105 protein-coding genes, 2 tRNA genes and 2 pseudogenes (1 of these 109 only partly in view) are annotated in these 114,528 nt (G+C 62.0%); 61 read left to right on the top strand and 48 right to left on the bottom strand.

What is annotated here, in order from left to right; translation table 11 throughout:
• On the top strand, window positions 1–471 hold the 3' end of the coding sequence (gene traA, locus NKI38_RS04460) for a Ti-type conjugative transfer relaxase TraA (RefSeq protein ID WP_352655116.1). The gene continues 2,499 nt to the left of window position 1, outside the view; the window shows 471 of its 2,970 coding nt (coding positions 2,500–2,970); its start codon lies off the left edge, out of view; it ends in the stop codon at window positions 469–471.
• A 129-nt stretch (window positions 472–600) separates the two neighbouring features.
• The gene (locus NKI38_RS04455) at window positions 601–813 is read left to right on the top strand and encodes a helix-turn-helix transcriptional regulator (protein ID WP_352655114.1); all 213 of its coding nucleotides are present in this window, start codon (window positions 601–603) and stop codon (window positions 811–813) included.
• A 288-nt stretch (window positions 814–1,101) separates the two neighbouring features.
• On the opposite strand, the gene NKI38_RS04450 is transcribed toward NKI38_RS04455, so the two are convergent.
• On the bottom strand, window positions 1,102–1,782 hold the full coding sequence (locus NKI38_RS04450) for a hypothetical protein (protein WP_352655112.1): 681 nt from the start codon (window positions 1,780–1,782) through the stop codon (window positions 1,102–1,104).
• A gap of 166 nt (window positions 1,783–1,948) precedes the next feature.
• Between NKI38_RS04450 and NKI38_RS04445 the strand changes: the two genes are divergently transcribed.
• A complete protein-coding gene (locus NKI38_RS04445; RefSeq protein ID WP_352655110.1) occupies window positions 1,949–2,188 on the top strand; it encodes a helix-turn-helix domain-containing protein in 240 nt (79 codons plus the stop codon).
• A 118-nt stretch (window positions 2,189–2,306) separates the two neighbouring features.
• On the opposite strand, the gene NKI38_RS04440 is transcribed toward NKI38_RS04445, so the two are convergent.
• From NKI38_RS04440 to NKI38_RS04425, 4 genes are all read right to left on the bottom strand, one after another.
• Window positions 2,307–3,626: a tyrosine-type recombinase/integrase gene (locus tag NKI38_RS04440; RefSeq protein ID WP_352655108.1), complete on the bottom strand. Its 1,320-nt coding sequence runs from the start codon at window positions 3,624–3,626 to the stop codon at window positions 2,307–2,309.
• Window positions 3,627–4,551: 925 nt separating this feature from the next.
• Window positions 4,552–4,698 carry a hypothetical protein gene (locus NKI38_RS04435; protein WP_352655106.1) on the bottom strand — a complete coding sequence of 49 codons (147 nt, stop codon included), beginning with the start codon at window positions 4,696–4,698 and terminating at the stop codon, window positions 4,552–4,554.
• Window positions 4,695–4,916: a hypothetical protein gene (locus tag NKI38_RS04430; RefSeq protein ID WP_352627995.1), complete on the bottom strand. Its 222-nt coding sequence runs from the start codon at window positions 4,914–4,916 to the stop codon at window positions 4,695–4,697. Before NKI38_RS04430 ends, NKI38_RS04435 begins: the two co-directional genes overlap by 4 nt.
• Window positions 4,917–5,280: 364 nt before the next feature.
• On the bottom strand, window positions 5,281–6,174 hold the full coding sequence (locus NKI38_RS04425; protein WP_352655104.1) for a LysR family transcriptional regulator: 894 nt from the start codon (window positions 6,172–6,174) through the stop codon (window positions 5,281–5,283).
• A gap of 155 nt (window positions 6,175–6,329) precedes the next feature.
• On the opposite strand from NKI38_RS04425, the gene NKI38_RS04420 reads away from it, so the two are divergent.
• From NKI38_RS04420 to NKI38_RS04390, 7 genes are all read left to right on the top strand, one after another.
• Window positions 6,330–6,974 (top strand): hydrolase, encoded by a 645-nt coding sequence (locus tag NKI38_RS04420; RefSeq protein ID WP_352655102.1) that lies wholly within the window; start codon window positions 6,330–6,332, stop codon window positions 6,972–6,974.
• Window positions 6,975–7,496: 522 nt separating this feature from the next.
• Complete coding sequence (locus tag NKI38_RS04415; RefSeq protein ID WP_352655100.1) at window positions 7,497–8,399, top strand: cytochrome c oxidase subunit II; 903 nt, start codon at window positions 7,497–7,499, stop codon at window positions 8,397–8,399.
• 21 nt (window positions 8,400–8,420) lie between these two features.
• Window positions 8,421–10,190, top strand: a complete 1,770-nt coding sequence (gene ctaD / locus NKI38_RS04410) for a cytochrome c oxidase subunit I (protein ID WP_352655098.1) — start codon at window positions 8,421–8,423, stop codon at window positions 10,188–10,190.
• Entirely contained in the window at window positions 10,187–10,891 is a 705-nt protein-coding gene (locus NKI38_RS04405; protein WP_352655096.1) for a cytochrome c oxidase subunit 3, read from the top strand. The genes ctaD and NKI38_RS04405 overlap by 4 nt, the downstream gene beginning before the upstream one ends.
• A gap of 13 nt (window positions 10,892–10,904) precedes the next feature.
• Window positions 10,905–11,624: a heme-copper oxidase subunit III family protein gene (locus tag NKI38_RS04400; protein ID WP_352655094.1), complete on the top strand. Its 720-nt coding sequence runs from the start codon at window positions 10,905–10,907 to the stop codon at window positions 11,622–11,624.
• 26 nt (window positions 11,625–11,650) lie between these two features.
• Window positions 11,651–12,046, top strand: a complete 396-nt coding sequence (locus NKI38_RS04395) for a cytochrome C oxidase subunit IV family protein (RefSeq protein ID WP_352655092.1) — start codon at window positions 11,651–11,653, stop codon at window positions 12,044–12,046.
• A gap of 183 nt (window positions 12,047–12,229) precedes the next feature.
• A complete protein-coding gene (locus tag NKI38_RS04390) occupies window positions 12,230–12,703 on the top strand; it encodes an aminoacyl-tRNA deacylase (protein ID WP_352627988.1) in 474 nt (157 codons plus the stop codon).
• Window positions 12,704–12,759: 56 nt separating this feature from the next.
• Here NKI38_RS04390 and NKI38_RS04385 read toward each other — a convergent pair whose 3' ends face one another.
• From NKI38_RS04385 to NKI38_RS04370, 4 genes and pseudogenes are all read right to left on the bottom strand, one after another.
• On the bottom strand, window positions 12,760–13,572 hold the full coding sequence (locus tag NKI38_RS04385; RefSeq protein ID WP_352655284.1) for a DUF2189 domain-containing protein: 813 nt from the start codon (window positions 13,570–13,572) through the stop codon (window positions 12,760–12,762).
• A gap of 425 nt (window positions 13,573–13,997) precedes the next feature.
• A pseudogene (locus NKI38_RS04380) lies at window positions 13,998–14,831 on the bottom strand (heme o synthase); the annotation flags it as partial.
• A gap of 62 nt (window positions 14,832–14,893) precedes the next feature.
• Entirely contained in the window at window positions 14,894–15,274 is a 381-nt protein-coding gene (locus NKI38_RS04375) for a c-type cytochrome (protein WP_023757655.1), read from the bottom strand.
• Window positions 15,275–16,377: 1,103 nt separating this feature from the next.
• Window positions 16,378–16,629, bottom strand: a complete 252-nt coding sequence (locus tag NKI38_RS04370) for a hypothetical protein (protein WP_352655090.1) — start codon at window positions 16,627–16,629, stop codon at window positions 16,378–16,380.
• Between the two features lie 203 nt (window positions 16,630–16,832).
• Between NKI38_RS04370 and NKI38_RS04365 the strand changes: the two genes are divergently transcribed.
• Window positions 16,833–17,264 carry a cupin domain-containing protein gene (locus tag NKI38_RS04365; RefSeq protein ID WP_352627983.1) on the top strand — a complete coding sequence of 144 codons (432 nt, stop codon included), beginning with the start codon at window positions 16,833–16,835 and terminating at the stop codon, window positions 17,262–17,264.
• A 98-nt stretch (window positions 17,265–17,362) separates the two neighbouring features.
• On the opposite strand, the gene NKI38_RS04360 is transcribed toward NKI38_RS04365, so the two are convergent.
• Entirely contained in the window at window positions 17,363–17,818 is a 456-nt protein-coding gene (locus NKI38_RS04360; protein WP_352655088.1) for a carboxymuconolactone decarboxylase family protein, read from the bottom strand.
• A 272-nt stretch (window positions 17,819–18,090) separates the two neighbouring features.
• Between NKI38_RS04360 and NKI38_RS04355 the strand changes: the two genes are divergently transcribed.
• Together NKI38_RS04355 and NKI38_RS04350 are read left to right on the top strand one after the other, a co-directional pair.
• Entirely contained in the window at window positions 18,091–18,849 is a 759-nt protein-coding gene (locus NKI38_RS04355) for a copper homeostasis protein CutC (RefSeq protein ID WP_352655086.1), read from the top strand.
• A complete protein-coding gene (locus tag NKI38_RS04350) occupies window positions 18,846–19,343 on the top strand; it encodes a GNAT family N-acetyltransferase (protein WP_352655083.1) in 498 nt (165 codons plus the stop codon). The genes NKI38_RS04355 and NKI38_RS04350 overlap by 4 nt, the downstream gene beginning before the upstream one ends.
• A gap of 43 nt (window positions 19,344–19,386) precedes the next feature.
• On the opposite strand, the gene NKI38_RS04345 is transcribed toward NKI38_RS04350, so the two are convergent.
• The 4 genes from NKI38_RS04345 to NKI38_RS04330 form a co-directional block, all read right to left on the bottom strand.
• On the bottom strand, window positions 19,387–20,409 hold the full coding sequence (locus NKI38_RS04345) for an acyltransferase family protein (RefSeq protein ID WP_352655081.1): 1,023 nt from the start codon (window positions 20,407–20,409) through the stop codon (window positions 19,387–19,389).
• A gap of 268 nt (window positions 20,410–20,677) precedes the next feature.
• Window positions 20,678–21,475 carry an FAD binding domain-containing protein gene (locus NKI38_RS04340; RefSeq protein WP_352655080.1) on the bottom strand — a complete coding sequence of 266 codons (798 nt, stop codon included), beginning with the start codon at window positions 21,473–21,475 and terminating at the stop codon, window positions 20,678–20,680.
• A gap of 113 nt (window positions 21,476–21,588) precedes the next feature.
• Window positions 21,589–23,937, bottom strand: a complete 2,349-nt coding sequence (locus tag NKI38_RS04335; RefSeq protein ID WP_352655078.1) for a xanthine dehydrogenase family protein molybdopterin-binding subunit — start codon at window positions 23,935–23,937, stop codon at window positions 21,589–21,591.
• Window positions 23,938–24,042: 105 nt separating this feature from the next.
• Complete coding sequence (locus NKI38_RS04330; RefSeq protein ID WP_352655076.1) at window positions 24,043–24,543, bottom strand: (2Fe-2S)-binding protein; 501 nt, start codon at window positions 24,541–24,543, stop codon at window positions 24,043–24,045.
• A gap of 263 nt (window positions 24,544–24,806) precedes the next feature.
• On the opposite strand from NKI38_RS04330, the gene NKI38_RS04325 reads away from it, so the two are divergent.
• The 6 genes from NKI38_RS04325 to NKI38_RS04300 all read left to right on the top strand — a co-directional run bounded on the left by NKI38_RS04325 (window position 24,807) and on the right by NKI38_RS04300 (window position 34,961).
• Window positions 24,807–25,991, top strand: a complete 1,185-nt coding sequence (locus NKI38_RS04325) for an FIST N-terminal domain-containing protein (protein WP_352655075.1) — start codon at window positions 24,807–24,809, stop codon at window positions 25,989–25,991.
• A 14-nt stretch (window positions 25,992–26,005) separates the two neighbouring features.
• Window positions 26,006–27,346, top strand: coding sequence for a hybrid sensor histidine kinase/response regulator (locus NKI38_RS04320; RefSeq protein ID WP_352655073.1), 1,341 nt, complete (start codon window positions 26,006–26,008; stop codon window positions 27,344–27,346).
• Window positions 27,347–27,489: 143 nt separating this feature from the next.
• Window positions 27,490–32,508 (top strand): toxin TcdB middle/N-terminal domain-containing protein, encoded by a 5,019-nt coding sequence (locus tag NKI38_RS04315; RefSeq protein WP_352655072.1) that lies wholly within the window; start codon window positions 27,490–27,492, stop codon window positions 32,506–32,508.
• Window positions 32,481–33,536: an RHS repeat-associated core domain-containing protein gene (locus NKI38_RS04310; protein WP_352655071.1), complete on the top strand. Its 1,056-nt coding sequence runs from the start codon at window positions 32,481–32,483 to the stop codon at window positions 33,534–33,536. Before NKI38_RS04315 ends, NKI38_RS04310 begins: the two co-directional genes overlap by 28 nt.
• Window positions 33,537–33,539: 3 nt before the next feature.
• Complete coding sequence (locus tag NKI38_RS04305) at window positions 33,540–33,938, top strand: DUF7684 family protein (RefSeq protein WP_352655069.1); 399 nt, start codon at window positions 33,540–33,542, stop codon at window positions 33,936–33,938.
• Between the two features lie 342 nt (window positions 33,939–34,280).
• Entirely contained in the window at window positions 34,281–34,961 is a 681-nt protein-coding gene (locus NKI38_RS04300) for a transposase (protein ID WP_352655067.1), read from the top strand.
• Between the two features lie 164 nt (window positions 34,962–35,125).
• On the opposite strand, the gene NKI38_RS04295 is transcribed toward NKI38_RS04300, so the two are convergent.
• Window positions 35,126–35,809, bottom strand: a complete 684-nt coding sequence (locus NKI38_RS04295) for a response regulator (RefSeq protein ID WP_352655065.1) — start codon at window positions 35,807–35,809, stop codon at window positions 35,126–35,128.
• A 174-nt stretch (window positions 35,810–35,983) separates the two neighbouring features.
• Between NKI38_RS04295 and NKI38_RS04290 the strand changes: the two genes are divergently transcribed.
• Window positions 35,984–36,679, top strand: coding sequence for a fumarylacetoacetate hydrolase family protein (locus NKI38_RS04290; protein WP_352655063.1), 696 nt, complete (start codon window positions 35,984–35,986; stop codon window positions 36,677–36,679).
• A gap of 4 nt (window positions 36,680–36,683) precedes the next feature.
• Complete coding sequence (maiA, locus tag NKI38_RS04285) at window positions 36,684–37,334, top strand: maleylacetoacetate isomerase (protein ID WP_352655061.1); 651 nt, start codon at window positions 36,684–36,686, stop codon at window positions 37,332–37,334.
• 3 nt (window positions 37,335–37,337) lie between these two features.
• On the opposite strand, the gene NKI38_RS04280 is transcribed toward maiA, so the two are convergent.
• The gene (locus NKI38_RS04280; protein ID WP_352655058.1) at window positions 37,338–38,582 is read right to left on the bottom strand and encodes an MFS transporter; all 1,245 of its coding nucleotides are present in this window, start codon (window positions 38,580–38,582) and stop codon (window positions 37,338–37,340) included.
• 99 nt (window positions 38,583–38,681) lie between these two features.
• Here NKI38_RS04280 and NKI38_RS04275 point away from each other — a divergent pair, with 99 nt between their 5' ends.
• From NKI38_RS04275 to NKI38_RS04265, 3 genes are all read left to right on the top strand, one after another.
• Entirely contained in the window at window positions 38,682–39,143 is a 462-nt protein-coding gene (locus tag NKI38_RS04275) for a winged helix-turn-helix transcriptional regulator (RefSeq protein ID WP_352655056.1), read from the top strand.
• Between the two features lie 108 nt (window positions 39,144–39,251).
• Window positions 39,252–40,292 (top strand): zinc-dependent alcohol dehydrogenase family protein, encoded by a 1,041-nt coding sequence (locus tag NKI38_RS04270; protein WP_352655054.1) that lies wholly within the window; start codon window positions 39,252–39,254, stop codon window positions 40,290–40,292.
• A 52-nt stretch (window positions 40,293–40,344) separates the two neighbouring features.
• On the top strand, window positions 40,345–41,334 hold the full coding sequence (locus NKI38_RS04265; protein WP_352655052.1) for a M48 family metalloprotease: 990 nt from the start codon (window positions 40,345–40,347) through the stop codon (window positions 41,332–41,334).
• 40 nt (window positions 41,335–41,374) lie between these two features.
• On the opposite strand, the gene NKI38_RS04260 is transcribed toward NKI38_RS04265, so the two are convergent.
• The gene (locus tag NKI38_RS04260; protein ID WP_352655283.1) at window positions 41,375–42,238 is read right to left on the bottom strand and encodes a DMT family transporter; all 864 of its coding nucleotides are present in this window, start codon (window positions 42,236–42,238) and stop codon (window positions 41,375–41,377) included.
• A 104-nt stretch (window positions 42,239–42,342) separates the two neighbouring features.
• Here NKI38_RS04260 and NKI38_RS04255 point away from each other — a divergent pair, with 104 nt between their 5' ends.
• Window positions 42,343–43,746, top strand: a complete 1,404-nt coding sequence (locus NKI38_RS04255; protein WP_352655050.1) for an aminotransferase-like domain-containing protein — start codon at window positions 42,343–42,345, stop codon at window positions 43,744–43,746.
• A 16-nt stretch (window positions 43,747–43,762) separates the two neighbouring features.
• Here NKI38_RS04255 and NKI38_RS04250 read toward each other — a convergent pair whose 3' ends face one another.
• Window positions 43,763–44,656: a LysR family transcriptional regulator gene (locus NKI38_RS04250; protein WP_352655049.1), complete on the bottom strand. Its 894-nt coding sequence runs from the start codon at window positions 44,654–44,656 to the stop codon at window positions 43,763–43,765.
• Window positions 44,657–44,787: 131 nt separating this feature from the next.
• Here NKI38_RS04250 and NKI38_RS04245 point away from each other — a divergent pair, with 131 nt between their 5' ends.
• A complete protein-coding gene (locus NKI38_RS04245; RefSeq protein ID WP_352655047.1) occupies window positions 44,788–46,242 on the top strand; it encodes an MFS transporter in 1,455 nt (484 codons plus the stop codon).
• Between the two features lie 192 nt (window positions 46,243–46,434).
• Here the strand turns inward: NKI38_RS04245 and NKI38_RS04240 are convergent, their stop codons facing one another.
• From NKI38_RS04240 to NKI38_RS04230, 3 genes are all read right to left on the bottom strand, one after another.
• The gene (locus tag NKI38_RS04240) at window positions 46,435–46,932 is read right to left on the bottom strand and encodes a MaoC family dehydratase (protein WP_352655045.1); all 498 of its coding nucleotides are present in this window, start codon (window positions 46,930–46,932) and stop codon (window positions 46,435–46,437) included.
• 192 nt (window positions 46,933–47,124) lie between these two features.
• Window positions 47,125–47,553, bottom strand: coding sequence for a phasin family protein (locus NKI38_RS04235; protein ID WP_352655043.1), 429 nt, complete (start codon window positions 47,551–47,553; stop codon window positions 47,125–47,127).
• 109 nt (window positions 47,554–47,662) lie between these two features.
• The gene (locus NKI38_RS04230) at window positions 47,663–48,958 is read right to left on the bottom strand and encodes a DUF445 domain-containing protein (RefSeq protein ID WP_352655041.1); all 1,296 of its coding nucleotides are present in this window, start codon (window positions 48,956–48,958) and stop codon (window positions 47,663–47,665) included.
• Window positions 48,959–49,220: 262 nt separating this feature from the next.
• Here NKI38_RS04230 and rirA point away from each other — a divergent pair, with 262 nt between their 5' ends.
• Complete coding sequence (gene rirA / locus NKI38_RS04225) at window positions 49,221–49,685, top strand: iron-responsive transcriptional regulator RirA (protein ID WP_352627958.1); 465 nt, start codon at window positions 49,221–49,223, stop codon at window positions 49,683–49,685.
• A gap of 118 nt (window positions 49,686–49,803) precedes the next feature.
• Here the strand turns inward: rirA and NKI38_RS04220 are convergent, their stop codons facing one another.
• Genes NKI38_RS04220 through hemP form a run of 5 tightly spaced genes read right to left on the bottom strand, consistent with a single transcriptional unit; the run spans window position 49,804 to window position 53,926 of the window.
• Window positions 49,804–50,595 carry a heme ABC transporter ATP-binding protein gene (locus NKI38_RS04220; RefSeq protein ID WP_352655038.1) on the bottom strand — a complete coding sequence of 264 codons (792 nt, stop codon included), beginning with the start codon at window positions 50,593–50,595 and terminating at the stop codon, window positions 49,804–49,806.
• A gap of 23 nt (window positions 50,596–50,618) precedes the next feature.
• Entirely contained in the window at window positions 50,619–51,722 is a 1,104-nt protein-coding gene (locus NKI38_RS04215; protein ID WP_352655036.1) for a FecCD family ABC transporter permease, read from the bottom strand.
• A gap of 11 nt (window positions 51,723–51,733) precedes the next feature.
• Window positions 51,734–52,624 (bottom strand): heme/hemin ABC transporter substrate-binding protein, encoded by an 891-nt coding sequence (locus tag NKI38_RS04210; protein ID WP_352655034.1) that lies wholly within the window; start codon window positions 52,622–52,624, stop codon window positions 51,734–51,736.
• Between the two features lie 11 nt (window positions 52,625–52,635).
• On the bottom strand, window positions 52,636–53,697 hold the full coding sequence (locus tag NKI38_RS04205; RefSeq protein ID WP_352655033.1) for a hemin-degrading factor: 1,062 nt from the start codon (window positions 53,695–53,697) through the stop codon (window positions 52,636–52,638).
• Between the two features lie 22 nt (window positions 53,698–53,719).
• Window positions 53,720–53,926, bottom strand: a complete 207-nt coding sequence (gene hemP, locus NKI38_RS04200; protein ID WP_023757683.1) for a hemin uptake protein HemP — start codon at window positions 53,924–53,926, stop codon at window positions 53,720–53,722.
• A 198-nt stretch (window positions 53,927–54,124) separates the two neighbouring features.
• Here hemP and NKI38_RS04195 point away from each other — a divergent pair, with 198 nt between their 5' ends.
• From NKI38_RS04195 to hmuQ, 4 genes are all read left to right on the top strand, one after another.
• The gene (locus NKI38_RS04195) at window positions 54,125–56,302 is read left to right on the top strand and encodes a TonB-dependent hemoglobin/transferrin/lactoferrin family receptor (protein ID WP_352655281.1); all 2,178 of its coding nucleotides are present in this window, start codon (window positions 54,125–54,127) and stop codon (window positions 56,300–56,302) included.
• A gap of 5 nt (window positions 56,303–56,307) precedes the next feature.
• A complete protein-coding gene (locus NKI38_RS04190) occupies window positions 56,308–56,751 on the top strand; it encodes a hypothetical protein (protein ID WP_352655030.1) in 444 nt (147 codons plus the stop codon).
• A gap of 91 nt (window positions 56,752–56,842) precedes the next feature.
• Window positions 56,843–57,853 carry a TonB family protein gene (locus NKI38_RS04185; RefSeq protein ID WP_352655029.1) on the top strand — a complete coding sequence of 337 codons (1,011 nt, stop codon included), beginning with the start codon at window positions 56,843–56,845 and terminating at the stop codon, window positions 57,851–57,853.
• 71 nt (window positions 57,854–57,924) lie between these two features.
• Window positions 57,925–58,239, top strand: coding sequence for a heme-degrading protein HmuQ (gene hmuQ / locus NKI38_RS04180; RefSeq protein ID WP_027039045.1), 315 nt, complete (start codon window positions 57,925–57,927; stop codon window positions 58,237–58,239).
• 69 nt (window positions 58,240–58,308) lie between these two features.
• On the opposite strand, the gene putA is transcribed toward hmuQ, so the two are convergent.
• Entirely contained in the window at window positions 58,309–61,917 is a 3,609-nt protein-coding gene (gene putA / locus NKI38_RS04175; protein ID WP_352655027.1) for a bifunctional proline dehydrogenase/L-glutamate gamma-semialdehyde dehydrogenase PutA, read from the bottom strand.
• A gap of 164 nt (window positions 61,918–62,081) precedes the next feature.
• Between putA and NKI38_RS04170 the strand changes: the two genes are divergently transcribed.
• The gene (locus NKI38_RS04170) at window positions 62,082–62,534 is read left to right on the top strand and encodes an Lrp/AsnC family transcriptional regulator (protein WP_352655025.1); all 453 of its coding nucleotides are present in this window, start codon (window positions 62,082–62,084) and stop codon (window positions 62,532–62,534) included.
• Between the two features lie 263 nt (window positions 62,535–62,797).
• Here the strand turns inward: NKI38_RS04170 and NKI38_RS04165 are convergent, their stop codons facing one another.
• The 3 genes from NKI38_RS04165 to NKI38_RS04155 form a co-directional block, all read right to left on the bottom strand.
• Entirely contained in the window at window positions 62,798–62,962 is a 165-nt protein-coding gene (locus NKI38_RS04165) for a hypothetical protein (protein ID WP_352655023.1), read from the bottom strand.
• A 69-nt stretch (window positions 62,963–63,031) separates the two neighbouring features.
• Complete coding sequence (locus NKI38_RS04160; RefSeq protein ID WP_352655021.1) at window positions 63,032–64,231, bottom strand: cytochrome-c peroxidase; 1,200 nt, start codon at window positions 64,229–64,231, stop codon at window positions 63,032–63,034.
• 7 nt (window positions 64,232–64,238) lie between these two features.
• A complete protein-coding gene (locus NKI38_RS04155; RefSeq protein WP_352655020.1) occupies window positions 64,239–64,688 on the bottom strand; it encodes a FixH family protein in 450 nt (149 codons plus the stop codon).
• 150 nt (window positions 64,689–64,838) lie between these two features.
• Between NKI38_RS04155 and NKI38_RS04150 the strand changes: the two genes are divergently transcribed.
• Entirely contained in the window at window positions 64,839–65,759 is a 921-nt protein-coding gene (locus tag NKI38_RS04150; protein ID WP_352628138.1) for a sugar kinase, read from the top strand.
• 141 nt (window positions 65,760–65,900) lie between these two features.
• Here NKI38_RS04150 and NKI38_RS04145 read toward each other — a convergent pair whose 3' ends face one another.
• From NKI38_RS04145 to NKI38_RS04135, 3 genes are all read right to left on the bottom strand, one after another.
• Complete coding sequence (locus NKI38_RS04145; RefSeq protein ID WP_352655018.1) at window positions 65,901–66,923, bottom strand: aldose epimerase family protein; 1,023 nt, start codon at window positions 66,921–66,923, stop codon at window positions 65,901–65,903.
• A 91-nt stretch (window positions 66,924–67,014) separates the two neighbouring features.
• A complete protein-coding gene (locus NKI38_RS04140) occupies window positions 67,015–68,472 on the bottom strand; it encodes an NAD-dependent succinate-semialdehyde dehydrogenase (protein ID WP_352627945.1) in 1,458 nt (485 codons plus the stop codon).
• A gap of 203 nt (window positions 68,473–68,675) precedes the next feature.
• The gene (locus NKI38_RS04135; protein ID WP_352655016.1) at window positions 68,676–69,626 is read right to left on the bottom strand and encodes an AEC family transporter; all 951 of its coding nucleotides are present in this window, start codon (window positions 69,624–69,626) and stop codon (window positions 68,676–68,678) included.
• 172 nt (window positions 69,627–69,798) lie between these two features.
• On the opposite strand from NKI38_RS04135, the gene NKI38_RS04130 reads away from it, so the two are divergent.
• From NKI38_RS04130 to NKI38_RS04085, 10 genes are all read left to right on the top strand, one after another.
• On the top strand, window positions 69,799–72,819 hold the full coding sequence (locus NKI38_RS04130) for a caspase family protein (protein WP_352655014.1): 3,021 nt from the start codon (window positions 69,799–69,801) through the stop codon (window positions 72,817–72,819).
• 103 nt (window positions 72,820–72,922) lie between these two features.
• On the top strand, window positions 72,923–73,471 hold the full coding sequence (locus NKI38_RS04125) for a histidine phosphatase family protein (RefSeq protein ID WP_352655012.1): 549 nt from the start codon (window positions 72,923–72,925) through the stop codon (window positions 73,469–73,471).
• Window positions 73,472–73,697: 226 nt separating this feature from the next.
• Window positions 73,698–73,771, top strand: a tRNA-OTHER gene (locus tag NKI38_RS04120).
• Window positions 73,772–73,773: 2 nt separating this feature from the next.
• Window positions 73,774–73,842: transfer RNA gene (locus NKI38_RS04115), tRNA-Leu, on the top strand.
• A gap of 365 nt (window positions 73,843–74,207) precedes the next feature.
• Window positions 74,208–75,350, top strand: a complete 1,143-nt coding sequence (locus tag NKI38_RS04110) for a slipin family protein (protein WP_352655010.1) — start codon at window positions 74,208–74,210, stop codon at window positions 75,348–75,350.
• A gap of 232 nt (window positions 75,351–75,582) precedes the next feature.
• Window positions 75,583–75,864, top strand: coding sequence for an acyl carrier protein (locus tag NKI38_RS04105; protein WP_010909964.1), 282 nt, complete (start codon window positions 75,583–75,585; stop codon window positions 75,862–75,864).
• Between the two features lie 56 nt (window positions 75,865–75,920).
• On the top strand, window positions 75,921–77,111 hold the full coding sequence (locus tag NKI38_RS04100; protein ID WP_352655008.1) for a beta-ketoacyl-ACP synthase: 1,191 nt from the start codon (window positions 75,921–75,923) through the stop codon (window positions 77,109–77,111).
• A 51-nt stretch (window positions 77,112–77,162) separates the two neighbouring features.
• Complete coding sequence (locus tag NKI38_RS04095) at window positions 77,163–78,440, top strand: beta-ketoacyl-ACP synthase (RefSeq protein WP_352655007.1); 1,278 nt, start codon at window positions 77,163–77,165, stop codon at window positions 78,438–78,440.
• Window positions 78,441–78,475: 35 nt separating this feature from the next.
• Window positions 78,476–79,504 (top strand): zinc-binding dehydrogenase, encoded by a 1,029-nt coding sequence (locus NKI38_RS04090; RefSeq protein WP_352655005.1) that lies wholly within the window; start codon window positions 78,476–78,478, stop codon window positions 79,502–79,504.
• A gap of 13 nt (window positions 79,505–79,517) precedes the next feature.
• Entirely contained in the window at window positions 79,518–80,501 is a 984-nt protein-coding gene (locus NKI38_RS04085; RefSeq protein ID WP_352655279.1) for a lipid A biosynthesis lauroyl acyltransferase, read from the top strand.
• Between the two features lie 70 nt (window positions 80,502–80,571).
• Here NKI38_RS04085 and NKI38_RS04080 read toward each other — a convergent pair whose 3' ends face one another.
• The gene (locus NKI38_RS04080) at window positions 80,572–81,000 is read right to left on the bottom strand and encodes a L,D-transpeptidase (protein ID WP_352655003.1); all 429 of its coding nucleotides are present in this window, start codon (window positions 80,998–81,000) and stop codon (window positions 80,572–80,574) included.
• Between the two features lie 29 nt (window positions 81,001–81,029).
• Window positions 81,030–81,218: a hypothetical protein gene (locus NKI38_RS04075; protein ID WP_352655001.1), complete on the bottom strand. Its 189-nt coding sequence runs from the start codon at window positions 81,216–81,218 to the stop codon at window positions 81,030–81,032.
• 8 nt (window positions 81,219–81,226) lie between these two features.
• Between NKI38_RS04075 and NKI38_RS04070 the strand changes: the two genes are divergently transcribed.
• The 5 genes from NKI38_RS04070 (at window position 81,227) to NKI38_RS04050 (ending at window position 87,838) form a co-directional block, all read left to right on the top strand.
• A complete protein-coding gene (locus tag NKI38_RS04070; protein ID WP_352654999.1) occupies window positions 81,227–82,507 on the top strand; it encodes an acetylornithine deacetylase/succinyl-diaminopimelate desuccinylase family protein in 1,281 nt (426 codons plus the stop codon).
• A 163-nt stretch (window positions 82,508–82,670) separates the two neighbouring features.
• Window positions 82,671–84,149: an ABC transporter substrate-binding protein gene (locus tag NKI38_RS04065; protein ID WP_352654998.1), complete on the top strand. Its 1,479-nt coding sequence runs from the start codon at window positions 82,671–82,673 to the stop codon at window positions 84,147–84,149.
• A 256-nt stretch (window positions 84,150–84,405) separates the two neighbouring features.
• On the top strand, window positions 84,406–85,353 hold the full coding sequence (locus NKI38_RS04060) for an ABC transporter permease (protein WP_352654996.1): 948 nt from the start codon (window positions 84,406–84,408) through the stop codon (window positions 85,351–85,353).
• Complete coding sequence (locus tag NKI38_RS04055) at window positions 85,350–86,219, top strand: ABC transporter permease (protein ID WP_352654994.1); 870 nt, start codon at window positions 85,350–85,352, stop codon at window positions 86,217–86,219. The genes NKI38_RS04060 and NKI38_RS04055 overlap by 4 nt, the downstream gene beginning before the upstream one ends.
• A complete protein-coding gene (locus NKI38_RS04050; RefSeq protein WP_352654992.1) occupies window positions 86,216–87,838 on the top strand; it encodes an ABC transporter ATP-binding protein in 1,623 nt (540 codons plus the stop codon). Before NKI38_RS04055 ends, NKI38_RS04050 begins: the two co-directional genes overlap by 4 nt.
• A gap of 152 nt (window positions 87,839–87,990) precedes the next feature.
• Here NKI38_RS04050 and NKI38_RS04045 read toward each other — a convergent pair whose 3' ends face one another.
• Together NKI38_RS04045 and NKI38_RS04040 are read right to left on the bottom strand one after the other, a co-directional pair.
• On the bottom strand, window positions 87,991–88,476 hold the full coding sequence (locus NKI38_RS04045; protein WP_352654991.1) for an NUDIX domain-containing protein: 486 nt from the start codon (window positions 88,474–88,476) through the stop codon (window positions 87,991–87,993).
• 46 nt (window positions 88,477–88,522) lie between these two features.
• The gene (locus NKI38_RS04040) at window positions 88,523–88,954 is read right to left on the bottom strand and encodes a TerB family tellurite resistance protein (RefSeq protein WP_352655277.1); all 432 of its coding nucleotides are present in this window, start codon (window positions 88,952–88,954) and stop codon (window positions 88,523–88,525) included.
• 116 nt (window positions 88,955–89,070) lie between these two features.
• Here NKI38_RS04040 and NKI38_RS04035 point away from each other — a divergent pair, with 116 nt between their 5' ends.
• From NKI38_RS04035 to NKI38_RS04020, 4 genes are all read left to right on the top strand, one after another.
• Window positions 89,071–89,856: a TSUP family transporter gene (locus NKI38_RS04035; protein ID WP_352654990.1), complete on the top strand. Its 786-nt coding sequence runs from the start codon at window positions 89,071–89,073 to the stop codon at window positions 89,854–89,856.
• 52 nt (window positions 89,857–89,908) lie between these two features.
• Window positions 89,909–90,079, top strand: a complete 171-nt coding sequence (locus NKI38_RS04030) for a hypothetical protein (RefSeq protein WP_023757712.1) — start codon at window positions 89,909–89,911, stop codon at window positions 90,077–90,079.
• Between the two features lie 102 nt (window positions 90,080–90,181).
• The gene (locus tag NKI38_RS04025; protein WP_352654988.1) at window positions 90,182–91,012 is read left to right on the top strand and encodes a helix-turn-helix domain-containing protein; all 831 of its coding nucleotides are present in this window, start codon (window positions 90,182–90,184) and stop codon (window positions 91,010–91,012) included.
• 71 nt (window positions 91,013–91,083) lie between these two features.
• Window positions 91,084–91,503, top strand: a complete 420-nt coding sequence (locus NKI38_RS04020) for a VOC family protein (protein WP_352654986.1) — start codon at window positions 91,084–91,086, stop codon at window positions 91,501–91,503.
• 23 nt (window positions 91,504–91,526) lie between these two features.
• Here the strand turns inward: NKI38_RS04020 and NKI38_RS04015 are convergent, their stop codons facing one another.
• Together NKI38_RS04015 and NKI38_RS04010 are read right to left on the bottom strand one after the other, a co-directional pair.
• Window positions 91,527–92,999 carry a cobyric acid synthase gene (locus NKI38_RS04015; protein WP_352654984.1) on the bottom strand — a complete coding sequence of 491 codons (1,473 nt, stop codon included), beginning with the start codon at window positions 92,997–92,999 and terminating at the stop codon, window positions 91,527–91,529.
• Window positions 92,999–93,613, bottom strand: coding sequence for a dimethylsulfonioproprionate lyase family protein (locus NKI38_RS04010; RefSeq protein ID WP_352654982.1), 615 nt, complete (start codon window positions 93,611–93,613; stop codon window positions 92,999–93,001). Before NKI38_RS04010 ends, NKI38_RS04015 begins: the two co-directional genes overlap by 1 nt.
• A gap of 151 nt (window positions 93,614–93,764) precedes the next feature.
• On the opposite strand from NKI38_RS04010, the gene NKI38_RS04005 reads away from it, so the two are divergent.
• The 3 genes and pseudogenes from NKI38_RS04005 to mmsB all read left to right on the top strand — a co-directional run bounded on the left by NKI38_RS04005 (window position 93,765) and on the right by mmsB (window position 96,303).
• Complete coding sequence (locus tag NKI38_RS04005) at window positions 93,765–94,934, top strand: isobutyryl-CoA dehydrogenase (RefSeq protein WP_352654980.1); 1,170 nt, start codon at window positions 93,765–93,767, stop codon at window positions 94,932–94,934.
• Window positions 94,935–94,963: 29 nt separating this feature from the next.
• Window positions 94,964–95,333, top strand: a pseudogene (locus NKI38_RS04000) (four helix bundle protein).
• Between the two features lie 85 nt (window positions 95,334–95,418).
• On the top strand, window positions 95,419–96,303 hold the full coding sequence (gene mmsB, locus NKI38_RS03995; protein ID WP_352654978.1) for a 3-hydroxyisobutyrate dehydrogenase: 885 nt from the start codon (window positions 95,419–95,421) through the stop codon (window positions 96,301–96,303).
• 304 nt (window positions 96,304–96,607) lie between these two features.
• On the opposite strand, the gene NKI38_RS03990 is transcribed toward mmsB, so the two are convergent.
• The 6 genes from NKI38_RS03990 to NKI38_RS03965 form a co-directional block, all read right to left on the bottom strand.
• Window positions 96,608–97,252 carry a cytochrome c oxidase assembly factor Coa1 family protein gene (locus NKI38_RS03990; protein ID WP_352654976.1) on the bottom strand — a complete coding sequence of 215 codons (645 nt, stop codon included), beginning with the start codon at window positions 97,250–97,252 and terminating at the stop codon, window positions 96,608–96,610.
• A gap of 82 nt (window positions 97,253–97,334) precedes the next feature.
• Window positions 97,335–97,700, bottom strand: coding sequence for a hypothetical protein (locus tag NKI38_RS03985; protein ID WP_352654974.1), 366 nt, complete (start codon window positions 97,698–97,700; stop codon window positions 97,335–97,337).
• A gap of 142 nt (window positions 97,701–97,842) precedes the next feature.
• Window positions 97,843–99,222: an aspartate aminotransferase family protein gene (locus NKI38_RS03980; protein ID WP_352654973.1), complete on the bottom strand. Its 1,380-nt coding sequence runs from the start codon at window positions 99,220–99,222 to the stop codon at window positions 97,843–97,845.
• A 248-nt stretch (window positions 99,223–99,470) separates the two neighbouring features.
• Window positions 99,471–101,540, bottom strand: a complete 2,070-nt coding sequence (locus NKI38_RS03975) for a prolyl oligopeptidase family serine peptidase (RefSeq protein ID WP_352654971.1) — start codon at window positions 101,538–101,540, stop codon at window positions 99,471–99,473.
• 70 nt (window positions 101,541–101,610) lie between these two features.
• Window positions 101,611–102,780, bottom strand: coding sequence for an MFS transporter (locus tag NKI38_RS03970; RefSeq protein WP_352654969.1), 1,170 nt, complete (start codon window positions 102,778–102,780; stop codon window positions 101,611–101,613).
• Between the two features lie 96 nt (window positions 102,781–102,876).
• Complete coding sequence (locus NKI38_RS03965) at window positions 102,877–103,137, bottom strand: hypothetical protein (RefSeq protein ID WP_502899245.1); 261 nt, start codon at window positions 103,135–103,137, stop codon at window positions 102,877–102,879.
• A 244-nt stretch (window positions 103,138–103,381) separates the two neighbouring features.
• Between NKI38_RS03965 and NKI38_RS03960 the strand changes: the two genes are divergently transcribed.
• The 4 genes from NKI38_RS03960 (at window position 103,382) to NKI38_RS03945 (ending at window position 109,761) form a co-directional block, all read left to right on the top strand.
• Window positions 103,382–104,959 (top strand): trimethylamine methyltransferase family protein, encoded by a 1,578-nt coding sequence (locus NKI38_RS03960; protein ID WP_352654967.1) that lies wholly within the window; start codon window positions 103,382–103,384, stop codon window positions 104,957–104,959.
• Window positions 104,960–105,340: 381 nt separating this feature from the next.
• Window positions 105,341–105,826, top strand: coding sequence for an endonuclease domain-containing protein (locus NKI38_RS03955; RefSeq protein WP_352654965.1), 486 nt, complete (start codon window positions 105,341–105,343; stop codon window positions 105,824–105,826).
• Entirely contained in the window at window positions 105,823–108,393 is a 2,571-nt protein-coding gene (locus NKI38_RS03950; protein WP_352654963.1) for a GcvT family protein, read from the top strand. Before NKI38_RS03955 ends, NKI38_RS03950 begins: the two co-directional genes overlap by 4 nt.
• Before the next feature lie 9 nt (window positions 108,394–108,402).
• Window positions 108,403–109,761, top strand: a complete 1,359-nt coding sequence (locus NKI38_RS03945) for a M24 family metallopeptidase (protein WP_352654962.1) — start codon at window positions 108,403–108,405, stop codon at window positions 109,759–109,761.
• A gap of 7 nt (window positions 109,762–109,768) precedes the next feature.
• Here the strand turns inward: NKI38_RS03945 and NKI38_RS03940 are convergent, their stop codons facing one another.
• The gene (locus tag NKI38_RS03940; protein ID WP_352654960.1) at window positions 109,769–110,578 is read right to left on the bottom strand and encodes a phosphate/phosphite/phosphonate ABC transporter substrate-binding protein; all 810 of its coding nucleotides are present in this window, start codon (window positions 110,576–110,578) and stop codon (window positions 109,769–109,771) included.
• 91 nt (window positions 110,579–110,669) lie between these two features.
• Entirely contained in the window at window positions 110,670–111,680 is a 1,011-nt protein-coding gene (locus NKI38_RS03935; RefSeq protein WP_352654959.1) for a fatty acid desaturase, read from the bottom strand.
• A 229-nt stretch (window positions 111,681–111,909) separates the two neighbouring features.
• On the opposite strand from NKI38_RS03935, the gene NKI38_RS03930 reads away from it, so the two are divergent.
• Both NKI38_RS03930 and bmt read left to right on the top strand, forming a co-directional pair.
• Window positions 111,910–112,767, top strand: a complete 858-nt coding sequence (locus tag NKI38_RS03930) for a helix-turn-helix domain-containing protein (RefSeq protein ID WP_352633090.1) — start codon at window positions 111,910–111,912, stop codon at window positions 112,765–112,767.
• A 168-nt stretch (window positions 112,768–112,935) separates the two neighbouring features.
• Window positions 112,936–113,958: a betaine--homocysteine S-methyltransferase gene (gene bmt / locus NKI38_RS03925; protein ID WP_352655275.1), complete on the top strand. Its 1,023-nt coding sequence runs from the start codon at window positions 112,936–112,938 to the stop codon at window positions 113,956–113,958.
• 16 nt (window positions 113,959–113,974) lie between these two features.
• Here bmt and NKI38_RS03920 read toward each other — a convergent pair whose 3' ends face one another.
• On the bottom strand, window positions 113,975–114,244 hold the full coding sequence (locus tag NKI38_RS03920) for a hypothetical protein (protein ID WP_352654957.1): 270 nt from the start codon (window positions 114,242–114,244) through the stop codon (window positions 113,975–113,977).
• Window positions 114,245–114,528: the final 284 nt, after the last annotated feature.

Genomic DNA, 114,528 nt, shown 5'->3' with positions numbered 1-114,528 from the left:
AACAAGGCCAGCCCTGCGCTCTTCCGCGAACTGGCCGACGCCCGAAAAGCCTTCGACGAGGTGCGGCCCCATGGCTGGCGCGATGCTGAGGCGGCTTATGTCAAAAGCCCGGAGCTTGTCGGTGAGGCCGCTGATGGACGGATCAACCGCGCCATTCGCGCCCTCCAGCTTGAAACCGAAATCCGCACGGATCCGAGCCGCCGTGCCGACCGCTTCGTGGAACGCTGGCACAAACTCGAGCGGACCAGCCAGCACCAGTATCAGGCGGGCGACATGTCAGGCTACAAGGCCACGCGATCGGCGATGGGCGACATGGCCAAAAGCCTCGAACGCGATCCGCAGCTTGAATCCATCCTCGCCAACCGCAAGGGGGACCTCGGCATCGCCTTCGAATCAGGCCGTCGTCTCGGCCTGGAACTCGCCTTCAATCACGGCATCGACCTCGGGCCGGCCCGTGGCATTGGACTCTAAACCTATCCCATTTGCCGCCGTCTCTAGGCCGGGGTACGACGACGGCGGAAAACCTCTTGCGCGCGCGTAAGTGTCTGTCCTCTCTGGATCAGGAGTAATCAAGAACAGCCAGCAGGAGGCAGCGCGATCATGCACGAACCAGACCGGATCATCCGCCTGAAAACCGTCCTGTCCCGGACCGGTCTGTCCCGGTCTACGATCTATCGCAAGATCGCCGAGGGCACCTTCCCGCGCCAGATCCAAATCAGTGTCCACGGTGCAGGCTGGCATGAATCCGACATCAGTCGCTGGATCACCAATCCCGTTTCGTGGCGTCCGCAAGACGAGGGCGACAAGTTATGAGGGTGATGCACACTGTAAGGGAAGCTGGCCCTGCATCGAGACGCAGGGGTCGCCGCCGGGTGAGCAAACACGGCAAACCAGAAACGATAGTCGGCTCCGCGCCCATCCGAAATGGGTTGCTCAGCAAGCAACTTTGGAGCGAACCGCACACCGCTGGCCGCTTGTCTGTTTCCCAAAACCCGCGCTGTGACCATCCCCGATGGCTGACGCAGCAGACTTACGCGAAGCGGCTGCGGCCGGGCGGCACCGATCCAGCATCCTTCGAAGCAGACTGCGTCCCTACGCCCATCAGCCGTCATCTGACGGTTGCTCAATCGATCCGGCGATCAGCCTAGCATCGATACTTTGGTGGCGAGCGAGGTCATTCAGTACCGAGCGGATATGCGGCCAAGGGAAATCATCGGGGCGCTCCCAATGCTCACCGTCATGCAGGATAACGAGGAGCTTAGCTAAGATGCCCTCGATGGAAGTAGCCGCTGTCTGAGGTAGTTTATCCATAAGAAGACGTTCGGCTGTTTCGGACTGCCTTATCAATTCGTCTGCTCTCGAGTAGCTGATCTCAGCGTCGGCAGCATCCCAACGCGCCTGGTGTGCCGCGAATTCGGCAACCGCCCTGCCCCACTCGACTTCAATTTCGGGAGAGCAGGCATCGTTCAGGCCTTCCATGGAATGGAGCGTTAAGTCCGTACCATTGGAAAGCCGTACCTTGGCGCAGGGAAACCCAACCGTCCTAGCGAGGTGTGTCTCCAACCTCTGTTGTTCGCGGCACAGCGCCAGTGTCTCGTCATGGAAATCCTGCCAGTTCCCACACAAAACAAGCGCCGGATCGGGGGCGCCGCTACCGCCCCTCACTTCGGCGGCCCGCGACTTACCATGGAACGGCCATGCCAAGGCGGCCGTGGCGGTACCCGCCAGCAAGCGCCGTCGGGTGACGAAAGACAAACTCATGCTATTCTCGGAATCATCCATGATCCGAGCTCCATGACACCTGGGGTTGTGGTCAGACCGCATCGAGTGTTCGCTCACTCGGTGCGACCGCTTTCTAAAAACGAAAGGATTATCTGTTTTTAGAAAGCCACTGTCAACGTTTTCCGAAAAGGCTTGCGATTTTCGGGAGTTATTAGCAGTTTGCGACATGGATTCTTCTCAATGCCGCGCCGCACGAGCGCTGTTGAAATGGACGCAAGAGGATCTTGCCGCCCGTTCCGGCGCGAGTGCTGTTACCATTCGCAATTTCGAAAACGACCGTTCTGTTCCTCAAACTGGAACGCGATACCTCCTACAAAAAACGCTTGAGCATGCCGGCATCGAGTTCATTCCTGAAAATGGCGGGGGTGTCGGCGTGCGCTTATCACGGCGTTCCGAAGGCTCGTAGGCACGGGCAAGTCATCCATCACGGCTGTTTTTTGCTGAGCGAGCGCCAGATGGCGCGGATCGCCGCGTATTTCCCCGCTATCGCACGCCCGGGGTGTGTTTGAGCGAAACCTCGCTAGTCAGGATGCGGCCATCGAGCGGAGCGGAACAATATCAGCGCCATGGCTCACAATTCCTGCCAATCGATCGGCCCAAAGGTCGAGTGCTTCTCGCTTTTCTTTCATGTAGTCGTAGCGGGCATAAACGCGGCTGGTAATGCTGGCCTTCGTCGCGCTTACGTGATTCAAAACGTGGCTAATGATGAACGGCGAGAAGCCGAGTTCTTCCATGTGCGTTGCCGCCGACCTGCGAAGGTCGTGTGAGGTCCAAGGCTCAACGCCCAAGATCGTCGCTTTTCCGCGCTTCATGATCTCTTCGCGCTTGATCGCCTTGGCGATCGCGGCACCGGTCACAGGCGCATGGGCTCCAGGTCCAGGGAAGACAAATGTCGGCATCGCCCTGCCCTTACGCTCGGCAAGCGCCTTCACATCGGCAAGTTGGTCGCGAATGATCTTGACGGCCAACGGCGATAGAGGGACCGCATGCTCGCGCTTGTTTTTTGAACGTATCGGCGGAATAGTCCACAGGGCGGCGTCGAGGTCGAGCTCGTCGCCTGTTATTCCGCAGACCTCGCCGACGCGCTGCGCGGTGATAAGACACAGGCGGATGACGCGCCGCGTCAACTCCCGCATATCCGCGTTTGCCAACGCTCCCCACATCGTACTGATCTCGTCGGGAGATAGCACGCGATTGCGCTCAACTGTCTCGGTGGGCTTGCGCATGCCCTCGACGAGATTCTGATCAAGATCACCCCGGCCTCGAGCCCATCGGATCATCGCGCGAACGTCTTCGAAGAGCCTGTTCGCCTCGACGTGGGCTCCGCGATCCTTCACGGCGTCGATCGTCTTCGTGATGTCGCGGCGATGCAATTCGGAAAGCTTGACGTCGCCAATGCAACCGGCCGAACTGTCTTCCAACTTCTTGCCGTCGGCGTCCCTGCCGGAAACATTCTTGCGAAGGCGGCGAGCGATCTCACCGCCCGAGCGCCTCGTCAAGGCGTGACGCTTGACGTAGTTGTCGACCAGGTCGGCGACGGTCTGGGACGCTGCCAGCGACTTCTTGTCCGCGACCGGATCGCCTCCATTACCCACCTTCGCGCGCGCATCCCTCGCGCGCTGACGGCCTCCTCGGTCACCACCAAGCGGTATTTCCGGATAGGAGCCAAGTTTCAGCCATTGGCGCTTAGCCGGCGGGCCATAGACTAGATACCAGGACTTCGTCCCGCCTGCCGAAGCACGCAAGACGAGCCCTCTTACTAGCGTGTCAAAATAGTCCACCTTTCGGCCAGACGTCGCCTTCGCAGACTGGCAGAATTTGTCCGTAAGCTCGATCTGCGGCATCCGCCCCTCGACCAACCGGTTCGCGTGATCTACACAATGATCTACAGAAATCCCCGCGCTTTGTCGAGATGCGATGCGACGACGCGAGACGCAAAGGGGAGAAAAACTCTTTTCATTACATAAGCTTCCGATGTCTCAGGCTGTCGCAAGACGATGCAGAGAAAGTCAACAGAAAACCTCTGTTAACCGGTTGGTCGCTGGTTCGAATCCGGCCCGGGGAGCCAATCATTTCAAGCACTTAACCAAATTTCTTAGGTCGGCAAATTTGCCGATGTTCTGTGCTGGGCTACGTTTCGGGCTACATCTGCAAGGGGGGAGCAAATGAAAACGTCAACACTCGTGTTTTTGTCGGCAGTCGTTTGTGCTGGGATTTCGATGTGGACGGATCCGCCAATCGTGGGGTCTTCATTGTTGGACACGTCCTCTACTGGCGGACTCACATCCTAGAAGTGAAAATCAACCGTCTGCTCAATGAGCGAGGGCTTTTCGTAGCGGACTACGAGCTGAATAAATAGGCCCGCCGCCTTTGCGGGCAGCGGGCCTAGTTCGGGAGGAGTGTCGGGCATCCCCTTTGCCCGCGAAACAACGGTACGCCTCACTTAGCTGGACAATAAGCTCGCGCCGGTTGAAGCTCAGCATATTCCAGCTGCGTGACTTTTCTGCCACAAGATAAAGAAAGCCCGCCACCATCGGCAGCGGGCCAATCCTGCAAGTTTGCAGGTTTGATCAGTTCGCCTTCTGGCGGATCATCTCGAAAAAATAGGACCGGAACTCCGCGCCCAGCTCTGGCGACATGCGAAACGAGCGTCCGCCGCTGGAGTCTTCGGCCCGAAGCACAACGATCATATCGACCGTTCGCGGGATCGACCGTCGGGACGATGGACTCGAGGCGCTTGGCTCTCCATGTAGATGACGATGTTTCCCTTCACAGCCGCACCAGCACGGTCTGATCAGTCAGATCATCGCGCCACATGATCTGTTCGGCGTCGTTGTCCGGCTCGGCGTCGCCGCCTTCCTCGTCGTCGCAGTCGTCTTGCTCGCGGTCGTCGCACTGCCCAAGGGCACCCGTCACAGACCGCCAGCTCCGCCACCAGCCCAAGTGATTATCTGGGAAAGATCGGCGATGTCGCCATAGATCTTCGAACCTTTGACGAGAAAACACTTGTCCCCCAGGACCTCGGCGAGTGAGCTTGACGCGGTGCAAACCGGCAGGTTCACCTTATGGCCCTTGGCATCGGCATAGCTGATGCTGATAGCGAGGATAGCGAGTACGAGAGTCGTCTTGCTCATATTTAGCCCCTAGAGCCAGCAGGCCCATTGGGCGGCAAAACCGGGGTTGCCGCCCTTTGCCTTGCCCATTAGGTGGAGCGGGGGTTTAAGTCGCGCCATCCCTCGATTTGATGACGCGGGCTCATCTATATTAGCTATCGCTTAACAAAGCCGCCTCTCGCGCCAGAAATCCCTGGAGGCTTATCGGGCCCTAAGGAGGCATCCCGAAAGTCGGCTTCCAGTCGCGGTTTCGCTCCCGCTGTTGGCCTTCCTAGTCAGGCATAACGGTGAAGAAGACCGGCCGGCGACGCGGCCCGCAGCCTTGCAATCCGAGCAGCCGAAGAGCCCGACGAGATCCTGATGCATGGAACCCATCAGGCACCTACTAGCTGTCGAGACCCCAAAGTTCCGGGTTCCGTTTGAAATACTCAGTTAGCATTTCGGTGAGCACCCGCACTTTCCGCGCAGGATGCTGACCCGGCGGGCGTACGACATACGCGGCCCCCGGAGGTACCGGATAGCGTGTCATGATCGGGACTAGCGCGCCGGAGGCCACATATTCATGTGTGACGCAATCGGGGAGCCAGGCGATGCCGAGACCTGCCGCCGCCGCGGCGGCAAGCGCCGTGGCGCTGTCGGCCTTGAACTGGCCCTGCGGCTGGACCGTAACAATCTTTCCGCCATCCAGGAACTGCCAGGTTTCTGTTCCCTGCATGAGGGCTTGATGGCTGACGAGTTCGTCCAGGGTCTCTGGTGACCCGTGCGCCTCGATATAATCCGGGCTTGCGACAAGCTTTCCATGGATCGGCCCAACACGCTTCGCGATCAAGTTGGAGTCCTGAAGGTAGGCGCCCCGGATCGCGCAATCGAAACCTTCGGCGATCAGATCGACAAAGCGATCGCTGTAGGAGGTATGGATTTGAAGCTTCGGGTGCAGACGCGCCATTTCCGCGAGCACGGGGGCGAAGTGGGTTGGGCCGAAAGTAAGCGGCATGGCAACTCTCAGGCGGCCGCGCAGGTCGCCAGTCGGGAGGATCGTTTCCCGGGCGGTATCGATCTCTGCGCTGGCCCGGGCCGCATGGTCTCTGAACGTGATTCCCGCTTCCGTGAGCGCGGCGCCGCGGGTCGTTCGCGCAAGAAGCTGGACGCCAAGTTCCGCTTCAACCCGAAAGAGCCGCCGGCTGACGATTGACTTGGAGACGCCGAGCCGGCGCGCGGCGGCCGATACGCCCCCTGCATCGGCCACTGCGACGAATGTCTGTAGATCTTCGATGTCCAATTCAGCGTTCCTCATTTCGCGACACAGCTTGACTGATTATGGCACTACTGCATCACCAAAAGGAACGGCAAATTGCGTCCAGGCAACGTCGCCCGCTGGGCGCATGTCTCCCGTGAACCCATTGCCGTCCATGGCGGCAGAGAAAGGAAGTCTTGATGACCCTTCGTAACGGCCTCGATTCGCTTCTTCGTCCCGAAGATTCGGTACTCGTTCTGATCGACCACCAGCCTTACCAGCTCGCAAGCCTGAACAGCCATGATCCGCAAGCTGTGGTCAACAACACGACCGCGCTGGCGAAGCTGGCAAAAGCCTTCAATGTTCCGACCATTCTCACCAGCGTGATCGCGGCGCGCGGTGGACTTCTCTTCAAGCAGATCACCGACGTATTTCCGGACCAGGAAGTCATCGATCGCACCTGGGTGAACACCTGGCAGGACGAGAATGTGGTGAACGTCGTCAAGGCGACCGGCCGCAAGCAGCTGATCATCGCCGGCCTGTGGACCGAGGTCTGCGTCGCAATGCCTGCCATCCAGGCCGCCGGCGAAGGCTGGGACGTGACCGTGATCACCGACGCGTCGGGCGGGATTTCGAAGGAGTCTCACGAAGTTGCCATCCAGCGAATGATCGCGGCCGGCGCGAACGTGATGACCGTGATGGCGCTCGCTGGCGAATGGCAACGCGATTGGGCGCGCACCGAGCATGTCGAGGAGCTGACCGAGATTCTTATCCAACACTTCGGCGGCAGCGGCATCGCGTATCTTTGGGAGCAGCAGCTTCTCAACACGCCAGTAGCCGGCTGATCACGGCCGGCATGGCGAGCGAACCAGGCGGTTAGCACACGGCCCCACGCGACAGGTCAAGCGGCCTCCGGAAGGACAGCACGATAGCGGATAGCATCGGGGATCCCGGTGGCCGTGAGTTCAGCTGTGCGCACCTCGCCCCGCTCGCGCCAGAGCGACGGCCCACTCCCGGAGCATCGGTGTCGGCCCGCGGCGAGGCGTAGGGCTTCGGCGCGGTCCCGGTCACGTTTGCGCATTTTCGGTGAATGTGGCGCATTCCGGCGCAGGGTGATGGCGAATTCGTATTTTTCTGCTTCATTGACTCCGGGGAGCCATTTCAATCAAAACTGCGAGCGCCGCCTGCGCGCAGTTGCACTCCAGATACTCCTTCCTCCACAGCGAGCATCTCCAGAAGTTCGATTTTCGACGGCATTTTTCCCGTCAAGATAGTCGGCTCTGGAATTTCGACCGAAAAAAGAGCTATGATGATCTTGGCATTCGCCGGGACAGCTTCGCGCGCCCGAATGCCGGGAGGAACGATGCATGGCCGTAGCGCTTGTACTCGTTTTGGTCGTCGTGGGCTCGGTGTTGTTTCACCTCCTGAGCCCATGGTGGTGGACGCCGATTGCCTCGAACTGGGACTATATCGACAACACCATCATCATCACCTTCTGGATTACCGGCGTCGTCTTCGCCGCCGTGGTTCTATTCATGGCCTATTGCGTCTTCCGCTTCCGTCATCGGGAAGGGAACCAGGCTGCCTACGAGCCGGAGAACAAGCGGCTCGAATCGTGGCTGACGATCGTCACCGCGGTCGGGGTCACGGCGTTGCTGGTTCCCGGCCTGTTCGTCTGGAGCCGATTCGTCAACGTCCCGAGCGACGCAACTGACGTCGAAGTCGTCGGCCAGCAGTGGCAGTGGAGTTTCCGTCTGCCCGGCAAGGACGGCAAGCTTGGCACATCCGACACCCGCGACGTCACCGCCGAAAATCCGTTGGGCGTGATCGCCAGCGATCCCAATGGTCAGGACGATGTCGTGGTCGAAGCGGCTGATCTGCATCTGCCGGTCGGCAAACCGGTCAAGATGCTGCTCCGCTCGATCGATGTGCTGCATGATTTCTATGTGCCGGAATTCCGCGCCAAGATGGACATGATCCCGGGCTCGGTCACCTATTTCTGGTTCACCCCGACCAAGACCGGAACCTTTCAGGTCCTGTGCGCCGAACTTTGCGGCCAAGGGCATCCTTTGATGCATGGTGTGGTCATGGTCGACACGCAGCAAGACTATGTGGCCTGGCTCGGCCAGCAGCAGACTTTCGCGCAGTTGTCGGTACCCCAGCAAACGGGCGCGGCAGATAACGCGTCGGGGAAGACGATGGCGCCGGGCAAGACGATAGCGTCAGGTTTGAAAATTGCAGCAAAGCTCGAAACGGTCGGGTCTCGCTGAAAAGGACACGGAGGTGTTCCTATGGTCGACATCACGCCTGCAGATGGCATCCCCCCAGCCGAAGTCGCGGAAATGGAACTCTACCATCCGCACAGCTGGTGGACGAAATATCTCTTCTCGCAGGACGCCAAGGTCATCGCCATCCAGTATTCGGCGACGGCAACGGGAATCGGCCTGGTCGCCCTGGTGCTATCCTGGCTGATGCGGCTGCAACTCGGCTTCCCCGGCACGTTCGACTTCATCACCCCGGAAGCCTACTACCAGTTCATCACCATGCACGGCATGATCATGGTGATCTACCTGCTCACCGCCCTCTTCCTCGGCGGCTTCGGCAACTACCTGATCCCGCTGATGGTCGGCGCGCGCGACATGGTCTTTCCCTATGTCAACATGCTGAGCTACTGGATCTACCTGCTCGCCGTGCTGGTCCTGGTGTCGAGCTTCTTTGCACCGGGCGGACCGACAGGTGCGGGCTGGACGCTCTACCCACCGCAAGCCATCATGAGCGGCACGCCAGGCGGCCAGGACTGGGGCATCATCCTGATGCTCTCCTCGCTGATCCTGTTCATCATCGGTTTCACGATGGGCGGCCTGAACTATGTGGTGACGGTGCTGCAGGGCCGCACACGCGGCATGACAATGATGCGTCTGCCGCTGACCGTCTGGGGCATCTTCACCGCGACCGTCATGGCGCTGCTCGCCTTTCCGGCGCTGTTCGTCGCCTGCGTGATGATGCTGCTTGATCGCGCCCTCGGCACCTCCTTCTTCATGCCGGCGATCTCCGAGATGGGCGAGCAACTGCAGCACAATGGCGGCAGCCCGATCCTGTTCCAGCACCTGTTCTGGTTCTTTGGCCATCCCGAGGTCTACATAGTGGCATTGCCGGCTTTCGGTATCGTCTCCGACCTGATTAGCACCCATGCACGCAAGAACATCTTCGGATATCGGATGATGGTTTGGGCCATCGTCGGCATTGGCGCGCTGAGCTTCGTGGTCTGGGCGCACCACATGTATGTCAGCGGCATGCACCCCTATTTCGGCTTCTTCTTCGCCACCACGACGCTGATCATCGCCATTCCGACCGCCATCAAGGTCTACAATTGGGTGCTGACCTTATGGCGCGGCGACATCCATCTCACCATACCGATGCTCTTTGCCCTGGCCTTCATCGTCACCTTCGTCAACGGTGGGCTGACCGGGTTGTTTCTCGGCAATGTCGTCGTCGATGTTCCGCTGTCCGACACGATGTTCGTCGTCGCCCACTTCCACATGGTCATGGGTGTCGCCCCGATCCTCGTGGTTTTTGGCGCGATCTATCATTGGTACCCGAAGGTCACCGGCCGGATGCTCAACGAGACGCTGGGCCGGTTCCATTTCTGGGTCACCTTCCTCGGCGCTTACCTGATTTTCTTCCCCATGCACTATCTCGGCCTGATGGGCGTGCCGCGGCGCTATGCTGAACTGACCGACATGACTGTCATGACGGAGTCGGCCCACCACCTGAACTCGTTCATCAGCGTCATGGCGTTCATCGTCGGCTTCGCCCAGATGGTGTTCCTGTTCAATCTGATCTGGAGCATCCGCCATGGCCGCGGGGCCGGCGGCAACCCGTGGCGAGCCACGACCCTCGAATGGCAGACGCCGCAAACACCGCCGGCCCACGGCAATTTCGGCAAGGACCTGCCGATCGTCTATCGCTGGGCCTATGATTACAGCGTTCCAGGTGCCAAGGAGGACTTCATCCCGCAGAACATGCCGGGCTCCTTCGGCCCCTCAAGGGAGCCGGCATGAGCGTCATCCTGGTCTTCCTGCTTGTCATCGCCGGCTTTGCCGGATGGTGGCTTTCACATCAGGGGCTGATGTCGAAGCCATGGCTCGAGCAAGGTCTGGCCGGGGATTTTGTCGCCCTCGACCGGTCGGCGCTACCCACCGCCAAGATCGGCCTCGGTGTCTTCCTCGCCGTCGTCGGCTGCCTGTTCGCGCTCTTCACCAGCGCGTATTTCATGCGGATGGCGGTGTCGGACTGGCAGCCGCTGCCGCTGCCGCGGCTGCTCTGGCTCAATACTGGCGTGCTGGTCTTGAGCAGCGTCGCGCTGCAATGCGCCGTCGTCGCCGCGCGCAAGCGGCAGATCGACATGGTCAGGCTCGGCCTGGCCACGGCCGGGCTCACGGCGCTTGCCTTCCTGGTCGGGCAATTGGTGGCATGGCGGCAGTTGACCGAAGACGGCTACCTGCTGAGTTCCAATCCGGCCAACAGTTTTTTCTACCTGATCACCGGCATGCATGGCCTGCACATATTGGGCGGGCTGGTGGGCCTCGGCAGAACGACCGCCGGCGCCTGGAATGGAGCGCGGCCGGAGCGGCTTCGCCTCGGCGTCGAACTGTGCGCCATGTACTGGCATTTCCTGCTCTTCGTCTGGCTCGCCATCTTCGCCCTGCTGGCGGGTTGGGCCGCGACGTTCATCGACATTTGCCGACAGTTGCTGACCTAAGGGGATCAAGCGGATGGCAGAGACAGTCACGCATATCGGTCAGACGGAGCCACGGCCCGCGGGCTGGAAAGGTATTGCCGCCGACTGGTCCTCGGATCAGCGGGCGTTCAAGAACGTGTCCTGGGGCAAGGCCATGATGTGGATCTTCCTGCTCAGCGATACCTTCATTTTCGGCTGCTTCCTGCTCTCCTACATGACCGCGCGCATTTCGACACGCGTGCCGTGGCCCAACCCGAGCGAGGTCTTTGCGCTTCGCATCGGCGGCTCGGATATCCCGCTGATCCTTATTGCCATCATGACCTTCGTGCTGATCTCAAGCAGTGGAACAATGGCCATGGCGGTCAATTTCGGCTATCGCCGCGACCGCCGCAAGACGGCAATCCTCATGCTTCTGACCGCCGCGCTCGGCGCGACCTTTGTCGGCATGCAGGCCTTCGAATGGACCAAGCTGATCACCGAAGGCGTGCGGCCCTGGGGCAACCCCTGGGGCGCCGCACAATTCGGTTCGACTTTCTTCATGATCACCGGTTTCCACGGCACCCATGTGACGATCGGGGTGATCTTCCTGGTCATCGTTGCGCGCAAAGTCTGGCGCGGAGATTTCGACACCGGGCGACGCGGCTTCTTCACCAGCCGCACGGGTCGCTATGAGAATGTCGAGATCATGGGGCTGTACTGGCACTTCGTCGATCTGGTCTGGGTGTTCATCTTCGCATTCTTCTATCTTTGGTGAGAGGCAGGCTTTGGTGAGAGGAAAAAATGGCTGAAGCAACCGCAAACGGCCTCGGGCAACACGCACTTCACGCTGCGCATGAAGCGCCGGCCGCCGTCGCCCATGCCGACGCGCATCAGGAACATCCGATCAAGCTCTATCTTGTGGTCTGGGCATGGCTGTTCATCCTCAGCACATGCTCCTACCTGGTCGATTATTTCGGCCTTCACGGCTATCTCAGATGGTCGCTGATCCTGATCTTCATGATCCTCAAGGCAGGGCTGATCGTCGCTGTCTTCATGCACATGGCCTGGGAACGGCTGGCGCTGACCTACGCGATCATCCTGCCGCCGATACTGGTGCTGGTGTTCGTGACGATGATGGTCCTCGAAGCGGATTACACGCTTTTCACCCGGCTGGCGTTTTTCGGATCCGGACCCTGAAGCGCAAACCGGATTTGCCTATGACATTTCCGGTCGGGACCCACGCATGCGGCGTGCGTCCAGTTCAGTTGCCGCGCCTTGAAACAATCGGCAGCTGGTCCATTTTTGTTAAAGCATGATCCCGAAAAGTGGATTCGGTTTTTGCTGTGCGGAAAAGATCATGCTCAAACAAGGGAGGCCAAGATGACGATCGCAAACAGACTGAAGGACTTCATCGACGGCAAGGGAATTCCCTACGACACCGTCGCTCATCATCGCACTTCGACAAGCCGGCAGGCGGCAATAGCCGCGCATGTGCCCGGCAGTATCATGGCGAAATCCGTGGTCGTTCACCACGAACTTGGCTATGCAGTGGCCGTGGTTCCGAGCACCCACAGGATCGAACTCGGCACATTGCAAGACGTCATGGACAAACGTCTCGGACTCGCCTCCGAAGACGAGATGATTTCGCTCTTCGGTGATTGCGACACTGGCGCCATCCCGCCCATCGGCGCGGCCTACAATGTGCCGGTGATCGTCGATGAAAGCCTTGGCGACGCCACCGACGTCTACTTCGAAGGCGGCGATCATAAAACGCTGGTGCATGTCAGCGGCAAGGATTTCCGCAACCTGACCATGGGCGCATACCAGGCCCGCTTCAGCCATCCGGCTTACTGACGGCTTCGATCAAACCCGCAACGGCACCCTCGCCGGTGGGGTGAGGCAGAACGTCCTCAACTCGCCGATCTGGCGGGCGGCTCCACGACCTTGCGGTAGACATGCCAGGTGGCGTGACCGAGGATCGGCAACACGACGGCCAGCCCGGCGAACACCGGCAGCGAGCCGATGATCAGGGCGACGGCGACAATCAGTCCCCAGACAGCCATGGTGATCGGGTTCGCCAGCACCGCACGCACCGAGGTGTGGATGGCTTCGTAGGCGCCGACATCGCGGTCGAGCAACAATGGGAAGGCGACGACCGTTGTGCACAGCACCACCACAGCGAAGGCGAAGCCGATGGCGTGACCCAGGATAATAAGCGTCCAGCCGCGTCCAGTGGCGAATATTTCATTGATGAAGCCGGATATCGATTCCGGCGGCGCCGGGCCGAAGAGATACTGGTAAAATAGCTGAGCGGTCAAAAGCCAAGAGATGAAGATTGCCAGCAGCATGATCCCGACCGCCGCGATGGCCGGCAGCGCCGGAGAATTCCTGACCTCGAAAGCGTGCCTCCAGGAGGTGTCGAGTCCGGCTTCCCGTCTGCGGCTGATTTCATAGAGGCCTATCGCCGCGAATGGGCCGATCAGCGCAAAACCAGAGACCAGCGGAAACAACAACGGCAAGGCGTTGGCGCCCGAAGTCCAGGCGGCGAGCACGACGCCCACGAGCGGATAGAGCAGGCAGAGAAAGACGATGTGCGACGGTTTGACCATGAAATCTTCGACGCCCCGCCTGAGCGCGTCGAAAAGGTCGGAAATACCGATTTTTCGAATTTTGGTATGTTCCAGCGTCTCGCTGGCGCCTGCTACAACATGAAAACTTGCCATGACCGTTCCTCCAGACCGGGTCCGGTAAGGTCGCGGTTTCACGGTGCTGCCGTTCTGCATGACTGGCCACGCAAAACCGCGACCTGCACCGCAACCAACATACTCTTTTGCCAAGGACTTGTCGCCCTTTGTCGGAAGGACTCCGGCGGCTAGCTCTGGTGGTCTTTTTTCGATAGTCTCGTACAGCGCCGCGCGCCCTTCTTGGATGCGCAAAGGACGCTGGGCCACGTTGATCGCGGGGTCAAAGGTGAAGGTCATGGATGGAAGGACGCTTCTCATACTCGGCCTTGGCATAGTCGCCCTGCTGATCCTGGGATTCTGTGCAATACCATCGTGATGTTCGAGCCTGTCCTGGCGTGCAATGTCTTCAATGCAACAATTGCCGACCAGCCCTCTCGGCCCGTCCAAGAACAGTGGTCATGCCATCAACCTCCGACTGACGTGAACGCTCGCACTGCGATGGTGTCGGCAAGCAGCATGGCAAAGATCCCGAAAAGATAGAAAATCGAGAAGGCGAACAGCGCCTTTTCAGGCTTCATCTCCCGGTCTGGAGCGACCAGGACGTCCGGAACGACCAGGACCTTCCAGGCGTGCCAGATGAAACCCGCGCCCAAAGCGGCCGAAACAAGTCCATAGAACCCGCTCGCGAATCCGAACGCCCAGGGCAGCACGCCGATTGGCGCCAAGAGCAGTGAATAGGCGAGTATCTGTCTTCTGGTCGAAGCCTGGCCAGCCACGTTCGGCATCATCGGGATGCCGGCAGCTGCGTAGTCGCCGACCTTGAACAGCGCGAGCGCCCAGAAATGCGGCGGCGTCCACAGAAAGATGATCAAGAACAGGATGACGCTTTCGATGCCGATCGCGCCAGTGGCGGCCGCCCAGCCAATGACAGGAGGAAGGGCACCCGCCGCGCCGCCGATGACGATGTTCTGCGGCGTCGATCGCTTCAGCCACATCGTATAGATGACGACGTAGAAGAAGATGGTGAAGGCCAGCAGCGATGCGGCAACCCAGCCCACCAGCACGCCGAGCGTCATGACCGAAAGCGGGGAAAGCACTAGGCCGAAGCTGAGAGCTTCACCCGGCGTGACGCGGCCCGACGGAACCGGCCGCTTTGATGTGCGCGACATCAGCGCGTCGATGTCGGCGTCGTACCACATGTTGAGGGCTCCGGCCGCTCCTGCTCCGATCGCAATCGCACCGATCGCGATCACGGCGATGACCGGATTCATCGCGCCAGGCGCAACCATCAGGCCAACGCGACCCAATGCATGTCGCTCAAAAGTGGCCCGGTTTTGAGACATATGGCGGAGGAGCCAGGTCACTTGGAGAACGTTTTCAGATAGGCAATGACGTTGGCCACGTCTGCATCGTTCTTGAGGCCGGGAAACGCCATCTTGGTCCCTTTGACCATGGCCTTGGGATCATGAAGGTAGGTCGTCAGTGTTGGTTCGTCCCATTTGACGCCGGATTTGCCGGCGGCAATCATGGCATCGGAATATTTGAAATCCGGATGCGTACCGGCCGTCCGGCCGATAACCCCGTGAAGCGATGGGCCGATCTTGTTCTTATCCTCGTCTGCGATGTGGCAGACCTTGCATTTGGTGAAGACCTTCTCGCCAGCCGCAGCGTCCTGAGCCTGCGACGGATTGGCGGCGAAGGTTGCAACAGACACGACGGCGAAAAACGCGACCAAGCGCATGACATTTCCTCCCTGATCGTCAAATGTGCCTGAGATGATCTGCGCGTGCCGGTACCACCAGCGATGCGCCTTGTACGGCAGAACAGATTATCCGCTTCTCCCCATATGGAATTGCGGCATCTATATACCACAGAATCTGGCCGGTAGGTAGAAGAGGCCTCGGGATGATCCAGTGCATTCGTAGATGATGTCGCGACGCCGGGTGGCCGCGTTTTCACCGAGCAGGCATATGCCCTTGCCTCGGCTTCGGCGATCTCGTTAGGATTTTTTGTCGCCGTTTGGATTGGGGACCGGTGCCTCTCGCACGTCTCGCGGTGGCGGATCGATATGTTCAAGTTCTGACGGTGCTTCTTTGTCGCGATGGACAGGTACCTTCTTCGGTTCGGGCCTCGGTGGCGGTTCCTTGATCGTGTTGGACATGATCCAGTTAATCGGATCGCCGGTCTCTTGTTCCGTCAGCGAGCCTAAAAACTGGAAGCCAGAGGAACCGGGAGCGCTGAAGAGCGTTCTGTCGCATGCTGAAGAAAATCGCCCTCGCCGCCATGCTGGTCCAGGTTGCCGTCTTTTCGGCTCACAACCCAGACGGTCCTTTTCGCGTCCACAGCCACCCAAGCTGCCAACGCGCGACCTGGCGACCCTGTCGCGGTCACCGGGAAAGAACGCGCCGAGGCGACGTGGTCCAATATTCCCAATCATTGCCTCAGGCGGATTGAGGCGAGAAAGCCTATCGAAACGACCTTAACGATCGCCGGGCAACAATAGCCCCCTTATTGCAGGGGTGGATCGATCTTGCAAAGCCCGCCCCGTCACCTTAAAGCGCAATGATTCCTGCTACTTGCGGCGTGGGGATAGTGCGTTGGTTGGGCAAGAATTGGCAATGACTAGGCAGCGGCAGGGCTTTCGACTGCTCCAAATGGTATGCGTCATGCGGGCATTGCTGCCCGCAAGGGACCCACCGGATCGGTTGCCCTGGAAAGACGACCGCCTGCTCGGGATGTGCCGGCCTGGGGACGCTGGCAGAACCTCCGCTGCAGGCCGTCGCATAGCCCCTGATCGGGTCGCATGCCCTGATGACGAGTCGCGGCTTCGACGAGCTGCGTATTCTACGCCACTGATGCGTCTTCTTCAGGTGGTGGCGGCGTCAAAACCGTGATGTCCATCCGGGCTATCTTGGATGCCGCGCGGCCTTGCGCACCAGAATCCACGTCGCCGGTTGCGGCAACCATGATTTTGGCGAGATGTCCCACGGCGTCTGCGCTGCGGCCTGGCGAAAATTCTTCGCTCGTTTCCGGCTTTCCCACTGCTGTTTGTTTTTCCGGCACTTGCCGATGTTGATTTGCGATTGCGGCAACCATTGAAACCTCCTGTGGCAACACCTTGACCTTATATTAGCGCTGGCTGTTGTGAGGCTGACCTGGCAAGTCCGCCGGGAGCCACAATCAGGGGGCGTGAAGAACCTTGCTAACCAACTGCGCAGCGCCGCACGAGATCCGCTGGCTCAGCGCTACCTTGCGTGCATCTGACCGCCGCGCAATGCTGGCGCCAAGGGGAGAGAATCATGCGAAAAATTCTGGTGTCGATGCTGCTACTCGCGGCGGCCTTTTCCGTAAACCCGGCTTGGGCGCTGGACAGCAGCGGAATGCCCGTCGTGGTGACGCCACTGGCTTCACGCACGACGACCGCCTCCGGCCAGCCGATCACGCTGCCGCGGAAAAACGTGCAGGTATTGGTGTCGACCTATGACATCGCGCCGGGCGCGACCTTGCCGGTCCACAGACATCCCTTCCCGCGCTACGCCTATGTCCAAGCCGGCACGCTGAAGGTCACCAATGTCGAGACCGGCAACAGCAACACCTACAAATCAGGCGATTTCATCATCGAAATGATCGGCCAGTGGCATCAAGCCACCAATATCGGTGATATCGAGGTCAAGCTGCTGGTGATCGATCAGGTCGAGGAAGGCGCCAAGAATACGGAACTGCGCCAGTAGCGGGCAGGGCTGCGCCCAGCGGCCGGGAGGCCGCGCTCCCTTGCGTCATCGCACCGTCACGCACAACCACCCTGCCCAGGCACTTGACCCCCAAGCACTCATCCCCAGGCGCCGACCATCTGCCGTGTCGTGGCGTTGAGCCGGTTGAAGGCGTTGATGAGCGCAATCTGGATGACCAGCGCGGCAAGCGCCTTTTCATCATAGTGCCGGGCGGCCTCGTCCCAGACATCGTCCGGTACCGCGTCCGGCCGGTCGGCGAGCCGTGTGCCGGCTTCAGTCAGCGCAAGGGCCGCGCGTTCGGCGTCGGTGAAGTAAGGCGTCTCCCGCCATGCCGCCAGGGCAAAGATACGCTCGTCCTTTTCGCCGGCCTTCTTCAACTCGCGGGAATGCATGTCGACGCAGACGGCGCAGTTGTTGATCTGGCTGGCGCGCAGATGGATGAGCTTGCGCGTCACGTAAGGCACATCGGCAGCCTCGGTGGACTTGTCCAGCGCCAGCAGCGCCTGCACGGAACCGGGAATGAGCATCACCGGGTTCTTGATCCTTGCTTGCATGGTCTTCTCCTTTGAAGTGTTCGTCGGGGCATGTTTCACCGGCCCGGATGCAAGGCATCCGAGGTTGTGAATTTGAAAGGATTATCGGCCGCAACGCCGCGCTGCCAACAGGAAATCAATAACCATATAGCTATGGATTTACTCATAACTCAACGGTTATGAGAGTCAAGCAGAAAATGTCCGCTGGCCCAAATGGCGGCGCGCTGTTCGCGCTTTCACACCAACCGGCCCGATGCTAGGGCTGGCAGCGACATCATGGATTGGATAGCCCCTTGACCAGAGAAACTCGCCTGCCGCTGATAGAAATCTGTGTCGAAGGCATTGACGGCCTGCTGGCAGCACAAGCTGCCGGCGCCGACCGGGTCGAACTGTGCGCCAGCCTCATTGAAGGCGGCATCACGCCGAGCCTCGGCACCGTGCGCGCCGCCCTCGACCAGGCGACGGTGCCGTTTCACGTCATGGTGCGGCCGCGCGGCGGCGATTTTCTCTACAGCGACACCGAGTACGCCTCGATGCTCGCCGATGTCTCGGCACTGCGCGAACTCGGCGTGCCCGGCGTGGTGTTTGGCTGCCTGAATGCCGACGGCACCATTGACGAGGCGCGCATGAGCGAACTGACGCAAGCTGCCGGCGCCTTGAACGTCACCTGCCACCGCGCCTTCGACATGACGCGCGACCCGGTCGAGGCGCTGGAAGCGCTGATCCGCAGCAAGGTCGGTCGCGTGCTGACCAGCGGCCAGCGCGACACGGCAGTCGAAGGCGCGTCACTCCTGGCGGATCTGGTGCGGCAGGCCGGCGAGCGCATCGTCATCCTCGGCTGCGGCGGGCTCGATCTTGGCAACATCGCCGAAGTGCGGAGGAACACCGGCCTATCCGAAATGCATTTCGCCGCCCTCAAGGACGTGCCAAGCGCCATGGACTACCGCAACCCCCATGTCGGCATGGGCGGCTCCGATCTCGACCGCGAGTATCGCAACACCTTGACCGATACACCGCTCGTGGCGGCGACCATCGCGGCAGCCAAGGCATGAGCGCGACCCCTGCCCCAATCAGCCGCGTCTCGGCCGAAGACGAAGCGGCGATCCTGGCGCTCAACAATGAGCATGCCGCCGAACTGTCGTGGCTGGAGCCCGAACGGCTGTCCTTCCTGCTCGGCGAAGCATTTTACGCGCGCCGCATTGGGAACCTCGAAGCCTTCATCATGACCTTCGACCAGAACGCTCGTTACGACAGCCCGAATTTCTTGTGGTTTCGCGAGCGCTACGAGCGTTTCGTCTATGTCGATCGCGTCGTCGTCGCGGCGCAAGCGCGTGGCCGCGGCCATGCCCGCCGGCTCTATCAGGACCTGTTCGGCCATGTTGAGCGCGCCGGCCACACGCTGGTCACCTGCGAAGTCAACATCGACCCGCCGAACCCCGCCTCGGATGCCTTTCACGCCGCCCTCGGCTTTGCCGAAGCCGGCGACGCCGTCATCCATGGCGGCAAGAAAGCGGTGCGCTATTACGTCAGGTCGTTGCAGGCATAGACAGGCCGAGCGCACCGCAAAACGCCTGAACGGCTCTATTGCCTCACCAATTGCGGTTGAGCCATTCGCGTGCCGGCCGCTCGATGAGGTAGTAGCTGCACAGCGCGCAGACGAAAACGCCGGCCAGCATCGGGATCGGCGAGCTGCCTTGGTCATAGACGAATTTGTAGAACGGCTGCTGCCACAGATAGAGCGAGTACGACCACAGCCCCAGCGTTGCCATCGGCCAGGAAGACAGCAATCCGGAAAAATACCGGGGGCTGAAATCGAGCACATTGACGGCGAGAGCCAGCAGCGGGACGGCGAAGAGATAGTGGATCGGCGTCGGCACCGGATCGAGGAACAGCAGAACGGCGCAGATCGATGCTGCCAAGGCCACATGCTTGCCACTCAAGAACGCCGGCAGCCTGCCATCGGCCTTGAGCAGGCAGATCGAAGCCGACAGCAGGATCGACGCGATATGCACATCGGTGCGCCAATAGGTGGTTTCGTAGTCCATCCCGAAGACCCAGTACGAAATCGCGCCGTTGGCCATGGCAAGCAAGGCCAGCGCCAGGAGCAGCACGACGACGCGAGAGCGCGTTGAGACGATGACGCTGATCAGCGCCAGGATGATATAGGCGTGCTCCTCGATGCAGAGCGACCAGATGTGGTCGAGCGCCCCTGCCCGCGTCACCAGAATGCCGGCATAATTGTAGGTGAACGTCAGCGCCGTCAGCGCCGCCTTCCATTTGAAGGCGACGAAGGTGCTGGAGAGCGCAATCATCGCGACGATCACGAAAATCAGAAGCGCCGGATAGATGCGGGAGAACCGGCGCTTGAAGAATTTCTTCAGCGGATAGCGTTCGATGAACAGGATCTCGCCCATCAGCCGGCCGCTGAGCACGAAGAAGAATTCGACGCCCAGAACGCCTAGATTGATTCCGGGGACGGGAAAGAAATGGCCGATCAGCACCAGGGCGATCGACAGGCCGCGCCAGCCGTCGAGATAGGCCAGTCTTGTTCTGACCCGCCTGTCGGCAGCGGACCGGGACGGAACGACATGCGTCGCTGAGATGTCGGTCATGCCGATCCTTTCGCATTGGGCATGCGAAAGGGCACGGCGGTACACTCCGAACCCGGCTCGCATTCCCGCCCCAATCCATATTGCAGTGCAAGATAAATTTGTGCAAGTGCGAGATTGCTGCTGGATCAGTGCCAGGCGAAGTATCGATGGGAATTGCTGCAAGGAGGATTGGCGCGCGTCGGCGATTCCATCAAGGACTGGAAGCAACAGGCGCAACAAACGAAAAAGGGGCCGCAGTGGCCCCCTTCGTTGCGCCCGAGTGCTGGTGTTAGGCGTTGGCGGCAGCCACCGCGCGCTTGGCCATCACCGCGATCAGATTGGCGCGATAGTCGGCGGAAGCGTGGATGTCGGTCATCAGATCCTTCGCCGGCACCTTCACGCCATCGAGTGCCGCGGCCGCGAAATTCTTGGCGAGTGCGGCCTCGATCTCCTTCGAGCGGAAGACGCCGTCGTCGCCGGCGCCGGTGACGGCAACGCTGACGCCATCCTTGCCCTTGGCCACGAACACGCCAACGATGGCGTAGCGCGATGCCGGGTTGCGGAATTTTTCATAGGCCGCCTTGGCCGGCGCGGTGAAGGTAATGGCGGTGATGATTTCGCCGTCCTTCAACGATGTCTCGAACAGGCCCTTGAAGAACTTGTCCGCCGCGATCTGGCGCTTGTTGGTGACGATAGTGGCGCCCAACGCCAGCAGTGCCGCCGGATAGTCGGCCGCTGGATCGTTGTTGGCGATCGAGCCGCCGATCGTCCCTTTGTGGCGCACCGCCGGATCGCCGATCAGCGATGCCAGATGGGCAAGCGCAGGGCAGGCCTTCTTCAGCTTCTCGTCATTGGCAACGGCATGATGCGTGGTGGCAGCGCCGATGGTGACCGTCTTGCCAGATACCTTGACACCCTGCAGCTCCTTGATCCGCGACAGGTCGACAAGGTCGGACGGCGCGGCAAGCCGCGTCTTCATCGCCGGGATCAGCGTCATGCCGCCCGAAAGCAGCTTGGCGTCACCCGTCTTGACCAGCTTGGCGGCATCGGCGACCGAGGCGGCACGGTGATAGTTGACTGAGTACATTTGTCTTTCTCCCTTGGGTAAGAGCGAATAGGGAGTAGCGAATAGCGAATAGGATCTGTCCCGTCGCACCGCCTTCTCTGCCCTATTCGCTACTCCCTATTCGCTATTCGCTTTCAATGTTTCGTCGCGCGGATCGCTGCCCACACGGTGGACGGCGATGCCGGCATGGCGAGATCGTTGCTGCCGATGGCGTCGGTGATGGCATTGATCACCGCCGGCGGCGACCCGATGGCGCCGGCTTCGCCGCAGCCTTTGATACCAAGCGGATTGCCTGGGCATGGCGTGTTCGAGGTCGAGACCTTGAACGACGGCAGGTCGCTGGCGCGAGGCATGGTGTAGTCCATGTAGCTCGCGGTCAAAAGCTGGCCGCTATTGTCATAGTGGGCGCCTTCCAGCAGCGCCTGGCCGATGCCTTGCGCAAGCCCGCCATGCACCTGGCCCTCGACGATCATCGGGTTAATGATGTTGCCGAAATCGTCGGCGGCGACGAACTGGACGATCCCGGTCATGCCGGTTTCCGGGTCGACCTCGACCTCGCAGATGTAGCAGCCGGCAGGGAAGGTGAAATTCGACGGATCATAGAACGCCGTCTCCTTCAGCCCTGGCTCCATGCCGCCCGGCAGGTTGTGAGCGGTGTAGGCGGCGAGCGCCATCTGGAACCACGGCACGTTCTTGTCGGTGCCGGCGACCTTGAGCGCGCCGTTCTCGATGACGATATCGCTCTCATCGGCCTCGAGCAGATGTGCCGCGATCTTTTTGGCCTTGGCTTCGACCTTGTCGAGCGCCTTGACGATCGCCGACATGCCGACCGCGCCCGAGCGCGAGCCGTAGGTGCCCATGCCCATCTGCACCTTGTCGGTATCGCCATGCACGATCGAGACGGAATCAAGCGGCACGCCGAAGCGCTCGTTGACCAATTGCGCGAAGGTCGTCTCATGGCCCTGGCCGTGGCTGTGCGAGCCGGTCAGCACCTCGATCGTGCCTACGGCATTGACGCGCACCTCTGCCGATTCCCACAGGCCGACACCGGCGCCGAGCGAACCGACCGCTGCCGACGGCGCGATGCCGCAGGCCTCGATGTAGCAGCTCATGCCGATGCCGCGCAGCAGGCCCTTCTTGGCAGCCGCTGCCTTGCGCTTGGCAAAGCCGGCATAGTCCGACGCCTTCATCGCCGCGTCGAGCGAAGCCGCGTAGTCGCCGGCGTCATAGCACATGATGACCGGCGTCTGGTGCGGGAACGAGGTGACGAAGTTCTTGCGGCGCAACTCGGCCGGCGAGACGCCGAACTGGCGCGCGGCGGTCTCCATCATGCGTTCCATGACGAACGTCGCTTCCGGCCGCCCTGCCCCGCGATAGGCATCGACGGGTGCGGTGTTGGTGTAGATCGCCTTCACATTGGCGTGGATCGCCGGGATGTTGTACTGGCCCGACAGCAGCGTCGCGTAGAGGTAAGTCGGCGTCGCCGACGAAAACAGTGACATATAAGCGCCGAGATTGGCCTTGGTTTCGACCTTGAGGCCGAGAATCTTGTGATCCTTGTCGAAGGCCATTTCGGCATGGGTGTGATGGTCGCGGCCATGTGCGTCGGTCAGAAAACTCTCGGTCCGGTCGGCCACCCATTTGACCGGAACGCCGGTCTTCTTCGAGGCCCACAGGCAGACGATCTCTTCGGGATAGATGTAGATTTTCGAGCCGAAGCCGCCGCCGACATCGGGCGCAATCACGCGCAGCTTGTTTTCCGGCGCGACGTTGTAGAAGGCACTCATCACCAGCCGCGCCACATGCGGGTTCTGCGAGGTCGTCCAGCAGGTGTAGTGGTCCTCCGCCTTGTCGTAATGGCCAAGCGCCGCCCGCGGCTCCATGGCGTTGGGCACCAGCCGGTTGTTGATGATGTCCATCTTGACGACATGGGCTGCCTTCTTGAAGGCCGCTGCCGTATCGTCGGCATTGCCGATGTCCCAGTCGAAGATCAGATTGTTGTCGGCCTCGGGGTGGATCTGCGGCGCACCCTTGTCCATCGCCTTGGAGGCATCGACGACGGCATTCAGCTCCTTGTAGGTGATCTCGACAGCCTCGGCGGCATCACGTGCCTGCCCCTTGGTCTCGGCGACGACAATGACGACGGCATCGCCGACATAACGGACCCGGTCGAAAGCGAGTGGCGACCACGCCCCCATCTTCATCGGCGAGCCATCCTTTGAGTGAATCATCCAGCCGCAGATGAGGTTGCCGATGCCGTCGGCCTTGAGTTCCTTGCCGGTCAGCACGCCGATGACGCCGGGCATGGCTTGGGCCTTCTTGACGTCGATCTTCTTGATCTGCGCATGCGCGTGCGGGCTGCGCACGAAGGCCGCGTGCTTCATGCCGGGAACCACCATGTCGTCGACATAACGGCCGGCGCCGGTGATGAACCTTTTGTCTTCCTTGCGCGCGACCCGAGCGCCAACACCTTCAATGCCCATCAGAAATTCCTCCCGGTGAATAGTGAATGGTGAATTGGTGAATGGTCGAAATGGAGGAGGAGCCCGCGGCCACTCTACTCACTATTCACCATTCACTATTCACCCCTAGGCAGCTTGCTTCGCTCTGCCCTTCGACGCCTTCGACATCGTCTTCGATGCGGCGAGGATCGCCTTGACGATGTTGTGGTAGCCGGTGCAGCGGCAGATGTTGCCTTCGAGTTCGGCGCGCACCGTCGCCTCGTCGAGGCCTTCGGGGTGGCGGCTGATCATGTCGGTCGCCGTCATGATCATGCCCGGCGTGCAGAAGCCGCATTGCAGCCCGTGATGTTCCTTGAAGGCGGCCTGCACAGGATGCAGGTCGGCGCCATTGGCCAGTCCCTCGATCGTCACCACGGTCGACCCGGAGGCCTGCACCGCGAGCATCGAGCAGGATTTGACCGCCTTGCCGTCGACATGGACGACGCAGGCACCGCATTGCGAGGTGTCGCAACCGACATGCGTGCCGGTAAGGCCAAGATTTTCCCGCAGGAAGTGAACCAGAAGCGTTCGGTCCTCGGCAGCACCGCTGACCCGTTTTCCGTTCACCATCAACGAAACGTCCGACATGGTCCCTCCCTGGGTATTAACCTTGGTCATCACGCTGCCGACGCGGTGTTGGCGCCTCAGCCATGCGTTATTCGTACACCGCACACCGGACAAAAAACAGCACGTCGCAAACGCGGCACATTGTACTTTCGGTCATGGCCGCGCCCAGACGTGCAGTCCCGGTCGCCCCATTGCCAAAACAGGGATTGGGGGCAACAATGTTGGTCGACGCCCGCGCGCCAGAAGCATGTAAAAACAGCGCGCACAAAAATGCGTCGGAGGAAATGCGGAGAACATCGCTGGCCAGTTCACGGACGCGCTATGCATGCGGCCTGTCGGCGCTCACCACGGACGAGCCCGACATGGAGGCGTTCGCCAGGTCGATCGCGCTGGAAGCAGCCGCGATCGACGCCGGCTTTGTCCTGCTATTCTTTTCCCAGAGCCTGGTCGAGGCCAGCGCCCTTTCCCGGGCGCTCATGACCCACGCGCCGGCGCTTCACCACGCCGGCTGCTCGACCGCCGGCGAGATCACGCCGCAAGGTCTCGAGGACGGTCATGTGCTCGCCATGCTGCTTCCGTCCGCTGTGTTCACCGCTGTCAGTGTGATGGTCGACAATCTGTCGTCGTCTGGCATGGACAGGATCACCAGTGAGGTCGAGGGCTTGCGGCGATCGCTGCGCGCGCGCCTGGGTTGCGATCGCACCAAAGGCACGTTCGCGCTCTGCTTTATCGACGGGCTTTCCTATGCCGAGGAAGCGGTGAGTTCGGCCATCCACTGGGGCCTCGACGACATACCGCTGCTTGGCGGCTCGGCCGGCGATGACCTGAAATTCGAGACGACGCGCCTGATCTCCAACGGCCGGGTCACCTCCGACAGCGCCATCATCGTGCTGATATCAACCGAAATTCCCTTCCATGTCTTCAAGACCGACAACTTCGTTCCCACCGACGAAAAGCTGGTGGTGACGGCGTCCGATCCCGATCACCGCATCGTGCGCGAGTTCAACGCCACCAATGCGGCAGAGGAATATGCTGCCTCCGTCGGCATCGTCCCGCAGATGCTGACGCCGCTGAGCTTTGCCTCGCATCCGGTGGTGGTGAAAGTGGGCGGTGAATACTACTGCCGGTCGATCCAGAAGATGCACGCCGACGGCTCGCTGTCGTTCTTCTGCGCCATAGACGATGGCGTCGTGCTGTCGATCGCACAGCCCAAGGACATGGTCGAAGCGACGCGCGCCGCGCTGCGCGATGTCGAGGACAGGCTTGGCGGCATCGACATGATCCTCGGCTTCGACTGCGTGCTGCGCCGGCTAGATGCGCGCAACCGGCAGGTGTTTCGCGACATCTCGGAACTCTACCGGGTCAACAATGTCATCGGCTTCGGCACCTATGGCGAACAGTACCGGTCGATGCATCTGAACCAGACTTTTACCGGCATCGCCTTTGGCGAGCGCCAGGCAGCGGAATAAGGCGGCGAAACAAGATGCCGCTGAGGGACATAAACGATCTTGAAAAGCTGAAGAAGATCAACGCGGCACTGGTCAGCCGCGTCGAACGGTCGATGGACCAGCAAGGCAACGCCTTCTCGCTGTTCCAGACCGCGATTTCGCTGGAAAACCGGGTGCGCACGCGCACCGAGGAACTGCACTCGACGCTGCGCCGGCTGGAGCAGTCGAACATCGACCTCAGCGCCGCCAAGGAAAACGCCGAACTGGCGAACCTGTCGAAAACCCGCTTCCTCGCCGCCGCCAGCCACGACGTGCTGCAGCCGCTGAACGCGGCCCACCTCTCCGTTTCGGCGCTCGCCGAAGTGCAGACCAGTGACGAGGGCAAGAAGCTGGTGCGGCAGGTCGAACGCTCGCTGGAGACGATGGAGGACCTGCTGCGCACGCTGCTCGACATCTCCAAGCTCGATGCCGGCGTGGTGCAGCCCGACATAAGCGACGTCAGCCTGGAGGCGCTGTTCTCGTCGCTGCGTTCGGATTTCCAGCCGGTGGCGGAACTGAAAGGACTGTCGCTAAAGTTCCGGCCGGTCAATGCCGTGGTCCGTTCCGACCGCACGCTGCTGCGCCGCATCCTGCAGAACATTCTTTCCAACGCGCTGGGCTATACCCGCTCGGGCGGCGTGCTGGTCGGCACCAGGCATCGCGGCGACACCATCCGCATCGACGTCGCCGATACGGGCTGCGGCATTCCCGACGACCAGCGCGAGGCGGTGTTCGAGGAATTCCACCGTGGCACCTCCCCGGCCAATGCCGAACTGGACGGCGGCGGCCTCGGGCTCGGCCTCGCCATCGTGCGCCGCATGGCCAGTGCGCTCGGCCATCCCGTGACATTCTCATCGAAGGTCGGGCGCGGGACGATCTTCCACATTGATGTTCCCGTCGGCATCGGCGCCCCGGCTGATGCCATCGCCAGCCTTGCCGACATGGAACGGCCGCGCGGTTATGGCCTGTTCGGCACCAAGGTGCTGCTGGTCGAGAACGATGTCGAAGTACTGCAGGCGATGACCTTTCTGCTCGAACGCTGGCAATGCCTGGTGCGGGCCGCGACCTCGACCGACGATGCACTCGACATGCTGGGCGACACCGACTGGGTGCCCGACATCGTCATTGCCGACCAGCACCTCGATGGCGGCGATCTCGGCACCGCCACCATCGCCGAAGTCCGCGACTATCTCGGCCGCGCCGTGCCGGCGCTAATCGTCACCGCCGACAGTTCCGAGGCGGTCGCCAAGGCCGCCCGCGTCGGCGGCATCGAACTGATGCGCAAACCGCTGAAGCCGGCACAACTGCGCGCGCTGCTGGCGCATCTGCTGGCTTAGACCCCTCACGCAATATTCCGATCGCTTTGAAAGGAGCGCGTCCTCCCGCAAATAAGTCTGTGGATATTCCTGGCGTGACGAGTTCGTGTCGTATCGGCCAAGTGAAGAATGAATATCCTAAAGCAACTGGGTCGGGGGATTTCATGAACCGGTTGCTTCTTGGCGCGGCTTTTCTTGTCGCTGGCGTGTTCGGCGCGGATACGTCTTTCATCTATTATATTAGCGGAAGCGCGGGAATGGATGCTCTTGCGCAAGAAGCGCAAGGCACTTCGCCTCAACCTGGCGCGCCTGCCGGCTACGGCAATGGTGGAGCGGCGCTGGGAAGTGGGAAGCCGGCAGGTGGCACATCTGTGTCAGGCACTGCGGCGCCTGCAGCGGGTTCGGATGCAGCGCCAGGTGGGGCGACCGGCAGCCCGGACGCTGCGGCCAAGGTTGGTGCCAAACCGGCCGATGCCAAGGCAGCCGATAGCAAGGACAGCAAGGCCAAATCCGGCACGGCGGCCAAGACGACTGATAGCGAGGCCGAGGAGCCGGCGGCGGCACAGGCGGCGGTCGCTGCCGCAACCACGACCGACAGCGGTGACCCCGAGGCGATCGGCACGCCGAAAGTGGATCTGCCGAAGGCTGGCGGCAACGGCAATCTCGGCTATGCCATCGGCATCGATGTTCCCGCCTTCCACGGCATCGAGCCGCAGATCGCGCTCACCTACAATTCCTCGCGCAAGACCAAGCTCGGTGGCCTCTATCAGGGCTGGCTCGGCTACGCTTGGGGGCTGGACGGCTTCGACGTCATCGAGCGGGCAAGCCCGGGCTACGGCATGCCGGCTTTCGATGGCACCGACATCTATCTGCTCGACGGCCAGGTCATGGTCGCCTGCGTTGCAGGCATGGTGTCGCCCTCATGCTCGACCGGCGGCACGCATGCGACAGAGAATGAGAGCTACCGCCGCATTGTCTTCAACGGTACCGCCAGCGAATGGCGGATAACCGACAGGGACGGCACCGTCTCTGTCTTCAAATCGGTCGGGGTCGTCGCAGGTTCCTCCGCCCCCGACGCAAACCTCGCCTTCGCTTATCGCTGGGTGCTGACTTCGGTCACCGACACCAATGGCAACACTGTCACCTATGGCTACTCTTGCCCGACACTGCCGGTCTGCTACCCCACGACGATCAGCTATAACGGCACGGGCGGGGCAGACATCGCGGACGGCTCGTTCATCTGGCTTCATTATGAGCAGCGGCCAGATACAATCCTGATGGGCAATGGTCTGGGCATTTCCGAGACGAACTTGCGCTTGAAGACGGTCAGTGTCTGGGTCAGCCACAGTCTGCGTGGCGCCTACCGGATGATCTACGACCAGGCGCCATTCTCGAACGCTTCGCGGCTTACATCAGTCACACGCTATGGCACGGATGCAGCCATCACCGCCGATGGCACCATCTCTGGAGGTACAGCGAGGCTCCTCGGCCAGATGGCGTATCAGAACACCGATGGAACCTATACAAGCTCACCGGTTTCACTCGGCGGCTCAGTTGGCCGCGCCCCCAACGAGGCCGGTGATTTGGACTTCGACGGGCGCGATGAGATATTCGGTGACAAAACCGGGACAACGACAACGCATTCCGGCGGAAGCAGTGGAAGTACGGAAACCAACCCATATAGGGACAAATATATATATAAATTCGATTCAAGAGGAGCTTTGATCGGGACGATTACGAAAAGCGTTGACGCCGACAGTAATTATTTTTCGCAGCCTGGAAGGTTTATTGCAAATAAAAATACATCGGATTTTGCAGATTCAGTTATCCATTCTTACACCGACGGCCACACCGGGCGCACTACTTACTCAGCTGCGAATTCAATCATCAAGACGGATACCTTGCTAGGGTTAACGAAGGCTTCTTGTTCGCCGACAGCGCCAGCCGGCTATCAGGCCGTCTGTGGCGGGTTCACAACTCCGGTGAGCTCACAACCACTATGGCCCGTTGTTGCTGACACCGACGGCGATGGTATCGACGTCGTCAACGGCGTCACTTCCGGAAGCCAGTTTCTCGGCGTCGGCGATTTCCTCGGCAACGGCCGTCAGCAACCGTTTTTCTGGGGCAGCGGCGGGACGATAAGGAAGGGAACGCTTTCAAACGGTAAATGGCAGCCAAGCGGAACAGCGTTCGTGATAGCCTGCCCCACGACACAATATTCGGGTTCCGGCACTTGCGTGCTCGGCGATGTCAATGGTGACGGCGCCTCGGACATCGTCCGCTACAATGGTAATGACGACAGCGTCGGACTTTGGTTGTCGACCGGCGTTGGTTTCAAAAGCTATTCGGTCTCCTCGATAGAGGGTTTGACGGCGGTCCTTCGCGACTTCGACAATGATGGTCGGATGGATGTCATCACCATTGGTGGCAGCAACACGAGCAGTCAGCCCTACAGAACCAACACGATCCGGATATTTTCGCTGCGGCCATCGTCGACGGCGATGACGCCGGTGCAGTTCACGTTGCCGGTGGGGATCACTGCCGGCACGGTGGTCGGCGACTTCAACGGGGACGGCCTGCCGGACTTCACCGACTACAACAATATGTTCATCTCGAACGCCGGCTCTGGCAATCCGAACCTGTTGCGTTCAATGGTGACGGAACTGGGGGGAACAGTAGCGGTCGAGTACGCGCCATCCTCGACCTGGGCGAACAACTACCTCCCGCAAGTGGTGCATGCCGTGTCGAAGCTCTCTGTGGGCGACGGCCGCGGCCAGACGGCGGTGAGCACATACACCTATGCCGGCGGCAAATACGATCCAGCGGCGCGCAAGTTCCTGGGCTTTGCCTCGATCGTCGAGACAAAGCCGCTGGCCAATGGCGAGACCGCCCCCTCGAAGATCGAGACGACCTATCGCCAGGACATGGCAAGCTACGGCTTGCCGTCGCTGACGGTGTGGAAGGATGGCGCAGGCACCGTCCACAGACAGGTGGCCGAGACCTATGCGGTCAACACCGCGGCAAAACCCTACACCGTGCAGAACACGGCGACCGACACGACGCTGACCGAGAACCTTGCGCGCACGCTCAGGGTCGAGCGTGGCTTCGATGCTTACAACAACATCACCAGCATCAAGGACTATGGCCGCACCGATATCGGCGGCGACGAGACCTGGACGGAACGCTTCTTCTCGCCCAATACGAGCGCCTATATCGTCTCGGCCCTGATCGCCGAACGCACGCATGCCGGGCTCAATGCAACAGACCCCTATGTCAGCTACAAGCATAATTACTATGATAGCAGCACCGACGTCTGGGCGGTGCCGGTCAAGGGCAACCTGACCTGGATGCTGAGCTTCGTCGACCCTGGGCTGACCAAGACGATCAGCCAGTACTTCGCCTATGACAGTTTTGGCAACAAGATCTCGGCCACCAATGGCCTAGGCCAAAAGACCGAGTGGGATTATGACCCCACCTATCACCTCTATCCGACAACACAGCGGGCACCGCGATACTTCGCCACCGGCGGTCAACCGGCCGACACGCGCTTTGTCTCGACCGCCACCTACAATCCCGTCTGCGGCCTGCCGGCGACGAAGACCGATCCCAACGGTATCATCAAGACCTTCACCTATGATGCGTTCTGCCGGCCATATTATGTGCAGCAGAACGTGCTTGGCGCCTATGTCAGGACGCGCTTCGAGAACGAGGGCAATCCGGCGACACAGGCGCTAGTCGAATACACGCCGCTACCCGATTGGGTCGGCGAGGATTTTACTCGCTCGTACTATGACGGGCTTGGCCGGGTCTATCGCGTGGAAACACCCGGAGAGACGGCGGCTGGGGCAAGGCGCATTGCCGAGACCGACTACGACCCGCGCGGCAATGTCCTGCGCACCGCCTTCCCGCGCTTTGTCGGCGAGGCCGCGCAATGGACCACCAACTTCTATGACTGGGCCGACCGGCTGGTGACGACGGTCAATGCCGACGCCAGCCAGCACACTTACTTCCACTATCTTGAAACCTCGAGCGGCCTCAATCCGTGGCTTTATGGAGTCGTGCTCACTGACGAACTTGGTCATCAGACCAAGACCGTAATGTCGACACGTGGCGATACCACAGCAGTGGTACGCGATGTCGTTGGCATGGCGCTGACCGAGTATCGTAGATACGACCTTCTCGGCCGCCTTATCGGAGTCACCGATCCGGGCGGCTCGATCTGGACCTACACCTACGACCTACTCGGCAACCGGCTTTCTGCCACGGATCCCGATCTCGGCACCTGGACCTATGTCTATGACGCCGCCAATCGGCTGGTCAGCCAGACCGATGCCAGGGGCACGGTGACGTCGCTTGCCTACGACCAGATGGACCGGTTGACGCTGAAGACGGCAACCGCCCCCGGCGGCAGCCCGGTGACGCTGACGCAGAACACCTACGACCAGGCGGCATCAGGCTACTACAACATCGGCCTGCTGACCCGCTCGGAAAACGCCGCCGCCGTCCAGCTCTACAATTATGACGGTCTCGGCAAGGTTGCCCGCCAGGATGCCACCATCGCGGGGATCACAAATTATACGTTCAACGTCCACGACGGCTCCGGCCAGAACGTATATGTCCAATACTTTCCTGTTCAGCTCGACTTCGGTTCGAACACCAACCGCTTGCAATACACCGCCGGCAACAGGCTCTACTCCGCTCCCGGCTTCATCACCTCGACGCTCTACGAGGCTGACGGCCAAACGAAGGAGATCACCTACGCCAATGGCGTGAAGACCTCCTTTACCTACTCGCCGACCCGGCGCTGGCTGACGCGCATTACCACCGCACTCGGTGCCTCCACGCTGATGGATCGGCAGTTCACACGCGATGCTCTCGGCCGTATCACCAACATTGTCGGGGTCTCTTCGTTTGGCAGCTGGAACTATGTCTATGACAATGCCGACCGGCTGATCTCGGCTGACAATGTTGGCGACAACACGCTCGACGAGGGTTTTGCCTATTCACCGAACGACAACATGACGGCGCGCTGGCGTGCCGGCTATTACACCTATCCCGCCGCGAACGCACCGCGCCCGCATGCCCCCATCACGGTCGGGTCGAAAACGCTGAGCTATGATGCCAATGGCAATATGGTCTCAGACGGCAGCCGCACGTGGCCTGGGACGAGGCCAACCGGCTGAAGACCGTCAGCCTCGCCTCCAACACCGTCAACCTCGCCTATGGACCGGATGGAGCGCGGGCGAAAAAATCATCGAGCTTCGCCACCACGCTCTATCCCGACGCCAATGTCGAGATCGATCCGAAAACCCCGGGGGCGGAGATCTACACGCGCTACCCGCATCCCGACATCAAGGTCGTCGGCACTACAAAATACTTCCTGCACCGCGAGCATCTCGCCTCGGTGCGCCTGGTCACCGACATGACAGGCGCCATCGTCGAACAGACCAGCTACGCCACCTATGGCGAGAGCCTCAACACCGGCTTCCAGACGCAAAAAGGCTACATCGGCGAGCGCTTCGATCCCGAGACCGGCCTGCTCTACTTCAATGCACGGTATATGGACCCGGTGCTGGGGCGGTTTATTTCGCCGGATGATTGGGATCCGACATTGCCGGGGGTTGGGACCAATCGGTACGCGTATGCTCAGAATGATCCGATCAATAAATCCGACCAGAACGGGCATACGGCAGGTGTTGAAGCGGGCGTAAGAGGCCTCTTGGGCGCTCTCCACGATTTTCTCGGTGGGCTATTTGCAGGAGCAAGCGAAGGGGTTGGTGCAAGAGCTGGTGCATTCTTGGGTGGGCCTGTTGTCGGAGCTGTAGTTGCCGTTATGACACCCACGCCTATGGCCGACGGCAAATTAACTGACAAAGACCGCGCCGACGCAGCAGCCAGTGCTGCCTCATCGCCTTCCGATCCTGGAGATGATAAGGATCAAAAAGATAAAAAGGATAAAAATACCATTGAAAAACCTGACGACAGTAAACTTCCGCCGGAAAAGCAACGGGCGATTCGCTCGTTAGAAAAATTGATTGAAGAGCATCAAAATAAACTTGCGGATTTTAAGGCTAATCCAACCGTCAGGCCGGGGATGGAAAATCAACCACAATCAACAATTGAAGCGTCTTGGCAATCTAGGATAAACCATCTAGAGAAGGAGATAAATACATTTCGAAACAACATCAGTAAGATAAGGAATGGGGGATAATAAATGAAGGAATATTCGATAAGCATCTCAAGACGCAACGATACAAATCTGGAAAATCCGTATCGGGACGGTAGTTATGTCGCTGTTTTTGTGCTGGAGAGTGGATTCGATAAATCCATCTTAAATTCATATTTCAAAAAGGCGACATCTTATCCGCTAAAATTTATAGCGATATGGGGGAGTGATGCTCATAAAGCAGAGGATTATGTCGATGGACTAATCGAGGAGTTGATGGGCGCAGATATAGTGACAACGAGCCACGTTGGCGATAGTAGTGACGAACTTGCATCATTTATTGTTAATGCAACAATTGTTGGCGAAGATAACTTTAATTGCATTGTATATAGCTCGGATAATTCGACAAGAGCTGAGTCGTTAATTGCTAATATTAGAACCATCTAAAATGGACGTTTTTAACGGACCCGCTGAGGGGAAACTGGGAATTACGGTGACAGTGGACCTTTTGCATATTCGCCCGGCCGCCATTCTGCGTAGATTGACCATCGGAATTACGGTGACAGTGCACTTTTTTCATATTCGTCCGACCGTCATCATGTGTAGACTGCCAGCATGGCTCGCCTCGCCCGTATTGTTGTCCCCGGTCTGCCGCACCACGTAACCCAGCGGGGTAACAGGCGCGCCAAAGTGTTTTTCACGCCTGACGACTATGCGCTCTACAAGAATTACGGTGACAGTGCACTTTTCTCATGTTCGTCCGACCTTCATTGCGTGTAGACTGCCAGCATGGCTCGCCTCGCCCGTATTGTCGTCCCCGGTCTGCCGCACCACGTGACGCAGCGCGGCAACGGGCGCGCCAAAGTGTTTTTCACGCCCGAAGACTATGCGCTCTATAAGACCCTGCTGGTCGAGCATTGCCGCGCCGCCGATGTCGGCATCTGGGCATGGTGCCTAATGCCCAACCACGTGCACCTGATCCTGACGCCTGCCGACCCGGATGGCCTGCGGCGCGCGCTTGCCAAGGTGCACCGCGCCTATGCCGGCACCATTCATGCGCGGCAAAAGAAAACCGGGCATTTCTGGCAGGGTCGCTTCGGCGCCGTCGCCATGGACGAAGATCACCTGTTGTCGGCAGTGCGCTATGTCGGGCTGAACCCGGTACGCGCGGGGCTGGTGAGCCAGGCGGTGGATTGGCCCTGGTCAAGCGCTCGGGCGCATCTGACTGATGAAGCCGATGGCGTCACGGATCTGGGGTCGATGAAAGACCGGCTGCCCTCGTCGGCCGGACTGTTCGATCTGATCGAGACGGATGTCGCGGCTTTCGACGCCCTGCGCAAAGCCGAGAGCATCGGCCGGCCGGTGGGCAGCGAAGCATTTCTGGACCGGGTTGCCGGGCAAACCGGAAGGGCCGTGAAATCGGGAAAGCGAGGCAGGCCGAGAAAAGAAAATAGTGCACTGTCACCGTAAATCTTTCACCGTAAATCTTTGCTGGTAAATCTTTGCTGGCTTAGCTCCATGCCCTCCCCTTGATGGGGAGGGTCGGCGCGAAGCGCGGGGTGGGGTGCGGCGCCAACCTCCCCCACCCCGCTCCACTTCGCGGATCGATCCTCGCCATGCGAGGAAGGTGAAGCTCAAAACCCAGCCTGATCCCTGAAAAGCTCCGCATTGTCCAGCTTCGACACCTCGATCACCGCTTGCGTGCGGCTGTAGACATTGAGCTTGCGCAGGATCTCCGAGACATGCGCCTTGACCGTGGTCTCTCCCACTTGCAGCTCGTAGGCGATCTGCTTGTTGAGCAGGCCTTGGCGTAGCATCTGCAGCACGCGCAGTTGCTGCGGCGTCAGCGTCGACAGGCGCTGCACCATGTCGGCGCGGTCGACGCTTTCGGCGTCGGGCGTGCGGCTTTCATAGGTTTCCGGCACATAGATCGCGCCTTCCATCACCGAGCGTATGGCGGCGGCCAGGTCGCTCTTGCGCGCCGATTTCGGAATGAAGCCGGCGGCACCATAGGACAGCGCCTCGGAAATAATCTTCGGCTCCTCATGGCCTGAAACGATCACCACCGGCAGGCGCGGATAGCGGGTTCGAAGCTGCAGCAGGCCGTCGAAGCCATGCACGTCGGGCATTGAGAGGTCGAGCAGCGCAAGGTCGAATGGCTTGGCGCCGGCCAGCAGGTCGAGCGCCTCGGTGATCGAGCGCGCCTCCACCGTGTCGACTTCCGGATAGGCCATCTGCACCGCGCTGTGCAGCGCCTCGCGAAACAGCGGGTGATCGTCGATGATCAGGAACCGGGCGCGATCGTGGATTGCGGTCATGGGGTTCATTTCGGTTCGTGGGCGATTAGAATAACCCCGCCAGCATGGCCAGATTATTGCCAAATAGTATATCGCCATCTCCGGCGGAAAGTGCCGCAGGTACTTTCTCGACCAAATCGCCTTGCCCGGGCGCCCAAATCGGTCGAATGTTCCGGCAACCAAGCAGAGACCTACATGACAGACTTCGTCCTTCCCTCGCCCGCAATCGCATCGGTGGCCATTGCGGGCTCGCCAGAGCGTTTCGCGGTGCGCCGCATCTTCTGCGTCGGCCGCAACTACGCCGCGCATGCCCGCGAGTTGGGCAATGACGAGCGCGATCCGCCCTTCTTCTTCACCAAGCCAGCCGACGCGGTGGTCGATTCCGGCACCGATATCCCCTACCCGCCGCTGACGGCCAATCTGCACCACGAGATCGAACTGGTCGCCGCGATCGGCAAAGCCGGCTTCCGCATTCCCCGTGACAAGGCGCTGGACCATGTCTGGGGCTATGGCGTCGGCATCGACCTCACCCGCCGCGATCTGCAGGACGAGGCCAAGAAGGCCGCCCGTCCGTGGGACTGGTCGAAGGCGTTCGACCGCTCCGCGCCTTGCGGCCCGCTGATCCCCGCAGCGAAATCCGGCCATCCGCAAAAGGGCCGCATCTGGCTCGCTGTCAACGGCAAGGTCAGGCAGGACGCCGACCTCGCCGAACTGATTTGGCCGATCGCCGATATTGTCTCGATCTGCAGCGAGGCGGTGGAACTGGAGCCCGGCGACCTGATCTTCACCGGCACGCCGGCCGGTGTCGGTGCGATCAGCGCCGGCGACACGATGACCGGCGGCGTCGACGGCATCGGCACGATCGAAATAGCCATCGGCCAACCGAAGTGAGCGTATGAGCGAACTCGTCCTGCACAATTACTATCGCTCCTCCACTTCCTATCGGGTGCGGATCGCGCTGGAGATGAAGGGGCTGAGCTATGACTACGTCCCGCATCATCTGCGCCATGGCGAGCATCTGGAACCGGCCTATCTCGCGGTCAATCCACAAGGTCTGGTGCCGGCGCTGGTCCTCGGCGACGGCACGTTGCTGACGCAATCGCTGGCGATCATCGAATTCCTCGACGAGACCAGCCCCGAACCACCGCTATTGCCGAGGGATCCGGCCGGTCGGGCACGCGTGAGAATGCTGGCGCAGATGATCGCCTGCGACATCCATCCCGTGAACAATCTGCGCGTGCTGACCTCGCTGCGCACCCTGTTCGGCGCCGGCGACGAGGACATAACTAACTGGTTCCGCCACTGGGTGAACGAAGGCTTTCAGCCGCTTGAAAAGATCTTGGCTTCCTCGCCCGAGACCGGAGAATTCTGCCATGGCGACGCGCCAGGTTTGGCTGACATCTGCCTGGCCGCGCAAGTCACCAACAACGCCCGCTTCGGCATCGACATGACGAATTACCCGACGATCGCGCGCATCAACGCCGCTTGCATGGCGCTGCCGGCTTTTCAGAAAGCCGCACCGCAGAACCAGATCGATGCGGAATAGGCTTCATTTGCCCACGCGTAGCGTCAGCGCCCAGAACAGCAACGCTAACAGGCCGATGCCCGCCCCAAGCTGGCAGACGCCGCCCCAGCCCATTGCGCCATAGGCCATGGTCGAGGCGATCGAGCCCAGGGCACTGCCGATCGAGTAGAAGATCATGTAGCCGCCAACCAGCCGGCTGCGGGCATCCGGCCGGCGCGCGAAGATCAGGCTCTGGTTGGTGACATGGACGGCCTGGATCGCCAGATCCAGCATGACGATACCGGCCACGAGAAGCCACAGCGACATGCCCATGAAGGCGATCGGCAGCCAGGCAGCCGTCATCAGCAACAGGCTGAGGCCCGTGACCAGCTGACCGCGTCCGCGATCGACGAGGCCGCCGGTCCAGCGCGCACCGAGCGCACCGGCGACGCCGGCAAGACCGAAAAGCCCGATCTCGGTGTGCGAGAGTGAAAATGGCGGCGCGCTCAACGGCAGCACCAGCGGCGCCCACAGGACGTTGAAACTGGCGAAGATCAGCATGGCCAGCACCGCCCGCACGCGCAGCAGCGGCTCTTGCGCGAACAGCAACAGCACCGAACCGAGCAGGCGCGGATAGGATGTGCGTGGCCGCTCCGCCGCGTGGCGCGGCAGGATCAGGTAGAGAACCGACGCCATGACGAGCGTCAGCGCCGCCGAGACGAGATAGACCCAGCGCCAGCCGGCGAAATCGGCGACGACGCCGGAAGCGAAGCGGGCAAGCAGGATGCCCAGGATCACGCCGCTGGTGACGGTGCCGACCGCCCGCCCCCGCTGCGACGGCTCGGCGAGGTCAGCGGCAAAAGCCACCAGCACCTGCACCACCACCGCCAGCAGCCCGACGACCGCAAGGCTCGCCAGCAGCACCGCCGCGTTGGGCGCGACGCCGACCGCACTCAGCGCTATGGCAGACAGAATCGCCTGCCCGGCAATCAGCTTGCGGCGATCGAACAGATCGCCTAGCGGTACGATGAAGAACAGGCCGAGCGCATAGCCGATCTGGGTGACCGTCACCACGATGCCGACCGAGGCCGGCGCGATGGCAAAATCATGCGCTATGGCGTCGAGCAGCGGATGGGCGAAATAGACATTGGCGACGCTCAGGCCGCAAGCGATGGCGAAAACCAGCGCGGTCGCCCGTGACAGTCCCGGTGGAGACGCCGGCACCGCCTGCGACGGGCCATTGGATTGCTCGAGGCTTGTTGCGCCGCCGTTCACCACCTGCACATTCATGTCGCTCTCCACAAAAGGTTTCAACTTGAAACCACTTGCTGGATAGGCAGAACAGTTTTATGTTGCAACCGAAATCAGAGCGTTGGACCAACGATTGCCATGGTGAAACGAACGAGCCACCACGAGGCGGACTGCCTCATCGCGCGGCCGCTGGACGCGATCGGCGACTGGTGGTCACTGCTCATCGTGCGCGATGCCTTCGACGGTTTGCGTCGCTTTGGCGAATTCCAGAAGAGCCTCGGCGTCGCCAAGAACATCCTGTCGGCGCGGCTACGCAACCTCGTCGCGCATGGCATCCTCGAAACGGTCCCGGCGCCCGACGGCAGCGCGCACCACGAATATGTGCTGACGCAAAAGGGACGCGGCTTGTTCTATGTCCTGGTTGCCCTGCGGCAGTGGGGCGAAACCTACTTCTCCGGACCGGGCGAGCCCTACACTTTCATGGTCGACACTCTCACCGGCCGGCCGATCAAGCGCCTGGAAGTCCATGCCGAGGACGGGCGGCAACTCGCCCCAGGCGAAACCCGGCTTGCCGACTTTCGAACAGGGGAAACCGGATAAGCCCGGCGCCCCGGTGCGACCGGCCAACAGGGCTGGCGGAATCGATTTCCGCTTGACCGGTCAGGGAATCGGCTATCGTTCCTCAGTCGCAGCAGAGTGGAGTGACCGATGAGAGCCGTCGTCTTCGAGAAATTCGGCGAAGCGCCGACGATCCAGACCGTCCCCGATCCGAAGCCGGCGGCCGATGGCGTCGTCATCAAGGTCGAGGCGACCGGCCTGTGCCGCAGCGACTGGCATGGCTGGATGGGTCATGACGACGGCATTACGCTGCCGCATGTGCCGGGCCACGAACTGGCCGGCATCGTGGTCGCGGCCGGCAAGCAGGTCACCCGCTGGAAAGCCGGCGAACGCGTCACCGTGCCGTTCGCCGTCGGCTGCGGCCGCTGCTTCGAGTGCAATTCGGGCAATCATCAGGTCTGCGAGCACCAGACGCAGCCTGGCTTCACCGGCTGGGGCTCATTCGCCGAATATGTCGCCATCGAGCACGCCGACACCAATCTCGTGCGCTTGCCCGACGAGATGGAATTCGCCACCGCAGCCAGCCTCGGCTGCCGCTTCGTCACCTCGTTTCGTGCCATTGTCGATCAGGGCCGGGTCACGCCCGGCGAATGGGTGGCAGTGCATGGCTGCGGCGGCGTCGGCCTGTCGGCGATCATGATTGCCAGTGCCATGGGCGCCAATGTCATCGCCATCGACCTCACCGACGAGAAACTGGATTTCGCCAAAAAGATCGGCGCCGTCGCCACCATCAATGCGTCCACGACGCCGAATGTGGTCAAGACAGTCAAGCAGATCACCAATGGAGGTGCGCATATGTCGATGGACGCGCTCGGCCACCCCACCACCTCCTTCAACTCGATCGCCAATCTGCGCCGGCGCGGCCGCCATGTGCAGGTCGGCCTGATGCTGGGCGAGCATGCCCTGCCGCAGGTGCCGATGGACAAGGTGATCGCCTTCGAACTCGAGATCCTCGGCAGCCACGGCATGCAGGCCTACCGCTACCAGGCAATGATGGACATGATCCGCAACGGCAAGCTCAAACCCGAACTTCTCGTCGGCAAGAAGATCAGCCTCGACGAAGCGCCCGCGGCCCTGATGGCGATGGGCGGCTTCGAGGGCATCGGCATCGGCGTGGTGACGAAATTTTAGGCAGCAGCAAAACCTTCGGCACCAAACTCTCTTTGTATCGAAAGGCATTGTTGTGCGAAAAATATTTGATAATTCGGAAGATTATCTAGAGTATCTAAAGGGAAAATATCAAAAGAAATACAAAAATGAAAAAGTTGTAGATGACGAATTTCACAGAATTACGATTCAGCAAATGGAGAAAATTGGCCAAAGATTGCCGATCGGGTCAGAAAACGGGCTCGAATCTGTGATATCAAATTCATTTAAAACAATTGTCCAGTCTCTCCCTGCTACCCGTCGTGCACTCGTTGACGGCCATATAGCCGCAGGGGTTCTTGAGCACGGACAGGCCAACGCCTTTATCGCAAGGAGCCCAAATGGCAAGCTGGCGATCCTTTTCTCTTCCGGATTGGCGATGTTTCTGCACAAGTACATTAAGCTTGTGTGTGCCAGCGTTGATCCAAGGCAAATCGTATATTGCAACAGAAAAGACTATAAAGAAATTACGCGAGACGACACCGGACAGTACATAGGCGAGATGATTGAGCATTTCAAAATATATTCTATCCCTAGAGGCCCATTTGTCAAACTTTCAGAAAAAGAGACGTTACGAGCGAGCGGCATCTTAAATTTCGCAGAGACATTTATACTTTGTCACGAACTAGGGCATTTCTTTAACGGTGATCTCGACGGCGGCAGCCACTTTACAGCGCTCCCCGCCGGCATTTCAGGCGAAAAATTTGACGAGAACAAAGATCACGAAATGGAATACAGAGCGGATAGCGTTGGCTATGGGATTTACCTCGAGACAATTAACAAGATCTCTCCAGGAATATCTCCGCAGGCTGCATTGTCTCCAGTAATGCTAATGTTTGATTTGTTCTATCAGCTGGCAGGAGGAGAATCATCAACTCACCCACATCCTCATGATCGCGTTGTTCGTATAGTTCACAACTATTTTAGTCCCGAAATGGCAGTTAGAGCAGCGGAGGGGCTTCGAGATCCTCGTCTTTTGCCGGATGTTTTTCCCACGCCTGACTCGGAAACAGAAGGCGCCATCTAGCAGGCCACGCAGTGGCGCTGTGCCGAGCATGACAGACCTCCTACCTCGCAAATTTCTTCGCACCGAACACGCACAGCACCACGCCGAGCGTGACGACAACCATGAGCGGGCTGACCTGCTCATGCAGCAACGTCGCCGCCAGGGCGAGACCGAAGAACGGCTGCAGCAACTGTAATTGCCCCACGGCGGCGATGCCGCCTTGGGCGAGGCCGCGATACCAGAAGACGAATCCGATCAGCATGCTGAACAGCGAGACATAGGCCAGCCCGATCCACGCACTGACACCGACGCCGTCGAACGATGGCGGCATGATCATCAGCGTCAGCACCAGCATGATCGGCAGCGACAGCACCAGCGCCCAGCAGATCACTTGCCAGCCGCCAAGCTTGCGCGACAGTGCGGCACCGTCGGCATAGCCCAGACCGCAGGCGATGATGGCGGCGAGCATCAGGCCGTCGCCGACCGGCGAAGCCGTCACGCCCTGCGTCAGGGCAAAACCCGCGACCAGCGCGCTGCCCACGCACGAAAACAGCCAGAACGCCGGACGCGGGCGATCGCCGCCGCGCAGCACGCCGAAGATCGCTGTCGCCAGCGGCAGCAGGCCGACGAAGATGATGGAATGGGCCGTGGTGACGTGCTTCAGCGCCAGAGCGGTCAGCAAGGGAAAGCCGACAACCACGCCGAGTGCCACGATCACCAGCGACAGCAGATCACTACGCTCCGGACGTTTCTGCCGAAACAGGAGCAGCAGTGCCAGACCAAGCAGTCCGGCAATCGCCGCTCGGGCCGACGTCAGGAATGTCGGATCGAAATCCTTCACCGCAACGCGCGTCGCCGGCAGCGAGCCGCTGAAGATCAACACGCCGATGAACCCGTTCACCCAGCCGCTCGCAATCTTGTCCATCATATGCTCCGTTTGTCGGCTCTGTATCGAGCGGAGCGCATGGCATTGCCAGAGACAATGCGGTACAGTTATACAAAACTGTCATGGGCAATCGAGCAGTACGGATGGACAAACAGACCCTGGGAAGCGAGAGCAGCGGAACGCTGGTCGAAGGCGTCATGACGACGATCCGTCAGCGGATCGCGGCACGCAGCCTGACACCGGGAGCACGACTGCCCTCGATTCGCGCCTTCGCCAAATCCATGCAGGTGTCCAAATCCACCGTGGTCGAAGCCTATGAGCGGCTCGCCGCCGAAGGTGCGATACGCTCGCGGCCGGGCTCGGGCTTCTATGCCGCCGGCTCGCTGGCGCCGCTGTCGCTGGCCGAGATTGGCCCCCGCCTCGACCGCGCCGTCGATCCGCTCTGGATCTCGCGCCAGTCTCTGGAAGCCGGCGATGACATGCTGAAGCCCGGCTGTGGCTGGCTGCCGGCTTCGTGGATGCCCCAGGCAGGTTTGCGCCGAGCGCTACGCACGGTGGCGCGTGCCGACGATATCGCGCTGGCCGACTACGGCACGCCGCTCGGGCTGCCGCCGCTACGGCAATTGCTGGCACGGCGCATGGCCGGGTATGGAATCGAAGCCTCGCCCGAGCAGATCATGCTGACGGAATCGGGCACGCAGGCCATCGACCTCCTGTGCCGGTTCCTGATCGAACCCGGCGATACGGTGCTGGTCGACGATCCCTGCTATTTCAATTTCCACGCTCTGCTGCGCGCCCACAGGGCCAAGGTCGTCAGCGTCCCCTATACGCCGTCGGGGCCGGATATCGACCTGTTCGCGCAGGCGCTGACCGAGCACCGCCCGCGCCTCTACATCACCAACTCCGCCATCCACAACCCGACCGGTGCGGTCCTGTCGCCGGTCACCGCGCACCGCCTGCTCAAGCTCGCCGACCAATCGGATCTGACCATCGTCGAGGACGACATCTTTGCCGACTTCGAACATGCGCCTGCTCCCAGGCTGGCGGCGTTCGATGGCCTGAGCCGCGTCGTCCACATCGGCAGCTTTTCCAAGACACTTTCAGCGTCGGTTCGCTGCGGCTTCATCGCGGCACCCCGCGACTGGATCGAGGGCCTGACCGACCTCAAGATCGCCACCACCTTCGGCGGTGGGCGGCTTGCGGCCGAACTGGTGCTGACGCTGCTGAAGGACGGCAGCTACCGCAAGCACATGGATTTGCTGCGGACCCGCCTTGCGCGCGCCATGGGCGAGACGAGCGCCCGCCTGAAGGCGATCGGCGTCACGCCCTGGATCGACCAGCCGGCCGGCCTGTTCCTGTGGTGCAGCCTGCCGGATGGGGTTGATGCGGCCGAAGTGGCCCGCCGCGCCTTGGCCGACAACATCGTGCTGGCGCCCGGAAACGCATTCAGCCTGTCCGGAACGGCCAGCCGTTTCCTGCGCTTCAACGTTGCCCAATGCGCGGACGAGCGGATTTTCAAAGTGCTTGAGGCAGCGATGGCGCGTTGACGTGCATGGTTGTCGGTCAGCGCGACGCCGCACAGACCTCTCGCACGCAGTCGCGTAGCCAGCGTTGCGCCGGATCGGCATCGAGGCGCGGGTGCCACAGCATGGAGATGATGAACCCCGCGGTGGCAACCGGCAGCGGAAAACTGTGCATGCCGGCGCGTGCGCCTTCGGTATGCCGCTCGGGCACGCTGGCGATCAGGTCGGATGTTCGGGCCATGGCAAGAGCTGCCGAGAAACCGGAAACCATGCACACGACTGTCCGCTGCAGCCCGAGCAGGTTCAAAGCCTCGTCGATCGGCCCTTTCTCGCGGCCACGCCGTGAAACGCTGATGTGCCGGCCAGCAGCATAGCGCTCGGGCGTCACCGCGCCCTCACTCAGGGGATGGCCCATTCGCACAGCGCCGATGAAGCGGTCGCGAAGCAATGCCTGAATGCGCACCTCCGGTCCGGTCTCGCCAGCGACGCCTATGTCCAGATCGATCGCCGCGTCGCGCAGCGACATCACGTCCTTGTCGGACTTCGGTGCAAAGCGCAGCCGCACGCCGGGCGCATCGTCCTGGATACGGGCGACGAGACGAGGCGCGAATTCTTCGACGAAACTCTCATTGGTGCGCAACGTGAAGACCCTGTCCAGGCTCCGGAGATCAAGCAGGGTGGCAGGACGCAGCAGCGCCTCCGCATCCTGGACGACACGGCCAACCTGCTGTCGCAGTTCTTCCGCACGCGGCGTCGCCACCAGGCCGCGACCGGCGCGAACCAGCAGCGGATCGCCCGTTGCCTCACGCAGCCGCGCCAACGTCCGGCTCATCGCCGAGGGGCTGAGCCGCAGGCGGCTGGCGGCGCGCGCCACACTGCCTTCAGCCAGCAGGACGTCGAGAGCAAACAGCAAATTGAGATCGGGCGATGCCATTGGCGGATTATAGCACATGGCATGGCGTTTGGCGCACGAATATGATGCAAATGCTGCGCCTTCCGCCATATCACTCAAGAGACTAAATCTCCGCTGGCTCTGGTTCTGGAGCTGATGGAAAGGAGATCGCCGTGGCAATCGCTGAGCAAAATCGGGACGGGGGCGCATCGGCGCTGCCACGGATGCAATCCGCCCGCTGGGCGCTGGCAAGCCTGTCGCTCGCCACGCTGCTGTCGTCGCTGGGAACCAGCATTGCCAGCGTCGGGCTGCCATCGCTGATGCAGAATTTCGGCGCATCGTTCCAGTCCGTGCAATGGGTTGTTCTGGCCTATCTCCTCGCCATCACCACGCTGATCGTCGGCGCCGGACGGCTGGCCGACATGTTCGGGCGCCGGCCGTCGCTGCTTGGAGGCATCGCGCTGTTCACATCGGCATCGGTGCTCTGCGGCCTGGCGCCGACACTCGGGCTGCTGATCGCCGCGCGCGCCGTGCAAGGGTTTGGCGCGGCGCTGATGATGGCGCTGACGCTGGCTTTTGTCGCGGAAACGGTGAGCAAGGAACGGACCGGCAGTGCCATGGGCCTGCTCGGTGCCATGTCCGCAATCGGCACGACGCTTGGCCCTTCGCTCGGCGGCCTCTTGATCGCCGGCTTCAGCTGGAGGGCGATCTTCCTCGTCAATGTCCCGCTAGGTGTGCTCACCTTCGCTCTCGCCTGGCGTGCCTTGCCGGCGCGCAATAAAACCGCGCAGGTCGACCGAGGCACGTTCGATGTGATGGGCACGGTCCTGCTGGCCCTGACATTGGCCGCCTATGCGCTGGCCATGACGCTTGGCAGAGGCAATTTCGGTGCGCTCAACATCGGCCTGCTGATGGCTGCCGGCATTGGTGTTGTTCTCTTCGCCGCCGCGCAGGCGAGAGTGAGAAACCCCTTGATCCAACTTGCCAGCTTCCGCGACCTCCAGCTAAGCGCCAGTCTCGCCATGAGCCTCGTTGTCGCCACGGTGATGATGGCGACCCTGGTGGTGGCCCCGTTCTACCTGTCGCGCGGGCTCGGGCTGGATGCCGCAATGGTCGGCCTCGTGCTGTCGACCGGCCCGCTCGTTTCGACCCTGTCGGCGCTGGTGGCCGGACGCCTGACCGACCGCTTCGGCGCTCACAGGATGATGGTCGCCGGCCTGCTCAGCCTTGCAACGGGCACGTTCCTGCTGTCGCTCGCCATGACCAAACTCGGCATTGCCGGCTATGTCGTTCCGATCACCGTCACCTGCGTCGGCTACGCGCTGTTCCAGACGTCGAACAATGCAGCTGTCATGACCGGTGTCGGAGCCAGCCAACGTGGCGTCGTTTCCGGCCTGCTCAACCTTTCGCGCAATCTCGGTCTCATCACCGGCGCATCGTTGATGGGCGCCATATTCGCCGTCGCATCGGCTAGAGGACACGAAGGCATTGGTCTGGTGAGTTCCGAAGCCGCCGCTCAGGGAATGCAGGTCACATTTCAAACGGCAACGGTGCTGGCGTTGGTCGCGTTGTTCCTCGCACTGCTCTCGGCCCGCGCCGTAGGCCGCACAGAATCCAGGGTTTCGTGACGCGCCACACCGCTCAGAGACTGTTTCGAAATTCGCTCTGGCGAGTCATATGGTGGTGGTTTCGGGGTCGCGTAGCGACGAGCGGAGCGGACACCAGGTCCGTGAACTCAGTTCTACTGCGTCGACGCAGTAGAACTGGGAAGCGCAGAAAACGCCATCAGATGGCCGCCGGAGTAGAATTTCGAAACAGGCTCAGGCGCCTGCCCGCTTGCGGCGCTCATAGAGCATGACCAGCGTTTCAGCCGTCAGAGCAGGCTTTTCCTCGCCTTCGATCTCGACGGTGTTCGCTGCCTTCATCAGATATTGGCCGGGACCTCTGTCCTCCACGGACAGCAGCGTGGTGCGCAGCCTGATGCGCGCGCCGACCTTGACCGGCGCCAGGAACCGCACCTTGTCGAAGCCATAGTTGAAGGCGGCCTGCGTATTTTCGGGCACGATGCCCATGCCGAGCGCCAGCGCGCCGATGATCGACAGCGTCAGGTAGCCATGCGCGATCGTCGTGCGGAACGGGCTTTGCCGCCGCGCCCTTTCAGGATCGACGTGAATCCATTGATGATCGCCGGTGCATTCGGCGAACTGGTCGATGCGGTTCTGGTCGACCGTCGTCCATTCCGACACACCGAGTTCTTGCCCGGCCATCGTCCTCAACTGGTCGAAGGTCGGCGGCGTTTTAGGCCGTATTTCAGTCATTCCTGCTTTCCCGATCGCTTGCAGAGCCTCCGGACCACGAACTGACGGCCTCTGTCAATTCGCCCTGCGCGAATCCGTTCCTCCGAATCCGGCGGCAATCGCGCCATGCCTCCCAGCACAACGGCAGGTCAGATCGGGATTTCTTGGCTTTCAGGGCTGCCGGCAGCAATGAGCCGGCCTCGGCCATATCTGCTACTTCTTCTCGTAGCCGGCGCGGATTTCCTCCATCGCCTCCTTGATGCGCGTGCGCAGGATGTCAACCGATTCGGTGCCGGATTTCTTGACCAGTTCAGCCACTTCGCCGGCATTCTTCAACGCGGCCTCGAAGGACTTTCTGGCAAACTCCGTCTGTTTGGCCATCAATTCCTGCGGATTGCCCGGCGCCTTGTAGTTTTGCGCCATATCGGTGACTTCGCGCAGTGTGTCCTGCAACATCTCGCGTTGCCTGGACAACAGCGAGGACGCGCCGGCGGCGCCGGCTCGTGCCGATTTCTCCAACGCTTCGAGGTTCTTGCGATGATGGGCGAGGATCGCCTCGACATCGACATTGGGCACCTTCAGGTCGCGGCCGAACCGGCCGAACATGTCCATGAAGGAATCGGATTCCGGTTGTTTTGCCATGCTCGTTTGCTCCCCTTTGCCGCGGATGCGGGCGCCCTCGGCAGGAGAATAGCACTCGCGTGCCGTGTGTCCATTCGGACGCGAGGAATCAGCACTGCGCCACCGCGCATCAATTCACGAGGAACAGCAGTTCGGCGACATAGAGCACGACACCGGCGAGCCCGCCGATGATCATGCCGTTGAAGCGGATATATTGCAGGTCCCTGCCGATGTTCATCTCGATCAGCCGCGTCAGTTGCGCCAGGTCCCAGCGCTTGACCTGGTCGGCGATGAAGGTCGACACGCCGCTCTTCTGGCTCTCCACGAACGACGCCAGCGCCACCACGAACCCCTGGTTCATGTCGGCCCTGATCTGCGCATCGCTGGCAAGATGCCGCCCGACCTCGACGAACATGTTAGCGAGATGCGCGCGGATGACCGAATTCGGCGCCTCGGCGTCCTGCTCGATGAACTGGCTGAGGCTTGCCCACATGTCGCCGGCCAATCCCTTGACCTCGGGCCGGGCCAGGAAATCGCGCTTCAGCTTCTCGGCGCGTTTGGCATATTGCTTCGATGTCCTCAGCTTTTCGATGAAGCCTCGAGCGAAATGGTCGAATTCGGCGCGCATCGGGTGATCGGGATCAGCCCTCACCTCGTCGAGCAGCGAACCGGCCGAGGCGACGATCTTCTTCAGCAGATAGGCGTCGGCTTTGAATAGGTTGAACAGCGACGGCAATTCCTCGCGGATTTTCTCGCGCATCGTCGCCAGCGCCTGTTCGTCGTTGAGAAACCGGCCGATCACGTTGGTGAACTCGTCGAACAGTTTCTGGTGGCGGCGGTCATCGGTGAGCGCGGAGAGCAGCTCGGCGGCCAGCGGCGCCAGCGGCACCTTTTCGATCTGCTCCAGCATGCGGCTGGTGACGAAGCCGCGCAGGCCGGACTGCTCGACGGCGGCCAGTGTCTGCGGCACCAGCCGCACGACGAAGCGCGACAGGTCGGCGGCGCGCTCGGTATCGGCCAGCCAGTCGGCGACCAGCGCCGAGAAATCAACCTCGGCAAGTTTTTCGCGCACCGGCTCGGGCGCCAGGAAATTGACCTCGATGAAGCGGCCGAGATTGTCGGCGATGCGGTTCTGGTTCTCGGGAATGATGGCGGTGTGCGGGATCGGCAGCCCCAGCGGACGCCTGAACAGCGCCACCACCGCGTACCAGTCGGCCAGGCCGCCAATGGTCGCGGCCTCGGCAAAGGCAGCGACGAAGCTGAGCCACGGATAGATGTGCTCGAATGATTTGGCGAGCGCAAATACCAGCACGCAAAGCGCCAATGCGGCCGCTGCAACGAATTTTGTCCGCCGCAACGCGGAAAGCTTGGCATCCGCGTCGGTATCGAAACGGACAGGCGCCAGGGACGAAGCCGATTGTGACATGGGTGAGCCGCTCCTCGTCGATCTCAGGCTATTTAGTGGTTTGACACCCAAAATACCCGCGACAGCCGGTTTCGCGCCGCGCGCACACAAAGCTGAGGAGAAAATTCATCTATTGGTCGAAGCTAGTCTGGAATTGTTCCAAGGTATAGGCCATATTCCACCGAGGCCAATGTGGCGAATCCGGAATTTCGGGTCAAAGCCGCATCAGCAAAATTTCCAGATCTGGCGTGGTTGCACCGCACCAGTGCCTTGTGAGGACAAAATGCGGCTTACGCGCCAGACCAACTATGCCATGCGCATCTTGATGTATTGCGCGGCCAACGATGACCGGTTGAGCCGCATCCCCGAGATCGCGGCCGCTTATTCGGTGTCGGAACTGTTCCTGTTCAAGATCCTGCAGCCGCTGGTCGAGCACGGCCTTGTCCAGACCGTGCGTGGCAGGAATGGCGGCGTCAAGCTTGGCCGGGCGGCCGAAGCCATCAGCCTGTTCGATGTCGTGCGCGTGACGGAAGAAAGCTTCGCCATGGCCGAGTGCTTCGAGAACGATGCCGCCGAGTGCCCGCTGGTCGACAGCTGTGCGCTGAATTCGGCATTGCGCGAGGCGCTAAACGCGTTCTTCGCGGTGCTGGAGCGCTACACGATCGCCGATCTGGTGGCAGCGCGGCCGAATGTGCGCAACCTGCTTGGCATCGACATGCTGATGGAGCGACGCGCCCCGGCTGCCTGAGCGTCTTTCGCCCGTTCTACGGGGAGAAATGCCGGCAGGGCAATGAGGGGTGCCGACTTCCACAATTGATGCTGGAAGCGCAAGAAGCCTCCATTTGCAGGCCGGCCTTACCTGAATCTCAGCTGACCGCCGATTGCGGCAGCACGAACGGCATGTTCCCGGCCGGCAGCACGCCGACCCTGAGCCGGCAGTCGAACACTTTCTCGATCAGGTCATCGCTCAGCACGTCCTGCGGCGATCCGGTCGCGGCCAGCCGGCCGCGGTTCATGACGAAGATCCGGTCGGCATACATGGCCGTCAGATTGAGGTCGTGCAGGATGGCGACCACGCCGCCGCCCCTTCTGGCAAAGTCGCGGGCAATGTTCATGATGATCAGCTGGTGCTTGATGTCGAGGCTGGAAACCGGCTCGTCGAGGAAGAGGTATCGCGGCTTGCCGTCGAGCACCGGGGCCCAGACCTGGCACAACACGCGCGCAAGCTGGACGCGCTGTTGTTCACCGCCCGAAAGCTCCTGGTAGAAGCGTCCGGCAAAGCCGTCGAGATCGACGCGCGCCAGCGCCCGTTCCGGCAGCCGCGCATCCTCCCCCGGCAAGACGCCCGAGCGGCCGCCGACAAGGCCAAGCTTGACCACTTCTCGCACCGTGAACGGGAACGACAGCGTCGTCGCCTGCGGCAACACTGCCCGATGGACGGCGGTCTCAACCGGCTTCATCGCGCAGAGATCGCAGCCGTTGAGGGCGATGCGCCCGGTATAGGCGAGTTCGCCGGAAAGTGCCTTGAGGAAGGTCGTTTTGCCCGAACCATTGGGGCCGACGATGGCAGCGATCTCGCCGGGGCGCGCATGGAAATCGACACCGGCGACGATAGGCTTGCCGGCGATATCAACCGAAACGTCCCTTGCCTCGATCATCCCAACTCTCGCAAATAAACGACTCACAGGTCGACTACGCCGCGCTTGCGCAGCAGGATCCAAAGGAAGAACGGCGCGCCCGCGATCGCGGTGACGATGCCGATCGGCAATTCGGCCGGCGCTACGATGGTGCGCGCCACCGCATCGGCCAGCAGCAGCAGCGAGGCGCCGAGTAGCGCCGACGCCGGCAGCAGATAGCGATTGTCCGGACCAATCAGCAGGCGCAGCAGATGCGGCACCACGATGCCGACAAAGCCGATGCCGCCGCTGACGGCGACGGATGCGCCGACCGCCGCCGAGACGCCGACGATGGCCGTGTATTTCAGCCGCTGCACCAGAATGCCGAGATGGCCGGCGATCGCCTCGCCCAGCGCCAGCGCGTTAAGGCCGCGTGCCAGGAATGGCATCGCCGCCAGCGCCAGCACGATGATCGGCCCGACGGAAGCAATCTTCGCCCAGGTCGCGCCGCCGAGCGATCCGAGCTGCCAGAACGTCAGGTCGCGCAACTGGCGATCGTCGGCCATGAAGATGAGGATGCCGGTCAGCGCCATGGCGAGTGCTGCCAGCGCGATGCCGGCGAGCAGCATGGTGGCGACCGAGGTTTGCCCCCGTCGCGTCGCAACCTGATAGAGCACCAGCGTCGTGGCGAGCCCGCCACAGAAGGCCGCCAGTGGCAGTGCAAGCGTGCCGAGCAAGGCCGTCACCGGAGCCAATATCGTAGCGCCGAGCACGATGACTGCAACCGCGCCGAGGCTGGAGCCGGCCGAAACGCCGATCAGGCCGGGGTCGGCCAGCGGATTGCGGAACAGCCCCTGCATGACCGCGCCGGAGACCGCGAGCGCCGCCCCAACCAGCATGCCGAGGATAATACGTGGCAGGCGGATGTCGTAGACGATCAGGCTGTCGCGGGCGCTCAGCGCGGCGTCGCCGGGCACGGCGCCGAACAGCCAGTCGCCGATGACGTTGACGGCCGATGCGTCCGACGCCCCCGATGTCAGCGACAGAAAAACGGCAGCCACGAGCCCCAGGCACAGCAGAAGAATGACGATGCGGGCGCGGCCCGACCGGTCGCCTTCGGATGCGCTCGCCATCACCTCCACCGGACCGGCGATCGATTGATCGACCATGATGTGCCTGCTCAGTCCGTGACCTGTCCGCCATAAAGCGAGACAGCGAGGTCGTGGATGGCGTCGGCCGTGCGCGGCCCAAAGCCGAGCAGGTAGCCGCCATCGATGCGGATCAGCTTGCGCGCTATTCCGGCCGGCGTTGAGGCGATCGACGGATTGCCGAACAATTCGTCGTCCGATACCGGCGGTCCGGCATTGCTCATCATCAGGATCACGTCCGGCCTGGCGGTGATAACAGCCTCGTCGGACATTTGCTTGTAGCCGGAAAAGCCCTCGACCGCGTTGACGCCGCCAGCCAGCCTGACCATGCCGTCGGCGGCGGTCTCGCTGCCGGCCGCCAGGATCTTGCCGCCCTGTATCGACAGCACGAACAGGATGCGCTTGCGCTCCTTGATCGACGCCGTCTGCTGTTCGGCTGCCGTGAGCTTGGCATCAAGCTCCTTGGCCAGCACCTCGGCCTTGGCATCGACGCCGAGCGCCTTGCCGACGATGCGGACCTTTTCGAGGATGCCTTCGTGGCTATAGTGCTCAGGCACTTCGATGAATGGGACGCTCGTCTTCTTCAAGACATCGACGGCTTCCTTGGGACCGCTGCCATGCAGCGCCAGGATGCCGGTGGGATTGACCGACAGGACGCCTTCCGGCGACAGCGCGCGCATGTAGCCGACATCAGGCAGCTCAAGCGCCGCCTTGGGATACCGGCTGGTGGAATCGCGCGCCACCAGATGCTTCTCCTCGCCGAGCGCGTAGACGATCTCGGTGATCGAGCCGCCAATGGCCGCAATCCTCGAGGGATCGGCAAACACGGCCGTGCCTTCCGTGGCATTGACAGGTTGCAGTGCGACGAAAGCAAGGGATAGACCGATCGCCGGCCCGGCGATGATCTTGGAAATGCAACCCATTGTCGTTCTCCTCAGGCTGCAGTCGGGCTTGGGATGCGCGGCAGGTTTTCTGCCAGGAACCGCCAATCGTCACGCTCGCTCTCGCCCTCATGACGCTTGCCGAAGAACTGGATGATCATCTTGCCCTCGGCGTCATAGACCTCGAGCGATGTGACATGACCGTCCTTGGTCGGCTTGCGCACGGCCCAGACCTCGTGGATGTGATCGGTTCGCAGGTGCAGATGGAAGGTTTCGTCCAGCACGTTGATCCATGGTCCCATCGGCTTGATGGATTTGACTGGACCGGAATGGATCTGGATGCAGCCGCGGTTTCCGACAAAGCACATGATCGGTATCTCGCCCTCCGCGGCGTGATGGAACATGGCACGGACAGCGTCATTGTCGAGCAGCCAGGCATAATCCTGGCCGACCATGCGCACCGCCTGCCGGCGGCTGAGCTTCAACGTCTTCAGCATGCCGAAGAACTGGTGCACGTCGGTCAGCCGGCTCCAGCGGTCACGCAGGTCGTCGAGATTGGCGGTCGTTTCGTCGCCATGGATCTCGTCATCGGGGAGTGGCCCCGAAATGTCGACCGTCGGCTCCTGATTGGACGATTCGAGCGCGGCGACCAATTTTTGATACGCATAAAGACTGGAGGCCGGCCGCAGATGCACCTTATGCACGGCCTCGCCTGCCGCGTCGAAGAACTGCAGGCTGCGGCGAATCTCGTCGCCATCGCGCTTTTCCACGGCAAAGCCATGCATCCACACCTTCGGGAAGATGCGCAGGTCGATGTTTTCGCCAAGCACCATGGCATTGTGGTTGCCGGTGACGACCTTGTCATAGACGCCGATCTTTTCGTGCACCGCGCTTTCATTGCGGGTCAGCGCCATGACCTCGCCGACGGCCTCGAGGCCGGTCAGCAGATCGTTGACGCGCGGCTCGATGCGGACGACGCCGTCGCCGCAATGCGCGGCGACCAGCTCGGCCTCCGAAATGCCGAGCTGGGCAGCCAGATCACGCTCGCGCGTCTTCGGATTGTCTGTCCGTGCCCGCCGGATTTCATGCGGGGCGGGTTTTACGCGCTGATCCATGTCTCGTCCCTACTGCCTTGCCTTACTTGTTGAGAATGAGCTTGCCCTGCCGGGTGATCTTCAGCCGGTAGAGCGCGCCATGATGCTCGATGCCGATCTCGTGCTCGCCCTGGAACAGGGTGTTGCTGGACAGGGTTCGCACCGCCAGCGGAACCCGGTCGAAACGGGCGGAGGCATCGTCGGAACGGCGGACGCGATAGCGAAAATCGTTGGGATTGTGGGTGTTCATCTGGATCGATCCCTTTCCTGTGCCGGGCGTCTGGCTAGGCGTTGCGTAATCCGATTCATATCTTGACTTGAATAATCATGTTTACTAGTCAGTGCAATACCGGATTAAATGAGTCAAGATTTAAGACGCCGGACACGATCAAAAACGCCAGCCAGCCCCGGGCCAGCCAGCATGAAACCTGGACTTTGGAGTTGGGGCATGGGGTTGGTGACTTGGGAATGGCGCGGCCGGTCGGCGGCGAACGGTGCGGCGGCTTTGCTGGCAAGCGTGGCGGCGATCGCCTTATCGGCGGAACTGGCCAACGCCCAGCAGGCGGCGCAGCCGGCGGATCAGACGAAGAAGGCTGACGAGGAAAAGGCGGCACCGGCGGGAGCAACGCTGCTCGACAAGATCCTCGTCATCAGCCGCACCGGCGAGACGGCGATCGAATCGCTGGCGTCGGCCAGTCATATCGGCCAGGAACAGCTCGACCGCCGCATGGCGACGACGCCCAATGAGATGCTGCTGGGCGTGCCCGGTGTCGCGGCGCAGGCCGACGCCAGGCGCGTCAGCACCAGCATCAACATCCGCGGCTTGCAGGATTTCGGCCGCGTCGCGGTTATCGTCGACGGCGCGCGGCAGAATTTCCAGCGCTCCGACCACGGCACGCAGTCGACCTTCTATATCGACCCGGAACTCGTCAAATCCGTCGATGTGATCCGTGGTCCAGTCGCCAACACCTACGGCTCGGGCGCCATCGGCGGCGTCGTCTTCTTCGATACCAAGGACGCCACGGACTTTCTCAAGCCGGACGAGACGTGGGCCGGTTCCGTCACGGGACGCTATGAGAGCAACGGCAAGGGCTGGACCACCAGCGCATCCGGCGCCTACCGCTTCAACGAGAACTGGGATGCGCTCGGCAACATAGTCTACCGCGACTACGACGACTACAAGGATGGCGGCGGTGACACCGTCAAGGGCACCGGCTTCGACGTGCTCAGTGGCCTGCTCAAGACCACCATCCGGCCGACCGACAACAGTGAACTGAAGCTCGGCTGGGTCGGCTCAAGCGACGGCTGGAACGAGATCAGCGGCGGCGTGCCCGTCAATGACGTCGACCTGAAGTCGAACACCTTCACGGCCCGCTACAACATTACCGATGAGGACAAGAGCTGGCTCGATCTCCACATCAACACCTCCTACAACAAGACCAACCTCGACCTGACCAGCCTCGTTCCTCTCAAACGGTTTGATCCGAGCACCGGCCTTCCCGTGGTGTTGCCGGCTGGCTCGACATCGACGTTCGATATCGGCACGACCGGCATCGATATCTGGAATACGTCCCGGTTCGAAACCGGCGGCATCGCGCACGAACTGACCTATGGCGGCGACTGGGTCGGCGACAACGTCAAGACGGGCGGCGCGGCCGGCGGCGACAGTTTCTACACGCCGTCAGGCAAGCGCGACGTCTCCGGCGCCTATGTCCAGGACAAGCTCACTTGGGATTGGCTCGAAGTCATCGCCGGGCTGCGTTACGACAATTACAGCCTCAAGGATGACACCCACGATATATCTGGCGACAGGGTATCGCCCCGGATCACTGTCGGTGTCTCACCGTTCGAATCGGCAGGCCTTGCAGGTCTTCAGTTTTATGGCACCTACGCCGAGGGCTATCGCTCGCCGTCGATTTCCGAGACGCTGATCAGCGGCAATCATCCGGCGGGCGTCAGCTTCCCATTCCTGCCCAATCCCAATCTGCGGCCTGAGACCGGCAAGACGACCGAGTTCGGCATCAACTACAAGCAGAACGATATCCTCGAGGCTGGCGACGCGTTTCGTCTCAAGGCCGCCTATTTCAACAATGACGTCGACGACTATATCGATGGCGTGACGCTGTCGGCATTCGACCCGACCAGCGGCTGCCCGTTCGGCCCCGGCATCCCGATCTGCTTCCAGTATCAGAATTTCGCCAAGGCCAAGATCAACGGCTTCGAAATGGAAGGCGTTTATGACGCGGCATGGGGCTATGCCGGACTTTCGGCCTCCATCATCAACGGTCACACGATCTCTTATGAAGGCGACCGGGCAGATCTCGCCACCATCCCCTCCTCCCAGGTCACGGCGCAGCTCGGCTTGCGCTTCCTCGAGGACAAGCTGACCGTCGGTGGCGAAGTGCAGTACAATGGCAAGCCGAAGGGCAATGCGGTGGCCAAGAACTATACGCTGGTCAATGCCTTCGCCAGCTATCAGGCGACGGACAATCTGAAGGTTGATTTCCGCGCCGACAATCTGTTCGATGTCAAATACGCCAACCCGCTCAACGGCAGCACGACAGTCGCGGTCTACGAGCCGGGCATAACGCTGAAGCTGGCGGCAACGATGCGGTTTGGAGGCTGATGACAATGACGAGCTTGACGACATCCCTTCGTCTGCTGGCCTCGACGCTGGCGATGTCGCTTGCGATGGTTCCGGCGTGGGCACAACAGTCCGCGCCGGTCCCCGCGCTCAGCCTTGAACTCAACGCTGCACAACCTTCCGACAAGGGTTGCCGCCTGACCTTCGTGGTCAACAACAATCTTGGCGCCGACCTATCCAAGGCGGCGTTCGAGATCGCACTGTTCAACGAAGCCGGCGTCGTCGACCGGCTGACAGTGCTCGACTTCAAGGAATTGCCGGCGGGCAAGACCAAGGTGACGCGTTTCGATCTGGCCGGCACCGAATGTGCCAAGGTCAGCCACGTGCTGATCAACAGCGCGACCGAATGCACCGGCACCGGCGTCGAACCGAATGCCTGCATGCGCAAGCTGAAGACGGACACCAAGACCGGTATCGCTTTCGGCGTCTGAGGTGGGACAGCATCCCGCATTCACGCGAAACACAGTGGCATGGCCTCTGGCCGGCTTCCGCGCGCTGTCCTCTGGACCAAGCGATCTTGATTTGACAATTCTGCTCAGGTCGCTGCAGGTCTCGACGCGAGACATGCAGGATATCAGCCCCCTCACAAACGCCAGCGCCGAGTTGGCCATACAGCCAACCGAGCCGCTCGCACCGCCGCGGCCATCGGCCTGGAACCGCAAATGGACGGCAGCGATCGTCGTCTCGTGCCTGCTCCATGCCGCTGTGGCGGCGGCCTTTCTGGTCTCGCCTTCGGGGACATTCGATTCCAGGGATGCCGAGCAGCCGGAAGGCAGTGATCAGTCGGGCAGCAACGTGGTCGGCAGCACGCTGGATAAGGATCCGGCGGCCATAAATGTTGCGCTGGTGCCGAACCCGCAACCGGCCAAACCACAGCCGGCAATGCCGCCCAAGCCGCCGCCAACGGAGCCTTCTCAACCAGCCGAGGAAGCGGCAAAGCCGCCGCTCAAGCCTTTGCCGGAACCTGTCAAACAGCCGCCAGTTACGCCGGACATATTGGTCGCCGGCGCCTCACGCCCCGATGATCAGAGCGTGGCTCCCAAGACCGAAACGCCGGCACAGTCGACCGTTCAGCCCGAGAGCACCGACGCGACTGTGGCCGTTCCGGAGCAGCCGCCGATTCCCAGCGCCAGGCCAACTCCGGCAGCCGCCCTTTCAAAGGCGACGGATGAGAAGCGCGGCACGGCGGATGGTCAGGACCGGCTGGCACAGGCCGCCAGCAAGGGCAAGAAGCAGAAAGAGGCAGGCAGCGCCGCAGAAGACAATTACCGCAGCGACGTCATCAGAAAACTCAGCCGCGTCAATCGCGGCGTCCCGCCTTCGGTGCAATTAACCGCCCGCAACAACGCCGTTGTGACATTCGTCATTGGCAGCCGTGGCGGCATCGATGAACTGCGCATCCTGCAAAGCTCCGGATCGCCAAATTTCGATCAGGTCGTGCTCGGCATCGTGCGCAAGGCAGCACCCTTTCCACCCATCCCGCCAAAGGTCGGCGACAGTCTTGTCTTCACCGGCGCAATCGGTCCGTTTTGAGAGCCTTCGCTTCGCCGTTTCCAAGCCAACGGTTAAATCGTCGTCGTCCACCAATTCTGAAAGGAACCGCCATGTACATCGCCATGAACCGCTTCAAGGTGCAGACCGGCTCGGAGAACGATTTCGAAGCCGTGTGGAAGAACCGCGACTCCAGCCTTGCGGAGATGAAGGGTTTTAGGGAATTCCATCTGTTGCGTGGCCCGGTCAACGAGACCGAAGGCTACACGCTGTTTGCGTCGCACACAGTATGGGCGAGCCATGATGATTTTATCGCCTGGACCAAATCGGAGAATTTTCGGGCCGCCCACCGAAATGTCGGCACGACAAAGGTCCATTATCTCGGCCACCCCCAGTTCGAGGGTTTTTCCGTCGTCGAAGGCGCGTAATGCATGTCGCCCAAAAGTGGTCCCGGTTTTGGGACAACGACATGCATAAAAACAAAAGAGTTGGCCGGGTCAAGCTCCGGCCAGCAGGCTCGCATTGCCGCCCGCGGCGGTGGTGTCGACGCAGACGGCGCGTTCATGTGCATAGGCCGCCGGGTTCAGCACCTCGCTGACCAGCGGCACGATCGGGCCGGAGCGGTCGGCAATGACCTTGCGCACGATGCGCGCGGCCTCGGGCGTGCCGGAAAAAGCCACGACATCGACGCGCAGCGAGCGCGCTTCGACCGGATCGGGACGACCGTCTATGGCGGCCAGGGGGAGGCCCTTGCCGGTCAATGCGGAAAGGGCTGCCGGCGCGCCGGGCGCAACCGCCAGCACCGCATTGCCGGCGGCGAGCGCCTGGATCGTCTGCGCGAGCAGCGTGTCGCCATCGGGGCCCAGGCACAGCACCCGCCCGCGTGGCGATAGTGACAGCGTATTGGCCTCGCCGGTCGGTCCGGGCAGATCGACCTGACCGAAATCGATACCGGCGGCAGCGCTAATTGCTGCGGCACCCTTGCCGCGCAGATGCTTCCTCAGAATGGCGATCCGGTCCGGGCGCGTCGACCAGCCGCCTAATGCGGGATCGGGCAGATTGTCGGCAAGTTCGGTCGCCGTGACCTTATGGCCATCCTGCACATGGGTTCCGGCCTCCGGCCCCTTGCGGAAGCGCCTGAGATAGTGCGGACCGCCGGCCTTTGGTCCGGTGCCGGACAGCCCCTCCCCGCCAAACGGCTGCGAACCGACCACGGCGCCGATCTGATTGCGGTTGACGTAGATGTTACCGGCATGGATGCCGTCGACGAAATGCTGTACGCGGCCCTCGATGCGGGTGTGCAGGCCGAAGGTCAGGCCATAGCCCTTGCGGTTGATGGCGGCAATGACCGCGTCGATCTCGTCGGCGTCGAAGGTCGCGACATGCAGCACCGGCCCGAACACCTCGCGCTCCATGTCCTCGATGCCCTTGACCCGGAAGACATGCGGCGCGACGAAGCGGCCGTCCTTGGGCGCTTCAAGCTTGGCGATCAGCCGGCCCTGCAGGCCCATTTTCGTGCAGTACTCGCGGATCGAAGCCTGCGCCTCGTCGTCGATGACCGGGCCGACATCGGTTGAAATCCGCCAGGGATCGCCGATGCTGAGCGCTTCCATGGCGCCCTTCAGCATCTCCAGCATCTTCTTCTCGACGTCCTTCTGCACGTAGAGCACGCGCAGCGCCGAACAGCGCTGGCCGGCACTCTGGAAGGCCGAGGCCAGGATATCGCGCACCGCCTGTTCGGGCAGCGCGGTGGAATCGACGATCATGGCGTTGAGGCCGCCGGTCTCGGCGATCAGCATGGCGTCGGGCGCGGCGGTCTCGGCCAGTTGTTTCTCGATCAGCTTGGCGACCTCGGTCGAGCCGGTGAAGCAGACGCCGGCAATGCGCGCATCGGCGGTGAGTGGCCCGCCGACCGATGGGCCGTCGCCAGGCAGCAACTGAATGACGTCTTCCGGCACACCGGCCTCGCGCAGCAATTCGACGGCGCGGAAGGCGATCAATGGCGTCTGCTCGGCCGGCTTGGCAATCACCGAATTGCCGGTGACCAGCGCTGCCGCGATCTGGCCGGTGAAGATAGCGAGCGGGAAATTCCACGGCGAAATGCAGACGATGGCGCCACGCGCTTGCGTGCCCGCCTCCGCATTGGCCGCCTCAGTGGCGTAGTAGCGCAGGAAGTCGACGGCCTCGCGCACCTCGGCGACGCCGTCGGCCAGCGATTTGCCGGCCTCGCGGGTGGCGAGTGCAAAGAACTCGACGGCGTTCGCCTCGTAGAGATCGGCAGCACGGTTCAGGATGGCCCCGCGCTCGCCCACGGGACGCTTCGCCCAGGCCGGTTGCGCTTCCACCGCAAAGCGCACGGCGGTCGCCACCTGCTTGGCAGCGGCTTCGCTGACCGTGCCGACCACCTCGGAAGGCTTTGCCGGGTTTACAATTGGACGCTGCTTGCCGTAGCCGGCGGCGCGGGTGATCGGCTTGGCATGCCAGCGATCCGGCCCGACGAAGGCCGCCCTGGCCCTGTCGATCGCCGCCAGCGTCATCGTGTCGGTGATATCGAAACCCTTCGAGTTGCGGCGACCGGCCCCAAAAATCTGGGAAGGCCGGGCAATCGCCGGATTGGCGGCCGGACCCTGGCTCTCCACGGTTTCGAGTGGATCGCGGGCAATGTCCTCCGGCTCGACGTCCTCGTCGGTGAGTTGGTGCACGAAGGAGGAGTTGGCGCCGTTCTCCAGCAGCCGGCGGACCAGATAAGCAAGCAGATCGGAATGCGCACCGACCGGTGCATAGATGCGGCAGCGCGTGCCCTCGGCCCGGCGCACCGTCTCATGCAGGGCCTCACCCATGCCGTGCAGGCGCTGGAACTCGAAGGTATCGCGATTGTCAGCCGTCGACAGTATGGCGGCGACGGTGTGGGCATTGTGGGTGGCGAACTGCGGATAGATGCGGTCGGTCATGCCAAGCAGCTTTTTCGCGCAAGCGATGTAGGAGACGTCGGTGTTGGCCTTTCGCGTGAAGACGGGATAACCGGCGAGCCCGAGTGTCTGCGCCCGCTTGATCTCGGTGTCCCAATAGGCGCCCTTGACCAGTCGCACCATGATGTTGCGGTCGTATTTCTTGGCCAGTGCATAGAGCCAGTCGATGGCGAAGGCCGCGCGTGGTCCATACGCTTGCACCACCACGCCAAAACCGTTCCAGCCTGCGAGTTCCGGCTCGGCCAGCACCCGTTCGATGACGTCGAGCGACAGATCGAGGCGATCCGCCTCCTCGGCGTCGATGTTGAGACCCATGCGCGAATGGCGCGCGGCCAGCGCCAACGACAGCAGTCGCTCGGCCATGACAGGCAGCATCTCATCCTTCTGCGCCACCTCGTAGCGCGGATGCAGCGCCGAAAGCTTGACCGAAATGCCGTGGTTCTGCCTGATATCAGGGCCGTTGGAGCCGGAATCGAGCGACGAAATCGCGTCGGCATAGGCCTTGTGGTAACGCAAGGCGTCGGCCTCGGTGCGAGCCGCCTCGCCCAGCATGTCGAAGGAATAGAGATAGCCCTTCTGCGTCATCGGCCGGCCGCGCTTGACGGCTTCAGTGATGGTGCGGCCGAGCACGAACTGCTCGCCCATCTCGCGCATGGCGGCGGCCACTGCCTTGCGGATCACCGGCTCGCCGAGCCGCCGCACCATTGAGCGCAGCGTGCCTTCGATGCCGCCTTCGCCCTCGTCGAGGACGCGGCCGGTCAGCATCAGCGCCCAGGTCGAGGCGTTGACGAAGATCGAACTCGAACCGCCCGAATGCGCGGACCAGTCATGCGGTGCGATCTTGTCGGCGATGAGGTCGTCCATGGTTTCGGTGTCGGGCACGCGCAGCAGCGCTTCGGCCAGGCACATCAGTGCCACGCCTTCCTTGGTGGAGAGACCATAGGCGGAGAGAAAAACCTCCATCAGCCGCGGGTCGGACGAGCCGCGCACCGCCCGCACCAGATCGGCGGCCCGGGCCGAGATCGCCTTCCGGTCTTTCGCGGAGAGCCCCGTCGCCTCGGCCAGCCGCTTCACGGCCTCGTCTTCATCGGGAAGGTAGTTGGCGCGAATCTGCTGGCGGATGGTATCGAGCGGCATGGCGGTCCTGCGGAGCGAGCATCAGGGAGCGGGCCGGCGGTCACCGGACCGAAAGGCGCAAGCTAGCACAAGTGAGAAATTTCAGCCGGTCCAAAGAAATCGACATTGCAGGTCATTCGATCTAACTTAGCGGGCTAGAATTATCATATGGACTGCGTTTTTCGGTGACAGAAGACCAATTGGACCGCATCGACAGGAATATCCTGGCGGCGCTGGCAAGCGAGGGACGGCTTTCCATGTCGGAACTGGCGGCAAAGGTCGGCTTGTCGAAGACGCCGGTGCAGGCACGTGTGAAGCGGCTGGAGAAGGACGGCTACATCAGGGGCTACCAGGCGACCATCGACCGCGAGCGCATGGGCGAAGGCCATGTCGCTTTCGTTCAGGTGAAATTGTCCGATACGCGATCCGCCGCGCTCGACGCCTTCAACCGGTCCGTACAGGCCGTGCCGGAGATCGAACAGTGTCACATGATGGCGTCGAGCTTCGACTATCTGCTGAAAGTCCGCACCCGGGATATCGCCGCTTACCGCCGCGTCTTGGGCGAGCGCATTTCAGCCCTGCCCCACGTCGCCCAGACCTCGACATTCGTGGCAATGGAGACGGTCAAGGATCGGTAGAACCTAGGGATTGGCCGAAGCCTCCCCAACTTCGTCATCCCCGGGCGAAGCAGGAGCGAAGCTCCGTCGCGAAGACCCTGGGATCCATGCCGGTACCTTAGCCGGAGGGTGCAGCGGAGCAGAATTCTGCACCGCAGCAACGCTCTGAAGTCGCGGCATCTGCGCTGCGTCGCTTCGCTCCTTGCTACGCCCCAGAATGACGAAGCGATGGATGTTTGCGCCAATCGCCGAAGCATGCGATCCGTGCTCAAGCAATTAGGCGCTCAGCGGTCGCCGACGACCTTGTCTTGCTGTTTCTCGCACCGAGCCTTGATCGAAGCCTCAGCGATTGCGAACTCGTCTTCCAATGCCTCATATTGGGCAGCGAATTTTGAATCCTTGAACCATTCCTTGGCGGCTTCCTCGACAGGAATCATACTCCGGTTCATAGAACCTCCTTTGCTCGCTTCACCAACTCGCCTCGCTTCACGGCTCAACTATTCCTATCGCCGGCTAACTCACTCCGAAAGCGTCTTCAGGAAAGCCACCAGCGCCGCACGCTCGCGATCCGACAACTCCAGGGGGTGAACTTCGGATGTCCCCTCGACGCTGGGCGCAGCCTTGGCGTAATGCGCCACCACTTCGTCGAGCGACGAAAACTGTCCGGCGTGCATGTAGGGCGGACGGGTCGCGGCGCCGCGCAGCGACGGCGTCTTGTAGGCGCGGACGAGTTGCGGCGCATCCTTGACCATGAAGCGCAGTTCGCCGCAGGCGCCGGCGTCACCATCGCGATAGGCGCCGAAGCAGTTGAACGGGTCGGCCTCGACTTGGGCCACGGCATCGATGCGGCCGCGATCCGGCGGCAGATCGGCAACGGGCGGCACGCCGGTGTTGTGAAAACCGTTGTCGGTGAAGCGCGGACCGTCATGGCAGGTCACGCAGTTGGCCTTGCCGATAAACAGTTTCAGCCCAAGGATTTCCTGGGTCGTGAAGGCAGCTTCGCCTTTCGGCTCGGCGCCGGTGACGAGATCCAGCGCAAAGCGGTCGAAGCGCGTCGGCGCCGGCTCGATCGAGCGTTCGAAGGCGGCGATCGCCTTACCGATATTGGCATAGACGCCGTTGATGGCGTCACGCTGCGCACCGCTCATCGCGTTCCAGGCAGCCTTCTCGGCATCGCTTCCCTGTGGGCTGGCATTCAACGGCATGCCCGAAAGATCGGGCAGCGGACCAAAAATGCGCTCATAGCGCTCGCCGAAGCGCGCCTTGATGTAATGCGCGTAGGCGGTGCGGTTTCCCGCCTGCTCCAGCGGATTTTCGAGCGGCGTCAGCGCTTGCGCCCAGAGGCTGTCGCGGCGGCCATCCCAGAAGAACCAAGGATCGCGCGCCACGCCGGCCAGCGGCATAGTGCGCCGGTTGGTGTGGCCGACGCCGACGGCTTGCGGCAGGTCATCCTGGAATTGACGGTCGATCTTGTGGCATGTCGAACAGGATACCGTGCCGTCACGGCTCATGCCCTGATCGAAGAACAGCGTCGAGCCGAGTGCGGCGGCGGCCGGCACATCGGCAAAACGGTTGGTGGTGTCGGGTTTCAGCGGCGGCAGTGCCGACAGCGCCAGCGAGGCGATGGTCTTCTTCTCGGCGTCGGAAAAGTCAGGCTTGCCGCAACCGGCAACGATAACGGCAACCATCAGCGCCAGAAAACGTGAAAGCCGCCTCATTTCTTGCTCACAGCACCACGTTGAAGACCACGGTGTCGGAGCCGGCCGTGGCCGAAATGGCGAAATGCAGCTGCCACCAACCGCTCATGGTGAATTTCACCCCTTCGATGCGATAACGCCCGTCGCCGAGATAGTCGGTCGCCTGCGGGCTGGTCGGCAGGCCGTGACTGTGCAGCGGCATGCCGCCGGAGATCGCGATCGCGGCCCCTTCCACCGGCACTCCAGCCTTTGTCTTCAGCGTCAGCAGCCAGGATTGCAGTTGGCCTTGCCGTACAACGCCTCGCTCCGGCAAAAAACTTGCCACGAACAGCCCATTGGCGGTTTTCTTCGTCCGGGAGACATCCGGGCCGGCGGGCTGCGACGACCACGGCGCCGTCAGATAGACGACCGCGAGAATGCCGACCAGCAAGGCAGCCAGACCAAGACCTGCCAGAAGATAGCGCCATACCGATGCCAAACCGTTTCCTCTTCTGCAGACAACGCTCTGCCGGACGGATCGCATCCCGCCAGCTGTGGGAAAACGCCATGGCGGAAAAAACCCTGCTTGCCAAGCATGGCGCTGCCGGTGGCAAAAAGCTACAGCAGCGAGATCACTGGAGGATTGCAGATGGCGGGAAACGGCGTCGCCTCGATCGGCGAATGCATGCTCGAACTGTCGGGCCAGACGGGACCGAACTGGCGCATGGGCTTTGCCGGCGACACGTTCAACACGCTGTGGGCGCTGCACGCGTTGAGCACTGAGAGGCCGGCAACCTATGTCTCCGCCTTCGGTGACGATCCGTTTTCGCAAGGCCAGATCGGCTTTTTCGCCGAGAACGGCATTGGCATCGGCTCCAGCCCGGTGATAGCCGGGGCACGGCCTGGTCTCTATGCCATCACGCTCACCGGCGCCGAGCGTTCCTTCACCTACTGGCGTTCCGACGCCGCTGCGCGGCAGCTTGCCTCTGATCCTGCAGCATTATCGAAAAGCCTGGAAAATCAGTCTCTTGCCTACTTCAGCGGAATTACTTTGGCAATTCTGGACGAGGCTGCGCGCGCCACCCTGTTAGCGGCCGTCGCCAAGGCGCGCTCGGCTGGTTCACGTGTCGCATTCGATCCCAATTACCGGCCGCGGCTCTGGCGCAATCGTGAGGAGGCGCAGGCCGCGATCGCCGAAGCGCTTGCCGTCACCGACATCGCATTGCCGACCTTCCCCGACGAGCAGATGCTGTTCGGCGATGCAACACCGCAGGCGACCGCAGAGCGGCTCGGGCAACTCGTTGGCGAGATCGTCGTCAAGAATGGCGAAGCACCGGCGCTGATTGCCCAAGGAGGAACGCTGTGCGAAGTCCCGGCGATCCATGTCACCGACCCCGTCGATACGACCGGCGCAGGCGATTCCTTCAACGGCGGCTACCTTGCGGCCCGACTTGCCGGCCACGACCCGCTGGAAGCCGCGCGCCGTGCCCATCGTGTCGCCGCCGCCGTGGTGCAAGTGCGCGGCGCACTGGCACCTTTCGAGACGTTGCGAAACGCTTTCGAAGGCTAAGGTCCGGTGAGATTCAGGTCAGGCCGAGCCGAAAACAGTAGGTTCCGAGAACCGGAGCGGAGCGTACTTTTGGGTGCGTAAGCACCGGAAGCGCAGGAAACTGCTGTTTGCAGGCCGGCCTCACCTGAATATCGGCGGACCTTAAGGCAGGCGGAAGCGGTACTCCGTCACATGATGGTAGATCGCGCCCGGCCACAGCGTCGCCTGTGGGAAATATGGCCGATTCGGCGCATCCGGCCACACCTGCGGCTCCAGGCAGAAACCGCAAAAGGCCTTGTAGTTGCGCCCCTCCAGCCCGGTGCGCGGCGTCACATATTGGCCGGTATAGAGCTGAACGCCGGGCTCGGTGGTCCAGACTTCCATCTCGACACCGGAACTGGCGCCTTGCGTCCATGCCGCCTGCTTGAGTGGTCCACGTGACGCGGCAAGGCAAAAATTCTGGTCGTAGGGCAGTTGCTCGCCCTCGGTTTCCATGCGCAGCGGCCGCGCCTGGCGGAAATCGAACGGCGTGCCGTCGACCGGCTTGACCACCCCGGTCGGGATCATGTCGCCATCGACCGGCAGATAGGCGCCGGCATTCAGCATCATCCTGTGGTCGAGAATGTCGCCGGCGCCGCCATCATCCAGGTTGAAATAGGAATGCTGGGTGAGATTGCACAGCGTCGGCTCCTCGCAGGTGGCGGACAGTTCGACGCTGAGCGTGCCGGGGATCTTCAGCCGGTAGGTACAAGTGACATCAAGCGCGCCGGGAAAACCCATCGTGCCGTCGGGATCGTGCAGGGTCAGCGTGACGAAATCCCTGCCATGCAAGGAAACCGTCCACGGCCGATGGGAATAACCTTGCGAGCCGCCATGCAGCGTATGCTTGTTGAGGAAATTTTGCTCGGTCTGGTAGCGGCTGCCGCCAATGGTGAAACGGCCGTCGCGGATGCGGTTGGCATAGCGGCCGACGACCGCGCCAAAGAAAGCCGTGTCGGTCTCATAGGATCCCAGATTGTCATAGCCGAGCACCAGCGGTGCATCGTGCCCGGTCAGGCGCAGATCCTGGATGATAGCGCCTAGACCGATGATGTTGGCGGTGATACCGCCGCCCCTGATCGTGAAGCGACGCACCGCCTCGCCTGCCTGCGTCGTACCGAAAACCTCGCCGTCCTTCATCGCCATGCCCGTAAATGTCAGTTGATCCAGAGGATTTCGGCTGGTTTTCCCATGAGAGATGGGCAGGCCATCGGCCCCCCATCTCAGAGGTAGCCTATCAGAGACCGAGGCCGCCGATGCAGACATATTTGGTGTCGAGGTAATCCTCGATGCCCTGATGTCCGCCTTCCTTGCCGAGGCCCGATTCCTTGACGCCGCCGAACGGTGCCTCCGGCGTGGTGATGAGGCCTTCATTGACGCCGACCATGCCGTATTTCAACCCTTCCATGACCCGGAAGGCGCGGCCGAGATCGCCGGTATAGAAATAGCAGGCGAGGCCGAATTCGGTGTCGTTGGCAAGCGCGATGGCTTCCTGTTCGGTCTCGAACTTGAACACGGGTGCTACCGGCCCAAAGATCTCTTCCTTCATGAAGCGCATCTTGGGTGTGGCGTTGGCGATGACAGTCGGCTGGAAGAACGAACCGCCGAGCGCATGGCGCTTGCCGCCGGCAACGATCTTGCCGCCCTTGGAAGTCGCGTCGGCGATCAGCTCCTCGACCTTCTCGACCGCCTTCTCGTCGATCAGCGGTCCCTGCTGCACGCCGTCCTCGAGGCCGGAACCAACCTTCAGCCCGTTGCTGGCGGCGGCGAGCTTCTCGACGAACTTGTCATAGACACCGGCCTGAACCAGGAAGCGGTTGGTGCAAACGCAAGTCTGGCCGGAATTGCGATATTTGGCGGTGATCGCACCGGCGACGGCGCGTTCGAGATCGGCGTCGTCGAAGACGATGAACGGCGCGTTGCCGCCGAGCTCCATCGACACCTTCTTGACGGTGACGGACGACTTCTGAATGAGAAGCTTGCCGACCTCCGTCGAGCCGGTGAAGGTGATCTTCGACACCAGCGGATTTGCGCAGATCTCGTCGCCGATCTCGCTGGCCGAACCGGTCAGGATGTTGATGACACCCTTGGGGAAACCAACTTCCTCGGCGAGCGCTCCCCAGGCGAGACCTGAATAAGGCGTCTGCGAGGCAGGCTTCACGACCGCGGTGCAGCCGGCGGCGAGCGCCGGGCCAAGCTTGCGGGCCAGCATCGAGGACGGGAAATTCCACGGCGTGATGGCGGCGATGACGCCGACCGGCTCCTTGGTCACCAGGATGCGGCGGTCCGCCCATGGCGAAGGCACGACGTCGCCGTAGGTGCGGCGGCCCTCCTCGGCGAACCATAGGATATAGGACGCCGCCGAGCCGATCTCGCCTTTCGATTCGAACAGCGACTTGCCCTGCTCGATGGTCAGCAATTCGGCCAGCACGTCCTGATTGTCCATCATCGCGTCGTGCAGTTTGCGCAGCAGCTTCGAGCGCTCGAGCGCGGTCGTCTTGCGCCACGATTTGAAGGCGGCGGCGGCGGCTTCGATGGCGCGGCGGGTCTCGGCCTTGCCGGACTTCGGCACGGTGCCGATCTTGAGGCCGGTGGCCGGGTTGTTGACGTCGACCGTCTGGCCGCTGTCGGCCTGCACCCACTCGCCATTGATGAGATTGGCCTGCCGCATGAAATGGCTGGTTTTCTGAAGCATGGTCTATCCTCCGTTTCGGCGCTCTGACGGGCCGGTCTGTGAAGTCTTCGGTGAGCGTGGGCCATTGGACTGCGGCCGGCACGCCGGAGCCACTGCTCTTTACCTAGGGCAAGGTCCGCAAGCAATCGCAAGATGGCATATAGGGGTTGGACCAGCCCGAGGCGAGAGTCCCACCCACGCAAATTCCTGTGGGGAGTCCAGTTCTACCCGAAGACATGCACGACCACCGTCAGCCAGAAAGCGGTGGTGACAGCGGCGCAGGCGGTGGCAATGGTCATCTGGTTCGACGCCAACGCCTGGCCGGTGTTGAACTGCACCGCGATCAGATAGGAATTGACGCCGGATGGCATCGCGGCCACCATCACCGCCACCTTGGCCGTCAAGGGCGGCAGGCCGAGCAGCCAGACGAAGATCAGGATCAGCGCCGGCATCAGGAACAGCTTCAACGCCGAAAGCACCAGCGCCGGCCTGACATTGCCCGAAATGCCGAAGCGACGCAGGCTCAGCCCCATGGCGAACAACGCCACCGGCCCCGCCGTACCGGCCAGCGCATCGACTAGGCGCATGGCGACATCAGGCAGCGGTGCGCCGGTGATGCGCCATGCAAGCCCTGCCAGAATGCCGATGATCAACGGATTCATGAAAAGCCGCCTGAGGAAGCTACGGATAACACGCAAGGGATGCACGGGTTCGCCGCTGCCACGACCGAAGACTTCGAACAAAACGATCGAGGCCATCAGCATGATCGGCAGATGCACCGACACCAGCAAGGACAGCACCTCGAAACCGTCCGCTCCGAATATGCCGAGGATAAAGGGAGCACCGAGCAGCACGATATTGGAAAAGGCCGATGAAACTCCGCCGACGACGCCGGCGCGGGCATCCCGGCCGAAGATCCGGGTCGTGACCAGATGGCCGGCGGCCCAGGTGATTGCCACAGCCGCGAAATAGGCGCCCCACAGCGACCAAGGTGCCACGCCGTGGAAGTCGGAGTTCACCATCGTCTGGAACAGAAGCAGCGGCATCGCCACACTGACTGCGAAATCGGCTATCCCCTCGCCGCTCGCCGGTTTCAAATAGCCGGTCAACCCGGCGAGGTAGCCGAGCGCCACAAGGCTGAAGACGAAAAGAACGGTTTCGGTGAGCGGAGACATTTTTACCGTGACAGGCGAGTTTCCCGTGATAGGCGAGCCACGGCCACGGTGCAATCGCGCCCGAATTTCATGCCCGAATTTCATGCCCGAATTTGATCATGCCCGAATTTGATCATGGTAGACTGGTAGCACTATAGAGGGCTTGGATCATCAGGGCGGATACGAACGACAAATGACCTTTGTCGAAACCTCAAAGCGTAATCTTTTGCAGCAGGCGTGGCTGAAGGCTTTCGTCGCCGCATTGCTTTGCCTTGCCGCGACGACGCTTGCAGTTGCCGAGACGAAAAGCCTCAAGGGCGTGGCGCTGATCATCGGCCAGTCGAATTACCTGCACATCGCCGCCCTCCCCAACCCGGCTAACGACGCCCGCGACATGGCCAAGATGCTGACCGATCTCGGCTTCGACGCCCGCAGCGTCACCGATCGCGACGCCGCGAAGCTGAAGCGCGACCTAGAGCGCTTTACGGAGGATGCAGAAGGCGCCGACGTCGCCTTCATCTATTATTCCGGTCACGGCATCGAGGCCGGCGGCGAGAACTATCTGGTTCCGCTCGATGCCGACGTGTCGTCATTGAAAGATGCCGACCAAGCGCTGGTGCCGATATCCGCAGTTATGGATGCGTTGAAAGCGACCGTGCCGGTGACGATCGTGCTGCTCGACGCCTGCCGCACCAATCCGTTCCCCGCGGATGCCGCGGTGCGGCGCGCGCCGACCGCCTCCGCCTCGCCGATCGGTGCCGGTGGTCTGGAGCCGGTGCGCGGCGCCAAGGCGCTCGGCAATGCGCCGGCGGCCGACGCGAACCTGGGTACGGTGGTCGGCTTTGCCGCCGAACCGGGTCGTCCGGCGCTCGATGGCGCCGCTGGCGAAAACAGCCCTTACGCGTCCGCCCTGCTGCGCCACCTCGCGGCGATGAAGGGCACCGAGTTCGGCTCGGTCATGCGCATGGTGACCGAAGAAGTCTATCTCGACACCAAGGCAAAGCAGCGCCCCTGGGTCAATGAAAGCCTGCGCCGGCTGCTCTATTTCGGCGTTGCGCCAGCGGAGCCGACCGGCGACGACGGGCTGATCACCGGCGAGCGGCGCCAGCTGCTGCTGACGATTTCGGACCTGCCCGACCCGAAACGGGCGCAGGTGGAACTGGCCTCGCTGCAGGAAGGCGTGCCGCTCGATGCGCTCTATGGCGTGCTGAAGGCGCTCGGCACGGAAAATATCCCCGAAGATCCGGGCGACCTGCAAAAGGTGCTCGATGCCCAGGCCGAGCGCCTGAAGAAGATGATGTCCGAACGTGCCGCGCTGCGCACCGACGATCCGGAGATCAAACGCCTGGTCGTCTCCGCCGACAAGGCGATCGGCCAGGGCGCCATCGTGACGGCGCGCAAATTCCTCGACGACGCGGTCGGCCGGGTCGAACAGACCAACGATGCGGTCGATGAAGCCGAGGATCTCGTCAAGCAGAAGCGCATTGCCGATGCCGCGATCTATGCCAGACGCGCCGATGCCTCGGCGCTGGTCTTCGACTACAGATCCGCCGCCGGCGACTACGCCAAGGCATTTTCGCTGGCCGAAAAATGGGACGACAAGCTGCGCTGGAATTACAAGAACCAGGAAGCCGAGGCGCTGAATGCCTTCGGCTACGCCACTGGTGACCTAGATGCGCTGCAACACTCCATCGAGGCCTATCGCACCATCCTGAACTTCATCCCCAATGGCGAACAAAACCGCGACTGGGCGATCACCCGCAACAACATGGCCGTGGTTCTGCAGACCATCGGCGAGCGCGAGACGGAAACGGCTCACCTCGAAGAAGCGGCCCGGATATTCCGTGATTCCCTTGTCGTGTTCGAGCGCGAGAAGGACGATCTCAACTGGGCCGCCGCTCAAAACAATCTGGCCAATGTGCTGTTGAAGATCGGCGAACGCGAGAGCGACCCGAAGCGCCTGAATGAAGCGGTGGTGGCGATGCGCGCCACACTCGAGAAGCGCCCGCGCGACAAGGTGCCGCTCGACTGGGCCGCTTCGCAGAACAACCTCGGCCTGGCCCTCTATGCGCTTTCCGAACGCGAACCCGCCAGCGAGCATCTGACGCAAGCCGAAGCCGCCTACCGGCTGGCGCTTGAGGAATACACGCGCGAAAAAGCGCCGGTGGAATGGGCTATGGTCGAGAACAATCTCGGCAACACGCTGGTGTCGCTCGGCATCCAGCTTAACGACAAGGCCAGGATCAACGAGGCGGCCGACGCGTTCCGTGCCGCGCTCGAGGTCCGAACCCGTGAAACCTTCCCGGTCTCCTGGGCAACCAGCCGGCTCAACCTCGGCAACGCGCTGAGCGGTGTCGCCCGCTTCGATATGGGCACGGGCGCGCTCGAGGAGGCCGCGGCTGCCTATGACGATGCGCTGACGGTGTTTACCCGGCAGCGTTTCCCGATGGACTGGGCGTCGGCGCAGAACAATCTCGGTTCGATCTATCAGACGCTTGGCCAGCGCACCCGCGACGCGGCCAAGCTGGAGCAGTCAGCTGCGGCGTTCCAGGCCGCCCGGCAGGTCTATGTCAGACGGAAATTCCCTCTCGACTGGGCAATGAGCCACTACAATCTCGGCAACACACTGCAGCTTCTGGGCGGCGTCACCGACAAGCCCGAGCATTACAGCGACGCGGTCGACGCTTACCGCGATGCGTTGCGCGAATACAGGCGCGAGACGAACCCGCGGCAATGGGCGTTGACCCAGGCCGGCCTCGGCTCGACGCTGCATTGGTTGAGCATGAACAATGCCGACCCCAAGACCTTGCTTGAGTCGATCGCGGCCCGCAGGGCGGCACTTGAAGTGCTGACCATCGATGCCGCACCGGTCGACTGGGCCAACGCGCAGAACGGCATCGGCATGAGCCTGCTCAACCTCGGCAATCTCGAACGAACCGACAAATATCTCGCTGATGCCGAGGCTGCCTTCACGGCGGCGCTGAGGGTGTTCACTAGGGAAAGCCTGCCCATGCAATGGGCCTTCGAACAGAACAATCTCGGCGACATCCACTGGAACCGCGCCAGCTATGGCGCTGGTAAGCCGGAATATCTGAAAGCCATCGAATTTTTCGAAAACGCCAAGCAAGGTTTTACCGAAGCCGGCTACACGCTTCCCATCCCGTTGACCGACCAGAAGATCGATCTGGTGAAGAAGCAGCTGGCGAAGAAGTAGAGGCACGCTTCCCGCCGGCCGAGCCTTGTCTTTCGGCTGGCTTTGCCGTCCCTATATGTCCTGTCACCGGAACCCTTTGCCGGGAACCGGAGAAGGATAGCGGATGATTCGATTTGCCTTGGCGTTATTCCTGCTGGTTGTTCCCCGCGCGGCTCACGCTACCGATGCAGGCTGGGCGCTGCTGCGCGATGGCGGCCATGTCGTGCTGCTTCGCCATGCCATGGTCACCGGCACCACCGATCCGGCCAACTTCGACATCGACAACTGCGCCACCCAGATGAACCTGTCGGCGCGCGGCAAGCAGCAGGCGAGCAAGATCGGCGCCTTGTTTGCGGCACGCGCGGCACCCATCGAGCGCGTGCTGTCGAGCCGCTACTGCCGTTGTCTGGACACCGCGCGCACCGCTTTCGAGGCCGAGCCGGAGCTCTTCGCACCGCTTGATCTCCTGAAAGGAGATGAGACCCAGAAGGCGGCGCAGATCGCGGCCATCATCAAGGAAATCCGTGCCTATTCCGGCTCCGACAATCTGGTCATGGTCACCCATCTGGAAGACATCGTGGCGCTGACCGGCGTTTCGCCCCGCGAAGGCGAAGCGGTAGTCGTCGAGCCGCAAGGCGATGGCCTGCGCGTGCTCGGCCGCGTCACTTTCTGAAGTTCCGACGCTTCCTTCAGCACTGGATCGGTGTTGCCGAAATGCCACCATTGAAAGAAGCCGCAAACTGGCCGCGACAATGCCGCTTGCGACAACCCGTCGCAGGGGCTATAGGCGCGCTCCCGGTCACGAGAACCGAAGCGAGCACAACGGTTGGAGCTTTCGTCTCCGCCCGTGCAGGCGGCTTTGCCGCCCTGTATACGGCGCCGCTTTGGGGATTGGGATCGCGGATGTAGCTCAGCGGGAGAGCGCCGGATTTGGATCCGGAGGTCGGGGGTTCAATTCCCTTCATCTGCACCACGGATAGCTCAGTTGGGTAGAGCATCAGATCGAGAATCTGACTGTCGAAGGTTCGATTCCTTCTCCATTGGCCTGATAAGCCAGCACCCTACCAGGTGTTATCTGAAAACGGTCCGGGGACTGGAACGCGAAAGACTGGACGGATGGCCCAGGCCCTCGGGCACGGATCATCCCGAGAGTCTTCGCCATCGGCTCGCGGCCAGGCCCGCGGTGACGATCAAGGCGCTGTGTCGCCGGCAAGGGAGGCCAAGGCTTCCGGCGCCCGCTTCGCTGCCCCGCGATCCGCTCCCGAAGGCCCGCCGCGGATTGATGCCACCAGTCCCCGGATCATTCGTGCCCGGACGATGACGCAAGACGATGTGAAACGAGAAACGAAGGGAAGATCGACGCATGACTTGACGCCTCGCATGGGGCCATGCCCGACAGGAGTAAGACAATGACTGTTCTCGACAAGGTTCTTGGACGCGAGCGCGTCCTCGTAAGGGAAAACGAACGTGCCCTCACCCTGCACAAGGGTGAGATCAAGGCTGTCCTGATGCCGGGCGAACATTGGCTCGCCAACCGGCGCGGCAGCCTCGAAGTGTCCCGGCACGATCTGAAGAACCCGGAATTCGTTTCGGCGTACGAGAAGGCGTTGTTCGACAAGCTCCCGGATGTGGCCGCGCGTCATTTCACCGTCGTTCGTACCGGGCGCACGGATGTCGCCGTCATCGAGCGTGACGGCAATTTGCACGCCGTTCTGGCGCCGGATCGCAAGCTGGTGCTGTGGACTGATGCCGGTCCGTGGAAGATGACGCTGATCGACACATCGGTCGATCTCGCGATCGATGCGGCGGTCATGCGCCGGCTCGGCCAGGCCCGGAAGACGGAATTGATGTCCGTCCATCCGGTCGTCGACGGTCAGGCCGGACTGCTGTTCATCGACGGTGTCCTGGTCAGGACGCTGGCGGCGGGCGTGCATGGCTTCTGGAACGTCGGACGCATGGTGCAGATCAAGGTCGTCGACCTCAAGCGCCAGTCGCTCGATGTTGCCGGGCAGGAAGTGCTGACCAAGGATCGTGTCACGATCCGCGTCAACATATCAGCCGAGTACCGGGTTGTTGATCCGGTCAAGGCGGTAAGCATGGTGAAGGACTTCTCCGAAGCCCTCTACCGCGCCCTGCAGTATGCCTTCCGCAAGACGCTTGGCGCGCTCACGCTCGACCAGATCCTTGAAAAGAAGGTGACGATCGACGAGGAGGCGGCGGCCAAGGTTCGCGCCGATATGGCCGAGATCGGAGTGGAGGTCAGCGATATCGCCCTCAAGGATGTCATCCTGCCGGGCGAGATGCGCGAGATCCTCAACCAGGTGGTGTCGGCCGAAAAGCAGGCCGAGGCCAACATCATCCGTCGCCGCGAGGAGACGAACGCGACGCGTTCGCTGCTCAACACGGCCAGGGTGATGGCGGAAAACCCGGTGATGCTGCGGCTGAAGGAGCTCGAGGCTCTGGAAACCATCGCCGGCAAGGTCGAGCGGCTGACCGTCCACAACGGAACGGGCGGGCTGCTGAACGACCTGGTCAAGCTCCGCGAAAGCTGATGCATGTTGCCCAAAAGTGGTTCCGGTTTGGGAAAACGACATGCATCGAAACAAAGGCTGACGTAACGTCAACGGAAGAGCCGCCGGGTCGACCGGCGGCCCTTCTTGCGTTTCCTAGGCACCCTACCCATCTGCGCCCGGCGTATCAGGCCTTTTCCTGCCGGAAAAAACCGATTAGACAGCGCCCAAACAAGATGCGGACAGATTCCGCCCGCAACCAAAGGAAAAGCCCTTGTCCACCACGTTCGACAAAGTCGCCAAGATCATTGCCGACACCAGCGAAATCGATATCGACACTATCACCCCCGAGAGCCACACGATCGACGATCTCGGCATAGATAGCCTCGATTTCCTCGATATCGTCTTCGCCATCGACAAGGAATTCGGCATTAAGGTGCCGCTGGAAAAGTGGACCCAGGAGGTTAATGACGGCAAGGCTTCGACCGACGATTACTTCGTCATGAAGAACCTGTGCGCCAAGATCGACGCGCTGGTCGCAGCCAAGACCGCCTGACGTCGGTTGAGCGCGCGATCTTGACGCGCTCTGCCGCCTGACCCACAAAGCCGCCCATGAGCAGCCCCCGCGACGTCGTCATCACAGGTATCGGCCTTGTCTCCTCGCTGGGGGAAGGTCCGGACGCCCATTGGCAGAAGCTCACGCAGCCGGGCCTGCAGCCGGTGCTCGCAGCGGCGCGCTTCGCGCCCTATACCGTTCATCCCTTGCCGGAGATCGATTGGAACCTGCAGATCGCCAAACGCGGCGATCAGCGCCAGATGGAGACCTGGCAGAGGCTCGGCACCTATGCCGCGGGGCTTGCGCTGGACGACGCCGGCATCAAGGGCAATGACGAACTCTGCACGACCATGGACATGGTCGTGGCCGCCGGCGGTGGTGAGCGCGACGAGGCGGTCGATGCCGCCATTCTCGCCGCTTCGGAAAGCCGCAACGACCGCGACGTGCTGCTCAACGAGAAGCTGACCACCGAATTGCGGCCGACTTTGTTCCTGGCCCAGCTTTCCAACCTCCTCGCTGGCAACATCTCCATCGTCCACAAGGTGACGGGATCGTCCAGAACCTTCATGGGCGAGGAAGGTGCCGGCGTCGCCGCCGTCGAGACCGCCGCCGCGCGCATCCGCTCGGGCCAGTCGACTCACATCCTGGTCGGCGGCGCCTTCCAAACCGAACATTCCGACATGCTGCTCGGCTATGAACTCGCCGGCTATTTGCATCGCGGCCCCTGGAAGCCGGTCTGGCAAAGACAAGGTGCTGAGGGCGGCGGCGTCGTGACCGGTTCCGGCGGTGCCTTCCTGGTGCTGGAACAACGCGAGCATGCAACAAGCCGGGGCCGGAAGATCTATGCCGAGCTTGGGCCGGTCGTCTCCGGCCGCGCCAGGCGGCCGCGGGGAGAACTCGACGCCGAGATCGCCGCGCTGCTCAAGCAGGCTGCATTGCCGAACGGCAAATTGCTGACCCTGTCGGGCGCATCGGGCGCCCATGCCGCGACATCAGCCGAGAAAGCAGCGCTCGATGCCAATCCGGCGATATCAGCGCGTGGCTTCTCGACGCTGACCGGGCACATGAAAGAAGCGCAGTTTCCCTTCGCCGTGGCGTTGGCGGCTCTCGCTGTCGACCGCAAGGCGGCCTACCCTGTTTTCGATGCCGCAGCCGAGACGCCGTTCGAAGGCGTCCCCGCAAACGTCCTTGCAACGGCGATCGGCTATCACCAATTCGAGGGCATGGCGCTGGTCAACGCCGCCTGAGGCGGCGCTCCGAGATCCATGCTGTAACGATAAAAGGTCGAGGGCTCCCGGATGGCCAATCTGAACGATCATATGGGCAGGCCAATTGTCGCCGTCACCGGCATCGGCGTGGTGACCTCGCTTGGCGTCGGCAAGACGGACAATTGGGCGGCGCTGACCTCGGGAAAATCAGGCATCCACCCGATCACCCGCTTTCCCATCGATCAACTGAACACCCGCATCTCCGGCATGGTCGATTTCCTGCCGTCAAGTTCGAAGGGCGCCAGCCCCCTCACCTACGAGTTGGCCGAGCTTACGGGCCTTGAAGCGGTGGCCGAAGCCGGTCTTGATTCCAGCGATTTCGGCGGACCGCTCTTCCTCGCCTCGCCGCCGGTCGAACTCGACTGGGCCGAGCGCTTCTCGCTTTACAATTCCGACAAGAACAAGGATGACACCGCCGCCGAAAGACTGCTTCGGGTGGCACGGAGCTTGAAAGAGCTGGATATTTTCGAGACCACCCAGTTTGGTTCGATCGCCGACCGCCTTGCCGACCGCCTTGGCACACGCGGCCTGCCGATCACACTGTCGACGGCTTGCGCTTCCGGTGCCACCGCGATCCAGCTCGGTGTCGAGGCGATTAGACGCGGCGAATGCGACCGCGCGCTGTCGATCGGCGCCGACGGCTCGGCCACCGCCGAGGCACTGATCCGTTTCTCATTGCTGTCGGCGCTCTCCACCCACAACGACATTCCCGAAAAGGCATCGAAGCCTTTCTCCAAGGATCGCGACGGCTTCGTGCTGGCCGAGGGATCCGGGGCGCTGGTGTTGGAATCGCTTGAGGCGGCACTGACTCGTGGTGCCACTATCCTCGGCATCCTGGGCGGTTGCGGCGAGAAGGCGGACGACTTCCATCGCACCCGTTCGAAGCCGGACGCTTCGCCGGCCATCGCCGCGGTTCGCGCTGCCCTCGCCGATGCCGGCTTGAGTGAAGACGAGATCGACTACGTCAATGCCCATGGCACGTCGACACCGGAGAACGACAAGATGGAACACCTAGCGCTGTCGACGGTGTTCGGCGAGCGGATCGGCTCGATGCCGGTCTCGTCGAACAAGTCGATGATCGGCCATACGCTGTCGGCGGCCGGCGCCGTCGAGGCGGCGTTCTCGCTGATGACGATGCGCGAAAGCGTCATTCCGCCGACCATCAACTACGACAATCCCGACCCCGCGATCGTGCTCGACGTGGTGCCGAACAAGAAGCGCAATGCCGAGGTTCGCATCGTTCTGTCGAACTCCTTCGGCTTCGGCGGCCAGAACACTTGCCTTGTCATGGCGCGGGAACCGGTCTAAGCGACCTTTTTCAGCCAGACTGACCGACAGGCCCCATGCGCGCATTGCAACTTATCGAGGACCGCCGTCTTGAAACGGTGGACCTGCCGCCCCCCCCACCGCCAGCACTCGGCGAAGTCACGCTGCGCATCAAGGCGGTGGCGCTGAACCACATCGACGTCTGGGGTTGGCGCGGCATGGCCTTCGCCAAACGCAAGCTGCCGCTGGTCGTTGGTGCCGAAGCTTCCGGCGAGGTCGAGGCGGTCGGCCCCGGCGTTTCCAGCCTGCTGCCGGGACAATTGGTGTCGATCTACGGCGCCCGCACCTGCGGCCTTTGCCGAGCCTGCCGCGAAGGCCGAGACAATCTCTGCGAGCATGTTTCGGGCGTTCACGGTTTCCATCTCGACGGCTTCGCGCAGGAAAAGATCAACCTGCCGGCTCGCCTGCTGGTTCCTGCCCCGCCCGGCGTGACCGACATTGGTGCAGCGGTGGCGCCCGTCACTTTCGGCACCGTCGAGCACATGCTGTTCGACAATGCCAGGTTGCAGCCCGGCGAGACCATCCTCATCCATGCTGGCGGATCCGGCATCGGCTCGGCGGCCATCCAACTGGCCAAGCGGATGGGCTGCACGATCATCACCACGGTCGGCTCAAACGACAAGATCGACAAGGCCAAGGCGCTCGGCGCAGACCATGTCATCAACTACCGTGACGACCGTTTCGAGGGCGTCGTGCGCAAGCTGACAAAGAAGAAGGGCGTCGATGTCGTCTTCGAACATGTCGGCGCCGACACTTTTGCCGCCTCGATGCTGTGCCTGAAGCGTGGCGGCCGCCTGGTGACCTGCGGTTCGACTTCCGGCGTGTCGACGCAGATCAACCTGATGCAGCTGTTCCAGCAGCAACTGAAACTGCTCGGCTCCTTCGGCTGTCGCATGGAGAACATGGCCAACGCCATGCAGAAGATGGCGGCAGGACAGGTCGCACCCGTCATCGACACCGAAGTCGACTTCGGTGGTATCGATGCAGCGCTGAAGCGCATGGAAGGCCGCGACGTGTTCGGCAAGATCATCCTGCGCGTCGGCTAGAGCCTTGACCTCTGTGTTCAAGAAGTTTCGCCGGGATCTCAAATTTCGCTACGGCAGGCAGCTGCGCCAATTGAACTACTGGCTGGTTGCGCGCGCGGCGATGATGATCATCTCGGTCCTGCGTCTCCTGCCGCCCGACAGTGCGCTGAATTTCGCCGACCGCGTCGCACGCCGAGTCGGCCCCTGGGTGGGACGCCATCAGGTCGCCGTCGACAATCTGCGCAAGGCCTATCCGGAAAAGGGCGAGGCCGAAATCCAGGCGATCGCCTCCGACATGTGGGGCAACATGGCCCGCCTTGCCGCCGAATACATCTTTCTCGACGCCCTATTCGACTACGACCCCGCGGCCAGCAAGCCCGGCCGCGTCGAGGTTAAGGGAATAGAACATTTCGTCGAGATCGCGGGCGAACAGAAGCCGCATATCGTCTTCACCGGCCATCTCGGCAACTTCGAGCTGCTGCCGGTGGCGGCGGCGACCTTCGGCATGAACATCACGGCGCTGTTTCGCCCGCCCAACAACCCCTATCTCGCCGACTACATCCTGTCGACACGCCGCTCGACCATGGGCTCATTGCTGCCGTCGATGGCGGGCGCCTCATTCGCGCTGGCGGGGGTCCTGGAGAATGGTGGCAACATCGGCATCCTTGTCGACCAGAAATTCTCCAACGGCCTGGATACGACGTTTTTCGGCCGCCCCTGCCAGAGCAATCGGGTGCTGGCCACCCTTGCCCGTCACTACGACTGCGACGTCTATCCGGCGCGCTGCGTCAGGCTGCCAGGCAATCGCTTCCGGCTCGAGATCGAGGACAAGTTGACATTGCCGCGCACCACTGACGGCAGCGTCGATGTCCACGCCACCACCCAGCGTCTCAACGACGTGGTCGAACGCTGGGTACGCGAAGATCCCGGCCAGTGGATGTGGTTCCACAAAAGGTGGGAGATCGGCAGCGGACGGCGAAAGAGTCGCCCGAAGCCCGCTCCGGCCGCGAACGCATAAGCCGAGCCACTGGCGAGGAGGTTTGTCCTACACCAGCAGATTATGCCCACGTCAGCGAACCTGAATCGCTTCAGTTGGTGACGACAATTCGCGTGTTGCCGAAACCCACTTCCCGCACCATCGAATAGAAGGTTGCGGCATTGGCCGTGTGCAGCCGCACGCAACCATGTGACGCCGGGCGGCCGAGTTGCCTGACGGCGCCGGTTCCATGGATGGCGTAGCCGCCATGGAAGAACACGGAATAGGGCATCGGCGACATATGATATTTGCGCGAATACCACATCCGCGCCGTGCGCTGCGGCCGATAGGTGCCACGCGGCGTGAAATAACCGGAACGCGCGGTGGAAACACTCCACCGGTAAACCGACAGGCCATATCTGACGGTCATCGTCTGCGACGACACGTCTATGTTTGCAACGAGGCTGGCTGCCCAGCTCTGCCCCGAAGCACCGAACAGCATCGCGACAAACACGGCTGCCATGAGAACTGTCTTTTTCATGCGATCAAACCCCTTTGATTGCCCCTTACTTACTCGCCTGCCATCACGTTGTTTTTCATCTTTTTAATGGCAGGTGAACGGGGTAGCACACACTCCTTGACCAATTCGCCAATCCAAAGCAGCGAATTTGAACGATTTCCCGCAATAGTTGCCGCAACGACACGCCGCAGGGGCTTGATCACCAGCGGGCTTGCAAAACCAAGACGATCGCTGCTCAACTCTGCGCATGAACGAGCGACTCCTCCAGGCAATCGATATCAGGCGCGACGATGTCGTCGCGCTGACCGCCGAGCTGATCCGTTTTCCGACCATCAACCCGCCCGGCGAGGCCTACCGGCCATGCGCCGAATATCTCGGCGCGCGGCTGAAGAAGAGCGGTTTCGAGACAGAATTCATCCGCGCCGAAGGCACGCCGGGTGACACCGACCGCTACCCGCGCGTCAATGTCGTTGCCCGTTTCGACGGCAGGTCGCCCGGTGCCTGCGTCCACTTCAACTCGCATATCGACGTGGTCGAAGCCGGCGACGGCTGGACCGTCGATCCCTTTGCCGGCATCGTCAAGGACGGCAAGGTCTATGGTCGCGGCGCCTGCGACATGAAGGGCGGCCTGGCCGCTTCGATCATCGCCGCCGAAGCCTTCCTGGAAGTCTTCCCCGACTTTCCCGGCGCCATCGAAATATCCGGCACCGTCGACGAGGAGTCCGGCGGCTTCGGCGGCGTCGCCCATCTGGCCAGCCTCGGCTATTTCTCAAAACCCAGGGTCGACCACGTCATCATTCCCGAGCCGCTGAACAAGGACCGCATTTGTCTGGGTCATCGTGGCGTCTGGTGGGCGGAGATCGAGACCAAGGGCGAGATCGCGCACGGCTCGATGCCGTTCCTCGGCGACAATGCGGTGCGCCACATGGGCGCCGTGCTAAAGGCATTCGAGGACGAATTGTTCCCCGCACTCGACCGCAAGATGACGCGCATGCCGGTCGTGCCCGAAGGCGCAAAACGCTCGACCATGAACATCAATTCGATCCATGGCGGCCAGACCGAGGATTTCCGGCCAGGCCTGCCCTCGCCCAACGTGCCCGATTCCTGCCGGCTGACCATCGATCGTCGTTTCCTGCTCGAGGAAGATCTCGATACCGTCAAAGGTGAAGTAACCGGCATTCTCGACCGCCTAAAGCGCGAGCGGAACAAATTCGACTATGAAATCCGCGACCTGATGGAAGTGCTGCCGTTGATGACCGAGCGCGACGCGCCGGTAGTCAAGGCGGTGGCGCAAGGCATCATGGCGATCTTCGACCGGGAACCCGACTACGTGATTTCGCCGGGCACCTACGACCAGAAACACATTGCCCGCATCGGCCATATCTATGATTGCATCGCCTATGGCCCGGGCATTCTCGACCTCGCCCACCGGCCCGACGAATGGGTCGGCATATCGGACATGGTGGAATCGGCCAAGGTGATGGCGATCGGGCTCAACGTGCTGCTGCGTGGCACAGCCACGGGATAAGGCGCGCACGGCGACAAGCTTCGACCTGCCGATGAGGCCGCCAGGACAAAAACATTCCCGGCCATGCCAACGGGCAGAACGAAACGCAATTTACTCCGCGGCGAAATCACGCTTCTATCGCCCGGGTTTGAGCACCTGTCTGAAACGCATGGGGAGTTGCACGATGAAATTGTGGAAAACCATCCTGGCCGCCGCAGTGCTGTCACTGGCCGCCAGCACTTCCGCGTTTGCCGCGCGAACCGACCTGGTCATCGGCATCGCGCTCGAACCCCCACATCTCGATCCGACCGCAGGTGCTGCGGCGGCAATCGATGAGGTTCTCTACGCCAACGTATTCGAGGGCCTGACCCGCATCGGGCCGAATGGCGAGGTGTTGCCGGATCTGGCCGAAAGCTGGACCATTTCCGATGACGGCAAGGTCTACACATTCAAGCTGCACACCGGGGTGAAATTCCACGACGGCACCGATTTCGATGCCAGTGACGTGAAATTCTCGCTCGACCGCGCCCGCGCCGACAATTCGGTCAATGCGCAAAAGGCCCTGTTCGCGGCCATCGACACGGTCGAAATCGTCGACCCCGCAACGGTCAAGGTAACGCTCAAGAACCCGCAAGGCTCCTTCCTCTACAATATGGGCTGGGGCGACGCGGTGATCGTGGCGCCTGAGACGGCCGACACCAACAAGGAGAAGCCGATCGGTACCGGCCCGTTCAAATTCCAGAGCTGGGCCAAGGGATCCTCGATCACGCTGGTCAAATCGGACAATTACTGGGGCACACCGGTGTCCCTCGACAAGGCTGAGTTCCGCATCGTGCCCGATGCCGCGGCCTATGTGCCGGCGCTGCTCTCGGGCGACATCCAGGCTTTCCCGTTCTTCGACGCCGACAGTGTCGCGCAGGTCAAGGACGATCCGCGCTTCAAGGTGGTGATCGGCGCGACCGAAGGCGAAACCATCCTGTCGATCAACAACAAGAAGCCGCCCTTCGACAAATTGCAGGTGAGACAGGCGATTTCCTATGCACTCGACCGCAAGGCGATCATCGACGGCGCCTCCGCCGGCCTCGGCGTGCCGATCGGCTCGCACATGTCGCCCGCCAACAAGGACTATGTCGACCTTACCGGCCGCTATCCGCATGATGTCGCCAAGGCAAAGGAATTGCTGAAGGAAGCGGGGCTGGAGAACGGCTTCAAGGCGACGCTGAAATTGCCGCCGCCCGCCTATGCCAGGCTCGGCGGCGAGATCATCGCCTCCGAGCTTCGCGACGTCGGCATCGACCTCGAAATCATCCCTGTCGAATGGGCACAGTGGCTGGATCAGGTGTTCACCAAGAAGGACTACGACCTGACCATCGTCTCCCACACCGAACCCAACGACATCGATATCTATTCGCGCAAGGATTACTACTTCAACTACGACAACCCGGCCTTCGACAAGGTGATCGCCGATCTCGGCGTCACCTCCGACGAGGCCAAGCGCAAGGAACTGCTGGGACAGGCACAGAAGATCCTGGCTGACGATGCCGTGGTCGGTTTCCTCTACGAACTGCCCAAGGTCGGCGTCTGGGACGCCAAGCTGCAAGGCCTGTGGGAAAACGCACCCATCCAGGCCAATGATTTGACCAAGGTGAAGTGGAGCGAGTGAGGCTGTTGGCCAAAAGGCGACGCTTGCGTTCCTTCGCGCCCCCCTCTGCCCTGCCGGGCATCTCCCCCTCTAGGGGGGAGATTTTGCTCTCGTCGCGGCTTTCGCCAATCATCAACGATGCATTTGCTGCGCCAACACTGAAATTGCCAATCTCCCCACTAGAGGGGGAGATGCCCGGCAGGGCAGAGGGGGGCGCCGTAGAACGCTATCGTCACCTCTTGCCTGCCCCCGGCAAAACAGCGGTCCCCGACCTTCCATGACCGCCTACCTCCTCAAGCGCCTCGCCATCGCCATCGCCACACTGGTCCTGGCTTCCATGGTGGTGTTCGCCGTGCTGGAGATCCTGCCCGGCGATCCGGCGCGGCTGATGCTGGGCATGAACGCCAGTGCCGATCAGGTCGAGCTGCTGCGCAACCAGATGGGCCTCAACGCACCACTTGGCTTGCGCTACCTGCACTGGGCCGGCGGCCTGCTCAGTCTCGATTTCGGCCGCTCCTACACCTATTCGGTGCCGGTCATAGATCTGGTGCGCGAGCGGCTTGCCGTCTCGCTGCCGCTGGCGCTGATTGCGCTTGCGCTCTCCACCATCATCGCGATTCCCGTTGGCCTGTTTTCCGCCAGCCGGCGTGGACGGGCTGGCGATACGGTGTCGATGGGCGCCGCTCAGCTTGGCGTCGCCGTGCCCAATTTCTGGTTCGCGCTGATGCTGATCTATGTCTTCGCCGTCTGGCTGCGGCTGGTGCCTGCCGGCGGCTTTCCCGGCTGGAGTGCCGGCATCTGGCCAGCCTTGAAATCGCTGCTGCTGCCGGCGGTGGCGCTTGCCTTGCCGCAAGCCGCGATCCTGGCGCGCGTCACCCGCTCGGCGCTGATCGAGGTACTGAACGAGGACTATATCCGCACCGCCCGCGCCAAGGGCCTGCCCTATCGCGCCGTGCTGTGGCGGCACGCGCTGCGCAACGCCATGATCCCGGTGCTGACCATCCTGGGACTGCAATTCGCCTTCCTGCTTGCCGGCACCATCATCATCGAGAATGTCTTTTACCTGCCCGGCCTCGGCCGGCTGGTGTTCCAGGCAATCACCCAGCGCGACCTGATCGTCGTCGAAAGCGTCGTCATGCTGCTGGTCGCCGCCGTCATCGCCGTCAACCTTCTCGTCGACCTTTCCTATGCGGTCGTCGATCCGCGCCTGAGAAACCGGCAATGACGCTGCACATTGACATCCCTGAGGAGACGCTCGGTAGCGTCCTGGCCAAGGCATTCAGGAACACCGCCTTCGTTGCCGGTTTCGTCATCACTGTGCTGATCCTGGCAATGGCCATCGTCTCCTATGCCTGGACGCCCTACGATGTCACGAAACTGTTAATCTCGGACAAGACGCAAGCACCCTCGCTGGCGCACTGGTTCGGCACCGACCATTTCGGTCGCGACATCCTGTCGATGGTCATGGTCGGCGCCCGCAATTCGATTGCCGTGGCGTTGGTCGCGGTCGGCATCGGCATGGGGATCGGCGTGCCGCTCGGCGCCTTTGCCGCGGCACGCGGCGGCCTCGTCGACGAGGCGCTGATGCGGCTGAACGATCTCGTCTTCGCCTTCCCGGCACTGCTGTCGGCGATCATGATTACCGCCATCTTCGGGCCGGGCGCCCTCAACGCAATCATCGCCATCGGCATCTTCAACATCCCGGTCTTTGCCCGTGTCGCCCGGGCCGGCGCGCTGGCGATCTGGCCGCGCGAGTTCATTCTTGCCGCGCGCGCCGCAGGCAAGAGCACCACGCAGATATCAATCGAACATGTGCTGCCCAACATCGCCACGCTGCTTTTGGTGCAAGGCACCATCCAGTTCGCGCTGGGCATCCTGGCCGAGGCCGGGCTTTCCTATCTGGGCCTGGGCGCCCAGCCGCCAATGCCGAGCTGGGGCCGCATGCTGTTCGACGCGCAGACCCGCATGGTGGTGGCGCCATGGATGGCGATCTTTCCCGGCATGGCGATCATCGTCACCGTGCTCGGCTTGAACCTCCTGGGCGACGGCATTGCCGACATCCTCGATCCGAAATCGCGGCGGCAGCGATGAGCCTGCTCGACATCCAAAACCTGTCGCTGACCATCGGCGACACGCCGATCCTCAAGGGTATGGAGCTTTCCGTCGCGCCCGGCGAAGTGATGGGCCTGGTCGGCGAATCCGGCTCGGGCAAGTCGATGACCGCACTGACGGTGATGCAGCTCCTGCCCCATGCCGCCCGCGCCACCGGGCGCGTCACATTCGACGGCATCGATATCCTGGCAGCAACCGAGGACCAGATGTGCGCACTGCGCGGCGACGACATCGGCATGGTGTTCCAGGAGCCGATGACCGCGCTCAACCCGGTCAAGACCATCGGCGAACAGGTTGCCGAAGGCATACGCTGGCACACCAAGGCAAGCCGCGCCGAGGCCGAAAACCGGGCGCGAAAAATGCTCGACCGCGTCGGCCTGCCCGAAGCGAAATTCCCGATGTCGCGCTACCCGCACGAACTGTCGGGCGGCCAGCGCCAGCGCGTCGTCATCGCCATCGCTTGTGCGCTGAAGCCGAAGCTCCTGATCGCCGACGAGCCGACGACGGCACTCGACGTGGTGCTGCAGGCACAGATCCTCGACCTCTTGCGCGACCTCGTCGCCGAAAGCCGCATGGGCCTGCTCCTGATCTCGCATGATCTTGCCGTCGTGACCGAAATGGCGGACCGCATCACCATCTTGCGCCGTGGCGAGGTGATGGAGACCGGCGACACGGCGCGCACGCTGTCCGAACAGCTTCACCCCTACACGCGCCAACTGGCACAGGCCTCGATGCATGTGCCGGCGCGCGCCAGGACGCATGGTATCGAGACGGACCGACCTTTGCTCCAGGTCGAGGGCGTGACCCGCGACTATGCCGGTCGGCGCACCTCGCTGTTCAGGCGGGCGCCCGATATCCGCGCCGTCGACGACGTGTCCTTGTCGATGGCGTCGGGTCAGTCGGTGGCGCTGGTTGGCCGCTCCGGCTGCGGTAAGTCAACGCTCGCCCGCATGATCCTGGCGCTGGACCGGCCGAGCACCGGCACGATCCGGTTTCGTGGCGAGACCATCACCGGCAAGAGCGAAGCCGAACTGAAGCCGGCGCGACGTGACATGCAGGTCGTTTTTCAAGATCCCTACGGATCCTTCGACCCGCGCCAGAAGGTCGAAAAACTGGTCGCCGAGCCACTGCGTGTTCTGGAAACAAAGCCGACGCGCGCCGAGCGCCGCGAAATGGTGGCGCATGCGCTGCACGAAGTCGGGCTCGGCATCAGCGACATGGACAAATATCCGCACGAATTTTCCGGCGGCCAGCGTCAGCGCCTATCGATCGCCCGCGCCATCATCACCCGCCCGAAACTGGTCGTCGCCGACGAGCCGGTCTCGGCGCTCGATGTCTCGATCCGCGCCCAGATCCTCGACCTGTTCGCCGAACTCAACCAGAAGCTCGGCATCGCCTATCTCTTCATCACCCACGACCTGACCGTCGCCCGCGCCATCACGGACGAGGTGCTGGTCATGCATGATGGTGAGATCGTCGAGCACGGCAAGACCAGCGCGGTGCTCGATCACCCGCAGTCCGAGGCGGCCAAGGCGCTTGTCACCGCCGCCCCTGATTTGCACCGGGCGATCGCTCGGCGAACGCAGGAACAGGGTTAGAGCGTCTCCGAGACTGTTTCGAAATTCGCTCTGGCGAGCCAGGTGGTGGTGGTTTCAAGAACCGGAGCGCAGCGGACATTTGGGTCCGTGAGCACCGGAAGCGCAGAAACCGCCTCCAGATGGCCGCCGGAGTAGAATTTCCAAACAGTCTCTCAGATCATCTGGAATTTTCCGGTGACCTTGAATCGGAGGTAGGCGTCGATGCTGCGCGCCATGTTGGGCAGCATCTCGGGCAGGCCGTCGGGCGCGAACCAGCCGACAGCGCTGCTCTCGTCATCGGCGACCGCCGGCTCGCCTTCAAAGAAGCGCGTGTAGAACATCAGCGCGAAAAACTGGGCGCGGTCGCCATTCGGAAACTGGAAGGTTTCATAGTGCGGGTCGCAGCCGAACCCGAATGGTTCGACATCACTGACGATCAACCCGGTTTCCTCGAGCACCTCTCGGATCACCACCGCTTCCAGGCCCTCGCCTTCCTCGGCATTGCCGCCAGGCAGGCCCCACAGGCCAAAATCGGTCCGTTTCTGCAACAGGATGCGGCCATCGGCGCGTTCGATGACAATGCGCGCGCCCGGCATCAGCACTAGGCGATTCCCAATCAACGCCCGCAGACGTCCCAGATAGCTGTCGGCAAAGGCCATTTGAACGCTCCGTCCGCCCTGGCGAGCTCCTCGTTCAGGCAGTGCCTCAGCCCTTCGGCTTCACCACATCGACCGGGCTGATGTCGAGCAGGTCCAGTGTGCGGCGCAGCAGCCGCACCTCGCTCTCGGCCAGTTGCGAATCCGCCTTGGCGATGTCAGCCATATGTTGGGCTAATTGCTTGCGTCGTTCGATGTCGAGATCGCGGAACAGCGCGATCGCCTGCGAGCCGTTGGTCTCGTAGCCAAACTCGTTGAGATATTCGATGACGCTGTCGATGCTGGTTTCGGCAATGCCGAAGGCGTCCTTGCAGATGCGCCGGAAGGCAACCATTTCGCTCTCACTGACCGACCCGTCGGCCAGGATCATGCGAAACAGCATCAACAGTTCCGCCGACAGAACCGGATCGTCTGCCACTTTGCGCACGCCCGGGTCGCCGTCGAAGATCTGACGTATCTGGTCCAGCAATGCGAACGCCATCATGCTCCCTTTCCGATTCTTCTTCATAGAGGTAGCGCGGAATCGGTCTTGCGCAAACAGGGCGGTCGTGGTCGAACGCCCGACATCTCAGCTGGCCGGATCCCTCCATACATCAGATGATCGACCTTAGCATCCAGACCGTCGCCATGCTCGCCTTCGCCGCCTTTGCCGCGGGCTTTGTCGATTCGATCGCCGGCGGCGGCGGGCTGATCACGGTGCCGGCGCTGCTGCTTGCCGGCTTCACACCGGTTCAGGCGCTCGCCACCAACAAATTGCAAGGCATGTTCGGCTCGGGCTCGGCGACCATCCACTACGCGTCGAAGGGTCATGTGGACCTGCGCCGGCAATTGCCATCGGCGCTTTTGGCCCTTGTCGGAAGCGCCATCGGCGCCTTGCTGGCAACGATCGTGCCGGGTGACATTCTGCGAGCTACCCTGCCCATCGTGCTGATCGCCATCGCGCTCTACTTCGCTTTCAAACCCAATATGAACGATGTCGACCGCGCCGAGCGCCTGCCGCCAATCCTGTTCGGGCTGACCCTGGTGCCCGCCATCGGCTTCTACGATGGCCTGTTTGGACCAGGCGCCGGCTCCTTCTACATGCTGGCCTTCGTGGCACTTGCCGGCTACGGCGTGCTCAAGGCGACAGCGCATACCAAATTGCTCAACTTCGCCTCCAACATCGGCGGCTTCATCGTCTTCGCCGCCTTCGGCGTCGTCTACTGGAAGATCGGCCTGATGATGGGCATTGCCCAGTTCCTCGGCGCCCGCGTCGGCGCGAGTCTCGCCATGCGCATCGGCGCAAAACTGATCAAGCCGCTGCTGGTGATCGTGTGTCTGGCGCTTGCGCTGAAACTGCTGGCCGACCCGGCGAACCCGCTGCGGGCCCTGATTGGTGTGTGATCATACGCCTGATAGACTGCCGCTGTTCGAATCATGTTGCGAGGAGCCAAACATGAATCTTAGCGCACCCACCCAGATCGTTTTTATCATTTCCGTTGTTATCGCCATCATCGGCGTTCTCGCCGCGCTTGGCATTCTTGCATTCATCCCACTCGCATCGGTGTGGATTGTTCTTATTGCTTTCATCGTGCTTGCCGGCGGCTGCTTGATGCGCGGCGCCTGACCAATTCCCTTGAAGTGGGGATGAAGAGCGCCCGGCCAAAAGCCGGGCGCGTTTGTTTCCGGCCCCGGGTCTGCTAGATTTGACTTGGCGCAAGGATGGCCGATGCCAGTCGAGATGCAACTCCAGCAAGAGCAGGACCAATCCGTCGCCGGGCGGTTCGAGATGCGCCGGCGCCTGCCCGATCCTCGACTTCAGGACATTGTGTCAGACATTTGCGGCTATCGCGAAATGGCGCCCGGCCATATGCGCAACGTCGAATACGCGTCGCTCACCGTACCGCTGGTCATCAGCTTCGCCGAACCCTTCGCCATCGGCCTCGGCAAGGCGCCCGGCGACAATGACCGCTTCGCCAGTTTCGCCGCCGGTCTCTATGCCGGACCGGTGGTGATCGAATCCTTCGGCGGCGCCTGCTGCGTCCAGGTCAACTTCACGCCGCTTGGCGCACGCCGGTTCTTCCACCTGCCGATGAGCGAACTCACGGACAGCATGGTCGTTCTCGACGACGTGCTTGGCGCGCAGGGCATGGCGCTGCGTGAACGGCTCGGCAACGCGCCGGGCTGGACGACACGTTTCGACATGGCCGAAGCCTTCGTCACCGCCCGTCTCGAGAATGCCGCGGAAACGCCGCTCGAAATCGCCTGGGCCTATGACCGTATCATCACGTCCGGAGGCCGGACCCGCATTTCATCGATTGCAGAAAGACTGGGTTGGAGCCGCAAGCATCTCGCCAGCGGCTTTTCCGACGCCATCGGCATCGGCCCCAAGACGCTGTCTCGCATCGTTCGCTTCAACCGGGCGCTCGGCCTGTCGAGGCAGCGGACTGCCGACTGGGCGGATATCGCCGCCGATTGCGGCTATGCCGACCAGGCGCATCTGGTGCGCGAATTCCGCGACCTCGCCGGCGAGACGCCGACCTCGCTTGCAGTTAGGTAACATTTCTTCAAGACGCTGGAACGGCCTTCGCCCAGAGTGGGGCATCGACCAACCCAACTGAAGGAGCTCCCATGCCCACCACCAGTGAAGCGCCGCGGCTCTACCCCGCTTTGCGCTACAAGGACGCGGCGAAAATGATCGACTGGCTATGCGAGGCCTTTGGCTTCAGCGTCCAGGCACGTTATGGCGAAGGCGATGTCGTGCACCATGCCGAACTGGTCTTCGGCTCCTCGATGATCATGCTCGGCACGGTGCGCGACGACGACTACGGCAAGATGGTCGGCGAACCCGGCTCAGGCGGCGGCAAGTCTATCTACATCGCCGTCGACGACGCCGATGCCGCCTATGCGAAGGCCAGGAAGGCCGGCTCCACGATCATCCAGGAATTGACGAACCGCGACTATGGCAGCCGCGAATTCATCTGCCGCGACCCGGAAGGCAATGTCTGGTCGTTCGGCACCTACTGGCCGAAGGCAGGCGAAAAGGCCTGAGTCAACCTGAGGTGTGCTGCGAACTACCGCGCCAGCGCAAAGATCGCGTCGCAGTCGAGATGGGTCTCCAGCTCGGCTGCGACCTCGTCCAAGGCCCGCTCGACCTCGGCCCGATAGTCGATGCCGCCGCCCTTGATGCCGAGGCTTTCGAGGAATTTTCCACGAAAGTCGTCGGCACCAAACAGCCCGTGCATATAGGTGCCGATCACCTTGCCATCGGCCGAGACTGCCCCGTCATCGATGCCATTGATAACTGCGGACGGCCGCAGCGTATCCGGTCCGGTGGTGCGGCCGAGATGGATCTCGTAGCCCTCGAGCGGCAGGTCGAACAGGACCGAACGGGCGCTGACGTTGCGCACCGTCTTCTCTGGTTCCATCACCGTTTCGACGTCGAGCAGGCCGAGGCCTTCGGCCTCGGTGACGCTGCCTTCGATGCCGTCGGGATCGCGCACGATACGGCCGAGCATCTGGAAGCCGCCGCAGATGCCGACGACATGGCCGCCGCGCTTGGCGTGCGCGAGAAGGTCGCGATCCCAGCCGTTTTCGCGGAACTTCAGGAGATCGCCGATCGTCGACTTCGAGCCTGGAATGACCACCAGCCCAGCATCGGCAGGCAGCGGTCTTCCCGGCGGCACGAACACCACCTCGACCTGCGGCTCGGCCTTGAGCGGGTCGAGATCGTCGAAATTGGCGATGCGGCCAAGCATCGGCACGGCGACTTTCAACGCGCGCGCTTCGCCGGACGCCAGCCGTTCCAGCACCACCGAATCCTCCGAAGGCAGGCGTGCCGCTGCCTTCAGCCACGGCACGACGCCGAAACAGCGCCATCCCGTGAATTTTTCGATCGACCTGATGCCGTCATCGAACAGCGAAACATCGCCGCGGAACTTGTTGATGAGATAGCCGACGATCATGCGCCGGTCCTCTTCCGGCAGGATCAGATGCGTACCGGCAACCGAAGCGATGACGCCGCCGCGATCGATGTCGCCGACCAGCACCACCGGCACGTCGGCGCGCGTGGCAAAGCCCATATTGGCGATGTCGCGGCTGCGAAGATTGATCTCGGCCGGCGAGCCGGCGCCCTCGACGATGACCAGATCGGCGCCCTCGCCGACCTTGCCCCAGGAGTCCAGCACGGCGTCCATCAGTCGGCCCTTCATCGCCTGGTAGTCGTGCGCCCGCGCTTCGCCGAACACCTTGCCCTGCACGATGACCTGGGCGCCGACATCGGTCTGCGGCTTGAGCAGCACCGGGTTCATGTGGACCGATGGCGCGACACCGCAAGCGATCGCCTGCAGCCATTGCGCGCGGCCGATCTCGCCGCCGCCGGCTTTATCGCCGGGGATATCGGCAACGGCGGCATTGTTCGACATATTCTGCGGCTTGAATGGCCGTACCTTCAACCCACGCTTTTTTGCCGCGCGGCAGAGGCCGGCGACCAGCACCGTCTTGCCGACATCCGAACCGGTGCCTTGCAGCATGATCGCTTTGGCCATCAGCCCCTGCCCTGTGCCACGGTTCCGGTGATTTCGGATTTCTGCGCCAGCGGCCCGCCGCGCCAGATGTAGAGCGCCAGCAATGGGTCTTTGCCGGTGCGCATGGCGTGATTGACGTTGGAAGCGTGGTGGACGACCTCGCCGGCGGTACGCACGCAAAAGCCGCTCTCGCCCATGCGCCATTCGGTGCCGCCGGTCAGCGGAATGTAGATTTCCTCGGCAAGGTGATGATGGTCGGGATAGACGATATCGGGCCCAAGGATCAGCAAGCCGGCGGCAGCCTCGTCATTGGCGAAGTGGCCTCGAGTGCCGAACACTTCCAGCCAGCCGTAATCGTCGATGAACTCTTTTCCGAAATCCGCCTCTCCATAGGTCTGCCCCCAGCGGAAGTCGTTCCGACGCTCGGCAAGCAGTTGAACCAGCGGCTTGGCATCCGGAGGCGCCAGTTCGGCGGCGCGATCGAGATGACGCAGGCAGGCGAGCGGATGCGGCTCCAGCATACGGGCTGGCATCTCCCAATTGATCCGCAACACGGCGTCACGCACCAGGGCGTTATCCACAGAAGCGAGATAGGCGTGGAACCGCCCCAGCAGATCATCGAATCTTGTCGTCACATCGTGCTCCGGACACCCATTGATGCACAGCCGCTCCCCAAATGGCCGGTTGATAGGGTCGGGTTGCGCGGCGGCATCATTGGTCTAGATTGGTGCGCGCGCAAAGCCAAAAACGACAGGCCAACAGGTCGAAGATATCAGGGAGCACGCCATGGACGCCGCGGTCGATGCGAGCACCAGCCAGTTCGAACTCAATGAGGAGCAGCGCGCCATCCAGGAGATGGCGCAGGCCTTCGCCGCCGACCGCGTCGCGCCGAATGCGCTCGACTGGGACCGCCGGAAACACTTTCCTGCCGATGTGATCCGCGAAACCGGTCCGCTTGGCCTCGGCGGCATCTATATCAGGGACGATGTCGGCGGTTCAGCACTTGGCAGGCTTGATGCGGTGCTGATCTTCGAGGCGCTGTCGCACGCCGATCCGGCCTTTTCGTCCTTCATCTCGATCCACAACATGGTGGCCTCGATGATCGACCGCTTCGGCAATGAAGAGCAACGCCACCGCTTCCTGCCGAAACTCACTTCGATGGAATGGCTTGCGAGCTATTGCCTGACCGAACCCGGTTCCGGTTCCGATGCCGCGGCGCTCAAGACACGTGCGGTCAAGAGCGGTGGCGACTATGTCCTCAACGGCACCAAGCAGTTCATCTCGGGCGCAGGCGACAGCGATGTCTACGCCGTCATGGTGCGAACCGGCATCGATGGGCCGAAAGGCATTTCCACCATCGTCGTGCCGAAAGATGCACCTGGCCTCTCCTTCGGCGCCAACGAGCACAAGATGGGCTGGCACATGCAGTCGACCCGCCAGGTCATCTTCGAGGATTGCAAGGTGCCGGCGGAAAACCTGCTGTCGGGCGAAGGTGCGGGCTTCGGCATCGCCATGGCCGGACTCGATGGCGGCCGGCTGAACATTGCCGCCTGTTCGCTGGGCGGCGCGCAGTCGGCGCTCGACAAGGCACTTTCCTACACCGCCGAGCGCAAGGCCTTCGGCTCGAAAATCAACCAGTTCCAGGCCTTGCAGTTCAGGCTGGCCGACATGGAGACCGAGCTGCAGGCGGCACGTATCTTCCTTTATGCCGCCGCCTCGAAGCTCGACCGCAAGGCGCCGGATGCCGGCAAATGGTCGGCGATGGCCAAGCGCTTCGTCACCGACACCGGCTTCAATGTCGCCAACGATGCGCTGCAACTGCTCGGCGGTTACGGCTACCTGCACGATTACGGCATCGAGAAGCTGGTGCGGGATTTGCGCGTGCACCAGATCCTCGAAGGCACCAACGAGATCATGCGCGTCATCATCGCGCGCGCGCTGATTGGTAGGCAGTAGGCAGTAGGCAGTAGGCAGTAGGCAGTGAGATGACCGGCAAGATCAATTCATACAAGGATCTTATCGTGTGGCAGCACGGGATGGACCTGGCTGTCGCCACCTATTCCTTGACCAAGGCATGGCCAAAAGAGGAAATTGTATGGGCTGACCAGCCAAATCCGCCGCTCTGCAAACTCTATTCCTGCAAACATCGCGGAAGGCTATGGCCGAGACAACAGAGGCTCATATCAGCAATTTCTCAGGATTGCCCAGGGCTCGTTGAAGGAGTTCGAGACACACCTCCAGATCGCCGAACGCATTGGCCTTGCCACGCATGATCAAGCTGATCAGTTGCTGACATCGACCGAGGGCATCGGCAAAATGCTTCGCCAACTTATTTTCAAACTTGCACCCGAATAGACCCCCTACTGCCTACTGCCTACTGCCTACTGCCTACTGCCTACTGCCTACTGCCTACTGCCTAGCCAAATCACGGAGCACCACGATGACCACCATCGCCTTCATCGGCCTCGGGAACATGGGCAATCCAATGGCTGCCAACCTGGTCAAGGCGGGGCATGCCGTGCACGGCTTTGACCTGATGCCGGAGAACCTTACCGTCGCACGCGAGCATGGCGTCCTTATCATGGCCAACGCACCGGCCGCGGTGAAAGATGCCGATGTGGTGATCACCATGCTGCCGGCCGGAAAGCACGTGCTGTCGGTCTATGAGGACATCGCGCCCAAGGCGAAAAAGGGCGCGTTGTTTATCGATTCCTCGACCATCGACGTCGAATCGGCGCGCAAGGCGCACGCCATTGCCGCCAAACACGGCCTGCTGTCCATCGATGCGCCCGTCTCGGGCGGCACCGGGGGTGCCGCGGCCGGCACGCTGACCTTCATGGCCGGAGGCGCCGGCGATGCCTTCGCCGCCGCCGAGCCGGTCCTCAAGCCGATGGCCGGCCGCATCGTCCATTGCGGCGGCGACGGCGCCGGCCAGGCGGCAAAGATCTGCAACAACATGATCCTCGGCATCTCGATGATCGGTGTCGCCGAAGCCTTCGTTCTGGCGGAAAAGCTCGGCCTCTCGCACCAAGCACTGTTCGACGTCGCCTCGACCTCGTCGGGGCAATGCTGGTCCCTGACCACCTATTGCCCGGTGCCCGGCCCGGTGCCGACTTCGCCCGCCAACAGGGACTACAACCCAGGATTTGCAGCCGCACTGATGCTGAAAGACCTGAAATTGTCCCAGGAAGCCGCGCAAAGCGCCGGCGCGGTGACGCCGCTTGGCGCCGAGGCAGCCCAGCTATATGCCTTGTTCAACGCCCAGGGACATGGCGGCGCCGATTTCTCCGGCATAATTAATTTTCTGCGCGGTAACTTAGCGTAACCAACGGATTTGGCACGCTTTTTCCGACTTCTTTCTGCCGAAAGAATGTAAATTTAGATTTGCTTAAGCTCTCGATAACTCTGCGGTAACGATGTCCCTATAAAACGGATTTCGAGGCGGACATATCGCATCCGCCCGGCGCTCCGGATCAGGTCTCGCGTACCGGAGCCCGTAAGTTTCGACAAGTGCCTGTAGGTTTCGCAAAGTGTTCGAGTAGCGAAGCGCCATGCGTATCTGGCAAAGCCGCGTTCCCGATGGAGCGCGGTTTTTGCGTTTCCGCCGGTTTATCCGCGCCAGTCTGGTTTTATATTCCGATTGCCGCATTCGGGATCGGGACATGATCTTCGTTGATCAGCACGATCGGTGCATCGGCTCCCTCCAGCCTGACGACCAGCAGGCGCAGGCCCCACATGCCGGCGGTGCGGACAGCGGTTGAGTAGGCGGTGCCCTTGCCCTTGGCGCCGTGGACCGGAATGCTGAACTGGGCGTCACCAGCCCCATTCGCATTCACATTAAGATGCCCGCCGACCCAGAAACTGTCGGTCACATCATCACCGAGGGCGGCCTTGACGCGGTCGTCGGCGCGGAGCCTGTCCATCGTCATGTGATAGGCATCGCTGCCTTTCAGGACGTAGGGGATGCTGCCGACCATCGTCGCACAGCCGCCGATCCCGACCACCCACACGACAAGGCCGGCGATTGCCCAGTTGCGTTGCGTCTTGCGAAACTGTTCCGCGTCGCGCCAGGCGCGGTTCCGCCATGCCCAGCGACTGCCGCGCGCGCCCAGCACGATGATCATGATGATGTTGACCAATGGGATCAGCGCCAGCAGCGCGATGAACGTGCTGTTGCCGATGCCCCAGATCCAGTTGAGGAAGAAGGCGCCCCAGTTCCAGCGGTCGAGTTCGGCTGGAATTTCAGCCGGCTGGTTGAGCGGTTGTCCGGCCATCGTGTCCCCCATCGGTAACTGTACCGGCTGGTTCTAGCGCATGCGTTGCTTGATGCGCAAAATCAAAGTTCTGCAACGTCAGTCAGGTCTTGTCGGACAGCCGGCGAAAGTTCGCCTTCACGGCACGGCTCGCCGGCTTCAGCGCGGCGCTGATCGAGCGTTCCGCCGCAACGCCGTTGAACAGAGACGGGGTGCGACCGGAATATATCTCCGGCCAGAACCGCGATGCCGACTGCAGGAAAGACATTTGCGCCGCGAACGCGCCTTCGGCCATCGCGACGGTCTTCTCGTTCACCGCACGCGCCGTCTCCGTGCTCCATGGCTGGCTGCTGCCGGCGTCCATCGCCATCAACGGCAGCCGCATCATCGCCACCAGAGGCGCCAGCATCAGGTCACCGCCGATGCTGGCCGCGTCTTGCGTCCGTCGGCTGTTGCCGGTCTTTCTCATGAAAACAAACCCCTTGTCGCGGCCGAATCAGCCGTTGCCCCACACATTACGCGCTGGGGATGGAAATACGTTCCCTTATCGCTTGATCAAGTTGTCGAGGCCGGGCGCTCCCGCCGAGGAACGCCCGGTCGGGGCTCGAGCCCTACCGCTTGCGCAGATCGGCTTGCGCCAGATCCAGCGCCTTCGAGATACGGTCGCAAGCCATATCGATCGTATCGCGGGTCCAGATCAGCGGCGGCGACAGGATCATCGTGTCGCCGGTGGCTCGCAGCATCATGCCGTTCGCGATCGCATAGTCGCGCACGGTCACCGCCGCACTTCCCGCCGGCAGGAAGCGCTCCTTGGTCGCCTTGTCCTTGACGATCTCGATCGCCCCCATCAGCCCGATCGAACGCACCTCGCCGACGAGATCATGCCCGGCAACGCACTCCTGCAACGCCTTTGCGAAATAGGGACCGGTATCGTTCCGGACGCGGTCGACCAGCCCTTCCCGCTCGATGATCTCGAGGTTCTTCAGCGCCACGGCGCAGGCCACCGGGTGACCGGAATAGGTGTAGCCGTGATTGAACTCGCCGCCCTTCTCGACCAGCGTCGAGGCGATACGGTCGCCGACCAGCAATGCCGACAGCGGCTGATAGCCCGAGGTCAGCGCCTTGGCCGTGGTGATCGTGTCCGGCTCGATGCCGAGCGTCTGCGCGGCGAACCACTCGCCGGTGCGGCCATAGCCGGTTATGACCTCGTCCAGCATCAGAAGGACATCGTATTTGCGGCAGATGCGCTGGACCTCCGGCCAGTAGCTGGCCGGTGGTATCTTCACGCCGCCCGCTCCCATGACCGGTTCGCCGATGAAGGCAGCAACCTTGTCGGCGCCGGCTTCGAGGATCGCATCCTCGACGGCCTTTGCCGCGCGCAGGCCGAAATCATGATCGCTCTCGCCAGGCAACGCCAGCTCATAGGCATAGGGCATCATGACATGGACGATGTTGGGCACGGCGCCGCCGAGCTGCTTGTGCATGGGATCCATGCCGCCGAGCGAGGTGCCGGCAACGGTCGAGCCGTGATAGGCCATCTTGCGCGAAATGATGCGGTTCTTCTCCGGCCTGCCTTCCAGCACCCAATAGTGGCGGACAAGGCGCAGCGCCGTGTCGTTGGCTTCCGAGCCGGAGGAGCCGTAGAACACCTGGCTGACGTTCTTCGGTGCGATTTCCGCCAGCTTCTTGGACAGCAGCACGGGCGTCGGCGTCGAGCATTTGAAGAAGGAGTTGTAGTAAGGCAATTCCTTCATCTGGACATAGGCGGCCTCGGCCAGCTCGTCACGCCCATAGCCGACGTTGACGCACCACAGCCCGGCCATGCCGTCAAGGATTTCAGCCCCTTCGGAATCGTAGATGAATGGTCCGTTGGCGTGGGTGATGATGCGCGAGCCGGCCTCGCGCAGTTCCTTGTGATCGGTGAACGGATGGAGATGATGCGCGGCATCGATCTGCTGAAGCTGCTTCAGCGAATAATTCTGATAGGTCATGGATGTGATCTTTCCTCTGGATTCTATCCGGCCCAAGCCGGGGCGAATGCATCAGAGGCAAGCAGGTGGCGAATAACCGATGCGGGCGCACAGCCGCAAAAGCTCGGCGCGCAGCGTGCGCGATGACGGTGTCACCGCGATCCGGAATGCACGAGCTGATAGCCTAGCGAGAGCCATGGCAGACACCTTAGAGCAAAGGGCGGTCGAGGTGAACCACTCCTTTGCTCAGGCGGCGCCATGGAAAGAGGTCAGGCTTCGCCGCTCAACGCCCTTTGTAGAAACACATATTTCATCGCGGTCTGCGCCGCCTGCGGCCGGCGGTCGCCGCGGCCGCCATGACCGCCTTCTGTCTCCTCGAAGAACATCGTCTTGGCATGACCGGCTTCCTGCAGACGCGCGGCCATCTTGCGCGCATGGCCGGGATGGACCCGGTCATCGGCGGTCGAGGTGGTCAGCAGAACCGGCGGATAGGCGGCACCGGCATCGACATGCTGGTAGGGCGAATAGGCGGAAAGCCACTTCGCGTCTTCCGGTTTCGACGGGTCGCCATACTCGGCCATCCAGGAGGCACCGGGCGGCAATTCGGTGTAGCGCAGCATGTCGAGGAGCGGCACCTCGATGATGACGGCACCGAAAAGCTCGGGGCGCTGCGTCAAGGAAACGCCGGTCAGCAAGCCGCCATTCGAGCCGCCCTGGATGCCGAGCGAGGCTGCTGTCGCAATCCCACGTCGAACGACATCCTGCGCAACCGCGGCGAAATCGTCGAAGCCATTCTGACGATTGCCCTTGAGCGCTGCCTGATGCCAGGCCGGGCCGAACTCGCCGCCGCCGCGGATGCAGGCCTGCACATAGGCGTTGCCCTTCTCCAGCCACAGCCTGCCGCGCACGCCGGCATAGCCAGGCAGCAACGGCACTTCGAAGCCCCCATAGCCATAGAGCAGCGTCGGCACCGGACCTTTCTGGTCGCGCCGCCTGACGACGAAATAGGGGATCATCGTGCCGTCCTTCGAGCGCGCCTCGAACTGTTCCGAGATCAGCGGCGAGGCATCGAAACGCGCCGGCTGCGATTTCACGGTGGCCAGCGTCTCGCCATTGTCGTCCGACCAGATGATCGAGCTCGGCGTCAGGAAATCGGTGAAGGAGAAGGAAACGCTCGAGCCGAACTGTTCGGCATGGCTGATGCCGACATTGCCGTTTTCGGGCAACGCGACCGGTTTCAGCGACCAGCCTCGATCGGTCCGCTCGCAGACGACGACCTTGCCGCGCACATTGTCCATCAGGTTGATGAACAGCCGGTCCTGCGTGCGGGCAATGCCGGCGATGGAAACGCGATACGCCGGCTCGAACAAAGTCACCACCGGGCCGAGCGCGTCGGTCTTGACCCAGTGCGCCAGATCCAGCGAATAGAGGCCGTCAGGCTTGCACAACGTGCCGTCGGGCGCCGTCCACGGGCTGCGCAAGCCGAAGACGAGCTGATCCCTGAAGATCGCGGTGTCGGTCATGTCGTCCGGCAAAGGCAGACGTCTGTTTTCACCGGAAGGCAGCCGGAGGAAGATGTGCGAAGCGAAGAAATTCAGCGTCCGGGCCAGGATCAAATAGCGCTTGTCGCCGTCGAACTCGACAGCTGCGCCAACGGCCAGATCCTCTTTCTGCGCCTCGAAGATCGGTGTCGCGTCTTCGAGCTTCGTGCCGCGCTTCCAGAGCTTGACCACGCGTGGATAACCGGACTCAGTCTTGTCGGCTTCCTCGAAGGCCGCCGAAACGATGACCATGTCCTTGTCCAGCCAGCTGAAACCCGACTTGGATGCGGGCGCGCGAAACCCATCTTCTACAAAGGATTTGGTTTCGATGTCGAACTCGCGCATCTCGCTGGCGTCCCCGCCATCGGGCGACATCGAGACAAGGCAGCGACTGAAGTCCGGATAGAGCCGGCTGGCGCCGCTGAACACCCATTTGATCCCCTCCTTCGCCGCAAGCTGGTCGAAGTCGATGATCGTTTCCCAGTCGGGCTTCTCGGTCTTGTAGGACGCGACCGTCGTGCGGCGCCAGAGGCCGAGCACATTGGTCTTGTCCTGCCAAAAATTGTAGACATGGCCTTTGAGTGCGGCGCCGACCGCGATGTTGTCCTCGGCCGTCATCAGGTCGAGCGCGGTCTGGAACGACGCCTGATAGGATGGATCACCCTGCAGCTCGCCAACCGTGACCTCGTTCTGGCGATGCACCCAGTCGAGCGACTGCGTGGCTGTCCTGTCCTCCAGCCAGAGGAAGGGATCGTTGGTCTCGGTGGCGGATCTTGGTTTTTGGATGGGCTTGGTCATGAGGTCTCCGATAAACGCGTCGCTTTTGGCACTGCCAACATCGATATGCCATGTCCGATATTCAATACGTTCAGCGCACGATTGAGGCTTTCCGCCGGCCAGCCAGGCTCGCGATCGCCAGCGCCAGGCACATCAGGCCGAGGGTGAACGGCAGCCCGCCGGCGCCCAAAATATCCATGGCGCCGCCCGCCAGCGGCGGCACGGCGATGCCGCCGACGCCCCACATCAAGGAGAATGCGGCATTGCCGGCGACCAGTGTGGAACCGGTGAAGCGTTCGCCGAGCTCGATGATCGACATCGTGTAGATGCCGTAGGAAACCGCACCCCAGACAAAGATCATCGGCCAGATCAGCGATGTCTCGATGAGCAGCGGCAGAAGCACGCAACCGAGCACCGTCAAGGAAACACAGGCAAGCCGCACCAGGCGCGCGGAAAGCCTTTCCGCCAGCAGTCCGAGCGGCACCTGCATGGCGATGTTGCCGGCGATCATCACCGACAGCAGCGCAGACATGCGGGTCTCGGCGATGCCGTGATGGATGCCGTAGACCGGCAGCAAGGCCAGCGCGCCCTGTTCGAAGCCGGCAGCCACGATGACGGCAAACAAAAGCAGCCAGGCCAGCGGCACGAAGCCAAGCACCGAAACCTGATGCCCGGTCTCGTCGACCTTGGGCAAGCGGGGCAGCACCGAGGCCAGACAGATGCCGCACAGCACGAAGGCAAAAATGCCGACGAGGAATGGGGGCCAGCCCTCCGTGCCGACGGCAAGCAGGCAAAGCGGCCCGGCCGCGAAACCGGCCGAGATGATCGTCGAGTAAACGCCCATGACGCGACCGCGTCGCGGCGGCGGCGCCAGAGCGATCACCCAGATCTCGCTTAGCACGTAAAGCGGATTGGTGACGACGCCGATCAGGAAGCGCAGTGGAAACCAGAGATAGACATTCTGCGTCCAGCCGATAAGCGCCAGCACAACCGCCGAAAGCGCGGCACAAATGAGCGCCGTGCGCCCTGCCCCGAACCGGCGGGCCAGCGCCGGGATCAGTGGCGACGACACGATGAAGCCGATCGGCGTCATTGCCGCCGACAGGCCGATCATCGCCGGCGAAACGCCCTGACGCTGCAGGATGAAGCTCAGCAGCGGATAGGACAGCCCCTGCGCGATGGCGAACACCGAGACGGTCGCGATCACGCCGGTGATCGCCGCCCACTGCATCGTCTCGTCGTTCGATTCCGCCAGGTTCATTGTGCGCACCGCTATCGGGGTTGTAGGATTATCGATTGAGGCACGTGGTGGTAAGCCCCCGGAGGGCGAAAACCGCTTTGCTCCAGACAATGCCTGTCAGGAAGCGCGGCGCACGCGCGCACCGACCAGCCGCACTGCCGCCGGCACAAACGAAGCCGACAGGATCAGGCCGAGCGGCATCATCGCCGCCGACAGGCCGATCAGCGCCGGCGACATGCCTTGCTTCTGCATCAGAAGCGTGAACAGCGGCGAACTCAACCCTTGCGCCGCGCCGAACATGGCAAGTGCCGCGGTGATGCCGGCAAGAGCTGCCCACTGCGTTGCCGCTTCGCCTTCGCTCGAGTCGGTCGCGACCATGCCGTCATCCGTGTGAAATGTGCTGGCCATCCGGCCGGCAAGCCCGACTAGCTACCGGCTCGATCCGGGGAAAGGAAGGGCCGGCCAGCGAAATCCGCTTGCGCCAACGGGGCAATGCAATCGGGGCCGCGCAACTGCCGTTCCGGTATGTCGCTTCCCTCGCCCTAGTGGTCGCCGCCTCCGCAATGGCTGGACAGCCGCCGGTCCATTATGCCGCCCGCTATCGCATCGTACGAGGACCACCATGACCGCCGCCCTACAACCAGCAGAACCGGCATTGGCCACCGATCGCGCCCGTCGCGGTGGCCGCGCCGGAAAGCGCGCCGGCGGCTCGGCCGCGTTCGAGCAGCCGGCTTTCCGCCAGCTGAAAAACCCGCTGACGCCGACCAGGCTGGTCTCCGACGACGAGCTGGAATCGATCCACCTCGCTTCGTTGCGCGTGCTGCGGGAAATCGGCGTCGACGTGCTGCATGACGAAGCCCGCCGCATCATGAAAGCGCATGGCGCCGACGTGCGCGATGGCAGCGAGCGGGTGCGCTTCGACAGCGACATGATCCTGGAACTGGTGTCGCATTGCCCGTCGGAGTTCACCATCCATGCCCGCAACCCCGCGCACAATGTGCGCTTTGGCGGCAACAATGTGATCATCTCGATGATGGCGTCGGCGCCCAATTGCTCCGACATCGATCGTGGCCGCCGGCCTGGCAATCAGCAGGACTACCGCAATTTCCTCAAGCTCGCGCAGATGCACAATATCCTGAACTGCACGGGCGGCTATCCGGTCGAGCCGACCGATATCCATCCATCCGTCCGCCATCTCGAATGCATCCGCGATCTCAGCGTGCTCACCGACAAGGTGTTCCACATCTATTCGCTCGGCAAGGAGCGCAATGTCGACGGCATCGAGATCGCCAGGATCGCGCGCGGCATCAGCCACGAGCAGCTGCTCGAAGAGCCGTCCGTTTTCACCATCATCAACACCAATTCGCCGCTCAAGCTCGATGTGCCGATGATGGAAGGCATCATCCAGATGTCGAGCAAGGGCCAGGTCGTGGTCGTCACGCCGTTTACCCTATCGGGTGCCATGGCGCCGGTCACCATCGCCGGCGCGCTGGTGCAGCAGAACGCCGAGGCACTATCCGGCATCGCCTTCGCCCAGATGGTGCGCAAGGGCGCGCCCGTCGGCTATGGCGGCTTCACCTCCAATGTCGACATGAAGTCCGGTTCACCGGCCTTCGGCACGCCGGAATACATGAAGGCCCAGCTCGTCGGCGGCCAGCTTGCCCGCCGCTACAACATACCCTACCGCACCTCCAACACCTGCGCCGCCAACACGGTCGACGCCCAGGCGGCTTATGAAAGCGTGTTCTCGCTGTGGGGTGCCATCCAGGGCGGCGGCAATCTCATGATGCATGCCGCAGGCTGGCTCGAGGGCGGCCTGCGCTGCTCCTACGAGAAGACCATTCTCGACATCGACCTGTTGCAGATGGTGGCTGAATTCCTGACCCCGCTCGACCTTTCCGACGAGGCACTCGGCTTCGACGCCATCCAGTCGGTCGGTCCAGGCGGCCATTTCTTCGGCACCCAGCACACGCAGGACCGCTACAAGACCGCCTTCTACTCGCCGATCCTGTCCGACTGGCGCAATTACGAGACCTGGGCGGAAGCCGGCTCGCCGACGGCGCTCGAAAAGGCCAACAAAGTCTGGAAGGAACGGCTCGCGTCCTACGAAGAGCCTTACATGGACCCGGCCGTCCGCGAGGAACTCAACGCCTTCGTCGCCAAGCGCCGGTCCGAGGGCGGCGCGCCGACCGATTTTTGATCGTCTGTGTTGTTGATGAACGGTCGACCCCCACTCCGTCGAGCTACGCTCGTCACCTCTCCCCCGATCGACGGGGTAGAGGAAGGGCGCGAACTTTCCACAGCCGGCTCCTTTCCTCTCCCTCCGGAGGGGGGGAGAGGTGGCGCCGCGAAGCGGCGACGGAGTGGGGGAGCCCTTCACGAAACGCGCAGCCGCCGCAAAACGGGGACAACGCAGCGAGCGCCTAATCTGCGGCAATCGGGCAATCAGGCGGATCTGATGAACGGTCGACCCCCACTCCGTCGCGCTACGCTCGACACCTCTCCCCCGATCGACGGGGTAGAGGAAAGGCGCGAGCTTATACAGGCTGGCTCCCTTCCTCTCCCTCCGGAGGGGGGAGAGGTGGCGCCGCGAAGCGGCGACGGAGTGGGGGAAGCCGCTGGTCAAACCCGCAGTCGCAGAAAAACAGGCACAACTCAGCGAGCGCGGAATCTCCGGCAAGCCGGCAATCAGGCGGAAGCATTGCTTTGGCTTGAACTCAAGGCACGCAAGCTTGGCGGCTATCGCTTCACGCGTCAGTTCTCCATCGGCCGTTTTTTTGCAGACTTCGCTTGCCGCGAAAAATGGCTTGTCGTTGAAGTCGACGGACACCAGCACGCCGGCAGTTCATATGACCGCCGCCGCGACGATTTCATGCGTACCCAAGGCTACTCGATCCTGCGCCTTTGGAGCCATGACGTCCTGCAACATCGTACTTCCGTCTGTGAAACCATCCTTGCCGCGCTTGATGGCAAGCTAGCGGAAGACATCGCTGTCTCCGACCTCCGCTTTGTTTTCACGCCGCTCCCAATCGATTCATTCCCTTCAAAAACGGACCTATCTAGATGAAATCTCATGTAAAAGCGGTTGTGATCGGCGGCGGCGTCGTGGGCTGCTCGGTTCTCTACCATCTGGCCAAGGCCGGCTGGACCGACATCATGCTGATCGAGCGCTCGGAGCTTACCTCCGGCTCGTCCTGGCACGCGGCCGGTGGCTTCCATACGCTGAACGGTGACCCCAACGTCGCCAAGCTGCAGGCCTACACGGTGCAGCTCTACAAGGAGATCGAGGAAATTTCCGGCCAGTCCTGCTCGCTGCACCTGACCGGCGGCGTGATGTTGGCCGATACGCCCGAGCGCATGGATTTCCTGCGCCTTGCCCACGCCAAGGGACGCTATCTCGGCATGGACACCGAACTGATCACCCCGTCCGAAGCCAAGGCGATGTTCCCGCTGATGGACGAGACCAATTTCGTCGGCGCCATGTGGGATCCGGTCGAAGGCCATCTCGATCCGTCCGGAACGACGATCGCCTATTCCAAGGCGGCCAAGAAACTCGGCGCCGAGATCGTGCTGCGCAACCGCGTCGTTGAGCTGACGCAGGAGGTCGACGGCACCTGGAACGTCGTCACCGAACAGGGCACGGTGAAGGCCGAGCATGTCGTCAATTGCGGTGGCCTGTGGGCGCGCGAGATCGGCCGCATGGTCGGCGTCGAACTGCCGGTGCTGGCCATGGAGCACATGTATCTCCTAACCGAGCCGATGCCGGAGGTCGAGGAATTCAACAAATCGACCGGCCGCGAGATGATCGGCGTGCTCGACTTCAAGGGCGAGATCTACACCCGTCAGGAGCGCAACGGTATCCTGCTCGGCACGTATGAGAAGGCCTGCAAGCCGTGGTCGCCGGTCAACACGCCGTGGGATTTCGGCCATGAACTGCTGCCGCCGGACCTCGACCGCATCGCCCCGTCGCTGGAGATTGGCTTCAAGCATTTCCCCGGCATCGAGAAGGCCGGCATCAAGCAGATCATCAACGGCCCTTTCACCTTCGCGCTCGACGGCAACCCGCTGGTCGGTCCGGTGCAGGGCCTGACCAATTTCTGGTGCGCCTGTGCGGTCATGGCCGGCTTCAGCCAGGGCGGCGGTGTCGGCTTGGCGCTATCGAACTGGATGGTGCATGGCGATCCCGGCTTCGACGTCTGGGGCATGGATGTCACCCGTTTCGGCGAATGGGCCGGCCTGCGCTACACCAACGCCAAGGTGCGCGAAAACTATTCGCGCCGCTTCTCCATCCGCTTCCCCAATGAGGAACTGCCGGCCGCGCGCCCGGCGCAGACGACGCCGCTCTACGACACCATGCTGGCCAACAACGCCGTCATGGGTGACTCCTGGGGTCTTGAAACGCCGCTGTGGTTCGCACCGAAAGGCAAGGAACCCAGGGATATCGTCTCCTTCCATCGCTCCAACGATTTTGGGCCGATCGGCGAGGAAGTGCGCGCCACGCGTGAGCGCGTCGGCGTCACCGAGATCGCCAACTTCGCCAAATACGAAGTGTCGGGACCGGCGGCGGAGGATTTCCTCAACCGGCTGATGACCAACCGCATGCCGAAGACCGGCCGCATCGTGCTGACGCCGATGCTCAACGAATTCGGCAAGCTGATCGGCGACTTCACCATCGCCAAGGCAGCAGAAGACCGCTTCATGATCTGGGGTTCGTCGGCCGCGCAGAAATACCACATGCGCTGGTTCGAGAAGCATCTGCCGAAGGATGGTTCGGTGCGTATCCACCGCTTCGACCAGACACTCGTCGGTCTGTCGATCGCCGGACCGAAATCCCGCGACTTGCTGCAGAAGCTCGTCGATGTCGACATCTCGACCAAAGCCTTCCGCTTCATGGATTTCCGCGAGATGGCGGTCGGCGGCGCGCCGTGCCTGGTCAACCGCATCACCTACACCGGCGATCTTGGCTACGAGATCTGGATGGCGCCAGCCTATGAGCGCCTGGTCTACCAGGCGATCAAGGACGCCGGCGAGGAATTCGGCATCGTCGATTTCGGTATGCGCGCTCTGCTCTCCATGCGCCTGGAAAAGAATTTTCCGACCTGGTTCCGCGAGTTGCGGCCGATCTACGGACCGTTCGAAGGGACGATGGACCGCTTCATCAAGCTGGAGAAAAACGACTTCATCGGCCGCGAGAAAGCCGCCAAGGAACAGGCGGAAGGACCGAAACTGCGCCGCGTCTCCTTCGTCGTCGATGCCGCCGATGCTGACGTCATGGGCGACGAGCCGATCTGGGCCAAGGTCAGCAAGGATTACGGCACGGTTGAAAAGCCGCATGGCTATGGCGCGCCGCGTTTCGACAAGGGCGGCAAGGAAATACGCGGCTCCAAGGCTGCCGAAGGTGCGTCCGCCGTGCGCGGCATCGTCGACGGCGACTGGCGCGTGGTCGGCTGGGTCACCTCAGGCGGTTATGCCCACTATGTCCAGAAGTCGATGGCGCAGGGCTACGTGCCGGCGGCTCTTGCCGAGGACGAAAGCGCGGGCCTGTTCGAAATCGAAATCCTCGGACATCGGCGCCCGGCCCGCATCAATGTCGAAGCACCCTTCGATCCGAGCGGCGAAAAGATGCGGACCTGAGGTTCGACCATGGACAGCGCGGGGCCAAAGGGCAGCTTTGGCCGGCATCGCAAGATCATGCCGTTCGAGCCGGGCTCGATCGAGGCGCAGCGCGCCGCCTCCCGACAGAAGGCGGCGGCGCTCAACCAGCATGTGCTGGGCTATGGCGCGCAGGCGGAGGCTGAATGGGCCGCGGCAGGCATTGCGGCTCCCGATCTGCCTGCCATGCGCCAATACCGGCTGGAGCGTATCCGCGCCGAGTTGAGGCGCCGCGGCTATGCCGGCGCCCTGCTCTACGATCCCGTGAACATCCGCTACGCGACGGACTCCACCAACATGCAGTCGTGGGTGGCGCACAATCCGACGCGGCATTGCTTCGTTGCCACCGACGGACCGGTGGTGCTGTTCGACTATTTCTCCTGCGAACACCTCTCCGACCATTCCGGCATCGTCGACGAGGTTCGCCCCGCCGTGTCATGGATGTACCTCTATAGCGGCGAGCTTACGGAGCAAAAGGTCCGCCGCTGGGCCGCCGACATCGCCGATCTGGTTCGGGAACATGGCGGCGGCAACAGCCGCATCGCAGTCGACCATATCAACCCTGAAGGCGTCGAGGAACTGGCGCGCCTTGGTGTTTCGATCGGCAATGGCGAGGCGGTGATGGAGAATGCGCGGCTGATCAAGTCGCCGGACGAAATCCTTGCCATGCGCCGCGCGATCGTCGCCTGCGAGGCGGCGATGGGCGAGATGGAACAGGCTCTGAAGCCAGGGATTTCCGAGAATGAGCTATGGGCCGAACTGCACCGCGGCAACATCGCCCGCGGCGGCGAATGGATCGAGACGCGGCTGCTGACGTCAGGCCCGCGCACCAATCCGTGGTTCCAGGAATGCTCGTCACGCAAGATTCAATCAGGCGATCTCGTTGCCTTCGACACCGACCTGATCGGCCCCTACGGCTTCTGCGCCGACCTGTCGCGCACATGGCTGTGCGGCGATGCAACGCCGACCAACGAGCAGCGCGAGCTGTTCCGCATCGCCGCCGGCCAGATCGCGCACAACATAGCGCTGATGCAGCCCGGCATCTCGTTCCGCGACCTCGTCGAACGCTCGGCGGTGCCGCCGGGAGACTGCTTCCCAACGCGCTACGGCGTGCTCTATCACGGCGTCGGCCTGGCCGATGAATACCCGACCTTGCCGCATGCCAGCGACTGGACTGCCGATACGCCCGATGGCGTTATGGAACCCGGAATGGTGCTGTGTGTGGAAAGCTATATCGGCAGGCTTGGCGGGCGCGAGGGCGTCAAGATCGAGGAGCAGATCCTGATCACCGAGGCCGCCAACGAGAAGCTTTCAACCTACAAGCTGGATGCGAGGCTGCTCGGCGGCTGATCGGGCATCAGCCCGCCGCGGCGATTGCCTCGCGCAACACCGCGACGATCGCGGCAGGCGTCGTTTTCGCGGTGATGAACGGCAGACCTTTGCGCCGTCTTGTCCAGCCGACGACCTTCACCGCCTGCACCGCGGGCTCGAAGCGCTGCGCCAGCGCCCAGCTTTCGCAGTCGATCGCCGCGACATCCGCTTTGCCTTCGGCCACGGCGACGATCGAAGCGCGATGCCCACCGCTATGCAGGTTTTCCGAAAACAGATCGCTTTGCGAAAGCGGATCCAAGTCGTCGAGGTCGCGGGACAAGGCGATGATACCTGACATGGAATCGAGACTGTTGAAGGTGAAACGCTTGCCCTGGATCAGATTGATCGGGATGACGGCCCGGCCGTCCGTGGGCGAAGGTACGGATATCCCGCCGTCCGCTGGCATGATGATGGCGCTCGAATAGAGTTCGCCCTTCCCGCCTTCATAAGCGTCGTAGCTGGGCTGTCCTATGAGCTGGACATGCTTCGAAAGGCCGAATTCCATCGGGCCCCAACATGTCTGCGCAAACAACAGCGCCGGGTGCAGCCAAAGGCTAGGAAAATCCAGTTCATCCGGCGGCAATGTTGCAGGATCTGGCGCGATCAGCTCTCCTTGGACGTTATTATGAATTCCGCCCGGCACCGGCGGCAATTCACCATTGCGACGCACGATGGATTGCGGCGCATCGATACCCTTTTGCCGAAAGGCCTCGCGCAATCGTGCCCATTGCGCATCGACCTCGCCGCGCACTTCGGGCCAGTCATACATCGGCAACGCCGCAACCAATTCACTCATGCCGACACTCAATCATCATGTCTGGAAAAAGGATCGCAAAAACGCGGCGTCCAATCAGAATTGGCCGACACGGATCCCGGATACGCCGGAATTATTCCTTGGGCGGCTCGGCGGGAACCGGCGCACTGCCAAGCCCGCTGATGCTGCGCGCCCTGATGCGCGGCTTGAAGGCTCTGCCCGGCTCTGGCGCGCGACGCAGCACCGGGTGCACAATCGGCTCTTTCGCCTTGAACGCATAGGCTTTGATCAGTGCGAAATAGTTCGGATAGGCATAGCCATTGTTCATCCGCAGCCATTCCTCACGACGGTCACGAAACAGCTTGGGCAGCTTGTACCAGGCCACGGTCGGGGTCTTGTGGTGGACGAAGTGCAGATTGTTGTTGAGGAACAGAAAAGACAGCGGTGAACGCTCGACGATCACCGTGCGGCCTTCCGGGTGTTCCGACCATTGATGCTCGGCGAAGGTTCGGATCGAAATCAGCGACTGGCCGAGCCAGACCGGAACCAGAATGTAGAGCCACAGCGGGATGCCGAAGCCGAACTGGACGATCGGCACCACGATGGCAAGGCCGATCGCATGCAGCAGCCAGGCCTTGCGGATCGCCTTGTCGCCGGCGATCATCTGCTTGGCGTCGTCGATAAAGAAACCGATGCAGGACAACCAGGGGCCGAGCACGAACCGGCCGGCCATGGTGTTGTTGATCTTGAGCACGAATTTCATCGTCGGCGGCAGTTCGTCATGCTGCCACAGCGCCTGGTAATAGCTTTCCGGATCGTCCAGCGGATCGGTCAACCGCTCGTCGGCGTGGTGGCGCAGATGGATGGTCTTGAAGCGGCGGAACGGCCAGACCAGGCCGATCGGCAGGAAGACGAAGGCTTCGTTGATCCGCGCGTTGCGCGTCGGATGTCCGTGCAGCACTTCGTGCATGATCGAGGATTGCAGTGCGGCGGTGAAGGCGAGGATGGCGAGCGCGAGGATGGGGTAGGATAGCCAGAGCAGGAAACCGGTGGCGAGCCATGTTGCGTAACAGAAGAAGGCGAGTACCACGGTCGGCCACTCGATGGCCGGTACGCTGCGTCGCCTGATGCCCTTGCCCGTCATGCTATCGACCACTGTCCCTCAGTCGCCGGAACCCCAATTGGTTCCTGACAGCATTGTGTCAGGAGAAATGATTCCACTCAACGAGACAAAGTGCACAAACTGTTGCGATTGCGCATTTTTGACCGCACATGTTATACATTGTAAACAGACTTAGGGATTAATTTACGCTTAGGGAGCGCTCGAAGACGCTTCGGCGAAAATTTTTCCTCAATCGGACCGGAGCACCGATATGGACAAGCGCGATCTGTCGACCATCTTTCGCGAACGCCTGAAAATGCTCTTGACACGCTCCGATCTCAATCAGTCGGCTTTCGCGACTGCGGTCGGCATCGATCGCTCGGCGCTGTCGCAGCTGCTGTCAGGCGCCTCGACCCGCCTGCCTCGCGCCGAAACGTTGCTCAATATCGCCGCCGAGTTCAAAGTGTCGCTCGACTGGCTTCTCGGCCTCAGCCAAGACGAGGGCCTCACCGGCGAAATCCGCGAGAGCCTCGAGATCGAGGAGGCACCCGATGGCTTCGATCGCACGCTGCTGGCCAAATGGCATGCCGAGGCCGCGGGCACCAAGATCCGCTACGTGCCGGCCGGCATTCCTGACCTTCTGCGCACCGAGGCGCTGGTCGACTACGAGGCGGGCATCGCCAACAAGAACCGCCTGGCGCAGGCCGGCGAAACGCAATACCGCATCGATTACAACAGGCGGCCGGAAACCGACATGGAAGTCTGCATGCCACGCCACACGCTGGAGATATTTGCACGCGGGCTGGGTGTCTGGGATCGTTTCCCGGAAGCCGACCGCCGCGCCCAGCTGCTGCACATGGCGACACTGCTCGACGACCTCTATCCGACCTTCCGGCTGTTTCTCTATGACGGGCGGATGCGCTACTCGATCCCCTACACCATCTTCGGACCCTATCGCGCCGCCATCTATGTCGGCGACATGTATCTGGTGCTCAACGCCACCCAGCCGATCCAGACGCTGATCCAGCACTTCGACAATCTGATCCGCGCCGCCGACATCAATGCGCACGAGGCGGCAGGCTTCGCCCACAAACTGGCCAGCATGTCGTTTCCATCGAGCACTGTCTGAGCTCTGGCAATCACGGTCGTCTGGCGGAACCTGGCGTCGACCTCGCCACTTGCATTCGCGCCGTGAGGAAAAGGCCCCGACCTGGTTGGACCATCACGGCAAATCATTGACTACACATAAAGACTTCTTTATATCCTTATTCGAATTCAAAATATGAAAGCCATTCCGATGACGATCACCAACCCGATCGATGCCCTGCTGGCTGAAAAGGGCGTGCTGCTGGCTGACGGCGCAACCGGCACCAACCTGTTCGCCATGGGGCTTGAGGCCGGTGAGGCGCCCGAGCTGCTGAACGAGACGGCGCCCGACACCATCACCAGCCTGCACCAGAATTTCGTCGATGCCGGCGCCGACATCATCCTCACCAACTCATTCGGCGGCACCCGTCACCGCTTGAAGCTGCACCATGCGCAGGACCGCGCGCATGCGCTGAACAAGCGCGCCGCCGAGCTTGCACGTGCCGTCGCCGACAAGGCCGGCCGCAAGGTGATCGTCGCTGGCTCGGTCGGCCCAACCGGCGAATTGCTGGTGCCGCTCGGCGCCATGACCTATGACGAGGCGGTCGATGCCTTCGCCGAGCAGATCGAGGGTCTCAAGGAAGGTGGCGCCGAAGTCGCTTGGATCGAGACGATGTCGGCTCCCGACGAGATCCGCGCCGCTGCCGAGGCTGCCATCCGTGTTGGCCTGCCCTACACCTACACCGGTTCCTTCGACACCGCCGGCCGCACTATGATGGGCCTGCTGCCCAAGGATATCCACGGCGTCACCGATGGGTTGTCGCAGGCGCCGCTCGGCGTCGGTGCCAATTGCGGCGTCGGCGCATCCGACATCCTGGCTTCGCTGCTCGACATGACCGAGGCGAAGCCGGAAGCGACGGTGATCGTCAAGGGCAATTGCGGCATCCCCGAATTCCGCGGTACCGAGATCCATTATTCTGGCACGCCCGAACTGATGGCCGACTATGTCAGGCTCGCCGTCGATGGCGGCGCCAAAATTATCGGCGGCTGCTGCGGCACCTCGTTCCAGCACCTGGCCGCCATGCGCAAGGCGCTCGACGCGCACACCAAGGCGGATCGTCCTACGGTTGCCGCGATCGTGGAGCGCATCGGTCCGATGCGCAACAAGGTGGCGACGGAAAACACCGCCGAGACCAGCGAAGCCCGCCGCGAGCGCCGCCGCAGCCGGGCTTGACCTTATCGGTTTTCGATTATTCGCTGTTGTCGGCGTAGCTCGACTGCGCCGACTTGAAGTCGACCACATTGTCGCCGCGCATCGTCATCAGCGCGCCGGATGAAACCGGGTCGGTTATCTGCTCCAGCATGATGCGGAAACGATCGTTGGTCAGCGCCGACATGGCGGTGTGCCGCGCCTGCGCGACATCGTCGCTGATACGCCTGGATTCGGATGATGGGGCAGATGAAGCCGTCGAAGCGTCGCGTGCCGGAGGTGTCGAGTTGGCGATAGTCCTGATCTGCAATTCCGGCTCCTCAAGCGTAGACCTGTCCCGTGTAGCAAGGAGGGGGTTGCGATCCGGTACCGGAAATGCCGAGCAATTTAACGATCGTGCAGGTTAACGCCGCGCTTCGGATCTGTTGAGATTCAGGTCAGGCCGAGCCGAAAATGGTGGTTTTCGAGAACCGGAGCGGAGCGTACTCAAAGTACGCGAGGGTCGTGTCCCATCAGGTGGTGTAGCTCGGCGGTAGCGAAGCCGCTCACGAGCGCGCCGTTAGTAGCGCTGTAGCGAGTGAGCGGCGTGTCGGT

The organism is Mesorhizobium sp. M0621 (genome assembly GCF_040320745.1).
Classification (GTDB): domain Bacteria; phylum Pseudomonadota; class Alphaproteobacteria; order Rhizobiales; family Rhizobiaceae; genus Mesorhizobium.
This window is presented reverse-complemented; position numbering and strand designations above follow the sequence as displayed.

Excerpts from the sequence above, each read along its gene's own strand:
- NKI38_RS03930 (WP_352633090.1), top strand. The coding sequence starts at position 111,910 with ATGGACAAGCGCGATCTGTCGACCATCTTTCGCGAACGCCTGAAAATG.
- NKI38_RS04275 (WP_352655056.1), top strand. The coding sequence starts at position 38,682 with ATGGTGAAACGAACGAGCCACCACGAGGCGGACTGCCTCATCGCGCGG.
- NKI38_RS04270 (WP_352655054.1), top strand. The coding sequence starts at position 39,252 with ATGAGAGCCGTCGTCTTCGAGAAATTCGGCGAAGCGCCGACGATCCAG.
- NKI38_RS03935 (WP_352654959.1), bottom strand. The coding sequence starts at position 111,680 with ATGACGGGCAAGGGCATCAGGCGACGCAGCGTACCGGCCATCGAGTGG.
- NKI38_RS04405 (WP_352655096.1), top strand. The coding sequence starts at position 10,187 with ATGAGCGTCATCCTGGTCTTCCTGCTTGTCATCGCCGGCTTTGCCGGA.
- ctaD (WP_352655098.1), top strand. The coding sequence starts at position 8,421 with ATGGTCGACATCACGCCTGCAGATGGCATCCCCCCAGCCGAAGTCGCG.
- NKI38_RS04045 (WP_352654991.1), bottom strand. The coding sequence starts at position 88,476 with ATGGCCTTTGCCGACAGCTATCTGGGACGTCTGCGGGCGTTGATTGGG.
- NKI38_RS04430 (WP_352627995.1), bottom strand. The coding sequence starts at position 4,916 with ATGAGCAAGACGACTCTCGTACTCGCTATCCTCGCTATCAGCATCAGC.
- NKI38_RS04035 (WP_352654990.1), top strand. The coding sequence starts at position 89,071 with ATGATCGACCTTAGCATCCAGACCGTCGCCATGCTCGCCTTCGCCGCC.
- NKI38_RS03980 (WP_352654973.1), bottom strand. The coding sequence starts at position 99,222 with ATGACCTATCAGAATTATTCGCTGAAGCAGCTTCAGCAGATCGATGCC.
- NKI38_RS04195 (WP_352655281.1), top strand. The coding sequence starts at position 54,125 with ATGGGGTTGGTGACTTGGGAATGGCGCGGCCGGTCGGCGGCGAACGGT.
- NKI38_RS04125 (WP_352655012.1), top strand. The coding sequence starts at position 72,923 with ATGATTCGATTTGCCTTGGCGTTATTCCTGCTGGTTGTTCCCCGCGCG.
- NKI38_RS04295 (WP_352655065.1), bottom strand. The coding sequence starts at position 35,809 with ATGACCGCAATCCACGATCGCGCCCGGTTCCTGATCATCGACGATCAC.
- NKI38_RS04040 (WP_352655277.1), bottom strand. The coding sequence starts at position 88,954 with ATGGCGTTCGCATTGCTGGACCAGATACGTCAGATCTTCGACGGCGAC.
- NKI38_RS04360 (WP_352655088.1), bottom strand. The coding sequence starts at position 17,818 with ATGCAAGCAAGGATCAAGAACCCGGTGATGCTCATTCCCGGTTCCGTG.
- NKI38_RS04190 (WP_352655030.1), top strand. The coding sequence starts at position 56,308 with ATGACGAGCTTGACGACATCCCTTCGTCTGCTGGCCTCGACGCTGGCG.
- hmuQ (WP_027039045.1), top strand. The coding sequence starts at position 57,925 with ATGTACATCGCCATGAACCGCTTCAAGGTGCAGACCGGCTCGGAGAAC.
- NKI38_RS04305 (WP_352655069.1), top strand. The coding sequence starts at position 33,540 with ATGAAGGAATATTCGATAAGCATCTCAAGACGCAACGATACAAATCTG.
- NKI38_RS04210 (WP_352655034.1), bottom strand. The coding sequence starts at position 52,624 with ATGGGTTGCATTTCCAAGATCATCGCCGGGCCGGCGATCGGTCTATCC.
- NKI38_RS04060 (WP_352654996.1), top strand. The coding sequence starts at position 84,406 with ATGACCGCCTACCTCCTCAAGCGCCTCGCCATCGCCATCGCCACACTG.
- NKI38_RS04455 (WP_352655114.1), top strand. The coding sequence starts at position 601 with ATGCACGAACCAGACCGGATCATCCGCCTGAAAACCGTCCTGTCCCGG.
- NKI38_RS04215 (WP_352655036.1), bottom strand. The coding sequence starts at position 51,722 with ATGGTCGATCAATCGATCGCCGGTCCGGTGGAGGTGATGGCGAGCGCA.
- NKI38_RS04320 (WP_352655073.1), top strand. The coding sequence starts at position 26,006 with ATGCCGCTGAGGGACATAAACGATCTTGAAAAGCTGAAGAAGATCAAC.
- NKI38_RS04440 (WP_352655108.1), bottom strand. The coding sequence starts at position 3,626 with ATGCCGCAGATCGAGCTTACGGACAAATTCTGCCAGTCTGCGAAGGCG.
- NKI38_RS03970 (WP_352654969.1), bottom strand. The coding sequence starts at position 102,780 with ATGAACCTGGCGGAATCGAACGACGAGACGATGCAGTGGGCGGCGATC.
- NKI38_RS04015 (WP_352654984.1), bottom strand. The coding sequence starts at position 92,999 with ATGGCCAAAGCGATCATGCTGCAAGGCACCGGTTCGGATGTCGGCAAG.
- NKI38_RS04090 (WP_352655005.1), top strand. The coding sequence starts at position 78,476 with ATGCGCGCATTGCAACTTATCGAGGACCGCCGTCTTGAAACGGTGGAC.
- NKI38_RS04005 (WP_352654980.1), top strand. The coding sequence starts at position 93,765 with ATGGACGCCGCGGTCGATGCGAGCACCAGCCAGTTCGAACTCAATGAG.
- NKI38_RS04030 (WP_023757712.1), top strand. The coding sequence starts at position 89,909 with ATGAATCTTAGCGCACCCACCCAGATCGTTTTTATCATTTCCGTTGTT.
- NKI38_RS04445 (WP_352655110.1), top strand. The coding sequence starts at position 1,949 with ATGGATTCTTCTCAATGCCGCGCCGCACGAGCGCTGTTGAAATGGACG.
- NKI38_RS04345 (WP_352655081.1), bottom strand. The coding sequence starts at position 20,409 with ATGACCGACATCTCAGCGACGCATGTCGTTCCGTCCCGGTCCGCTGCC.
- rirA (WP_352627958.1), top strand. The coding sequence starts at position 49,221 with ATGCGGCTTACGCGCCAGACCAACTATGCCATGCGCATCTTGATGTAT.
- bmt (WP_352655275.1), top strand. The coding sequence starts at position 112,936 with ATGACGATCACCAACCCGATCGATGCCCTGCTGGCTGAAAAGGGCGTG.
- NKI38_RS04365 (WP_352627983.1), top strand. The coding sequence starts at position 16,833 with ATGCGAAAAATTCTGGTGTCGATGCTGCTACTCGCGGCGGCCTTTTCC.
- NKI38_RS04420 (WP_352655102.1), top strand. The coding sequence starts at position 6,330 with ATGACCCTTCGTAACGGCCTCGATTCGCTTCTTCGTCCCGAAGATTCG.
- NKI38_RS04230 (WP_352655041.1), bottom strand. The coding sequence starts at position 48,958 with ATGTCACAATCGGCTTCGTCCCTGGCGCCTGTCCGTTTCGATACCGAC.
- NKI38_RS04110 (WP_352655010.1), top strand. The coding sequence starts at position 74,208 with ATGACTGTTCTCGACAAGGTTCTTGGACGCGAGCGCGTCCTCGTAAGG.
- NKI38_RS03990 (WP_352654976.1), bottom strand. The coding sequence starts at position 97,252 with ATGGCCGGACAACCGCTCAACCAGCCGGCTGAAATTCCAGCCGAACTC.
- NKI38_RS04340 (WP_352655080.1), bottom strand. The coding sequence starts at position 21,475 with ATGTACTCAGTCAACTATCACCGTGCCGCCTCGGTCGCCGATGCCGCC.
- hemP (WP_023757683.1), bottom strand. The coding sequence starts at position 53,926 with ATGAACACCCACAATCCCAACGATTTTCGCTATCGCGTCCGCCGTTCC.
- NKI38_RS04280 (WP_352655058.1), bottom strand. The coding sequence starts at position 38,582 with ATGAATGTGCAGGTGGTGAACGGCGGCGCAACAAGCCTCGAGCAATCC.
- NKI38_RS04100 (WP_352655008.1), top strand. The coding sequence starts at position 75,921 with ATGAGCAGCCCCCGCGACGTCGTCATCACAGGTATCGGCCTTGTCTCC.
- NKI38_RS04370 (WP_352655090.1), bottom strand. The coding sequence starts at position 16,629 with ATGGTTGCCGCAATCGCAAATCAACATCGGCAAGTGCCGGAAAAACAA.
- NKI38_RS04020 (WP_352654986.1), top strand. The coding sequence starts at position 91,084 with ATGCCCACCACCAGTGAAGCGCCGCGGCTCTACCCCGCTTTGCGCTAC.
- NKI38_RS03950 (WP_352654963.1), top strand. The coding sequence starts at position 105,823 with ATGAAATCTCATGTAAAAGCGGTTGTGATCGGCGGCGGCGTCGTGGGC.
- NKI38_RS04375 (WP_023757655.1), bottom strand. The coding sequence starts at position 15,274 with ATGCGCTTGGTCGCGTTTTTCGCCGTCGTGTCTGTTGCAACCTTCGCC.
- NKI38_RS04145 (WP_352655018.1), bottom strand. The coding sequence starts at position 66,923 with ATGGCGATGAAGGACGGCGAGGTTTTCGGTACGACGCAGGCAGGCGAG.
- NKI38_RS04260 (WP_352655283.1), bottom strand. The coding sequence starts at position 42,238 with ATGGACAAGATTGCGAGCGGCTGGGTGAACGGGTTCATCGGCGTGTTG.
- NKI38_RS04140 (WP_352627945.1), bottom strand. The coding sequence starts at position 68,472 with ATGCTTCAGAAAACCAGCCATTTCATGCGGCAGGCCAATCTCATCAAT.
- NKI38_RS04350 (WP_352655083.1), top strand. The coding sequence starts at position 18,846 with ATGAGCGCGACCCCTGCCCCAATCAGCCGCGTCTCGGCCGAAGACGAA.
- NKI38_RS04415 (WP_352655100.1), top strand. The coding sequence starts at position 7,497 with ATGGCCGTAGCGCTTGTACTCGTTTTGGTCGTCGTGGGCTCGGTGTTG.
- NKI38_RS04220 (WP_352655038.1), bottom strand. The coding sequence starts at position 50,595 with ATGATCGAGGCAAGGGACGTTTCGGTTGATATCGCCGGCAAGCCTATC.
- NKI38_RS04385 (WP_352655284.1), bottom strand. The coding sequence starts at position 13,572 with ATGGCAAGTTTTCATGTTGTAGCAGGCGCCAGCGAGACGCTGGAACAT.
- NKI38_RS03985 (WP_352654974.1), bottom strand. The coding sequence starts at position 97,700 with ATGAGAAAGACCGGCAACAGCCGACGGACGCAAGACGCGGCCAGCATC.
- NKI38_RS04315 (WP_352655072.1), top strand. The coding sequence starts at position 27,490 with ATGAACCGGTTGCTTCTTGGCGCGGCTTTTCTTGTCGCTGGCGTGTTC.
- NKI38_RS03965 (WP_502899245.1), bottom strand. The coding sequence starts at position 103,137 with ATGGTCGCGACCGACTCGAGCGAAGGCGAAGCGGCAACGCAGTGGGCA.
- NKI38_RS04250 (WP_352655049.1), bottom strand. The coding sequence starts at position 44,656 with ATGGCATCGCCCGATCTCAATTTGCTGTTTGCTCTCGACGTCCTGCTG.
- NKI38_RS04290 (WP_352655063.1), top strand. The coding sequence starts at position 35,984 with ATGACAGACTTCGTCCTTCCCTCGCCCGCAATCGCATCGGTGGCCATT.
- NKI38_RS04325 (WP_352655075.1), top strand. The coding sequence starts at position 24,807 with ATGCGGAGAACATCGCTGGCCAGTTCACGGACGCGCTATGCATGCGGC.
- maiA (WP_352655061.1), top strand. The coding sequence starts at position 36,684 with ATGAGCGAACTCGTCCTGCACAATTACTATCGCTCCTCCACTTCCTAT.
- NKI38_RS04395 (WP_352655092.1), top strand. The coding sequence starts at position 11,651 with ATGGCTGAAGCAACCGCAAACGGCCTCGGGCAACACGCACTTCACGCT.
- NKI38_RS04025 (WP_352654988.1), top strand. The coding sequence starts at position 90,182 with ATGCCAGTCGAGATGCAACTCCAGCAAGAGCAGGACCAATCCGTCGCC.
- NKI38_RS04390 (WP_352627988.1), top strand. The coding sequence starts at position 12,230 with ATGACGATCGCAAACAGACTGAAGGACTTCATCGACGGCAAGGGAATT.
- NKI38_RS04450 (WP_352655112.1), bottom strand. The coding sequence starts at position 1,782 with ATGGATGATTCCGAGAATAGCATGAGTTTGTCTTTCGTCACCCGACGG.
- NKI38_RS04255 (WP_352655050.1), top strand. The coding sequence starts at position 42,343 with ATGGACAAACAGACCCTGGGAAGCGAGAGCAGCGGAACGCTGGTCGAA.
- NKI38_RS03960 (WP_352654967.1), top strand. The coding sequence starts at position 103,382 with ATGACCGCCGCCCTACAACCAGCAGAACCGGCATTGGCCACCGATCGC.
- NKI38_RS04330 (WP_352655076.1), bottom strand. The coding sequence starts at position 24,543 with ATGTCGGACGTTTCGTTGATGGTGAACGGAAAACGGGTCAGCGGTGCT.
- NKI38_RS04135 (WP_352655016.1), bottom strand. The coding sequence starts at position 69,626 with ATGTCTCCGCTCACCGAAACCGTTCTTTTCGTCTTCAGCCTTGTGGCG.
- NKI38_RS04095 (WP_352655007.1), top strand. The coding sequence starts at position 77,163 with ATGGCCAATCTGAACGATCATATGGGCAGGCCAATTGTCGCCGTCACC.
- NKI38_RS04080 (WP_352655003.1), bottom strand. The coding sequence starts at position 81,000 with ATGAAAAAGACAGTTCTCATGGCAGCCGTGTTTGTCGCGATGCTGTTC.
- NKI38_RS04150 (WP_352628138.1), top strand. The coding sequence starts at position 64,839 with ATGGCGGGAAACGGCGTCGCCTCGATCGGCGAATGCATGCTCGAACTG.
- NKI38_RS04165 (WP_352655023.1), bottom strand. The coding sequence starts at position 62,962 with ATGAACCGGAGTATGATTCCTGTCGAGGAAGCCGCCAAGGAATGGTTC.
- NKI38_RS04070 (WP_352654999.1), top strand. The coding sequence starts at position 81,227 with ATGAACGAGCGACTCCTCCAGGCAATCGATATCAGGCGCGACGATGTC.
- NKI38_RS04055 (WP_352654994.1), top strand. The coding sequence starts at position 85,350 with ATGACGCTGCACATTGACATCCCTGAGGAGACGCTCGGTAGCGTCCTG.
- NKI38_RS04335 (WP_352655078.1), bottom strand. The coding sequence starts at position 23,937 with ATGGGCATTGAAGGTGTTGGCGCTCGGGTCGCGCGCAAGGAAGACAAA.
- NKI38_RS04160 (WP_352655021.1), bottom strand. The coding sequence starts at position 64,231 with ATGAGGCGGCTTTCACGTTTTCTGGCGCTGATGGTTGCCGTTATCGTT.
- NKI38_RS04400 (WP_352655094.1), top strand. The coding sequence starts at position 10,905 with ATGGCAGAGACAGTCACGCATATCGGTCAGACGGAGCCACGGCCCGCG.
- NKI38_RS04050 (WP_352654992.1), top strand. The coding sequence starts at position 86,216 with ATGAGCCTGCTCGACATCCAAAACCTGTCGCTGACCATCGGCGACACG.
- mmsB (WP_352654978.1), top strand. The coding sequence starts at position 95,419 with ATGACCACCATCGCCTTCATCGGCCTCGGGAACATGGGCAATCCAATG.
- NKI38_RS04130 (WP_352655014.1), top strand. The coding sequence starts at position 69,799 with ATGACCTTTGTCGAAACCTCAAAGCGTAATCTTTTGCAGCAGGCGTGG.
- NKI38_RS03945 (WP_352654962.1), top strand. The coding sequence starts at position 108,403 with ATGGACAGCGCGGGGCCAAAGGGCAGCTTTGGCCGGCATCGCAAGATC.
- NKI38_RS03940 (WP_352654960.1), bottom strand. The coding sequence starts at position 110,578 with ATGAGTGAATTGGTTGCGGCGTTGCCGATGTATGACTGGCCCGAAGTG.
- NKI38_RS04300 (WP_352655067.1), top strand. The coding sequence starts at position 34,281 with ATGGCTCGCCTCGCCCGTATTGTCGTCCCCGGTCTGCCGCACCACGTG.
- NKI38_RS03975 (WP_352654971.1), bottom strand. The coding sequence starts at position 101,540 with ATGACCAAGCCCATCCAAAAACCAAGATCCGCCACCGAGACCAACGAT.
- NKI38_RS04235 (WP_352655043.1), bottom strand. The coding sequence starts at position 47,553 with ATGGCAAAACAACCGGAATCCGATTCCTTCATGGACATGTTCGGCCGG.
- putA (WP_352655027.1), bottom strand. The coding sequence starts at position 61,917 with ATGCCGCTCGATACCATCCGCCAGCAGATTCGCGCCAACTACCTTCCC.
- NKI38_RS04065 (WP_352654998.1), top strand. The coding sequence starts at position 82,671 with ATGAAATTGTGGAAAACCATCCTGGCCGCCGCAGTGCTGTCACTGGCC.
- NKI38_RS04205 (WP_352655033.1), bottom strand. The coding sequence starts at position 53,697 with ATGGATCAGCGCGTAAAACCCGCCCCGCATGAAATCCGGCGGGCACGG.
- NKI38_RS04240 (WP_352655045.1), bottom strand. The coding sequence starts at position 46,932 with ATGACTGAAATACGGCCTAAAACGCCGCCGACCTTCGACCAGTTGAGG.